Annotated in this window: 106 protein-coding genes and 2 tRNA genes (1 of these 108 only partly in view); 52 read left to right on the forward strand and 56 right to left on the reverse strand. The window is 57.6% G+C overall.

The window, feature by feature from the left end:
• Window positions 1-29 precede the first annotated feature (29 nt).
• The 8 genes from VRY85_RS09845 to rpmB all read right to left on the reverse strand — a co-directional run bounded on the left by VRY85_RS09845 (window position 30) and on the right by rpmB (window position 8,268).
• Entirely contained in the window at window positions 30-1,529 is a 1,500-nt protein-coding gene (locus tag VRY85_RS09845; protein WP_414598422.1) for a THUMP domain-containing protein, read from the reverse strand.
• Window positions 1,530-1,537: 8 nt separating this feature from the next.
• A complete protein-coding gene (locus VRY85_RS09850) occupies window positions 1,538-1,954 on the reverse strand; it encodes a CopD family protein (RefSeq protein WP_414598423.1) in 417 nt (138 codons plus the stop codon).
• A gap of 11 nt (window positions 1,955-1,965) precedes the next feature.
• Window positions 1,966-3,243, reverse strand: coding sequence for a glutamate-5-semialdehyde dehydrogenase (locus VRY85_RS09855; RefSeq protein ID WP_414598424.1), 1,278 nt, complete (start codon window positions 3,241-3,243; stop codon window positions 1,966-1,968).
• Complete coding sequence (gene holA / locus VRY85_RS09860) at window positions 3,240-4,292, reverse strand: DNA polymerase III subunit delta (RefSeq protein WP_414598425.1); 1,053 nt, start codon at window positions 4,290-4,292, stop codon at window positions 3,240-3,242. Before holA ends, VRY85_RS09855 begins: the two co-directional genes overlap by 4 nt.
• 20 nt (window positions 4,293-4,312) lie before the next feature.
• Entirely contained in the window at window positions 4,313-4,984 is a 672-nt protein-coding gene (gene lptE / locus VRY85_RS09865; protein ID WP_414598426.1) for an LPS assembly lipoprotein LptE, read from the reverse strand.
• Between the two features lie 6 nt (window positions 4,985-4,990).
• Window positions 4,991-7,648 carry a leucine--tRNA ligase gene (leuS, locus tag VRY85_RS09870; RefSeq protein WP_414598427.1) on the reverse strand — a complete coding sequence of 886 codons (2,658 nt, stop codon included), beginning with the start codon at window positions 7,646-7,648 and terminating at the stop codon, window positions 4,991-4,993.
• A gap of 187 nt (window positions 7,649-7,835) precedes the next feature.
• Window positions 7,836-8,003, reverse strand: coding sequence for a 50S ribosomal protein L33 (gene rpmG, locus VRY85_RS09875; RefSeq protein WP_301115899.1), 168 nt, complete (start codon window positions 8,001-8,003; stop codon window positions 7,836-7,838).
• Window positions 8,004-8,031: 28 nt separating this feature from the next.
• Window positions 8,032-8,268, reverse strand: a complete 237-nt coding sequence (rpmB, locus tag VRY85_RS09880) for a 50S ribosomal protein L28 (protein WP_414598428.1) — start codon at window positions 8,266-8,268, stop codon at window positions 8,032-8,034.
• A 234-nt stretch (window positions 8,269-8,502) separates the two neighbouring features.
• Here rpmB and VRY85_RS09885 point away from each other — a divergent pair, with 234 nt between their 5' ends.
• Window positions 8,503-9,780, forward strand: coding sequence for a class I SAM-dependent methyltransferase (locus tag VRY85_RS09885; protein WP_414598429.1), 1,278 nt, complete (start codon window positions 8,503-8,505; stop codon window positions 9,778-9,780).
• Window positions 9,781-9,807: 27 nt separating this feature from the next.
• Here the strand turns inward: VRY85_RS09885 and VRY85_RS09890 are convergent, their stop codons facing one another.
• The 3 genes from VRY85_RS09890 to radC form a co-directional block, all read right to left on the reverse strand.
• Window positions 9,808-11,553, reverse strand: a complete 1,746-nt coding sequence (locus tag VRY85_RS09890) for an ArnT family glycosyltransferase (protein WP_414598569.1) — start codon at window positions 11,551-11,553, stop codon at window positions 9,808-9,810.
• 179 nt (window positions 11,554-11,732) lie between these two features.
• Entirely contained in the window at window positions 11,733-11,996 is a 264-nt protein-coding gene (locus VRY85_RS09895) for a type B 50S ribosomal protein L31 (protein WP_414598430.1), read from the reverse strand.
• A 220-nt stretch (window positions 11,997-12,216) separates the two neighbouring features.
• Entirely contained in the window at window positions 12,217-12,900 is a 684-nt protein-coding gene (gene radC / locus VRY85_RS09900; RefSeq protein ID WP_414598431.1) for a RadC family protein, read from the reverse strand.
• Window positions 12,901-12,948: 48 nt separating this feature from the next.
• Here radC and VRY85_RS09905 point away from each other — a divergent pair, with 48 nt between their 5' ends.
• The 5 genes from VRY85_RS09905 (at window position 12,949) to VRY85_RS09925 (ending at window position 18,914) form a co-directional block, all read left to right on the forward strand.
• On the forward strand, window positions 12,949-13,425 hold the full coding sequence (locus VRY85_RS09905) for an FKBP-type peptidyl-prolyl cis-trans isomerase (RefSeq protein WP_414598432.1): 477 nt from the start codon (window positions 12,949-12,951) through the stop codon (window positions 13,423-13,425).
• Window positions 13,425-14,399: a 4-hydroxy-3-methylbut-2-enyl diphosphate reductase gene (gene ispH / locus VRY85_RS09910; protein ID WP_414598433.1), complete on the forward strand. Its 975-nt coding sequence runs from the start codon at window positions 13,425-13,427 to the stop codon at window positions 14,397-14,399. Before VRY85_RS09905 ends, ispH begins: the two co-directional genes overlap by 1 nt.
• A 67-nt stretch (window positions 14,400-14,466) precedes the next feature.
• Window positions 14,467-15,243, forward strand: a complete 777-nt coding sequence (locus VRY85_RS09915) for a hydroxypyruvate isomerase family protein (protein ID WP_414598434.1) — start codon at window positions 14,467-14,469, stop codon at window positions 15,241-15,243.
• Between the two features lie 41 nt (window positions 15,244-15,284).
• Window positions 15,285-16,721, forward strand: a complete 1,437-nt coding sequence (locus VRY85_RS09920) for a YdgA family protein (protein ID WP_414598435.1) — start codon at window positions 15,285-15,287, stop codon at window positions 16,719-16,721.
• A gap of 114 nt (window positions 16,722-16,835) precedes the next feature.
• Window positions 16,836-18,914, forward strand: a complete 2,079-nt coding sequence (locus VRY85_RS09925) for a methyl-accepting chemotaxis protein (protein WP_414598436.1) — start codon at window positions 16,836-16,838, stop codon at window positions 18,912-18,914.
• 115 nt (window positions 18,915-19,029) lie between these two features.
• On the opposite strand, the gene VRY85_RS09930 is transcribed toward VRY85_RS09925, so the two are convergent.
• Entirely contained in the window at window positions 19,030-19,563 is a 534-nt protein-coding gene (locus VRY85_RS09930; RefSeq protein ID WP_414598437.1) for a hypothetical protein, read from the reverse strand.
• 177 nt (window positions 19,564-19,740) lie between these two features.
• On the opposite strand from VRY85_RS09930, the gene VRY85_RS09935 reads away from it, so the two are divergent.
• Window positions 19,741-20,211: a PACE efflux transporter gene (locus tag VRY85_RS09935; RefSeq protein WP_414598438.1), complete on the forward strand. Its 471-nt coding sequence runs from the start codon at window positions 19,741-19,743 to the stop codon at window positions 20,209-20,211.
• 13 nt (window positions 20,212-20,224) lie between these two features.
• Window positions 20,225-20,734, forward strand: a complete 510-nt coding sequence (locus VRY85_RS09940) for a HugZ family protein (RefSeq protein ID WP_414598439.1) — start codon at window positions 20,225-20,227, stop codon at window positions 20,732-20,734.
• On the opposite strand, the gene VRY85_RS09945 is transcribed toward VRY85_RS09940, so the two are convergent.
• The 3 genes from VRY85_RS09945 to VRY85_RS09955 form a co-directional block, all read right to left on the reverse strand.
• Window positions 20,723-21,151, reverse strand: coding sequence for a hypothetical protein (locus tag VRY85_RS09945; protein WP_414598440.1), 429 nt, complete (start codon window positions 21,149-21,151; stop codon window positions 20,723-20,725). The two genes, VRY85_RS09940 and VRY85_RS09945, sit on opposite strands and share 12 nt — an antisense overlap.
• A 140-nt stretch (window positions 21,152-21,291) precedes the next feature.
• Window positions 21,292-21,367 (reverse strand) — tRNA-Thr (locus VRY85_RS09950).
• Window positions 21,368-21,400: 33 nt separating this feature from the next.
• Window positions 21,401-22,510: an AI-2E family transporter gene (locus tag VRY85_RS09955; RefSeq protein ID WP_414598441.1), complete on the reverse strand. Its 1,110-nt coding sequence runs from the start codon at window positions 22,508-22,510 to the stop codon at window positions 21,401-21,403.
• A gap of 270 nt (window positions 22,511-22,780) precedes the next feature.
• Between VRY85_RS09955 and VRY85_RS09960 the strand changes: the two genes are divergently transcribed.
• Window positions 22,781-24,448, forward strand: coding sequence for a BCCT family transporter (locus tag VRY85_RS09960; RefSeq protein ID WP_414598442.1), 1,668 nt, complete (start codon window positions 22,781-22,783; stop codon window positions 24,446-24,448).
• A 66-nt stretch (window positions 24,449-24,514) separates the two neighbouring features.
• Here VRY85_RS09960 and VRY85_RS09965 read toward each other — a convergent pair whose 3' ends face one another.
• Both VRY85_RS09965 and VRY85_RS09970 read right to left on the reverse strand, forming a co-directional pair.
• The gene (locus tag VRY85_RS09965; protein WP_414598443.1) at window positions 24,515-25,228 is read right to left on the reverse strand and encodes a 3'-5' exonuclease; all 714 of its coding nucleotides are present in this window, start codon (window positions 25,226-25,228) and stop codon (window positions 24,515-24,517) included.
• Window positions 25,225-27,108, reverse strand: coding sequence for a DUF294 nucleotidyltransferase-like domain-containing protein (locus VRY85_RS09970; RefSeq protein WP_414598444.1), 1,884 nt, complete (start codon window positions 27,106-27,108; stop codon window positions 25,225-25,227). Before VRY85_RS09970 ends, VRY85_RS09965 begins: the two co-directional genes overlap by 4 nt.
• Before the next feature lie 286 nt (window positions 27,109-27,394).
• Here VRY85_RS09970 and VRY85_RS09975 point away from each other — a divergent pair, with 286 nt between their 5' ends.
• From VRY85_RS09975 to cadR, 3 genes are all read left to right on the forward strand, one after another.
• Entirely contained in the window at window positions 27,395-27,691 is a 297-nt protein-coding gene (locus VRY85_RS09975) for an I78 family peptidase inhibitor (protein WP_414598445.1), read from the forward strand.
• Window positions 27,692-27,718: 27 nt separating this feature from the next.
• Window positions 27,719-28,429 (forward strand): gamma-glutamylcyclotransferase, encoded by a 711-nt coding sequence (locus VRY85_RS09980; RefSeq protein WP_414598446.1) that lies wholly within the window; start codon window positions 27,719-27,721, stop codon window positions 28,427-28,429.
• Window positions 28,430-28,501: 72 nt separating this feature from the next.
• Entirely contained in the window at window positions 28,502-28,912 is a 411-nt protein-coding gene (gene cadR / locus VRY85_RS09985) for a Cd(II)/Pb(II)-responsive transcriptional regulator (RefSeq protein ID WP_414598570.1), read from the forward strand.
• A 74-nt stretch (window positions 28,913-28,986) separates the two neighbouring features.
• Here cadR and VRY85_RS09990 read toward each other — a convergent pair whose 3' ends face one another.
• From VRY85_RS09990 to VRY85_RS10010, 5 genes are all read right to left on the reverse strand, one after another.
• Window positions 28,987-32,145, reverse strand: a complete 3,159-nt coding sequence (locus tag VRY85_RS09990) for a tetrathionate reductase subunit A (RefSeq protein WP_414598447.1) — start codon at window positions 32,143-32,145, stop codon at window positions 28,987-28,989.
• Window positions 32,142-33,179: an NrfD/PsrC family molybdoenzyme membrane anchor subunit gene (nrfD, locus tag VRY85_RS09995; RefSeq protein ID WP_414598448.1), complete on the reverse strand. Its 1,038-nt coding sequence runs from the start codon at window positions 33,177-33,179 to the stop codon at window positions 32,142-32,144. The genes VRY85_RS09990 and nrfD overlap by 4 nt, the downstream gene beginning before the upstream one ends.
• Window positions 33,180-33,190: 11 nt before the next feature.
• Window positions 33,191-33,979 (reverse strand): sulfate reduction electron transfer complex DsrMKJOP subunit DsrO, encoded by a 789-nt coding sequence (dsrO, locus tag VRY85_RS10000; protein ID WP_414598449.1) that lies wholly within the window; start codon window positions 33,977-33,979, stop codon window positions 33,191-33,193.
• Window positions 33,980-34,105: 126 nt separating this feature from the next.
• A complete protein-coding gene (locus tag VRY85_RS10005; RefSeq protein ID WP_414598450.1) occupies window positions 34,106-34,729 on the reverse strand; it encodes a response regulator transcription factor in 624 nt (207 codons plus the stop codon).
• Entirely contained in the window at window positions 34,695-36,662 is a 1,968-nt protein-coding gene (locus VRY85_RS10010) for a PhnD/SsuA/transferrin family substrate-binding protein (RefSeq protein WP_414598451.1), read from the reverse strand. Before VRY85_RS10010 ends, VRY85_RS10005 begins: the two co-directional genes overlap by 35 nt.
• A 90-nt stretch (window positions 36,663-36,752) precedes the next feature.
• Here VRY85_RS10010 and VRY85_RS10015 point away from each other — a divergent pair, with 90 nt between their 5' ends.
• Complete coding sequence (locus VRY85_RS10015) at window positions 36,753-37,556, forward strand: prolipoprotein diacylglyceryl transferase family protein (RefSeq protein ID WP_414598452.1); 804 nt, start codon at window positions 36,753-36,755, stop codon at window positions 37,554-37,556.
• Between the two features lie 35 nt (window positions 37,557-37,591).
• On the forward strand, window positions 37,592-38,377 hold the full coding sequence (gene dsbG / locus VRY85_RS10020) for a thiol:disulfide interchange protein DsbG (RefSeq protein ID WP_414598453.1): 786 nt from the start codon (window positions 37,592-37,594) through the stop codon (window positions 38,375-38,377).
• Window positions 38,378-38,489: 112 nt separating this feature from the next.
• On the opposite strand, the gene VRY85_RS10025 is transcribed toward dsbG, so the two are convergent.
• Both VRY85_RS10025 and VRY85_RS10030 read right to left on the reverse strand, forming a co-directional pair.
• A complete protein-coding gene (locus VRY85_RS10025; protein WP_414598454.1) occupies window positions 38,490-39,476 on the reverse strand; it encodes a Bug family tripartite tricarboxylate transporter substrate binding protein in 987 nt (328 codons plus the stop codon).
• A 452-nt stretch (window positions 39,477-39,928) separates the two neighbouring features.
• Complete coding sequence (locus VRY85_RS10030) at window positions 39,929-40,396, reverse strand: alpha/beta hydrolase (RefSeq protein ID WP_414598455.1); 468 nt, start codon at window positions 40,394-40,396, stop codon at window positions 39,929-39,931.
• Between the two features lie 193 nt (window positions 40,397-40,589).
• Here VRY85_RS10030 and VRY85_RS10035 point away from each other — a divergent pair, with 193 nt between their 5' ends.
• Window positions 40,590-41,855 carry a DUF2254 domain-containing protein gene (locus VRY85_RS10035; protein ID WP_414598456.1) on the forward strand — a complete coding sequence of 422 codons (1,266 nt, stop codon included), beginning with the start codon at window positions 40,590-40,592 and terminating at the stop codon, window positions 41,853-41,855.
• Between the two features lie 205 nt (window positions 41,856-42,060).
• Here VRY85_RS10035 and VRY85_RS10040 read toward each other — a convergent pair.
• Window positions 42,061-42,136 (reverse strand) — tRNA-Asn (locus tag VRY85_RS10040).
• A 514-nt stretch (window positions 42,137-42,650) separates the two neighbouring features.
• On the opposite strand from VRY85_RS10040, the gene VRY85_RS10045 reads away from it, so the two are divergent.
• The gene (locus VRY85_RS10045; protein WP_414598571.1) at window positions 42,651-43,589 is read left to right on the forward strand and encodes a DMT family transporter; all 939 of its coding nucleotides are present in this window, start codon (window positions 42,651-42,653) and stop codon (window positions 43,587-43,589) included.
• A gap of 19 nt (window positions 43,590-43,608) precedes the next feature.
• On the opposite strand, the gene VRY85_RS10050 is transcribed toward VRY85_RS10045, so the two are convergent.
• The 3 genes from VRY85_RS10050 to norR form a co-directional block, all read right to left on the reverse strand.
• Window positions 43,609-44,787: a patatin-like phospholipase family protein gene (locus VRY85_RS10050; protein WP_414598457.1), complete on the reverse strand. Its 1,179-nt coding sequence runs from the start codon at window positions 44,785-44,787 to the stop codon at window positions 43,609-43,611.
• 7 nt (window positions 44,788-44,794) lie between these two features.
• Window positions 44,795-45,175, reverse strand: coding sequence for a SirB2 family protein (locus VRY85_RS10055; protein ID WP_414598458.1), 381 nt, complete (start codon window positions 45,173-45,175; stop codon window positions 44,795-44,797).
• 139 nt (window positions 45,176-45,314) lie between these two features.
• On the reverse strand, window positions 45,315-46,904 hold the full coding sequence (norR, locus tag VRY85_RS10060; protein ID WP_414598459.1) for a nitric oxide reductase transcriptional regulator NorR: 1,590 nt from the start codon (window positions 46,902-46,904) through the stop codon (window positions 45,315-45,317).
• A 163-nt stretch (window positions 46,905-47,067) separates the two neighbouring features.
• On the opposite strand from norR, the gene VRY85_RS10065 reads away from it, so the two are divergent.
• The 3 genes from VRY85_RS10065 (at window position 47,068) to VRY85_RS10075 (ending at window position 51,735) form a co-directional block, all read left to right on the forward strand.
• A complete protein-coding gene (locus VRY85_RS10065) occupies window positions 47,068-47,574 on the forward strand; it encodes a hemerythrin domain-containing protein (protein ID WP_414598460.1) in 507 nt (168 codons plus the stop codon).
• Complete coding sequence (locus tag VRY85_RS10070) at window positions 47,567-49,849, forward strand: nitric-oxide reductase large subunit (protein WP_414598461.1); 2,283 nt, start codon at window positions 47,567-47,569, stop codon at window positions 49,847-49,849. Before VRY85_RS10065 ends, VRY85_RS10070 begins: the two co-directional genes overlap by 8 nt.
• Window positions 49,850-50,097: 248 nt before the next feature.
• Window positions 50,098-51,735 carry a SulP family inorganic anion transporter gene (locus VRY85_RS10075; RefSeq protein ID WP_414598462.1) on the forward strand — a complete coding sequence of 546 codons (1,638 nt, stop codon included), beginning with the start codon at window positions 50,098-50,100 and terminating at the stop codon, window positions 51,733-51,735.
• A 37-nt stretch (window positions 51,736-51,772) separates the two neighbouring features.
• On the opposite strand, the gene VRY85_RS10080 is transcribed toward VRY85_RS10075, so the two are convergent.
• From VRY85_RS10080 to glpK, 3 genes are read right to left on the reverse strand one after another with little or no spacing between them, the layout of a single operon-like run.
• Complete coding sequence (locus tag VRY85_RS10080) at window positions 51,773-52,540, reverse strand: lipoyl protein ligase domain-containing protein (RefSeq protein WP_414598463.1); 768 nt, start codon at window positions 52,538-52,540, stop codon at window positions 51,773-51,775.
• The gene (locus VRY85_RS10085) at window positions 52,512-52,979 is read right to left on the reverse strand and encodes a TM2 domain-containing protein (protein WP_414598464.1); all 468 of its coding nucleotides are present in this window, start codon (window positions 52,977-52,979) and stop codon (window positions 52,512-52,514) included. The genes VRY85_RS10080 and VRY85_RS10085 overlap by 29 nt, the downstream gene beginning before the upstream one ends.
• 34 nt (window positions 52,980-53,013) lie before the next feature.
• On the reverse strand, window positions 53,014-54,507 hold the full coding sequence (glpK, locus tag VRY85_RS10090) for a glycerol kinase GlpK (RefSeq protein WP_414598465.1): 1,494 nt from the start codon (window positions 54,505-54,507) through the stop codon (window positions 53,014-53,016).
• Window positions 54,508-54,666: 159 nt separating this feature from the next.
• Here glpK and VRY85_RS10095 point away from each other — a divergent pair, with 159 nt between their 5' ends.
• Window positions 54,667-56,277, forward strand: coding sequence for a glycerol-3-phosphate dehydrogenase/oxidase (locus tag VRY85_RS10095; RefSeq protein ID WP_414598466.1), 1,611 nt, complete (start codon window positions 54,667-54,669; stop codon window positions 56,275-56,277).
• A 34-nt stretch (window positions 56,278-56,311) separates the two neighbouring features.
• Here VRY85_RS10095 and VRY85_RS10100 read toward each other — a convergent pair whose 3' ends face one another.
• Window positions 56,312-56,770: a C40 family peptidase gene (locus VRY85_RS10100; protein WP_414598467.1), complete on the reverse strand. Its 459-nt coding sequence runs from the start codon at window positions 56,768-56,770 to the stop codon at window positions 56,312-56,314.
• Window positions 56,771-57,028: 258 nt separating this feature from the next.
• Here VRY85_RS10100 and flhD point away from each other — a divergent pair, with 258 nt between their 5' ends.
• The 14 genes from flhD (at window position 57,029) to flhF (ending at window position 74,013) form a co-directional block, all read left to right on the forward strand.
• On the forward strand, window positions 57,029-57,352 hold the full coding sequence (gene flhD / locus VRY85_RS10105; RefSeq protein ID WP_414598468.1) for a flagellar transcriptional regulator FlhD: 324 nt from the start codon (window positions 57,029-57,031) through the stop codon (window positions 57,350-57,352).
• 14 nt (window positions 57,353-57,366) lie between these two features.
• Entirely contained in the window at window positions 57,367-58,068 is a 702-nt protein-coding gene (gene flhC / locus VRY85_RS10110) for a flagellar transcriptional regulator FlhC (RefSeq protein WP_414598469.1), read from the forward strand.
• A 140-nt stretch (window positions 58,069-58,208) separates the two neighbouring features.
• Complete coding sequence (gene motA / locus VRY85_RS10115) at window positions 58,209-59,081, forward strand: flagellar motor stator protein MotA (protein ID WP_414598470.1); 873 nt, start codon at window positions 58,209-58,211, stop codon at window positions 59,079-59,081.
• 7 nt (window positions 59,082-59,088) lie between these two features.
• Window positions 59,089-60,204 carry a flagellar motor protein MotB gene (gene motB, locus VRY85_RS10120; RefSeq protein ID WP_414598471.1) on the forward strand — a complete coding sequence of 372 codons (1,116 nt, stop codon included), beginning with the start codon at window positions 59,089-59,091 and terminating at the stop codon, window positions 60,202-60,204.
• 106 nt (window positions 60,205-60,310) lie between these two features.
• The gene (cheA, locus tag VRY85_RS10125) at window positions 60,311-62,395 is read left to right on the forward strand and encodes a chemotaxis protein CheA (protein ID WP_414598472.1); all 2,085 of its coding nucleotides are present in this window, start codon (window positions 60,311-60,313) and stop codon (window positions 62,393-62,395) included.
• Window positions 62,396-62,422: 27 nt separating this feature from the next.
• Window positions 62,423-62,923, forward strand: coding sequence for a chemotaxis protein CheW (locus VRY85_RS10130; protein WP_414598473.1), 501 nt, complete (start codon window positions 62,423-62,425; stop codon window positions 62,921-62,923).
• Window positions 62,924-63,029: 106 nt separating this feature from the next.
• Window positions 63,030-64,691, forward strand: coding sequence for a methyl-accepting chemotaxis protein (locus tag VRY85_RS10135; RefSeq protein WP_414598474.1), 1,662 nt, complete (start codon window positions 63,030-63,032; stop codon window positions 64,689-64,691).
• A 4-nt stretch (window positions 64,692-64,695) separates the two neighbouring features.
• Window positions 64,696-65,541, forward strand: a complete 846-nt coding sequence (locus tag VRY85_RS10140) for a CheR family methyltransferase (protein ID WP_414598475.1) — start codon at window positions 64,696-64,698, stop codon at window positions 65,539-65,541.
• 39 nt (window positions 65,542-65,580) lie between these two features.
• Window positions 65,581-66,633, forward strand: a complete 1,053-nt coding sequence (locus VRY85_RS10145) for a protein-glutamate methylesterase/protein-glutamine glutaminase (protein ID WP_414598572.1) — start codon at window positions 65,581-65,583, stop codon at window positions 66,631-66,633.
• A 41-nt stretch (window positions 66,634-66,674) separates the two neighbouring features.
• A complete protein-coding gene (gene cheY / locus VRY85_RS10150; RefSeq protein ID WP_414598476.1) occupies window positions 66,675-67,064 on the forward strand; it encodes a chemotaxis response regulator CheY in 390 nt (129 codons plus the stop codon).
• A gap of 11 nt (window positions 67,065-67,075) precedes the next feature.
• The gene (gene cheZ / locus VRY85_RS10155) at window positions 67,076-67,708 is read left to right on the forward strand and encodes a protein phosphatase CheZ (protein ID WP_414598477.1); all 633 of its coding nucleotides are present in this window, start codon (window positions 67,076-67,078) and stop codon (window positions 67,706-67,708) included.
• 277 nt (window positions 67,709-67,985) lie between these two features.
• Complete coding sequence (flhB, locus tag VRY85_RS10160; protein WP_414598478.1) at window positions 67,986-69,143, forward strand: flagellar biosynthesis protein FlhB; 1,158 nt, start codon at window positions 67,986-67,988, stop codon at window positions 69,141-69,143.
• A complete protein-coding gene (flhA, locus tag VRY85_RS10165; RefSeq protein WP_414598479.1) occupies window positions 69,140-71,257 on the forward strand; it encodes a flagellar biosynthesis protein FlhA in 2,118 nt (705 codons plus the stop codon). Before flhB ends, flhA begins: the two co-directional genes overlap by 4 nt.
• Window positions 71,258-71,295: 38 nt before the next feature.
• The gene (flhF, locus tag VRY85_RS10170) at window positions 71,296-74,013 is read left to right on the forward strand and encodes a flagellar biosynthesis protein FlhF (protein ID WP_414598480.1); all 2,718 of its coding nucleotides are present in this window, start codon (window positions 71,296-71,298) and stop codon (window positions 74,011-74,013) included.
• 82 nt (window positions 74,014-74,095) lie between these two features.
• On the opposite strand, the gene VRY85_RS10175 is transcribed toward flhF, so the two are convergent.
• The 3 genes from VRY85_RS10175 to flgA all read right to left on the reverse strand — a co-directional run bounded on the left by VRY85_RS10175 (window position 74,096) and on the right by flgA (window position 75,733).
• Window positions 74,096-74,572 (reverse strand): flagella synthesis protein FlgN, encoded by a 477-nt coding sequence (locus VRY85_RS10175; RefSeq protein WP_414598481.1) that lies wholly within the window; start codon window positions 74,570-74,572, stop codon window positions 74,096-74,098.
• 70 nt (window positions 74,573-74,642) lie between these two features.
• Window positions 74,643-74,933: a flagellar biosynthesis anti-sigma factor FlgM gene (gene flgM, locus VRY85_RS10180; protein ID WP_414598482.1), complete on the reverse strand. Its 291-nt coding sequence runs from the start codon at window positions 74,931-74,933 to the stop codon at window positions 74,643-74,645.
• A gap of 101 nt (window positions 74,934-75,034) precedes the next feature.
• Window positions 75,035-75,733, reverse strand: a complete 699-nt coding sequence (gene flgA, locus VRY85_RS10185) for a flagellar basal body P-ring formation chaperone FlgA (protein WP_414598483.1) — start codon at window positions 75,731-75,733, stop codon at window positions 75,035-75,037.
• Between the two features lie 172 nt (window positions 75,734-75,905).
• Between flgA and flgB the strand changes: the two genes are divergently transcribed.
• From flgB to VRY85_RS10250, 13 genes are all read left to right on the forward strand, one after another.
• Complete coding sequence (gene flgB, locus VRY85_RS10190) at window positions 75,906-76,322, forward strand: flagellar basal body rod protein FlgB (protein WP_414598484.1); 417 nt, start codon at window positions 75,906-75,908, stop codon at window positions 76,320-76,322.
• Between the two features lie 15 nt (window positions 76,323-76,337).
• Entirely contained in the window at window positions 76,338-76,754 is a 417-nt protein-coding gene (gene flgC / locus VRY85_RS10195; RefSeq protein WP_414598485.1) for a flagellar basal body rod protein FlgC, read from the forward strand.
• Window positions 76,755-76,790: 36 nt separating this feature from the next.
• Complete coding sequence (locus VRY85_RS10200) at window positions 76,791-77,462, forward strand: flagellar hook capping FlgD N-terminal domain-containing protein (RefSeq protein WP_414598486.1); 672 nt, start codon at window positions 76,791-76,793, stop codon at window positions 77,460-77,462.
• A gap of 75 nt (window positions 77,463-77,537) precedes the next feature.
• Entirely contained in the window at window positions 77,538-78,806 is a 1,269-nt protein-coding gene (gene flgE, locus VRY85_RS10205; RefSeq protein WP_414598487.1) for a flagellar hook protein FlgE, read from the forward strand.
• An 8-nt stretch (window positions 78,807-78,814) separates the two neighbouring features.
• Entirely contained in the window at window positions 78,815-79,558 is a 744-nt protein-coding gene (flgF, locus tag VRY85_RS10210) for a flagellar basal-body rod protein FlgF (protein WP_414598488.1), read from the forward strand.
• A 50-nt stretch (window positions 79,559-79,608) separates the two neighbouring features.
• Entirely contained in the window at window positions 79,609-80,394 is a 786-nt protein-coding gene (gene flgG, locus VRY85_RS10215) for a flagellar basal-body rod protein FlgG (RefSeq protein WP_414598489.1), read from the forward strand.
• Complete coding sequence (locus VRY85_RS10220; protein WP_414598490.1) at window positions 80,394-81,083, forward strand: flagellar basal body L-ring protein FlgH; 690 nt, start codon at window positions 80,394-80,396, stop codon at window positions 81,081-81,083. Before flgG ends, VRY85_RS10220 begins: the two co-directional genes overlap by 1 nt.
• A 1-nt stretch (window position 81,084) precedes the next feature.
• On the forward strand, window positions 81,085-82,218 hold the full coding sequence (locus tag VRY85_RS10225; protein ID WP_414598491.1) for a flagellar basal body P-ring protein FlgI: 1,134 nt from the start codon (window positions 81,085-81,087) through the stop codon (window positions 82,216-82,218).
• Between the two features lie 8 nt (window positions 82,219-82,226).
• A complete protein-coding gene (gene flgJ / locus VRY85_RS10230; RefSeq protein ID WP_414598492.1) occupies window positions 82,227-83,249 on the forward strand; it encodes a flagellar assembly peptidoglycan hydrolase FlgJ in 1,023 nt (340 codons plus the stop codon).
• Window positions 83,250-83,345: 96 nt separating this feature from the next.
• Window positions 83,346-85,013, forward strand: a complete 1,668-nt coding sequence (gene flgK / locus VRY85_RS10235) for a flagellar hook-associated protein FlgK (protein ID WP_414598493.1) — start codon at window positions 83,346-83,348, stop codon at window positions 85,011-85,013.
• Between the two features lie 36 nt (window positions 85,014-85,049).
• Window positions 85,050-86,549: a flagellar hook-associated protein FlgL gene (gene flgL / locus VRY85_RS10240; RefSeq protein ID WP_414598494.1), complete on the forward strand. Its 1,500-nt coding sequence runs from the start codon at window positions 85,050-85,052 to the stop codon at window positions 86,547-86,549.
• Between the two features lie 307 nt (window positions 86,550-86,856).
• The gene (locus VRY85_RS10245) at window positions 86,857-87,414 is read left to right on the forward strand and encodes a hypothetical protein (protein ID WP_414598495.1); all 558 of its coding nucleotides are present in this window, start codon (window positions 86,857-86,859) and stop codon (window positions 87,412-87,414) included.
• Between the two features lie 146 nt (window positions 87,415-87,560).
• Window positions 87,561-89,213 carry a methyl-accepting chemotaxis protein gene (locus VRY85_RS10250; RefSeq protein WP_414598496.1) on the forward strand — a complete coding sequence of 551 codons (1,653 nt, stop codon included), beginning with the start codon at window positions 87,561-87,563 and terminating at the stop codon, window positions 89,211-89,213.
• Between the two features lie 335 nt (window positions 89,214-89,548).
• On the opposite strand, the gene fliR is transcribed toward VRY85_RS10250, so the two are convergent.
• From fliR to fliF, 13 genes are all read right to left on the reverse strand, one after another.
• On the reverse strand, window positions 89,549-90,337 hold the full coding sequence (fliR, locus tag VRY85_RS10255) for a flagellar biosynthetic protein FliR (RefSeq protein ID WP_414598497.1): 789 nt from the start codon (window positions 90,335-90,337) through the stop codon (window positions 89,549-89,551).
• Between the two features lie 6 nt (window positions 90,338-90,343).
• The gene (gene fliQ / locus VRY85_RS10260) at window positions 90,344-90,613 is read right to left on the reverse strand and encodes a flagellar biosynthesis protein FliQ (RefSeq protein ID WP_414598498.1); all 270 of its coding nucleotides are present in this window, start codon (window positions 90,611-90,613) and stop codon (window positions 90,344-90,346) included.
• 9 nt (window positions 90,614-90,622) lie between these two features.
• Window positions 90,623-91,372 carry a flagellar type III secretion system pore protein FliP gene (gene fliP, locus VRY85_RS10265; RefSeq protein WP_414598499.1) on the reverse strand — a complete coding sequence of 250 codons (750 nt, stop codon included), beginning with the start codon at window positions 91,370-91,372 and terminating at the stop codon, window positions 90,623-90,625.
• Window positions 91,373-91,379: 7 nt separating this feature from the next.
• Entirely contained in the window at window positions 91,380-91,718 is a 339-nt protein-coding gene (gene fliO, locus VRY85_RS10270) for a flagellar biosynthetic protein FliO (protein WP_414598500.1), read from the reverse strand.
• 3 nt (window positions 91,719-91,721) lie between these two features.
• Window positions 91,722-92,288, reverse strand: coding sequence for a flagellar motor switch protein FliN (fliN, locus tag VRY85_RS10275; RefSeq protein WP_414598501.1), 567 nt, complete (start codon window positions 92,286-92,288; stop codon window positions 91,722-91,724).
• A complete protein-coding gene (gene fliM, locus VRY85_RS10280; RefSeq protein ID WP_414598502.1) occupies window positions 92,281-93,294 on the reverse strand; it encodes a flagellar motor switch protein FliM in 1,014 nt (337 codons plus the stop codon). The genes fliN and fliM overlap by 8 nt, the downstream gene beginning before the upstream one ends.
• Window positions 93,294-93,806 (reverse strand): flagellar basal body-associated FliL family protein, encoded by a 513-nt coding sequence (locus VRY85_RS10285; RefSeq protein ID WP_414598503.1) that lies wholly within the window; start codon window positions 93,804-93,806, stop codon window positions 93,294-93,296. The genes fliM and VRY85_RS10285 overlap by 1 nt, the downstream gene beginning before the upstream one ends.
• 132 nt (window positions 93,807-93,938) lie before the next feature.
• Window positions 93,939-95,447, reverse strand: coding sequence for a flagellar hook-length control protein FliK (locus VRY85_RS10290; protein WP_414598504.1), 1,509 nt, complete (start codon window positions 95,445-95,447; stop codon window positions 93,939-93,941).
• Window positions 95,448-95,457: 10 nt separating this feature from the next.
• A complete protein-coding gene (gene fliJ / locus VRY85_RS10295; protein ID WP_414598505.1) occupies window positions 95,458-95,907 on the reverse strand; it encodes a flagellar export protein FliJ in 450 nt (149 codons plus the stop codon).
• 14 nt (window positions 95,908-95,921) lie between these two features.
• Entirely contained in the window at window positions 95,922-97,412 is a 1,491-nt protein-coding gene (gene fliI / locus VRY85_RS10300; protein ID WP_414598506.1) for a flagellar protein export ATPase FliI, read from the reverse strand.
• Between the two features lie 11 nt (window positions 97,413-97,423).
• A complete protein-coding gene (gene fliH / locus VRY85_RS10305; RefSeq protein ID WP_414598507.1) occupies window positions 97,424-98,170 on the reverse strand; it encodes a flagellar assembly protein FliH in 747 nt (248 codons plus the stop codon).
• Window positions 98,163-99,173 (reverse strand): flagellar motor switch protein FliG, encoded by a 1,011-nt coding sequence (gene fliG / locus VRY85_RS10310; RefSeq protein WP_414598508.1) that lies wholly within the window; start codon window positions 99,171-99,173, stop codon window positions 98,163-98,165. The genes fliH and fliG overlap by 8 nt, the downstream gene beginning before the upstream one ends.
• Window positions 99,163-100,884: a flagellar basal-body MS-ring/collar protein FliF gene (gene fliF, locus VRY85_RS10315; protein ID WP_414598509.1), complete on the reverse strand. Its 1,722-nt coding sequence runs from the start codon at window positions 100,882-100,884 to the stop codon at window positions 99,163-99,165. The genes fliG and fliF overlap by 11 nt, the downstream gene beginning before the upstream one ends.
• A 420-nt stretch (window positions 100,885-101,304) precedes the next feature.
• Between fliF and fliE the strand changes: the two genes are divergently transcribed.
• Window positions 101,305-101,637, forward strand: coding sequence for a flagellar hook-basal body complex protein FliE (fliE, locus tag VRY85_RS10320; RefSeq protein WP_414598510.1), 333 nt, complete (start codon window positions 101,305-101,307; stop codon window positions 101,635-101,637).
• Between the two features lie 15 nt (window positions 101,638-101,652).
• Here the strand turns inward: fliE and VRY85_RS10325 are convergent, their stop codons facing one another.
• The 6 genes from VRY85_RS10325 to VRY85_RS10350 form a co-directional block, all read right to left on the reverse strand.
• The gene (locus VRY85_RS10325; protein ID WP_414598511.1) at window positions 101,653-102,003 is read right to left on the reverse strand and encodes an EscU/YscU/HrcU family type III secretion system export apparatus switch protein; all 351 of its coding nucleotides are present in this window, start codon (window positions 102,001-102,003) and stop codon (window positions 101,653-101,655) included.
• A complete protein-coding gene (locus tag VRY85_RS10330) occupies window positions 102,000-103,373 on the reverse strand; it encodes a flagellar hook-length control protein FliK (RefSeq protein ID WP_414598512.1) in 1,374 nt (457 codons plus the stop codon). The genes VRY85_RS10325 and VRY85_RS10330 overlap by 4 nt, the downstream gene beginning before the upstream one ends.
• Before the next feature lie 8 nt (window positions 103,374-103,381).
• Entirely contained in the window at window positions 103,382-103,708 is a 327-nt protein-coding gene (locus VRY85_RS10335) for a flagellar protein FliT (RefSeq protein WP_414598513.1), read from the reverse strand.
• Window positions 103,705-104,145, reverse strand: a complete 441-nt coding sequence (gene fliS / locus VRY85_RS10340; protein ID WP_414598514.1) for a flagellar export chaperone FliS — start codon at window positions 104,143-104,145, stop codon at window positions 103,705-103,707. Before fliS ends, VRY85_RS10335 begins: the two co-directional genes overlap by 4 nt.
• A gap of 7 nt (window positions 104,146-104,152) precedes the next feature.
• The gene (gene fliD, locus VRY85_RS10345; RefSeq protein WP_414598515.1) at window positions 104,153-105,604 is read right to left on the reverse strand and encodes a flagellar filament capping protein FliD; all 1,452 of its coding nucleotides are present in this window, start codon (window positions 105,602-105,604) and stop codon (window positions 104,153-104,155) included.
• 103 nt (window positions 105,605-105,707) lie between these two features.
• Window positions 105,708-106,079 carry a flagellar protein FlaG gene (locus VRY85_RS10350; RefSeq protein WP_414598516.1) on the reverse strand — a complete coding sequence of 124 codons (372 nt, stop codon included), beginning with the start codon at window positions 106,077-106,079 and terminating at the stop codon, window positions 105,708-105,710.
• Window positions 106,080-106,296: 217 nt separating this feature from the next.
• Between VRY85_RS10350 and VRY85_RS10355 the strand changes: the two genes are divergently transcribed.
• From VRY85_RS10355 to VRY85_RS10370, 4 genes are all read left to right on the forward strand, one after another.
• Entirely contained in the window at window positions 106,297-107,010 is a 714-nt protein-coding gene (locus VRY85_RS10355) for an RNA polymerase sigma factor FliA (protein WP_414598517.1), read from the forward strand.
• Window positions 107,011-107,080: 70 nt separating this feature from the next.
• Window positions 107,081-108,748 (forward strand): SulP family inorganic anion transporter, encoded by a 1,668-nt coding sequence (locus VRY85_RS10360; RefSeq protein ID WP_414598518.1) that lies wholly within the window; start codon window positions 107,081-107,083, stop codon window positions 108,746-108,748.
• Between the two features lie 80 nt (window positions 108,749-108,828).
• Window positions 108,829-109,044 carry a hypothetical protein gene (locus VRY85_RS10365; protein WP_414598519.1) on the forward strand — a complete coding sequence of 72 codons (216 nt, stop codon included), beginning with the start codon at window positions 108,829-108,831 and terminating at the stop codon, window positions 109,042-109,044.
• Window positions 109,045-109,058: 14 nt separating this feature from the next.
• A complete protein-coding gene (locus VRY85_RS10370; RefSeq protein WP_414598520.1) occupies window positions 109,059-110,450 on the forward strand; it encodes an APC family permease in 1,392 nt (463 codons plus the stop codon).
• On the opposite strand, the gene VRY85_RS10375 is transcribed toward VRY85_RS10370, so the two are convergent.
• Window positions 110,432-111,889, reverse strand: a complete 1,458-nt coding sequence (locus VRY85_RS10375) for a diguanylate cyclase domain-containing protein (protein ID WP_414598521.1) — start codon at window positions 111,887-111,889, stop codon at window positions 110,432-110,434. The two genes, VRY85_RS10370 and VRY85_RS10375, sit on opposite strands and share 19 nt — an antisense overlap.
• A gap of 209 nt (window positions 111,890-112,098) precedes the next feature.
• Window positions 112,099-113,685, reverse strand: the 3' portion of a protein-coding gene (locus VRY85_RS10380) for a TRAP transporter large permease (protein WP_414598522.1). Its footprint extends 330 nt past the window's final position; 1,587 of the gene's 1,917 nt are visible here — the last part of the coding sequence; its start codon lies beyond the right edge, outside the window — the gene reads right to left on this strand; its stop codon occupies window positions 112,099-112,101.

The raw sequence follows: 113,685 nt of genomic DNA on the forward strand, positions 1-113,685 counted from the left end.
GGGTGGTGGGGCGGGTAGCAGTGGGCATTTCAGTTTCGGTAGCTTTTTTCCACCATTTCAAAGGTGAAGAGGCGACAGTCCAGTGCGCCGTTAAAGACGGGATAGCGCCGCTTGGGCTTGAGCCGCAGGCGTGAAGGCAGTTCTAGGTCGCTGGTGATGACATTGACGTTCCAACCCGCATAATGGCGTTTGAGGTTTTCGGCCCATTGCGGCCAGAAGGAATGGTCTTCTTCCATGCGCTCGCCGTAAGGCGGGTTGGTGATGATCCAGCCAGGTTCGCAATCGGCTCTGACCTTTCGAGCATCGCCCACGGCGAATTGAATGGTGTCGGGCGACAGCATAGCGCGCTCGCGGTTGCCTTCGGCGGCGGCAATCACCCGTGGGTCAATGTCATAGCCGATCAACGGGGCATCAAGTTGCTTGGCGATGCGGCTGCGGGCGTCTTGTTTAAGGTCGCGCCAATGGCGGGCGTCGTGGTCACGCAACCTTTCAAAGCCGAAGGGGCGCCAGATGCCGGGAGGAATGCCCAAGGCGATCCATGCGGCTTCTATCAGCAACGTACCGCTGCCGCAGAAAGGGTCAAGCAAGGCAGCGGATGGGTCCCATCCGGATAGAGCCAGTAGGCCGGCGGCCAGGTTTTCGCGCAACGGGGCTTCGCCTTTTTGCAGGCGCCAGCCTCGTTTGAACAGCGATTCGCCCGAGGTATCGAGATACAGTGTGGCCGTGTGTTCGTCCAGAAATAAGTGAACCCGGGCGTCGGGCCTGACCGTGTCAATGCTGGGTCGCTCGCCTTCGAGCTCGCGCAGGCGGTCGCAGATGCCGTCTTTAGCACGCAGATTGCAATACTGCAGGCTTTTCATCGGGCTGCGCACGGCTGAGGTATCTACGCGCAGAGTTTGTTCGGCGCCGAACCAGCGTTCCCATTCCGTGCTGCGTGCCAAGGCCAGGATGTCATCTTCAGTTTGCACAGGAGCATGAGCCAGCCGCACCAGAATACGAGTGGCAAGCCGGGAATACAGATTGGCTTTGAGCACGCCCGTCCAGTCGGCTTCGAAATGGCAGCCGGCGCGGCCCTTGCGCAGGCCTTGATAGCCTAGAGCCTCAAGCTCGGCATGCAGGACTTCTTCCAGCCCCAGCGGGCAGGGCGCAAAAACCTGGAAGATTTCCTTATGGCGCGGTCTGGCAATAGGCTGTGGCGCGAGTTCACGAACCGGGTCGTGCGATGGCCGACGAGGCGTGATTCGGTTAGGCTGACGGCTGGCGGGGCGAGGGCCTGTCTGACGGCCTGCGCGGCTTGGCCTGCCTCGTTCAGCCGTTTGCGGTGAGGAGGGTTTAGCAGCCGCAGCACGGGGTGACCCGGCAGGTGCGGTCAGGGGAGCGTCAGCATCTTGTTCGCGGCGCAATTGCGCAACCTGGCGTGCTCGGGCGCCACTGCGCAGGCGCGGTTCCTGAGTTTCTGGCTCAGAACGGGCGGCGGCCGGGGCTTTCTTTTTGAGGGTGAGCGTTTTGCGGGGCTTGGAGTCGGTCATGGCGTGCTTCAGAAAGGTTTAACCACAACCAGGATCAAGACGATGACCAGCAACAGGACAGGCACTTCGTTGAACCAGCGGTAGTAGCGGTGCCCGCGCGTGTTGGTGCGGCGCTCGAAAGTTAGCAGAACGCGCCGGCAAATCAGGTGGTAAATGACAAGCGCCGCGACAAATAGCAGCTTGGCATGCATCCAGCCCGAAGTCAGGCCGATTCCATAGCCCAGCATCAGCCAGAAGCCGAATACCAACGCCAATACGGCCAGAGGCGTCATGAAACGGTACAGCCTGCGGGCCATGCCCAGCAGGCAGTCGTAGGCGCCGGCGTCTTGGGTTTGCGCGAGGTTTACGTAAATACGAGGCAAGTAAAACAGGCCGGCAAACCAGGAAATGACAAACAGCAAGTGGAAGGTTTTCACCCAGAGCATGGTGTACTGCCTTAGCCGCGTAGTTGACCTTCGCCCGTCAGCACCCACTTCATGGTGGTCAGCCCTTCGAGGCCGACCGGGCCGCGGGCGTGCAGGCGATTGGTGGAAATGCCGATCTCTGCACCCAGACCATATTCAAAGCCATCGGCAAAGCAGGTGGGCAGGTTGACATAGACGGAGCTGGAATCGACTTCGCGCTGGAAGCGGGTGGCCGCGCCGAGATCTTCGGTGATGATGGATTCCGTATGCTGGGAGCTGTATCGCTCGATATGTTCCATGGCCTGGTCGATGGTGTCGACAATGCGCACGGCCAGAATGGGCTCCAGGTATTCGGTTTCCCAGTCGGCTTCCGTGGCAGGCAGGGCGGTGGGAAGAATCTCGCGGGTACGCTCGCAGCCACGCAACTCCACGTCTTTTCCTGTCAGAGTGGCGGCAATGGGCGGCAGCAGGGAGTTGGCGACATCGGCGTGCACCAAAAGGGTTTCCATTGTGCCGCAGATGCCGTAGCGGTAAGTCTTGGCATTCACGACGACATCGTGGGCTTTCGCCGGGTCGGCGGCCTTGTCAAGGTAGATGTGGCAATTGCCGTCCAGGTGTTTGATCAGCGGTACTTTGGCTTCACGTGACAGGCGTTCTATCAGGCCTTTGCCGCCGCGCGGCACGATGACGTCGATGTAGTCCGTCATGGTGATCATTTCGCCAACGGCGGCGCGGTCGATTGTATCTACCACCTGCACCGCATGGGCGGGTAGGTTGGCGCGGGCCAGACCTTCCTGAATGATTGCGCCCAGGGCCTGATTCGAGTGAAAGGCTTCGCTGCCGCCGCGCAAAATGGTGGCGTTGCCGGATTTCAGGCAGAGAGCCGCCGCGTCGATGGTCACGTTGGGGCGCGACTCATAAATAATGCCGATGACGCCCAGCGGTACGCGCATCTGTGCCACTCGCATGCCGTTGGGTCGGGTCGTAGTGGGTCCGAGGCTGCCGACCGGGTCGGGCATGGCAGCGATCTGGCGCAACCCTTCAGCCATGCCAGCCAGGGTTTTATCGGTGAGAGCCAGGCGTTCTACCATGGCTTCTGCCAAGCCGTTCTGGCGGGCGGCGTCCAGGTCGAGCGCATTCTGGCGCTTGAGTGTTTCACCGCGTTCTGTGATCAGGTCGGCCATGGCCAGCAAGGCCTGGGCTTTGGCATGGCCCGAGGCATTGCGGATCTGGCGCGCCGCAGCACGGGCGCGGCGGCCAAATTCCTGCATCGCCGTTTGTGTGTCGGTGGATGTGTCGAGTTTCGTCATGTCTTTCTTTCCACGGTAATTCGTAATAACAGCCGGGCCAGTTCTTCCCATGGGTCGTCCAAAAGACCGGGAACTTTCAGGCCCTTGATCAGGCGGTCGATATCATGGGTATGTTGCACTGCTGCGCGCCAAGCACGCGGCGGCACTCGGCTCAGCGTGCGGCGCAGCCCTTGTTCACGAGGCCCGAATACGCGATTGCGGCGCATTTCACCTGCGACATCGCCGCCGCCGGCCTGGATGGCTGCCAGCCGGGACAGCAGGCGGATTTCGTCGCCCACCGCCCAAAGTATCAACGGCAGGGCGGCACCCTCGCCGCGCAGGCCATGCAGAATGGTTAGCGCCCGCTTTGACTGCCCGGCCAGCATAGCGTCGCGCAGATCAAAGACATCATAACGCGCGACATCCAGCACAGCGCGGCGCACATCTTCCCCGGTGATTTTTCCGGGCGGGTGCAGCAGGCCGAGTTTCTGAATTTCCTGAAAAGCGGCCAGCAGATTGCCTTCTACTTTTTCCGCCATCCAGGCCAGCGTGTCAGCGTCAAGTTCCTGACCTTGCCGGGCCATGCGCTGGCCGATCCAGCGAGGCAGTGTGTTGCGGTCAATGGTGGGAACTTCAACCAGTGTGCCTGTTTCAAGCAGGGCGGCAGCCCATTTGGCAGAGCGAGTCGCGCGATCGAGGCGTGGCAGGCTCAGAGCGACCAGTGTGTCGGGAAGCTCGCCGCTTTGCACCTTTCCCGCTAGCGCTTCTAGCGTTTCGCCGCCGGTTCGCCCAGGCTTCCCTGAGGGTAGTGACAGATCTAACAATTTACGGTCGCCAAACAGAGATACGTTCTGGGTGGCGCCCATGACGGCGGACCAATCGCTGCGAGCGTCGAGTATCAGCCGGGTGCGTTCCGAGTAGCCCTGGGCGAGCGCTGCAGTGCGCAGGGCGTCCAGCGCTTCAATGATCAGCAGGGTTTCGTCGCCGCTAATAATGTAGAGCGGCGCAAGCTGAACGGAAGGCTGTTGCAATTGCTGCAGCAGGCCTTCATGGTCGAGGCGGCGTCCCATGGGAGGTTCCTGACTTGTGCTTAGAAGCGCGGGCCGCTGGGGTTGATGTCGGTTTCGCCCCAGAGGGTGGTTCCGCTGGTGTCTGGGTCGTTGGAGACCGGGCTGAGATCCGCAGGGGCGGTATCGACCGGTTGCTGCTCGGCGTTGGCGTAGGCTTCGGCCACGTCGGGTGCGCTCAGCAGGCGTACGACGCGATCCACCACGGATTGCTGCATCTGCTGGAACACCGTAGTGATCTCGCTTTGCTTAGCCTGTACCACGCTGTCGTCGTAAGGCATTTCCCGGGTCACGCGCAAAGTGGTGGGCGGCAAAATGAGATGCCCCTTGGCATCAACCAGTTGGAAGGAGAAATTCAGATTGAGTTCGTATTCCTCGACTCGGCCGTCGGCATCAATGGAAAGTTCGCGCAGATTCTGTTGATTGGACAACTGAATCAGGCGGACTTCGGCTCGTGCCGGGTCCGAGACCACGCGCGTGTTGGGCGAGGCCGCTGTAATGGCGCGGCGCATGGCCGCGCCAAAAGCCGAATTTTCGGAAATGTTGGTGTAAAGCGTGTCAAAGGGCAGTGGTGTGGCCCCTTTCAGCCTGAAACCGCAGGCTGTAAGCAGAATGCAGGCGGCTAGCATGGCAAACAAAGCCAAGTGGCGCGCGCTGCAGCAGGGTTTCAGGCGAAGAAAGGGGGTGTGAGCCATGATGTGTTATCCAACAACGTTGACCAGTTTACCCGGCACCACAATAACGCGCTTGGCCGGGCGGCCTTCCAGGAAACGGGCAACCGCCTCGTGCGCCAGGGCGGCCTGTTCGATATCAGCCTTCTCTGAGCCGTTGGGTACGGTCAGAGCGCCGCGCAGCTTGCCGTTCACTTGCAGAACCAGTTCGATTTCGTCCGCAATCAGGGCGGCTTCATCCACGACCGGCCAAGCGGCGTCAAGCAGGTCGCCCTGGTGCTGTGCATAGCCCAGGTCGCGCCACAAGTTCCAGGTGATGTGGGGAACGACAGGGTACAGTACGCGCAGCAAAATTCCGGTGGCATCGGCCAGAGCGCGGGCCGCGACGTCAGTGTCGGGCAATTTGGCGGCTTCCAGCACATTCAGCATTTTCATGCAGGTGGATACCACCGTGTTGTAGTGGATGCGCTGGTAATCGTAGTCGGCCAATTTGAGTAAGGTATGGATTTCGCGGCGCAGGTCGCGCGAAGCTTCGTCAATGCCTTCCCAGCCTTGTTCCGGTTGAGCCAAGCCCTTGCGGATGGTTTCGCTATGCGACTGGCCAAAGGCCCAGAGACGCCGCAGATAGCGATGCGCACCGTCTACGCCGGAATCCGACCATTCCAGAGTCTGCTCGGGCGGGCTGGCGAACATGATGAACAGCCGCGCAGTGTCGGCGCCCATGGTGTCGATCAGCGATTGTGGGTCGACACCGTTGTTCTTGGACTTCGACATGGTGCCGATGCCGCCGTACTGCACTTCCGAGCCATCGGATTTCAGGCGGGCGCCGATAATGGCGCCTTTGGCGTCGTAGACATTATCGACATCTTCGGGCCAGAAGTATTCCACGCCACCCTGCGGCGATTTGCGCGAGTAAATGTGGTTCAGCACCATGCCCTGACACAGCAGGCGTGTGAAGGGTTCGTCGAAATTCACCAACCCCAGGTCTCGCATGACGCGGGTCCAGAAACGCGCGTACAGCAAGTGCATAACCGCGTGTTCAATGCCGCCGATGTACTGGTCCATAGGCATCCAGTAGTCGTTGCGGCCGTCAACCATGGCTTGGTCATTATCGGGCGAGGTGTAGCGCATGAAATACCAGGACGAATCGACAAATGTGTCCATGGTGTCGGTTTCGCGCCGGGCCGCCTGGCCGCATTTGGGGCAGGAGCAGGACAGGAATTCTTCATCCTTGGCCAGCGGGTTGCCGCTGCCGTCGGGGATGTGATGCTCAGGCAGAATAACGGGCAGGTCCGCTTCTGGTACCGGTACCGGGCCGCAATCGGGGCAATGAATAATGGGGATGGGGGTGCCCCAGTAGCGCTGGCGGGAAATCCCCCAGTCGCGCAAGCGCCAGGTGGTTTGCTTTTCACCCAGGCCCATATCGACCAAGTCGTTTGCCACCGCGTCGATGGCTTCTGCAGTGGTCAGGCCATCGTACTTGCCGGAGTTCACGGCCCGGCCCGACTGCTTGTCGCTATACCATTCTTGCCAAGCGTCGGTGGAATATTCCTTGCCTTCAACACTGACGACGGGTTTGATCTGCAAGCCATACTTGGTTGCGAACTCAAAGTCGCGTTCGTCGTGGCCGGGCACGCCCATGACGGCGCCGTCGCCGTAGCTCATGAGTACGTAGTTCCCCACCCACACTTCGACAGGTTCGCCTGTGAGCGGGTGGGTAACCGTCAAACCGGTACGCATGCCTTCTTTTTCGCGTGTCGCGATTTCGGCTTCAGTGGTGCCGCCCAGCTTGCACTCTTCAATAAAGGCGGCCAGCTCGGGGTTGCCGGCTGCGGCATGCGCTGCCAGAGGGTGTTCCGGCGCAACCGCGCAGAAGGTCACCCCCATAATGGTGTCAGCACGTGTGGTGAAGACATACATGCGGCCGTCTTGAATCAGCTTGCCATCTGCATCGTGGATGTCATGGGTAAAGGCGAAACGCACACCTTCGCTTTTTCCGATCCAGTTTTCCTGCATCAGGCGCACGCGCTCGGGCCAGCCTTCCAAGCCATTTTGCACGTGTTCCAGCAGCTCATCAGCGTAATCGGTGATGCGCAGGTAATAGCCGGGGATTTCGCGTTTTTCCACCAGTGCGCCGGAACGCCAACCGCGGCCGTCTATGACTTGTTCGTTGGCCAGTACGGTTTGATCAACAGGGTCCCAGTTAACGACTTGGGTCTTGCGATAAGCGATGCCTTTTTCCAGCATCTTCAGGAACAGCCATTGGTTCCATTTGTAGTATTTGGGGTCGCACGCACACATTTCGCGCGACCAGTCGATCGCCAGCCCCATGGCCTGCATTTGCTTCTTCATGTAGGCGATGTTGTCGTATGTCCATTTGGCCGGCGGTACGCCCCCTTTCATGGCGGCGTTTTCCGCCGGCATGCCGAAGGCGTCCCAGCCCATGGGCATCAGGACGTTGTAGCCGCGCATGCGCAGCTGGCGCGTCATCATGTCGTTAATCGTGTAGTTGCGCACGTGGCCCATGTGCAGTTTGCCGCTAGGGTAGGGCAGCATGGAGCAGGCATAAAACTTGGGCTTAGGCGTGCCGTCTGCATTGAGGGCGTTTTCAGTGACACGATAGGCGTCGCGTGCGGCCCAGTCAGCCTGGGCGGTGTTTTCGACGTCGGTAGGACGATATTCCAGCATGAGCGTGCGTGTTCAGTAAGGTTGCGCAAACCTGCCATTATAAGGGGCAGGGGGCGGGATTCGCCTTTAGGGCGTTCCAAAAGAAAACCCCGCCACATTGGGCGGGGTTGGGAAACTTACGGCGCGCTGTCGAGGCATGGCCTGGCCGGGGCGGACCGCCGGGCAATGCCGATTGCGGCCTGGCTGATTACCTCAGCTTGGTTTCCTTGTACTCAACGTGCTTGCGAGCGACGGGATCAAACTTTTTGATCAGCATCTTCTCGGGCATGTTGCGCTTGTTCTTGGTGGTGGTATAGAAGTGACCGGTGCCGGCTGTGGATTCCAGCTTGATCTTTTCGCGAATACCTTTTGCCATGATGTGCTCCTAAAAGGTTGCGGCCGGCTCAGGCCAGTTCGCCACGGGCACGCATATCGGCCAGCACAGCATCAATGCCGAGCTTGTCGATGGTGCGCAGCGCTTTTGTGGATACGCGCAGGCGTACCCAGCGGTTTTCGCTTTCTACCCAGAAGCGGCGCGACTGAAGGTTAGGAAGGAAACGACGCTTGGTTTTGTTGTTTGCGTGCGAGACATGGTTGCCCACCATCGGGCCCTTGCCGGTTACTTGGCATACGCGTGCCATGATTCACCCCTTGTTGAAATCTTGAGTAAAGACAGTGATTCTACTACGAATCAGCTGCTTGGAGCAAGGCGGCAAGTGGAAGGTGCAACTAAATTGCCACGCTCGGATGGCGGATGGCTTTCAACTCACGCGTGAAACAGAATGCAACGTTTCAAGCAATTTTATGCAGTTATCATGATTGCGGTGTTCGCCCCTTGATCTTCGAGTTTTGTACGGCTTATTCAGGAGGTAGCTTTGAGTTCGATTTTGTCTGCAGTTGAAAGCAAGTTGGAATCTCTTCCTTTACCTGTACGGCTTACGTTGCCAGACGGGAACACACTGGGAGCCGCCGGCGCTGACGTGCATCTCACTATACGTGAAAACAGCACACTGGCTCACCTGGCTGCGGGGCAAGTCGGCGCTATGGGCGAAGACTACGTAGAAGGCAAATTCGAGGTCGAGGGGTCAATGCGTGACCTCATGAGAGTGGCGGCGGCCATTTTGCCGCAATCTCCGGTCGACGCGGCGCGTGCAGGCATGTTTACCAATCTGATACGCCGCCTGGTTTCAGTGTGGCGGCACAGTATTGAGCGCGATGCCAAGCAAATCCAGTTTCACTACGATTTATCCGACGATTTTTACGCTTTATGGCTGGACCCGCGCCGGGTTTATTCCTGCGCCTATTATCGCGAAGATGATATGACGCTGGCGCAGGCCCAGGAAGCCAAGCTGGATCACATTTGCCGCAAGCTTCGGCTGCGCCCCGGCGAACGTTTTCTAGATATCGGGGCGGGTTGGGGCGGTCTGTTGCTCTGGGCGGCCGAGCACTACGATGTTGACGCCACCGGCATTACGCTTTCCCATAACCAACATGCTCATGTGAACCGCCTGATTGAAGAAAAAGGCCTGAGCGGTCGCGTGCGCATGGAGTTGCTGGATTACCGTAAGCTCGATGAAAGCCAGCCTTACGACAAAATTGCTTCGGTCGGCATGTTTGAGCACGTAGGCCGTGCTCATTTGGTCAGTTATTTTTCCAAGCTGCGGCGTTTATTGCGCCCGGGCGGCCTGATCATGAATCACGGCATTACCGCCGGCGGAGTGGACAACCACCAGCTAGGGGCCGGCATGGGCGAATTCATCGGTAAATATATTTTTCCAGGCGGCGAGCTCACGCATATCAGCAATGTCTTGCATTCCATGACTGAAGGAGGTCTGGAAGATTTGGATATTGAAAACCTCAGGCCGCATTACGCCCGCACGCTGTGGGCATGGAGCGACAGCCTGGAGTCGCAACTGGACGCCGCGCGCGCTACCTTGAGCGACGAAAAGGGCGAGCGCTCGATTCGTGCTTACCGCATGTATTTGGCAGGTTGCGCCATGGGGTTTGAACATGGCTGGATCGGCTTGCATCAAGTGCTGGCTCAACACCGGCAGGGCTGGCAGGGCGATGAGCTTTCAATCAGCGGTGAACCGGCAGAGCAAGGTTATCCGTGGCGTCGCGATTACATGTATGTGGGCGACGCCAAGGGTTGACGCGGTGTCGGGCCGGCAGGCAAGCCTTCAGCGCTTGATGCGCAGCAGGCGGAAGATTTCATCCCGGTCAGCGGCCCGGCCTCCTTGCCACAACACTTCGGCAGAATCGGAGAACCCGACACGTCCTTCCTTGAGCGCTCGTTGTGTGGTTTGTTGCAGAACCAGCCTGCATTGCGAGTCGTAGCTGAAGTGGATGTTGTTAAACACTAAAAGAGAGGCGCGTTGCCCGATGCCCAGGCCGAGCGCGCGTACGCACTCTTTGCCCTGGCCATGTTTTTCCAGTTCCAGAGCAAGTTCAGCCGAAACCCCGCGATAACTCCTGGCGTAATCCAGCACCGGCATCCATAGTGTGACCAGCAATAGCCAGGTGGTGATCAGGCCTCCGGCGGAAAGCATGGTGCCGCGCAGTAGGGCGGCAGGGCGGTTGTAGATACGCCAGTGCACCAAGGCCGCCCAGGCCAGGGTACCGATCAGCGCAATGCTGACAGCCGGCCAGGAAATGTGGATGTCATAGCCGTGTATCAGGCGCGTAATGTTATGGTGAATTTGCGCAGGCCACCCGGTTTGTAGCGCGAACCACCCCAGCCAGACGGTGGCGGCGGTCAGCGAGAAGCACATGATGGCAAACCAGTCGATGGTATTGATAACGCCGCGGCGCAAAGTGGGGAATGAGAACGCGGCGAGGATGGCTGCGGGCACGGCCATCAGCGCATACTCGGGTTCAAAGACGTCAGCCAGAAACAGCATGGTGATCAGTGGCCACGCCAGGAACATCAGTGGCACCCAGATATGAGGGGCGGTCACCCAACTGCGCCAGTTCCACAACGCCAATAGGGCGAAAGGCCAGGTAGGCCACAAAAACCACGGAAGATCGCGCAGCAGGCTGAAAACAACGGCAGCTTTAGGCAGCCCGAAAGACTGGCTGTTCCACAACCACCAAGCTTGCGTCCAGTAAGGGGCCTGAGCCTTTACGGCCAGCCACCATGCCAGGCCGATGGCTGCGGCAATAGCGGCGCTTAGCAACAGCCAATGGCGACGAGGCCAAAGGGCGCCGCGTGGATGGAAGGCGAAGAGGGCGGCCAGCATAATGGGCAGCGCGCCGATCCAGCCGCGGGTCAGGAAGGCGGCCCCTAGGGCGATGCCTAATGTGATGGCGCCCGACAGCGGGCGGTCGATGCTGCGCGCCACCGCATAGAAGGCCAGTGCCTGGAAGGCAATAATGGCGGGCACTTCTGATGTTTCATGCATGCGCCAGACAATGCCGACGGTCGCCAGTATGAGTAGCAGCGCGGCATCGGCAATCATGCGCCCGTAATCCTTGACGCTGGGTTCGCCGCCAAAGGGTAGCTTCAGGGGTTGGGGTTCGGGCCGCCTGCCTAAAAGATAACTGCCATACCAGACTGATGTCACCATGACGCCAAACCACAGCAGGTTAGGCAGGCGCGACGCAATAATGACGCTGTCGGGCGCAGGAATGAAAACTTCAAACAGTGGTGCAAACAGCCAGATGGCCAGTGCGCCTACCCAGGTGACGAGCGGCCCGTCCTGAGCGTGGGCCAGCACGCCGATCTGCGGGGCTAGCAGGGCGCCGCCGGAGGGGTCGGCCAGCGCGCTGAGCATGGTGGCCAGCCCCACCACGTCGTCTGTCTTCCAGGGGTCGCGAAAAAACAGGCCCGCCAAGATATAGACGGCGGTAATCAACAGCAGAAACGGCCGGGATAATTTGACGGTAGCCGTCTCGGTCAGGCGGGCTGGTGTGGAACGGGAATCCATCTTTGTGTAGGCGGTAGCGTCTAAAGGCAGAAACGGCGGCGCGTAGCGGACGACCACTGCTAGAGTGGCGGCCAGTCGATCCAATTATAGGCAGGTGTGCCGGTGGGCACGCCTGACGCCGGGGCAAAAAAAAGCAGCCCGTAGGCTGCTTTGCCATAAAACAGCGGTTGCGTGCTGCTTTACGAGGCGTTGCGAGAGCCCACGGTGCGAGCGAAACGGGCACGGAACTTCTCAACGCGACCTGTTTCGACGATGCGGGTTTGCGCGCCGGTATAGAAGGGGTGCGACTCGGAGGTTACGTCACACTTGAACAGAGGGTAAGTCTTACCTTCGTGTTCGATGGTTTCGCGAGTGTTCACCGTGGAGCGGGTGATGAATTTCGAGCCGGTTTGTTGATCCAGGAACACCACTTCGCGGTATTCAGGGTGGATGCCTTCTTTCATATCGATTCCTGTCGTGGGTAATTTGGGTCGCCAGCCACAAGGGGCCTGTGCTTCACTTGAAAACCAAGCCACTATGCTTGCAGCAACGTGTCCGTAGGTAACTCTTGATTCTAGCATTTAACGCCTAGCCTTGAGCAAGGCTTGTGCTGCTTTTAACCCTGTGTGTCGCAGCTTTGCCATATTTTTATGGGCGGCAGGCTAAAAGAGTGTGGTGGTTTCCCTACAAAACGCCCTGTTCGGCCAGAGAAACCACCGTATCGCGCGCCACGATAAGGTGATCCAACAGCCGTACATCCACTAGAGACAAAGCTTTGCGCAGGTGGTGGGTCAGAGCCAGATCCGCCTGGCTGGGTTCGGCCACGCCGGAGGGGTGGTTGTGTGCCAGGATGATGGCGGCGGCGTGGTGGCGCAACGCCGCCTTGACCACTTCGCGAGGGTAGACGGATGACTGGCTGAGCGTACCGCGCGAAATCTCATCGCAGGCGATCAAACGAAAACGGCTGTCCAGATACAGCGCCACACAGTGTTCAATATCCAGATGGCCGAGTAGCGCCAGGCAATACTGCTTGACGCGAGCGGGTTGGCTCAGCGTGTCGCCGACGCGCAGCTCTTCTTCCAGTGCGCGGCGGCTTAGCTCACTGATAGCCAGAATCTCACAGGCTTTGGCTTGCCCCAGGCCGGGCAAAGTGAGCAATGTGGCGGCGTCGGCCGCAAGCAGGCCTCGCAGACCGCCGCAATGTTGAATCAGTCTGTGGCTGAGTTCGACCACCCCGCAACCCTTGATGCCGGTGCGCAGAATGACGGCCAGAAGTTCGGCGGAAGTCAGCACTTGTGGGCCGTGGGCAAGGAGCCGTTCGCGGGGGCGTTCTGAGCTGTTTTTAGGGGGCGGTAGGAGTGTGTTCATAAAGGCTCTAAAATAGGTGAGTTCATCAAACCTCTACGGTGGCAGATTTTGACTTCCTCATCCGATTCAGTGAACGCTTTTGTCCGTCCTGATTCCTACTTAACTCTCCACTATCGCATTGAACTTGCCAGCGGTCCGGCGGCAGGTTCCACCTTTGCCGATACTTTCACCGGTCGCCCCGGCACGTTGCAGTTGGGCATGGGGCAGTGGGCGCCGGGGCTGGAAGCCGCTCTGGTGGGCCGAGCAGAAGGCGAGCGCTTCACTTTTGAGGTGCCCGCCGCGCAGGCGTATGGCGATCGCAATCCCGAGCTCTTGCAGTGGGTGGCACGCAGCATGATTGAGGCTGAAGCAGCCGACCCCGCCGACTTCGCGCCCGGCGAAGTGGTGGAATTCACCGCTCCCAATGGTGGCCGCTACTCAGGTGTGCTTAAAGAGCTCGACGCCGAACGCGCTTTGTTCGATTTCAACCATCCACTCGCGGGTATTGATCTGCGCGTGGAAGTTTCCTTGTTGGGGGTTCTCTAATGAGTACCGGTGTCTCAGCTGAAGCGGGCCGGGCGCAGGTCGTTCTGGCGCAGCCGCGTGGGTTTTGTGCGGGCGTAGACCGCGCCATCGACATCGTTGAGCGGGCGTTGGAGCTATTTGGCGCTCCCATCTACGTGCGTCACGAAATCGTTCACAACCGCTATGTTGTCAGCGATTTGCGGCAAAAAGGCGCCGTTTTCATCGAGGAGCTGGATGAAGCCCCAGAAGGCGCCACCGTTATTTTTTCAGCGCACGGGGTGTCGCGCGCGGTCAAGGAAGAAGCTCAGAAGCGTGGCCTGCGGGTGTTTGACGCGACCTGTCCGCTAGTTACCAAAGTGCACGTTGAAGTCTCTCGCATGCGCGCTGCGGGCCGTGAAATCATCATGATCGGCCACAAGGGCCACCCCGAAGTCGAAGGTACGCTGGGGCAGGCTGATGGCGGCATGTATTTGGTCGAAACACCCGAAGACGTTGCGGCCTTGCAGGTCACCGATCCGACCAATCTGGCGTTTGTCACCCAGACCACGTTGTCGGTCGATGACGCAGCGCAAGTGGCTAAGGCGTTACGCGAGCGCTTCCCTGGCATTGTCGAACCTCGCAAAAGCGATATCTGCTATGCCACACAGAACCGGCAGGACGCTGTGAAAATCATGGCGCCGCAATGCGATCTGGTATTGGTGGTGGGTAGCGCCAACAGTTCCAACTCCAACAGGTTGCGTGAAGTCGCCGAGCGCATGGGCGTTCAGGCTCACTTGGTCGATGGCCCGGAAATGATTGAGCCACAATGGCTGCAAGGGGTGCAGCGCGTGGGTGTGACGGCAGGCGCATCGGCGCCGGAAGTGCTGGTCAGCCAGGTGCTGGATCGCCTTAAAGAGCTCGGCGCAATTTCTGTGCGTACGCTTGAAGGCGCTCAGGAAAATGTGAACTTCCCTCTGCCTCGGGAACTTTCCCGCAAGCTCAAGGACGCCTCCTGATACGCTGTCGTCCGGTACCCGGCCGGGCGACAGCCCCTTTCTCCTACCTACAGCCACGCCGCATCGCATGACCCCTGCTGCCAACCTCACTCTGCTCTATGGCCGGTTGCCACTGGAAGACCGTTTTTCTGCGGCTCGCGAAGATGGTTTTTCTGCAGTGGAAATCCAGTTTCCCTACGACCGCGAGCCCCAGTGGTACGTTCAGCAATTGAGCGACAACGGTTTGCGGCTGGTTCTGATCAATACGCCTAAAGAAAGTGACGCCGCCCCTTGGGGTCGGGCCGCTTTGACGAGTCAGCGCGATAAATTCCGCCGAGACTTCGAACGAGCTGCTGAGTTCTGCGACGCCACGGATTGCCCGGCTGTCCATGTTATGGCGGGCCTGGTAGCGCCCGAACAGGCTGCTGCAGCGCACGATACCTTGCTTAGCAACCTGGAGTGGGCCGCCCAGCAACATCCCGGCCTTACGTTGTTACTGGAAGGGTTGAACAGCCATGATGTACCCGGTTATCTGTACAGCACGCCAGGGGCGGTACGCCAAGTGTTGAGCGATGTCGGCGCAGAAAGTGTCGGTATGCAGTTTGATTTCTATCATGTCTTGCGTGAAGGCCTGGGTGTTCAGGCTGAGCTTGAAGCATCGCTGCCCTGGATACGACATGTGCAGGTGGCGGGCAACCCTGAACGGCAGGAACCCGACCTTGCGCGTGATGCCGGTGTGCTGGCGGGTTTCCAACGTTTGAGTGAAGCCGGTTATCGTGGTTGTGTCGGCTATGAATATCGTCCGGCGGGTCGGGTTCGCGACGGCCTGCGCTGGGCAGATGCCTTGTTTCCCTATTTTTCTTAGATCAACCCACGGCGAGCTGCCGTTGAACCCCAGGAATACGCATGAATAAATCCGCCGTTTTTGCCGGAGCCGTTATCGTTGTGGCAGCCGCTTATGCCGGGTCTGCCTGGTATGTGGGCATGGAGGCCGAGAAAACCATTCGCGCAGCTGTTGAACAAGCCAACGAACGCATGGCTCAGTCATGGGGGCCCGAATCAGGGACGGTTCGCGCAACTCTTGCTATCGAAGATTACCAACGGGGCCTGTTCTCTTCGAATGCGCGCTACTCACTGCTTGTGCAAGACGATGATGAGCGTATTGAACTGGCCATGCAGGACGCTATGCAACATGGGCCGTTCCCCTGGGGGCTGATCAAACAAGGCTCTTTCGAACCGCTACTGGCCTACAGCCAGAGCCAATTGGTGGATACCGAGAGCGTCAAACGCTGGTTTGATGCGGCGCGCGGCACGATGCCGCTACAGGCAGATACGCGTATCGGTTTTGGCGGCCAGGGGAAAACAGTGTGGGAATTGGCCCCGCTTGAGTGGGCGGCTGATGGTGACCAGTTTTCATTTAGCGGCGGGCATATAACAATTAACTTCAGCAACGACCTGCGCGATAGCGACGGCACAGCCCACTTTGATTCGCTAGTGGTGGGCGGCGGGCCGGACGGTGAAAACGTGAGCTTGAAGGGTATGCGCCTGGAGTCCCAGGCCCGCACGGCGGCTGATGAATCCATTCGGGTTGACACGAGCTTGCAGGTGGCAGCCGTGGAAGTGGATACCATTACCAGCGAACGCGTTGTGCTGGAAGAAACGGCTGTGACATGGAACAGCACCCAGCAAGGCGCTGTGCTTGATGCCGCTGCACGCTATGAGATAAAGCGGATACTGGTGGGCGGCCAGAACATTGGCAACGTAGTTGTGGGGGGCAAGGCCGACCGCCTGGACCTTGAGGCATTTTCGGCGCTGGTGTCCGAATATGACGCCATCGCGCATGAGCACGGAGTTGAAGAGGGTGAGGATTTCGACCCCACGGTTGAAGATCAAGAACGCATGCTGGCGCGGCTGGTTCCCGTTCTGGCCACCCGGCCTGAAATCGCGCTGGATCCGCTCGTCTGGCGTAATGAAAAAGGCGAAAGCTCGCTGGCGTTGAGTGTCGCACTGCAACCATTGGCCGAAGAAGGCGCCAACCTGCAGGAAGATGTCATGCTTACCGCCTTGCGTGAGTTGCGTCTTGATATTGCGCTGTCGCGTTCCATGTTGATGCAACTGGTGACCAGTACGGCGGGAAATGATGGGGAAAGCGCGCAACTTGAAATGCTGGCGGCCTTCATGTACGACACGTATGTCGGCCAATTGGAAGAGGCCGGGCTGGTGCGTCGCGACGGCGACCGCGACATGGCGACGTTGGTGTACAGCGATGGCATGGTAGACATCAACGGCCAAGCGATCAGTTTGCCGGAGTTTCTGATGTTTCTAAGCCTGTTCGGCTTGTAGTCAATTTATTCGCACAACTTAGGGAATACTTGGCTGGTACGGCCCGCCCTGTTTGATGTAAAAAGTTGTAGCTGCTCAACGTGGCAGAACTTATTACAACAGGGTGGGGAGAACATGGCTCAGGGCAACTCGAACCGCGGACGTATCAATGCAAGCTGGTGGTCGCGCAGCAGCCTCGCGACCAAACTATTCATCGTTACATCTGTGGCGACTGTGCTGGTGATGGCCACCATCGCGGTCATCATGGGTTGGCAGAACATGCAAGTGGCGCGCCAGACCGTGCATCGGGAAATGGCAACCACCATAGAAGGGGTGGATCGCTCGTTGCAACTGGCCTATACCACGGCCCGCGAGCGTGCCACGCAGTTGATTCCCGTTCTGGAACGCGAGCTTGGCGGCATCCCCGAACTGGATGGCAGCGCCAGCGACTCCGGCGTGCCCTTGCTGATAGTCAACGACACCATTATCAATGGTGACATTGGCCATCTGCTACGCATGAACGAGAATACTGGAGCCGACCCGGCGGTGATCGTCAAAGCGCCCCAGGGTTGGGTACGGGTCGCTACCTTGCTGCGCGACGCAGAAGGAAGCATTCGGCTCGACAGCGTGGTCGAGCCCAACGATCTGCTGGCGCGCACGCTTGACTCGGGCCGACCCTACGGCGGCCTGGTTCAGCGCAACGGCCGCTGGTATGCCATGAGTATTCAGCCGCTTGCCGATGAGGCCGGGCAAGTGTACGGCGGTTTATCGGTGCGGGTCGATGTTCACCAGCAGGTGGTGGACGTCCTGAATCTGGTCACCCAAACCAAGGTGGCGGAATTCGGTTCGCTGGGGCTGATCGACCGCAGTCAACCAGGCCAGGAAAAGCTGGTAGCCGCCGGCGATGGTGCGACGCTGGGTCTGAGCGAATCTGCTGCCGCTGCCTTGCTCAAAAACTATTTCAGCGAGCCGGAAGGCTCGGCTCAGGTGACGCCTGCCGATGGTGAAACCCACTTGGTTGCGTGGAAACAGATCGAAAATTGGGGCTGGGTTCTGTACGGAGTGGGTGAAGAAGACCTCTTCATGGCGGCCAGTATGCGAGCGTTGATGGTGCAAATGGCAATGATGCTGGCAGGCACTTTGCTTATTTCTTTGTTGGTGGGCTCCCTGGCGGCGCGTACGCTGCGGCCCGTCCGCGACATCATGGAGCGCATGGAAAGGTTGGGCAATGGGGATCTCACCGCACAAGTTCCCGCAGTCCCGCCACGCAGCCGCAATGAAATCCACGTGCTGTACGAGTATCTTCGAGGCACGCAATCCAATTTGCAGCGTACCATAGGCACAGTGCGTTCCAGCGTTCAGGAAATCAATCTGGGCGCAGATGAGATCGCAGCCGGTAATACCGACCTTTCCAGCCGCACGGAACAACAGGCAGCATCGCTGCAACAAACAGCGGCCAGCATGGAGCAGCTGGCGGCGGTGGTTCGGCAGAACTCGGACAACGCTACCCAAGCCGATCAACTGGCTGCAGCAGCGTCCAGTGTGGCTGAGCAGGGCGGCAAGGCAGTGGATGATGTCGTGGAAAGTATGGGGCGAATTTCTGCCGGCTCAAACAAAATCAGTGAAATTGTCGGTGTGATTGATGGCATCGCTTTCCAGACCAACATCCTGGCGCTCAATGCTGCTGTCGAAGCGGCGCGTGCTGGAGAGCAGGGCAAGGGGTTTGCAGTCGTGGCTTCCGAAGTGCGGTCACTGGCGCAGCGCAGCGCTCAGGCGGCTCGTGAAATCAAGACGCTTATCGAAGCCTCCATCCAGGAAGTGCAAGAAGGGGAGCAACAGGTCGAGGCTGCAGGGGCAACCATGCGGGAGCTTCTTGCTTCGGTGGGGCGGGTCTCGCAGATCATGCACGACATTTCCAGCGCTTCGGGCGAGCAAACCAGTGGTATTGAGCAAATCAATACCGCCGTCATGCAAATGGACTCCGTCACTCAGCAGAATGCCGCCTTGGTTGAAGAAGCTGCGTCGGCGGCAGAATCGCTGCGCGAACAGGCTCGCCAGCTGTCGGAGGCCGTGGCGGTTTTCAGGTTGCCCGACACCTCGGCTCATCGGGTCATAGATATCACACACGCTGCCGATGGCGATGATGAAGCGCATGCAGCAGAAGCGCTGGCTTCAGATATTGCCCCTAGGGGCGCGGCTTTGCAGCTCGGCTGACCGCCGTGCCAAAGCCCAAACCTAGTGGTTTTTGGTGAGGTAAAGCGGAATAAACCGCGACATGCACAGCCTCAGCGGCCCGACATGTCGCGGTACCACCTCTCTCTGAGAGGGTTTAATAATATTGCGCGACGACCTGTTTAAAGGCTTCTTCCGCTGATTTTCCGGCTCGCATTAGTTGGCTGATTTCCCCCGCATATTGCGAAATATCTTCTGGGAGATCAGCGCGATTGGCGCGGTAATACGCGTATTTTTCTTGCTCGACCGTGTCGACCACAGGGGCGGGCGCTGCAACACGGCGTCGCGTGCTTGAGCTGCTACCGGCGGCGGAAGAGCGCGAGGCGGAGGTTTTGCGGGGGCTGCGTTTGCCTGCTATGGCATCGCGTACGGCGTCAAGCGAATAGACGGGCGACAGGGTTTCAGCGACGTTGCCTGCTTCATTCAGATGCAGCAGAAAGTGCTTGCCATCAAACCCCATTTTGCGTCCGCCCCTGCCAATGACATGGTAGACGGGGTGCTTGCTATGGCCGGGAAGTTCAAACTGAACCTGGTCTCCGTAGGATTCCATGCGTTCCATGACTTCTTTGAGATAATCGGCGGATAACGATTCAAGCGTGCCATTCCAGCGCTTTGTACGGGTAGTGCTCAAGATGGGTGTCCAACGTAAAACTTTGTGGGGGGATAAATTGTACGCCCATCAGTCTGCATGGATAAAGAAAATTTCGATGCTAATCATTCATAAAGGCTGTTTGTGGCCAACCTGACCGGCGCTCGGATGCTATTCTTTACTGTTTGATTGAGATTTTTCCCGAGGAGCGCATTAAACATGCAAGGCTGGAAACGCAGGGTGGTGTACGTCACGCTGTATGAAGGAATCGCCATTGTGCTGACTGGCGCCGTGCTGTTCTTGTTGGGGCATGGGCTCACGCATTCTCTGGTCGCTTCCGTTGGGGCGTCTGTGTTGGCTGTTCTGTGGAATCTGATTTTCAACGCCATGTTCGAGGCGTGGGAACGCCGTCAGACAGTGAAAGGTCGCAGCATCGCGCGGCGCATAGCCCATGCTATTGGTTTTGAAGGCGGCTTGGTGCTTTCCATTGTGCCTTTTTTTGCCTGGTGGCTGGAAGTCAGCCTTTGGCAGGCGTTTGTGATGGATCTGGGCTTTATTGTGTTCTTCCTGGTCTACACCTTTGTCTTCGCCTGGTGCTTTGACAAAGTGTTTGGTCTGCCTGCCTCAGCCATGCCTGCGCCTGTTACGCCGCAGGGCACGCCCGCACCCGTGTGTTCCGTCGGCCCATAGTTAAAGCGGTTGAATGATGTCTAGCTCTCACGAATCACGCCTGACTTCCGAGTTGCGCCGCCTATTATCCACTCGCCGTACGGCTGCCTTGGGCACATTGAGCGCCGATGGCCAGCCGTATGTTTCCATGACGCCGTACGCCATTGACACAAGGCAGGCTTGCTTGGTGATTCTAATTAGTGGGCTGGCGGCTCACACCCGGCATATCCGAGAACATCCCCAGGTGTCATTGTTGATCAGCGATGCGGAAGAGCAAGGGCAGCCTGTGCATGCTTTAGGCCGCCTCACCATAGAGGCGGATGCGCAGTTGGCAGAACCGGGTTCTGATGATGCCGGGGCGCTGGCACAAGCCTATTTGAAGCGCTTCCCCGAAGCGGAACAAATCGGCGCCTTGCCCGACTTCCGCTATGTGACACTGGCGCCGCGGGCGATTCGCCAAATCGCCGGGTTTGGCGCGGCGCGGGATGTCAGCCTGGAAGAATTCCAGCGCTTGTTGCAGCGAGTGGGTGGGTCAGGCGGTTGAACCTAGCACACTGGCCCGGTCAACCACTTGGGTTTCCACGTATTCCAGCATGCGGGTATCGAATAGTTTAAGAAATACACCCAGCGGGTTGCTGTCGGGGTAGGCCCAGCCTGCAAGGTTGGCGGCGATGGCACTGGCTTGCAAGAGTTCGTCTTCAGTCACCCACAATTCGTATTTTTTTAGCAATGCCTGAACGTCGGCAGGGCTGCGCACTGCAGGCAGAGTGAGATCGCGGTTAAGGCGATACACAAACACCCGTGGTGAGCCACTGCGGTTACGCAAAGCCTGGTTCTGAGCCAGTTCGAGGGTGGTGGTCAGCCAGAACGCATGGCGGCCTGTAACGGAGACTTCGTCGGCTTCGGCACGATCAGTACCGTGGTAAACCAGAGTGCCGGCGGGAAAGGTCAATTCGGACATGGTGGATGCCCCTTTTTTATTGAGAAATTATGGAAATAGGGTGCTCCCATTTTCTCTGAAAAAAATGGTTTAGTGAAGGAGGGTAACGCTGAAGGGGATAAAAGGCGCGTGCGCGGATGGCATGGCCACGCGCAGGTGACTGGTGCCGGCAAGAGGAGTCGAACCCCCGACCTTCGCATTACGAATGCGCTGCTCTACCAACTGAGCTATGCCGGCCCATTCTGGGAAGCCAGAATTATACACAGAATTTTATTTTCGAATGGAGTATTCCTGTTCTTGGCCAAGAGCGCGGTTTTTCGCCCCTTCTTGGTTGAGCTTGACGGCGGAGGGGAAGAGATCCCAGGCGGCGATGAACAGGGCGGCCGACAGCGGGCCGATGACAAAACCGTTCAGGCCGAACACGGCCAGCCCCCCCAGCGTGGAGACCAGGATGATCCAGTCAGGCAGCTTGGTGTCTTTGCCTACCAGTATCGGGCGCAGGATGTTGTCGATCAGGCCGATGACAAGCACACCGAACAAGGTAAGCACAATGCCTTGCAGGATTGCACCGCTCGCGAGGAAATAGATGGCGACGGGGGCCCAGATGAGGGCTGCACCGACAGCGGGCAGCAACGACAGCAATGTCATGACCACGCCCCAGAGCAAAGCGCCCTGTATCCCTAAAACCCAGAAGATCAGGCCACCCAGCGTGCCTTGGGTGATGGCGACAACGATATTGCCTTTCACCGTAGCGCGGATCACAGTGGCGAACTTGCGTATCAGGTGCTGCTTGTGTTCCTCGCTCAGTGGTATGACTTGCTTGCTGAGGCGAGCCAGGTCGGCGCCGTCGCGCAACAAGAAGAACAATACGTACAGCATGACGCCCAGCCCGATCAGCAGTTGAGCCGTGTTTTGCCCCAGACTCACCGCCTGGGTGGCAATGAACTTCCCGCCTGCCAGAGCACCTTGAGTCAGTTTTTCCTGAATGCTCATCATGTCGCCAATGCCCAGATAACTCAGCACGGTATGCACCGAAGGGGGCATGGCGTCAACAATCTGGGTGAAGTAGAGCCCTAGGTTGAGCTCACCCGAACTGATACGTTTATAGGAATTGGCAATCTCCTGAATTAGCGCACCGCTGATGATAATCATCGGAATAATGACGATCAGCAAGACGATCAGAAGCGTGACGACTGCGGCCAGGTTACTGCGGCCCTTGAACTTCAGACAGAGCCGCCTTTGAATGGGATGAAAAATCACTGCCAGCGTTGTGGCCCAGAATAGGGCGGCATAGTAGGGCAGCAAAATCCATATGAAACCCACGGTGACAAGCACCAGCATCACAATGAAGCTACGAAAGTACAAGCTCGAATTTCTCATTCGGCATCCGGCAATTAAGATAAAAGGGTTCCGGTGTCGGTCTGGCGCCTTGCGCAGCACGTGGCCGGGAGTGGAAATTCTATGCTGAATCGGGCGCTTGCGCTCGTTGCTTGGGGTCGCCAGGGGCCTGATTTCGGCACAGAAAGGCTCGTCCAGTCGAGAACCCATGCGTTATGATCGTGTTGGCGATGTTTCAAGAATCGATATTTTCTTACCTAAGTATCGATTACACGCTGGTTGCAGCGTACAACAAGAGCAAGGAGTACACGCATGACCACCTCTCCCGCCCAAGAGCCTCAATCCGATAAGCCTGCTGTGGGCCCGGATGGCATTCCAGCCCCTTCAGGTGAAACCAACCTGATCGATACCGATTATGTCGTGGGCCAAGACAATTTCTCCGGGAAACTATTCATCCAGCTGGATATCCACAGCAAAGTTTTTTTAATTTCATCGGGTGCGATTCTGCTGTTTGTGTTGTTGACACTCGCATTCCAAGACGAAGCGCTAGCGGTGTTTACTAGCATGCGTGGCTGGCTTACCAGCAATATGGCTGGCTTCCTGTTGCTGGCGGGGAACGTGTTTGTCGTATTTAGCCTGGCGTTGATTATTTCTCCATTAGGCAAGGTGCGACTCGGGGGCCCAGAAGCCGTACCTGATTACTCCTACACGGGCTGGTTTTCCATGCTGTTCGCAGCCGGCATGGGCATCGGGCTGATGTTTTATGGCGTGGCCGAGCCCATGTCACATTTCACTGCCTCGCAAGGAGGCGTGGTAGTAGGAGAGGACGGCGTGCGTACGGATTGGGCGCCTTTGAGTGGCGCTGCAGGCGATGCGCAAGCCGCGCTGAGCTTGGGCATGGCGGCCACCATCTTCCACTGGGGGCTGCACCCTTGGGCCATTTATGCCATTGTCTCCCTGGCATTGGCGCTATTTTCCTTCAACAAAGGCCTGCCGTTGAGCATGCGTTCGATTTTTTACCCGCTGCTGGGTGAAAGAGTCTGGGGCTGGCCCGGCCATATCGTCGATATTCTTGCTGTGTTTGCCACCATGTTCGGTTTGGTGACTTCCCTCGGTATCGGGGCACAGCAGGCCAGCGGCGGGCTTGAACTGTTATTCGGCATACCCGGTACTGACTTCAGCATGGTGTTGCTGATTATCGCCATCACCGCCGTTGCAATATGGTCTGTGGTGGCTGGCGTGGATAAGGGTGTACAGCAACTTTCCAAACTGAACATGTTCCTGGCCTTTTTGCTGCTGATCTTTGTCATTGTGATTGGGCCAACTCTGGGAATTTTGAAAGGGTTTTTCGGCAATCTATGGTCTTATGCCACCCATTTTCCTGCCTTATCCAACCCGTTTGGCCGCGAAGACCGTAATTTCGTGGAAGGCTGGACGGCGTTTTACTGGGCGTGGTGGATTAGTTGGTCGCCCTTCGTTGGCATGTTTATCGCGCGTATCAGCCGAGGCCGAACCGTACGGGAATTCCTGGTGGCGGTGTTACTCGTGCCGTCATTAGTGTCTGTGCTGTGGATGACTGCCTTCGGTGGTACTGCCATTCATCAGGTGATTGCTGAAAACTTCACCGGTGTACAGGAAGCGGCGTTAGAACTCCAACTTTTTGCCATGCTGGGGCAGTATCCTTTAGCGTCAATTTCATCGTTTGTCGGTGTTGTACTCGTGATTATGTTCTTCATCACGTCGTCCGACTCCGGCTCGTTGGTGATCGATACCATTACGGCAGGCGGGAAGATCAATGCTCCCGTCTCTCAGCGTGTGTTCTGGGCGGTGTTGGAAGGCGTCCTGGCGATTGCGCTCTTGCTGGGCGGTGGGCTGATTGCTTTGCAAGCGATGGCAGTATCCACGGGGCTACCGTTTACTGTGGTCTTGCTGGTGGGGTGTATCGCTATCGTCAAGGGCTTGCTCAGCGAACCGCGCTGATTCCTCGCGATGCGCTTCATGAAGCGGGCGGGTGTGGCAAAGGGGCTGCACCCGCCCGCTTTCTGTTCAAAGCCAGAGCGAGCCGACCGGCTGTTCGGGCGAGAAATGTGTGGCCACCTGTGCCTGCAGCAGTTCTGCGGTGGCTAGGGCGTCTGTTAGTGCGTGGTGGGCGGTGTAAGCGGGCAGGTTGTAGCGGCTGCGGCTGTCGGCCAGGCGGATAGAAAGCGGCTGCTTGCCGAATAAGCGCAGTAGCCAGGCGGGCTTGCGCCTGGGATGCAGCTTGGCTTCGATTTGCATGGTGTCCAGCAGCGGAAACTGCAGGCCTTCGCCCAGGCACTGCCGCACGGCCCTATCGAGAAAAGCACGTTCTATCGGGTGGTAGTGCACCACAGCGATTTTTCCGGCCAGCTTGCCCAGGAAGATTTCCAAGATTTCGTCAAAGCGGGGCGCCTGGAGGATATCGCTGTGGGTGATATGGTGGAAGGTGACAGATTCCGGCACCAGGTCGCCGCGTGGGCGAACCACCTGATGCCAGGCTTGGTCACTACGGATACGTGCCAGTGTCAGGGGGATCAGCCCCAGGCTGACGACAGCATGAGTGCGGGCATCCAAGCCTGTGGTTTCAACATCCAGAGCCATGAATTCGATGTCTTCCAGCGGCGTGTCGGCAGCCGGCCAATCGGCTTGATAAAAGCGTTTCAAGGCGGGGTGCCGTGCCTGGGAGGCCATGTTTTTCATGTAAGCCGCCCAATCGGTTTGTTTGTTCCTGACTTGCTTCATGTGCGCTTCTCGTTGGCGCCCAGAGGGTAACGGTAGCGCAAGAAGTTTTGCGCGTTACTGAGAATCTGGAAGGCGTCCTTCAGGCCATGGCGTTCGGTAGGCGAGACGTTCTCCGGCTCGATATAGTTATTGGGTTCCCGCCCTTCTTGAATATCCAGCGCCTGATGGCGGATGCGGGCCAAGCTGAGAAACTCCAGCGCGTAGCGCAGCTTCTGCAGAGATTCGGGCGGCATCAGGCGGGTCTTGGAAATGTCATCCAGCCGGTCGAACGAACTTTGTGCGGTGGAGCCGCAGGCCAGCGCATGCACCCGTATCAGGTCGGTCAGCGGTGCCGTGCCACGGCCTTTGATGTTGATGATATTGCGTTGGCGGCCGTCTGTTTCCATGACGAAAGTGCGGAAGAACCCCAGGGGCGGTGTGCGACTCAGGGCATTACGGGCCATCATGGCCAGAAAGCGTTTGTTGCCGCTGGCCTTTTCCGCAATCAGTTCCCGCAATTGCTGCACAAAATCAGATTGCCCACCCACGGCCTCAAGGTCAAAAAAAATGTTGCTATTGAGCAGCGTCTGGGCATTGGGCTGTTCAATCCATTCTGTGAAGGTTTTTTTCCAGACTGACAGAGGCTGGCGCCAGCGCGGGTTGGTCGCCATGATGTCGCCTTTGCAATAGGTGTAGCCACAGGCGGCCAGGCCGTCGCTGACAAACTTTGCCAACTTCAGGAAATATTCGTCGTGCTGTTCGGGGTTGAAGCTGTCATCCAAAACCAGTGCGTTGTCCTGATCGGTCACAATCAGCTGTTCTTCTCGCGCCATTGAACCCATCACCATGAAGCAGTAGGGCACAGGTGGCGGCCCGAATTCTTCCTCGGCAAGGTCCAGCAGTTGCAAAATAAAGCTGCGACCGATGCTGGACATGGCGCTGCCAATCATGTGTGCATTCGCCTCGTCCTCAACCATGCGAACAAAGGTAGCGCGTACATCGGGCACCAGGCTTTGCAGTGCGCTGATGGAGCGCCGCTTGAAAATATCGTTGACCAGGTACAGGCTGTTGCGTGATTGGTACTGCAAAACGTCGGCCAGATTAATGAGCCCCAAAGGACGGCGGCGGTTGAGTACCGGCAAGTGATGGATGTTGTGCCGCAACATGCACAGCACGGCTTCGAGCACGGAATCCGTGTGTTGCAAGGTGATGGGGTCGGGCGACATGATTTCGTACAGCGGGGTTTCGGGCGGCAACGCTTCCGATACCACTCGGGTGCGGAAATCCCGGTCGGTAATAATGCCTGTCACCCTAGGGTGGTTGTCTTCGGGTACGGTTCGGGTAATCAGCAGTGCCGAGACACTTTCTTCCGTCATCACGGCCGCGGCCCGGTGAATGCTGTTTTGCTCGTCCAGCATGACAGGCGGGCGGCTGATCAATTTATTCACCTTTACGTTCATCAACTCGTTGATACGCCCCTGGGGTTCGACGACCGCTTTCAGGCGCCCCGACCCTTCGGTATCGACGTAATCGGCGAAGTTGTCGCATGTGGCGCACAAATGCTCGAAAACATCTTCGGGTATAAAGTAGATGAGCGAGTCTTCCAGCGCTCGGGCGGGAAAACGTACCAATTTCTGCCGCCGCAAACTGGCTTGGCCGAAAATATCACCCTCGCTGAGCCGGTTGAATAGCTTTCCTGAGCGGAAGAAGATTTCTACCGCGCCACTGCGTATGTAATGCAGGTCGTGAATCGGTTCGCCGCTTTCCAGAATGGGGCTGCCGGCCTTGTAGTAGCGTACCTGCACTTGGCTGGCGACAGTATCCAGGACTTCGTCTGGAAGCTCGTCGAAAGGGGCGTGACGACTCAGGTGGTCGCGTATCTCTAGCTGTTCAATCTGCATGGTATGAAAAGGCTATGGCGTGCCCGGAAAAATAAGGGTACGGGTTCAATGTAGCTTTGCGCCGGGTAAAACACCAGCAAGGCCGTCGCGCAGCCCAACAACACGAACGAGGTCTGATTGCGGTTGGCGGGTGCGCGACTTGTCTGCTAAAAAAGCGCTGAGCACGCGTCTGTGTACCGGCGCATCAGATTCAAGATATGGTGCCGCAAGTATGCGGGATGGCGGTGGAGAGACTCCGGTTGTTACGATTGGAGTTCTGCACCGTCTGAATGTTCAAGGAGCTCTCATGAAGCGTTTATTGCTTGTTTCTGTAGTTGCACTCGCGGCCTGCCAGGCCGGGGCGCCTCCCACAAGTCGGCCCGAACCCGTGGCTCAAAATGTGCAGAACAGGGATGACCCTTGCGGTGCCAAGGCGTTTGAGCATTTAGTGGGTACACCGGGCGGCCAAGTGAACGATGCCATGTTCCCGGTTGGAACGCGCGTATTGCGCCCCGGCATGGTCATGACCATGGATTACCGTGGCGATCGCCTGAACGTGGTGATTGATGAATCGGGTCAGGTCGACAGAGTCTACTGCGGCTGAATGGCCTGAAATTGTATAGGCAACACAATGATTAATCGGGATTCTCTCTCGGATGGCGCATTCCTGAACAGCTTTAAGGAAGCCCTGGGTGACGAATGGTGGTCGGAAGAACGTATCGAAGCGTCCATGCAGGACATGCTGGCCCGACGCCCGCCCAATCAGCCGGTGTGGGTGTTTGCCTATGGCTCCCTAATCTGGAACCCGGTCTTTCATTTTGTGGAAAGCCAGCCGGGTAGGTTGCCAGGGTGGCGTCGCAGTTTTTGCATCCGCTTGCGTGCCGGGCGCGGCAGCCCTGAGCATCCTGGGCGCATGATGTCACTGGTGGCAGGCGGCCATACTGACGGCTTGGCTCTGCGTCTGGATGAATACACGCTGGAACCTGAGCTGAGAATGGTTTGGCGGCGTGAAATGGTGGGAGGCGCTTACCAGCCGGCCTGGGCGCCTGTCCAACTGGAAGATGGGCGCTGCGTAGAAGCCATTATTTTTACAGCCAACCCAGACAGCCCCATGCACGAAACGGACGACAGCGTGGAAACCGTGGCGCCACTGATTGCCACCGCTCATGGTGTGTTGGGGAGTAACCGCGAATACGTGCGGCTGCTTGATGCCGCTTTAAAGCATTACGACATTCATGACGATTACATCCAGGCTTTGGCGCAGCGGCTGGAACAATTGGCCCCGCAGGCTGACCGTACTCAGGTTGGCAGTAAAACTCGGGTAAATACAGCCGGGGCTTAAAGTCAAAATTCTTGATTTTCTGAGGGCAAAAGCCTATAGTAACTTCAGTGATTTAAGTCACTGGAGGCCATGATGTCCATGAAAATCGGCGAGCTGGCCCGGCGTACCGACACCAGGGTGGAAACCATCCGGTACTACGAGAAAGAAGGTTTACTGCCACAGCCAGCCCGCAGCGCAAGCAACTACCGTCTGTATGGTGACGCTCACGTTGAAAGGCTGCGATTCATCCGGCATTGCCGCACGCTGGACATGGCGCTTGATGAAGTGCGCACTCTGCTGCACTATCGCGATACGCCGATGGATGACTGCGGTGATGTCAACGGCTTGCTCGATGAACATATTCAGGCGGTCGAAGCCCGCATTCAAGAACTCAACCACCTGAAGCAGCATCTGGTGACGTTGCGCGAGAAGTGCACCGAGGTGGCGCCTACCACTGCGTGTGGCATTCTCGGAGCGTTAGCCGACCATTCTTGTCATTCCTGATATATACAATGTATAAACAACAAAGGCGCTCCCGTTTGTAGGAGCGCCCTTGCTTTTATGTCGCCAGAGAAAGATCAGGCAATTTTCTCGATTCGGGCAGGCAAGGCCTGACGAACCGCTGCGCCGGATACCCAATCTACCCAGATATTGTCTTTTTCCGGGCGGGTGGGGTCGGCAAAGCCTAGGTTGTTCAGGTTCACGCCATTGCCATGCTGCGGGTTGTGCGGTGTGGCTTGGCCGTCGATGTATTGTGGCACGGCGCCCAGCTTTTTATGGCCATAGCCATGCTCGATGGCAATCGCGCCTTGCCTGATGCCGCTACGCACCAAGGCCACGCCTTCCACTGAACCGCCCGGCGTGCTGACCCGGATACGATCTCCATTCGTGATGCCCAGGGCCTGTGCATCGTTCTTGTTGACCGAAATCGGGTTGTGCGGGTGAACCTGCCGCAAGCGGCTGGCGGCAATCGACATAGAACTCATCAAATTGGATTTATACGAGCTCATGGTCAGCGGCCAGTCTTTTTCGGGGAAGTGATCGCGCATGGGGCTGCCATCAGCAAAGCGGGTGGGGTGCCAGGTGGGGCAACCCGTCAAACGCTCTCCCGTCATGGAATGGCGCATAGCCGCCACGTTCTCGTTCCAGATATTGATGGGGTGGCTGGGTTTCTTCTTGATGCGATCGCCGTCCCAGGCATCTTCGATACGATCGAAACGCCCGCCGCGGCTCATGACCATGGCGACCCGGCGCACTTCTTCGGGTTTGAGGCGTTCGGTAATGGCAGGCATCCAGCGCGTCAGGCCGGTAATGGCGATGTCATCGTCTGAGGCTTCGCCCACCGGTTTGCCCGCCTGATAAGCGATATTACAGGCGGCCCGCACGTAGAAATCTTCCGCGCTTTCGAGGTCGAGCGGCTCACCGTCGCGAGTGGACATCGCGTTTTTGCCAAAACCCGGCAGGCCAATTTTCTTGGCAATGGCAAACAACAGCGTTTCAAAGCTGATATGGCGTCCCTCTGCGGTGCGTGCGGTAGCGGGCTCTACGGCGGGCCAGCGTACCGTAGAGCTTCTGGCCACGACGTCGGCCCAAGGTGCGCCAATGCCCCAGCTTTCGTATGTCACGGTGTCGGGCACGATGTAATCCGCCAGTGCCGATGTTTCGTTGATGAAGGGGTCAACAGAAATGAACAGGGGCAGCTTGGACGGATCTTTAAGGTTTTCGGCCAGTGTGTTCTCAAACCCGCACATGGCGTAGATGGGGTTACTCATGTGGTTAATCCACGCCTTCAGCGGGTAGGGGTAACCCAACAGCCCGGCCGCCAGCATCTCGCTGCTCAGCCCGCCAACCGCAGGGTACCAAGGCGCACGGGCAGGGTAGGGGTTCTCACCGGCTTCTTTTTTCCGCTTGAATTCGCTGGTGCGCTCGTAGGGGAAGCGATTACGCGACAGGGCAACGCCTCGCGCTTTGACCGCGCCCTTAAATTGGGCGAAGTTGTAGCGCGGCCCAGGGCCGAACGGGCCGAATGGGCCGGCATCCATGACCCAGCCGCCTTTGACGTTCAAGTTACCCACCAGATTGTTAAGCGTAGCAATCGCAAACGTAGTGTAGAAGCCAGCGCCACTCATGGTGCCGCCGTGTGAATTGGCGACTGCCTGCTTGCCATAGCTGGTGAATTCCCGCGCCAGACCTTCGATTTCTTCAACCGGCACACCGCATTCGGCGGAATATTCTTCCAATGTCATGCGCTGGGCTTCTTCGCGCAGCTTGGTGAGGGATGTGCAAACGCTGAGCGGTTGGCCCGCGCCACCGTCTTTGCCAACCGAGTCTACGTGGCGGGAAACAAATAGCTCTGCCGGCTGGGCACTGGTATGAGGCGCCAGGGTGCCGTCGGCCAGTTGCACAACATAAACGTCTTGGGCCGGCGTTTTCTCGTCCTTGGGTTCGGGCAAGGGCCAGCCCAGGTCCGCGCCGCGCAGGAAGGATCCGTAACGGGGGTGATCGGGGTCGTTGATGAGCAGATGAGTGGCATTGCTCCACCATGCTTCACCCGCAGCTTCCATGGCAGCCGGGCCGGGCTGAGCGAGGAAACGGGCGTCGTAACGCTCGTTTTCCAGAATCCAGCGGATCATGCCCATGACCAGAGCCAGATCGGTACCGGGTTTAATAGGCAGCCAGCGGTTGTTATCGCCCGAAGCATGGCTGGAAGACATGGGAAGCAGCGGGGAAACCACCACATACTTGTAGGTGTTTTCCTTGCGTGAACGGGCGTCTGCCAGTTCGCGGCCCATGCGCTGGAAAGGGTTGCCGGACTGCGCGGGGGCGGTGCCGATAAACAGGCCGAAGCGCGAGTTCGCCCAGTCGGGCTTGCCGTGGGGCATGGTCACTAGGTCGCCCAGCGCCGCCCCCGTTCCTACACGGTAGGATTGCCCGCAGTAAGAACCGTGATTGCTGACGTTGACGGTGCCAAACGCTTGCCGGGCAAACCGGTTGATCAGCGGTGTGCGGCCCTCGTTGGCCGAATCGGTCATCATCAGTTGATTGGACTTCGGGCCGAATTCGGGGTTATCCGGGTCGATCAGGGTATCAACATCTCGGATGGCACGCAGGCCGTCAACATGGCCTTCTCCAAAGAGATCACCGCCTTCGCAGATTTCTTCAATCAGTTGTTCGAAGGAAATGGTTTCCCACTGACCTGAGCCGCGCGGGCCGACCCGCTTCAGCGGTTGCAGCACGCGGTGCGGCGCGGTCTGGTGTTCCAGCATGGCTGAACCACGCGCACAGGACGTGGCGCGGCCTTCCAGGCCGTTATCGCCGCCCAGCATGGCGTAGACTTCGCGCACCGGGGTATCCATGGGCGCATGGTTGGTGGTTGCCAGCGGGTGATACGGGTTGCCGGCAATACGAATAATGCGATTGCTTTCCGTGTCGATGCGCAGCCGCACGCCACATTGCGTCCAACAGCCCAGGCAACTGGACGGGCTGACCACTTGGCCAGGGTGAGTGTCTAACAGGCCGGTGACAGGGTCGATGCGGAATTCCGGCTGTAAAGAATTGCCACGCACCGCGTCGGCCGTGGGTTCGCCGGCGGTGCCAGTGAGCAGGCCCTTGGCGCCGCGGGCGATGGTCTCGCCATAGCCCGCAACAAATGCCGCAGAACCCCCTGCGATCAGCCCGCCGCGCAGCACATTACGGCGTAGGGTATTGGGAGCGGAAGGTTTCTTTTGATCAGTCATGGCAACACTCGTTCGTTGTATGCACGTTCTTTGTACTCAAGCGCCCACAGCACAGCGGTGAGCACCGCTACGCACAGGCCGAAGACACCGATGATGCCCATCAGGCCATCGCCACCCAGGGGGATGGAGTAAACGTAAAGGCCGGCTCCGTACTTGGGTACGCCTTGCACACCCATGAACAGCGCCCAGCGGAAGCCCCAGGCGGCGGCGCAGGCTGCTATGCCAAGCGACACCATCATGAGACGGGAGTCCAGCCACCAGCCCGGACGCAGCCACAAGGCCAGCACGACCCCACCCAAAAGTACTGACAGCCAGATGCTGAGACGCCAGATGGGGTAGTTGATATAAAGCTCCAGGGCTTGCAGGAAGGACGGGGTCTGCATCACATGGCCACTTGCCACCCATACGGCGGCTACCGCAAGCAAGGCCAGGCTTAGAAACAGCCCCAGCTTACCCAGCCAGGCTCGCACGGCAATGTCACGGCCGGCGGGTACCCAGAGTGTGAGCAGCAGGCTGGCTCCTACAGCGGCTAGCCAGGCGGTCAGTGTCAGGTTCACAGGCACCCAGGGGTTGTTCCACAGCGGGCGGGCGCGCACCACTGCAATCTCCGACCCGGTATAGACAATGATGGAGGCGGCGGAAAACAACAGGGGGATGGCCAGAATACGCATCCAGCGCTTCGAACCGAACCACCAGGCCACGCATAGCCCCAGTGACAGCGTGACAAATATCGGCAAAAGAATCGCACCCATGGACATCCAGGACCACGGCGTCAGATGGGCGTAAAAGTGCCAGAAACGGGCCGGCTGGTGCAAGTCGGCCAGCAGCGAAACGGGTGCTGTCGCCGCAGTGACGAACAGCAGCACAATGGCCAGAGGCAGGGCTTTTGCAACGGCACTATCCGGCTTGGACCACACGCCCCAGGCCGCCATAATGGCCGCACCGGTAGCCATGCCCACCAGAAAGAAATACTGCACCGCCCAGGGCAACCAGGCGGCATCGTAATGCGGGGTCAGTAGTTCAATGATCTGCATGATCAGCTCCTTCAGAGATCAGCAACCAGACGCACGCTGGCCTGACCGTCTACCTCGTCAACGAATTCATCGGGTAGACCGATATAGAACACGCGTGGAGAGGTATTCATTCCCGGCTTGAGCACTTTGATGTCATCCTTATGCTCGGCCATTCTGCGGTTGATTTCGCTGTTTTCGTCCAGCAGATCGCCGATCACACGGGCACCGCCCACGCAGCTTTCCACACAGGCGGGCAATAGACCGGCTTCCAGGCGATGCTCGCAGAACGTGCATTTATCGGCAGTCTGCGTTTCTTTGTTGATGAAACGCGCATCGTAGGGGCAGGCTTGCACGCAGTAGCCACAGGCGACACAACGCTCGTTGTCGACCAGCACAATGCCGTCTTCCCGCTGGAAAGTGGCTTGCACCGGACAGACCGGCACACAGGGCGGGTTATCGCAGTGATTACACAGGCGAGGCAGGCTGACCATGGCGGGGGCGCTGCCGTCGTCCTTGTCGATTTCGTATTGCAGGACGGTGGTACGGAACTGGCCAATAGGCGGCTGGTTTTCTACGGAGCAACTGACCGTACAGGCTTGGCAGCCAATACATTTGCGTAGATCAACCAACATGCCGTAGCGTTTTCCGGGAATGCCGGGGCGTCGTGGGGGCTGGTCTCCCATGGCAGCCTGTACAGGCACGATAGGAATGACGGTCGCCGCGGCGCCGACGCCCAGCAGCTCTTTGAGAAAGCCACGTTTGCTTTTGCTGGGAAGCGGCGCGGCTGGGTCGGAAGCAGTAGGGGAACAGGCAGCTTTCATCGGGTTTCAACTCTTGAAAACAGTTACGTATCAAGAATAGGGGTTGGCCGAGATGCTGCCTATTGCTCCTTTTGTAGGGGAGATAGATGAAACTACCTATGTGGCTGTGAGTTTTTCCTAGTGGGTTTAATCCAATGCGCCGGAGTCAGCGGCCAGCATCAGCCGCGTCAGTTCGGCGGCGTTGCTGACCGATGTTTTTTCCATGATGTGCTGGCGGTGTACATGCACGGTTTTTTCGCTAATGCCTAGTTTGTGCGCCACGACTTTATTCGCATCACCCTGGGCGACTAAACGAGCGACTTCGCGCTCGCGGGGCGATAAGCGTTCCAACAGTGCCTGAGCGTGAGATTGCCGCAGGTGTTCTCGTTGTTGCTCTCGGGTGCAGCGCACGGCGCGATCCACCGCATCCAGCAAGGCCTGATCTTTGAAAGGCTTCTCAAGGAAATCGCAGGCGCCGGACTTCATCGCCTGCACAGCCATTTCCACATCGCCGTGTCCCGTCATGAACACAATGGATGCCCGCCAACCCCTGGCCAGCAAATGTTGTTGCAAAGCCAGGCCACTCATGACCGGCATGCGGATATCCAGCAACAGGCAGCCCATGTCCTCAGGTTCTTCTGTGTGTTCGGCGAGGAAGGTCTGAGCATTGTCGTACTCGGCCACCTCCCAGCCTACTGAATCAAGCAGGAACACAACTGAGCGCCGGAATGCCGCATCATCGTCCAACAGGTAGATTTTCAGGTTTTGCATGGTGTTCATGTAAAGGCAGGCTTAAAGAAAAAATCATTCCCAGGCCGTGTTCCGGGCGCTGCCCCCGCAACTGTCCGCCGTGGGCTTCGGCAATGCCTTTGCAGATAGAAAGCCCCAGCCCGAGACCGTCTTCCTTGGTGGTGTAGAAGGGTTCAAACAGATTCGCCAGCGCCTGGGCATCCATACCGGGACCGAAGTCGCGAACATGCAGCCATACCCAGTTGCCGTCTTTATTAAGGGTAACCTGAATGATCTGCAGGCCGTTGGGCGTGGAGCGCATGGCATCCTGGGCGTTCTTGAAAAAGTTCAACAAGATCTGCTGGATCTGTAAGGCATCAACCTCAACCCTTTGCCCCGGTGGAAGCTGGTCATCGACCCGGATTTCCGGCGCATGAGCCTGCATTCCAGTAAACAGCGTGGCAGTGTCATCGACCAAGGTGCGTAACACGTGTTTCTCTCGTGTGCCGGGGCGCTTGCGCACAAAACCTTTGATACGTTTAAGAATCTGGGCCGCCGAGTCTGACAAAGTGATGATGTGCTCGGAGGCTTCGCGAACCGCAGCGTCGGTCAGGCGGCCGTTTTCCAGGCGTCGCAACAGGCTTTGTGCATAATTGTTCACCCCAGCCAGCGGCTGGCTGAGCTCGTGCGCCAGCGTGCTGGAAAGTTCCCCCAATACGGACAAGCGCCCCAGGTGGTCGGCCTGTTCCTGGTGTTCGCGCATGCGTTGCTCGAAAGCCTGGCGATCTCGTAGCGCTTGCTCCAGTGCGGCGGTGCGGGTACGTACGAGATATTCGCTACGTGCGGTGTAAAGCCCCCAGAAAAACAGCCCCAATACAACAAGCATGGCATAAGGCCAATATTGGCGCACCAGCTTGCCCAGTGGCGTACTGCGTAAATAGGCGTAAGGGCCTATTTGCAGTTCCCGGAACGTATCGTGCACGATCTGGTAGTCGGCCGGCACCCCCCAACTGATGCCGTGATGGTCGGGGCTCATCTGCAGTAAGGTAATGGCCATAGCGCGAGCCATGGCGGGCGGGGTGTCGCGCAGCGCCGCCATCGGCCAGTTAGGGTACAGAACCGTAGAAATCGTGCAGCCTAGCGATGGCTCGTAGCGCCCGGAAAGCACTTTGTAACGTTCTTGCCAATTAGGTTGTGCTTCAAGCAGGCAGGCGCGGATCACGCCAGCGTCCGCCTGGCCTGCATCCACTACGTCCAACACCTGTTGCATGGGGAAACCCGTAAAAACTAGTGCTTCCAGATCGCGGCCAGGGTCCATATTCAGGTTGGCCAGTTCGCGCCATACAGTCTGGTAGCCGCCGAAAGCGTTTTCCGCCGTGGCAGCCAAGGTTTCTCCATGCAGATCTTGCAAGGTGCTGAGGTCATGTCGGTTGCGAGGCGCAATGACTGCCGCACCGACGGCGATGTTAGCGGCTGGCATGTCGCTATGCTCAAGGGTGGCGATACGGCTGGCGCCGTAGGCGGCTTCAAGTTCGACATATTGGCCGGGGTTGGTCAATATGAAATCCAGCTCTCCTGCGGCGACAGCCGCCCACAGTGCGTCAAGGTCACCGTAGCGGATCTCATGCCGGTATTGTGGCAGTGCGACTTCCAGATAACTACGCAGGCCCCGCCATTCGCTGGCGGCGTCACCCGCGCCTAAATACGCCAGTACACCCAGCCGCAGCGGCGGGCGAGTCTCAGTCGACGGCTGTTGTTGTTGTTGTTGTTGTTGTTGTTGTTGTTGTTGTTGTTGTTGTTGTTGTTGTTGTTGTTGTTGTTGTTGTTGTTGTTGTTGTTGCGCCCAGGCCGGTGTCATCGCGATGGTCAGCACAATCATCATTCCCATGGCGAGGCGCGCTGCGGCAGCAAAACGCAGCAGCCAACAGACCGACATTCCGGCGGTAGAAGGGGGGCGGAAAAATGAACTCGTCATGGGCAAAGCAGATCTGATGACAAGCAGCCTTCCATTTCAGAAAGGCTGTTATGCTTTTTTGTTGGGTTACAGAGTATAGGCTGGCGCATTATGGTGGGAGTAGGGCTGTTTTCCATGCAAACGATTATTATCGGCGCCGCTTTACTATTTGGGTGGCTGGTTGCCCGCCGCAGCGCTCGTGCATGGTCGGGGGAAAAATACCGGGCTGCGGGTGGTGCGTTGCTGGATGCCGCATTTGTGGGTTTTGTGGTGGCCCGGCTGGCTTATATCGTGCAATGGTGGCCCGAGTATTCTGCCACGCCTAAATCCATGGTTGCCATCAGCGATGGCGGTTTTTTATGGTGGGTAGGTATTCCGGTTTCCCTGGCTTTCGTATGGTGGCGTACTCGCGAGTGTGTGATGTTGCGCCGTTCTGCTCTCACAGGCATGATTGCGGGTGTAGCGCTTTGGGTGGTTGCCAATGGCGTCCTCAGCCTGCTGCTTCGATCCGTGCCCCCCTTGCCCGATTTGCAAGTCACCACCCTGGCTGGTCAGCCGGTTTCGTTAAGTCAGTATGAAGGGCGCCCTGTGGTGCTAAACCTTTGGGCAAGCTGGTGTCCGCCGTGTCGCAGAGAAATGCCCGCTTTCGAGCAAGCCCAGCAAGCCTTCCCCGACATTGCTTTTGTCATGCTTAACCAAGGTGAAAGCGCTGTGACAGCACAGCGTTTTCTTGAAAGTGAGGGCTTGGACCTTACCGATGTCTTGCTGGATCCGACTTCCAAAGCCATGCAGGCCGTAAGGTCCCGGGGTCTGCCCACCACCTTGTTTTTCGATGCGCAAGGGCGTCAAGTTGATTCACATCTGGGCGAAATCACCATGGCAGGCATCAAAGACAAAATATTGCGCCGTTTTTGAGCGTTTTTCACATTCGATACAGTAAAGGATTAACAATGTATCTACTGCGAGTGCTCTTCCCGCTGATTGCCGCCACGCCGCTGGCGTTGCTGCCGGCCCATGCACAGCCCGATGAAACCGAACCCGAAGCCCGGCCGCCTGCTGTGATTCAGGCGCTGGAAGCGCAGGGCGTAAGCAATATTCAAGAATTCGATGCCGGCCAAGGCGTGCGCGGTTTTGCCGGGGTGGCGGGGGAACAACCCGTCGCCATCTACGTGTTGCCGGACGGCCATGCCATCGCCGGTACACGCTTGGACAGCAAGGGCGATATCCTGGACAAGGAAACCGTCGAAAACCTGCTTGCCAAGCCCATGAGCGACCGGGCCTGGTCTACATTGGAAACTGCACCCTGGGTGCTGGATGGGCAGGCTGATGCGCCTCGCATCATTTATACCTTTACCGACCCTAACTGCCCATATTGCCACCTGTTCTGGGAAGCCTCGCGCCCCTGGGTGGAAGCCGGGAAAGTACAACTGCGGCATTTGCTGGTTGGCATGCTTAAAGAAGATAGCCCCGCCAAGGCGGCGGCCATTCTTGGCTCCACAGACACCTCTGCAGCGCTTCAGAGGCATGAGCTTAGTTTCGACAAGGGCGGCATCACGCCCGCCGAGGCGATCACCGACGACATACAGGAAATCCTGGAAGAGAATCAACTTCTGATGATGAGCATGGGCTTCAGAGGGACGCCTGGCATCGTGGTGCTGAACGAAGATGGGGTGATCCAGAAGTACAACGGAATGCCCAAAGACGATGTCTTGGGAGATGTTTTCGGGCCGCGTTGAGTCGAATTGCTTGTGGCGCCTGCCTATGTGCAGGCTTTTTACCAGCTTGAATGGGAGTAGACGAGGCGGTTTGTGCACCCTTGCCATGCGGAAAGGGTGCCCGCATCACACCTTACTGCGGGGTGATGTTGTTTTCTTTGATCACCGCTTCCCAGATTGCGGAGTCGGTCTTAATGCGATCAGCCATGCCTTGGGGCGTGGTGAAGTTGGGGTAGGCGCCTGCACTTTGCATGCGTTCGATCACGACGGGGTCTTGCAAGACCTTGTCCAGCGTGGCGGACAGTTTGTCGCGAATCTCGTCAGGCATGCCTTTAGGGCCGAAAACACCGTACCAAGATACGGCCTTGGTGCTGGTTACGCCCTGTTGATTCAGCGATTTCACATCAGGCAGCGGCGCGAAATTGTCGGTGTTAACCGCAATGGGGCGCAGTTTGCCGGCCTGGATGTGTGGCAGAACAGCGAGTGAGTCCGAGAACATCAGCGGCACTTCGCCGGCCAGTGTGGCGGTGACGGCAGGAGAGCTGCCTTGGTAGGGAATGTGAATGGCGTCAAAACCGAGTTCTTTTTTGATGAGCTCGACAGTCAGGTGAGCGGTACTACCCACGCCTGCTGTGGTGTAGTTGAGATCCATGGTTTTGGCGGCTTCTGCCAGGGATGCCAGATCCGTGACGTTGGGAAGCGCATCAGGGTTCACAACCATGATGAGCGGTGTCGTGTATGCAACACCGATAGGCGTGATGTCCTGGGTAAGGTCATAAGGTGCATTCGGCATCAAGTACGGCGCGATCAAGCTAGGGGCGGCGAGTGTGCCAAATGTGTATCCGTCGGCTTTGTCGCGGGTAACGGAGCGTACGCCAATAGTGCCTGAAGCGCCGGATTTGTTTTCTGTTACGACAGTTTGGCCAAGCTCCCTGGAGAACGCATCGGCGAGGATGCGGGAGGTGACATCAGTAGGCCCGCCAGGGGGAAACGGAATAACCCAGGTAAGGGGTTTGTTCGGAAAGTCAGGTTGTGCCTGAACAGCAGTCGCTGACGCCATGACGAGCGCACTAGTTGTGACCGCGAATAAGGTCTTTCCGAAGCGTTTTAATGTGGACATTGAGAGTTTCCTTGAGACAGTTTCTACAGAGCTGAGCACACCGGTCACTGACAAACAGCAAGGTTTGTCAACTGTCACGATGGCCAGTCAGCAAACAGTATATGACGAGAGTTAACCTGCCCGCGCAATGTTTGACACGTCACGGATTCGGTCCAGAAGGAGGCATGACGCGAATGCCGCAGTTAATACGCCTAAACAGCGGAAAGACAGAGGGCTGCCTCATAAAAAAGTAATGAGGCAGCCGACAAGATAGGGTGGTATTGACGAGGTGAGCCTGAGAGAGCGACTATCTTCGCATGAAAGCCAAGTTGGCCGCCGAATGAGGGCGGCAGGCATGAGCTAATTTGCCCCAAAAGCGCACGGCATCGCAAGTCCATGCCGTGCAAAAAAGGAGCGTTAAAGCGCGGGTAAGACGTCAAAAGGGCGGGTATACACCGCCGCGTTGCGCACCTTTAGTTGCTGCGGCGACGGCGCGACGCCGCCCGAGGCGCTTCAATAAAGACTTGGTCTTCACTGAAACGCACACCATTTCCCACCTGGAATTTACTCAGTTTTACCAACTGCTCAGTAATGACGCCGCTGTAATAATCCGCAGCCGTATTTGGAAGCGCCGTGACTCTGACCGGAATCCAGCGCTCAGTCGAATGACCGATTAACCGGACGATGTCACCCACTTTGATTTTGAGTGCGCCCGGCATTCGGTGTGTGTCGCGATGGCCGACAGTGATTCGAAACTCCATCGGGCTGTGCACGACGTACGCCTCGCGAATGGAAGCGTCGATCTGACGTAAGCGATCTGCATGTTGTGTGGCAACTGCGTCACCAGTTTTGCCGCCTATGATGATGCGATGCGTGGCTGCCTGTTCCGCTGCGGTGTAGCCCAGCAAGTTCGCTAGAACATTAAATTGTTGTTCAGTCATGAATCTGATGGGGTGGTGAGTTGCGGCAACTGTATCACCATTGGTTTGATGTGCCTGTCGGGTATGCCGATTCTGAAACTGAAAGTTGCTGTATTGCGAGTCGAGCGGCAAGTAGCCATGGGCACGGGAGATTGAGCACTCGGGCTCATTCGGTTATGTTCATGGACAACTCAAACCACTAAAGAGGTGGGGCATGACTCGCTGGCGTTGGCTTTTGATGCAATTGGCTCGCAAATTGTGGTTGAGTACTACGGCCTACGCGTTACTAGGCGTTGTCACTGCTGCCTTAGCGATCACTGCGCAAGATGTGTTGCCATGGAATTTGCCTGGGTTTGGCGCAAGCTCGGTGGATAGCCTGCTTAACATCATTGCCTCATCGATGCTGGCGGTCACGATTTTCTCGCTCTCGGCGATGACCGCTGCCTACTCGGCTGCGACCAGCAATGTGACGCCGCGTGCCACCAGCTTGCTGATTGAAGACCGCGTGTCGCACCGGGTGCTGTCAACCTTTGTTGGTTCCTTTGTTTTCGCCATCGTCAGCATTATTTTGTTGCGCACCGAAGCCTATGGCCCCAACGGAAGAACCGTCCTGTTCTGCGTGACCGTGGCGGTGGTCATCCTGATTGTTGTGAGCCTACTGCGTTGGATTGACCACATTACGCAGCTTGGCCGTGTAGGCGAGACCACGCACAGGGTGGAGGAGGCGACACGCAAGGCCATGCAGGCCAGGCTGGTTTCCCCTTATTTGGGCGGTGTTCCACTGCAGCCTGCCGATGCTCACGTTCCGCCTGATGCCACGGTTATTGCTGCAGGCCAGATCGGCTACCTTCAATATATCGACATGTCTGCACTGTCCGAGCTAGCCGAGGCGCAGGACTGCCGCATTTATGTATTGTGCAACCCGGGTGCCTTTGTCTCGGTCGATACGCCGCTCGCTTGGCTGCGCTGCAATGCAACCGGTGACGAGGCCATAAGCGTACAGGAACTCGCACAAAATGCTTTTGTCATTAAGGATGTGCGCACCTTTGATCAGGACCCTCGCTTTGGCCTGGCTGTCATGAGCGAAATTGGCTCGCGTGCGCTATCACCTGCCACCAATGACCCAGGCACGGCGCTCGATGTCATCGGCCGCAACACACGACTCCTCGCATTCTGGGCGGAGGGTCTCGAGGCAGAAGAACCTGCGCATCCCTGCGTTCATGTCGCACCACTTGCAGTAGCGGACTTATTCGAGGACGCCTTCATGCTGATGGCGCGAGACGGGGCAGGCTTGATAGAGGTGCAACTGCGCTTGCAAAAATGCCTTCACGCACTCTCGCGACTCGGTTCAGACGATTTTCGCGCCAGCGCCCGATATCACGCTGAACTCTCGCGAGCGCGCGCGGAAGCCGCACTGACATTTCCAGCAGATCGCGAACGGCTTTCAGAAGCGGCGCGAGGTGGTTCGTTTGACCTGTAAGCTTTTAGGAACTATGGAAATGTTGCGCCGAAACGAGCGTTTTGTTCAACGTACAACAGGGTTGCGCCCTGCGTCACAATAGACGCCCGCGCGGTGGCGGGCCAATCTACTGGATGTTAGACAGTGTCTAATATTTGCGTCTAATTCAAAGAAAAAGCCCCTACAGCGTTTTAACTGTAAGGGCTTGATTTCTTTCGGTATTCTGTGGCTCCCCGAACAGGGCTCGAACCTGTGACCTGCGGATTAACAGTCCGTCGCTCTACCGACTGAGCTATCGGGGAACTGAAGAAAAAAGAATATAGCACGTTTTTTATGTGTTGTGCAAGTTCCTTTTCTTTTTCCGTTTTTGGTGGCGCTAGGGATTTCCTTGGCCGCTGAAAACGAAGATCGATTTATAGCGCGTTTTTTGGTTACATGTCAAGTGGCGCTGTCACGTTGTGTCAACGCTAAATAGAAATGTCCGGTTTTCTGCCAAGTAGAAATGTCCGGTTGGTGGATGGATGTCGCCTTCATGGTTGAACGGCATTGTAATCGTGCCAGCATGTTCTTCTCTTAGCTTCCTGCTTTAATATCGAACGAGTCGTGTTGCTGGTAAGTTGGGTTTTTCATGGTTGCTTCTATTTTTCCCGCTATCTGCGGTGGTTATCCGTCCGCGAAGTTCGTGCGCAAACGGTGGTTTTCACTGCGGGGGCAGGCGTGGCGAGTTTCAAATGCGGTTCGGCAGGGCGGGGGAAATAGGGGCGCAGCAGCTTGGGTTGATATGGGCCTTGCTCTGGAAGATCGTATTCAATGAGCATGGAAACAAAAGAACCGAAGCGCCGGGCAACTTTAAATGCGCAGTATTGGTCGGGTTTTTTTTTGGCAGTGCTGGGTTCGGTGCTGTTTTCGGCCAAAGCCATTGTCACCAAGCTCACCTACCTTCATGGGGTGGATGCGCTGACGGTTATCGGTTTTCGCATGTTGTTTTCGTTGCCTTTCTTTGCGCTGGTGGCTGTGTTCCAGGCACGAAGGGCGCGCGCCGGGCGGATAGCGCGGCTGAGTCGGCGCGATGTATGGCTGATTCTGTTGCTGGGCTTTATCGGGTACTACTTGTCGAGCTATCTCGACTTTTTGGGGCTGCAGTACATCACTGCCGGCCTTGAGCGCTTGATTCTGTTTTTGGCGCCCACGTTTGTGCTGTTGATTTCAGCGCTGTATCTGAAGCGCCGCATTACGGGCGCCCAGTGGCTGGCCATGGGGCTGTCTTATGCAGGGGTGCTGCTGGCCTTTATTCACGATCTTTCCTTTGCGGGCAGTAATGTGCTGCTGGGCGCAGGGTTTGTGCTGGGTTCGGCTTTTACCTACGCTATTTATCTGATCAGTTCGGGGGAGGTTTTGGCGCGGGTGGGTTCAACGCGGTTGGTGGCTTACGCCATGAGCGCGTCGGCCGTATATGTGCTGATTCATTTTCTTTGGCAGCAAGGTTGGCAAGGGCTGGTTCAACCGGTTGAGGTCTATCAGCTTTCCCTCATTCATGCCGTATTTCACACGGTGTTGCCCACCTTTATGGTGATGTGGGCCGTGGCGCGTGTAGGCGCGCCTTTGGCCTCTCAGCTAGGTATGGTGGGGCCGGTTTCTGTATTGTTTCTTGCCTGGTGGATACTCGATGAGCCGATCACAGCGTTGCAACTGGTTGGCACCGCGTTTGTGCTGACCGGCATGCTGGTGCTGGGGCGTTTGCGCCCTGGGAAATAGTAATCAGGAAAGGGTTGCCTTACCGATCCATGCGTTCTTCCAGTTCCTCACGGTGTACGTCGTGAGTCACAAAGCCGATGTCGCGGTCGGGCATGGCAAGGCGGCTAGGATTGGCAAGTGTTTTGCGGATGTCGGCCAAGCCGTGCTTCCAGTGGTCGCGCATGGCCGCCAGGCCGAACTGGTGATCCTTGTAATGCAAATCGTAAGGCTGGTTACGGAAGATCAGGTGGACGATGTTGTAACACTTGGCAGTGCTGATTTCTTCCACCAGCTTGGCATAGTCGGTATGTGAGCGAAGATCTTCCGGCATATCTTTCAGCATACGCCAAAGAAGATGGCGCATTTCCTGCGATTGGCGAAAGTGTTCCGTGACATACCGAGTGCGGCTTGAATAGCGGATATCCTGCATGCGGTCGGACACTTCGGCCATGTTGGTGGGGGCAGCGCCTCGCGCACTCCAAAGGTCGACCTGGAAGACCAGCGTATCGCGCATGGGGCGCCCTTGCAGCACGTGACCCAGTGGAGTGTTGGAGACCAGACCACCGTCCCAATAGTATTCGCCGTCGATCTCCACAGCGGGGAAGGCCGGGGGCAGGGCGCCCGATGCCATGAAATGCTCAGCACGCAGGGTGGTTTCCTGGTTATCGAAATAGGTGAAGTTGCCGGTGCGCACATTAACGGCGCCCACCGATACATGCAGCTCGCAGGCGTTGACACGATCAAAATCGCACAGACGTTCCAGAGTTTCTTTGAGGGCGTCAATACGGTAATAGCTCGTTTGCGCCGGGTGGTTGTGCATAAAGGGGAGCACTGGCGCAGGTTGCCGCGGTTGAAAAAAACCGTTTTGTCCGCTCATGATGGCGGACCAGGCGTTCCAATGGCCAAGAAACTGCTTGGTAGCGTCGTTAATGTCGAATATCGACTGTTCGACAACAGGTGGCAATGCCATGAAGGGGTGATTCGGCTGACAGATGGTTTCCCAGAATTCGCGTAGCCGATCTACCCTATGTTCGGGGGCGTTGCCCGCGATGATGGCGGCGTTCAGTGCACCGATTGAAATACCTGCCAGCCGGCTTAGCGGAATGTCGGCTTCTTGCAGGCCCTCAAAGACGCCGGCCTGATAAGCACCCAGAGCGCCGCCGCCTTGTAGAACGAGAGCAGTGGTTTCGTAGTCGGGAAGTTTGATTTTTTTTGACATGGGGTCTTTAGAAAAACCAGGACGCGGGATGGTGCTTGATGGCGACGCCAACAATGTAAATAAAGATGAGTACTGCGATCACCGCGGCGATGGCGCGGGTGCGTGGCGTGCGGCCACGTTTGATGGCAACGGTGCCCACGCCGATGTAAGCAATCAGCAGAACAATTTTTGTCAGCACCCAGGGTTGTGCGGCAGCGGGCCCCAACAGGATGGACAGCCAGATGGCGGCGGTCAGGAGTACGGTGTCAATGACATGCGGCAAAATTTTGACGACTTTCTTCTGCAGCAGCCCATTTTCCGTGATGGACCAGTAAGCGCGGATGATGAAGAAGGCAATGCTAAGGCCGGCCGCCGTCATGTGCAGGTGCTTGATAACCAGATAATTCATAGCTTGTGTGGTGTCGATGAGAGAAGTGGGTGGGCGGGGACTGATTAAGAGGCTTCTTAGTATAAAGCGGCTCGTCTTTCAGGCAGAAGTCAGCTTGCACCATGCGGGAAGAAGCCTAGATGGGTGTGGCCGAAGGTCGTCACAGGGTTTTTGAGTCCGTTTTCAGCCCAAGTTTTCTGGCGCGTTTATGCAGGTTGCTGGAATCGATTTCCAGCAGGCGGGCGGCTTGGGCCCAGTTATTGTCGGTCGCGCTCAAGGCGCTCTGAATCAGGTTGCGCTCGTATTGTTCTAGGGTGGTGCGCAACGGGCCGAGCTGTAGCGTTGTTCCACCCGGTTGCTCGACGTTGTTCCCTGGCCAATGGGTGGGCGGCTGGTCAGTGGTTGGCTCCAGCGCTGTCCGGGCCATGGTGTCCGGGGGCAGGTCGAGGTCCAGCAGTTCGGCAGGCACCGTCAGGATCTGGTCGCGCGATGCGCCCCGGCTCAGCAGTTTGAGCGCCGCCCGGCTGACGACGTGTTCCAGTTCCCGCACATTGCCGGGCCAGGGGTAGGCCAACAGAGCTTCTTCCGCACCGTACGACAAGCGCAGGCCTCGGATGCCCAGGCGAGCGCGATTGAATTCCAGGAAATGCCCTGCAAGCAGCAAGACATCGCGGCCACGCTCTCTCAGAGGAGGAATGGGGACGGGGTAGACGGAAAGGCGGTGGTAAAGGTCGGCGCGAAAGCTGCCCTCCAGGGTGTTTTCCTTGAGCTGGCGGTTGGTGGCGGCAATGATGCGGACGTCGGTCTTGATAGAAGTGTCGGTTCCCAGGCGCTGGATCTCGCCGTTTTGCAGAGTTCGCAGCAGCTTGGCCTGAACTGACAAGGGCAGTTCGCCCACTTCATCCAGAAACAGGGTGCCGCCTTGCGCGGCTTCGAAGCGCCCGGCGCGATCGTGGGTGGCGCCGGAAAAAGCGCCTTTAACATGACCAAAAAGTTCGCTTTCCGCGAGCGATTCAGGCAGCGCGGCGCAATTGACATGCACCATAGGCTTGTTGCGGCGGCGAGAGTGCCGGTGTACGCGGCGCGCAAACAGTTCTTTACCTACCCCCGTTTCGCCCAAGAGCAGCACAGGCAAATCGGAGTCAGCGACAACATCAAGTTCGTGCAGCAATTCGGTGATGGCTTCGCTTTGGCCGATGATTTCCTTGTCGTCAATGATTTGCACATCGTCCACAGCGCTGGCGCCCAATTGCCGCAGGCTGCGGTTCTCTTTCTCGAGCATGGTGACGCGGATGGCGGCTTCCAACAGCAGGGCGTAGCGCTGTACATCCATCTGCGCCTGCGCGTCAAAGGTGCCTGTCTCCAAGGCATCAAGGGTGAGGGCCCCCCAAAGTTTGCCTTCCACGTACAAGCTCATGCCCAGACAGTCGTGAACCGGCAGGGGAGCACCGCGCCGGTCGTCGAGCAGGCCATCGTAAGGGTCTGGCAATAGGCTGCCCGGCTCAAACCATGTGGGTTCACGGCGGGACAGAATGGTGGCGAAACGGGGGTGTTCGGCCACCTTAAAGCGCCGCCCCAGCGCTTCGTGCGCCAAGCCTGCCGCTGCTACCAGTCGCAAGCTGCCTTCATCAAGTTTAAGCATGCCTACTGCATCCGAGCGAAACCGCTCGCGCATGGTGAGAACAATACGCTGCAGGCGCACGGCATCGGGCAGGTAGGTGACGAGGTCGGCCAGTATTAAGGAGTCCATAGGGTGAATTCTACCAGCAGGGTAAAAGTAACCCTATAGGGGGCGGGTTTTTTATACCCTTTTAAGTGTCTGTTCTTGATGTATGTTCAGTCGGGCACTGCAAAAAACTGGCACGGATGTTGCGTAACTAGGGTCATCACTAACAAACGGAGAGGTTTCCGTCATGAATGCCCAGGTACCGATAGAGCTTGGCGCCTTGGCCACGGAAGAACTGATCGAATACATCGTCAGTCGCTTTCATACTGGCCATCGCGAGCAGCTTCCCGAGCTGATCAGGTTGTCCCGGCGTGTTGAACATGCACATGCCGGGCATGCCCGCTGTCCCCAGGGGCTGGCTGATGAGCTTGAGGCTCATCTTCAGGAAATGGAAAGCCACATGCTTAAGGAAGAGCAGGTGTTGTTCCCAATGCTGTTGCGTGGCATGAACGCACCGGCCGCCGGCCCCATTACGGTCATGATGTTCGAGCACGACCAGCATATTGATGCGGTGGAACGTATTCACCGCCTGACCCACGATCTCATCCTGCCGGACGACGCCTGCAATACTTGGCAACGCCTGTATGAAGGCCTGGCTCATTACGCGCAGGAACTGACACAGCACATCAATTTGGAAAACGATGTGTTGTTTGCAAAAGCTTCGCAAGCAGTTAAAGGAGCGCAAAATGCGTGAATATAAGAAGTTATGGTTGCTACTGATCGCAGTGTTGGTAGTGACATTCGGGGTCCTCGGATGGAGCGGGGTCGAAATCTACAGGCAGGTGCCGCCGATTCCCGCGAAAGTGGTGACTGCCTCAGGTCAGCAGCTCATGACCGAGGAGCAGATTCTGGATGGTCAGACTGCGTGGCAGAGCACGGGCGGCATGCAGATCGGCTCTATCTGGGGCCATGGTGCGTATCAAGCCCCAGACTGGAGTGCGGACTGGCTGCACCGCGAACTGCTCGCCTGGCTGGATCTGGCGGCGCAGGATGTCGCAGGTTTGCCGTATGAGCAGTTGGACTCTCGCGAGCAGGCTTATCTGAGGGATGAGCTTAAGCGCGAATATCGCACCAATACGCTAGACCCTGAAACACTGGTGGTTACGGTCAGCGATCGCCGGGCTCAGGCGATTGAGCAAGTGGCAGCGTATTACGAAGCGCTTTATGGTTCCGACCCCGAACTGCGGGGTTCGCGTGAAAGCTTCGCCATGAAGGAAGACACGCTGCCTAGCGCAGAACGTCGCGCCGACCTCACTAAGTTCTTCTTCTGGACAGCATGGGCGGCCGCCACGGAGCGCCCTGGCAGCGATGTCACCTATACCAACAACTGGCCTCATGAGCCGCTGATCGACAACAAACCGTCCACCAATAACGTGATTTGGTCGGTAATCAGTGTGGTGCTGCTGCTGGCCGGTATTGCCTTCCTGGTGTGGGGCTGGGCCTTTACCCACCGTGAAGTGCCAGAGCCGGAAGCGCCTAAGCAAGACCCCTTGCTGGCGGCTGGCCTCACCCCATCGCAGCGCGCCTTGGGCAAATACCTGTTGATGGTCGTGGGCCTGTTCATCTTCCAGATTCTGCTGGGTGGTTTCACTGCCCACTACACCGTCGAAGGCCAGACCTTCTATGGCATTGATGTGTCGCAATGGTTCCCCTATTCGCTGACGCGAACCTGGCACTTGCAGACGGCGCTGTTCTGGATCGCCGGAGGCTTTTTGGCCGGCGGCCTATTCCTAGTGCCGCTGATCAATGGCGGTAAAGACCCCAAACATCAGAAGCTGGGCGTGGACATCCTGTTCTGGGCGCTGATCATATTGGTGGTGGGTTCCTACATCGGTAACTACCTGGCCATTGCGCAAGTCATGCCTGCCAGCTTGAATTTCTGGTTTGGTCACCAAGGGTATGAGTATCTGGAACTGGGCCGGTTCTGGCAGATTGTGAAGTTCCTGGGCCTGGCTTTCTGGCTGTTGCTCATGCTGCGCGGCATCATGCCTGCTTTCAAGCAGAAGGATGGCGACAAAAACCTGCTTGCGCTGCTGACTTTCTCCATTGTGGCAGTGGGTCTGTTCTACGGCACCGGCCTGTTCTATGGTGAGCGCACGCACATCACCATCATGGAATACTGGCGCTGGTGGGTGGTTCACCTGTGGGTGGAAGGCTTCTTCGAAGTGTTCGCCACGGTGGCCCTGGCCTTCATCTTCTCGTCCATGGGGCTGGTTTCACAGCGTGGCGCTACGGTTGCCAGCCTGGCTTCGGCCTCGCTGTTCATGCTGGGCGGTGTGCCGGGTACCCTGCATCACCTGTACTTCGCAGGTACTACCACTCCAGTCATGGCGATTGGCGCAAGCTTCAGTGCGTTGGAAGTCGTACCCCTGATCGTCTTGGGTTACGAGGCCTTTGAAAACTGGCGCCTCAAGGAGCGTGCACCTTGGATGCAAGCCGTTAAGTGGCCCGTCCTGTGCTTCGTGGCTGTGACTTTCTGGAACATGCTGGGCGCTGGTGTATTTGGCTTCATGGTTAACCCACCGATTGCTCTGTACTACATCCAAGGGCTTAACACGACGCCTGTCCACGCCCACGCAGCATTGTTCGGTGTGTATGGCTTCCTGGCACTGGGCTTCACCTTGCTGGTACTGCGTTACATCGTTCCGGGTTTTGTCTTCAACGAGAAGTTGATGCGCCTGGGCTTCTGGGGCCTGAACGGTGGCTTGGTGCTGATGATTGTTACCAGCTTGCTGCCCATCGGCATCATCCAGGCCTATGCCAGCGTGACGGAAGGCATGTGGTATGCACGCAGCGAAGAGTTCATGCAGCAGCCATTGCTGGAAACACTGCGCTGGATCCGCACTTTCGGTGACATGGTCTTCATCGTCGGTGGGGCGGCTATCGCCTGGCAAGTTGTGATCGGCGTGTTCGGCGGTGGTCGCGGCAGGTCTGTGGCAACCGATACTGCCGTAGCGCCGGCTGAATAAACCTCTGATCACTTGGCTTGTCAGTTCGGCAAGCCAAGTGTTACGGCCCGCAAAGAGGCCCCTGTACTGTCTTCCCCTAGTAGTACTTTTTGCCGCCTGCTTCCCCAGGCGGTTTTTTTTGTTGTGCTTCAGAAAGAACGCTGCCTTCTTTGGGCACGCTGTAAGCAGTTTATGATAATTTGAAGCGCATATCTCTCAGTTCGCTCGCTTTTCAACCAGGCGACGCGAGAAATTTTCACGGAAGTACGATGCTAGCGATTGTGGATGCATACCGGTCGGGCCTGTTGGCGCGACGTCACTGGGCCAAGAATATTGGCGCCGGTTTAATTGTGGGGGTTGTGGCGCTTCCTTTAGCCATGGCTTTTGCAATTGCTTCGGGCGTTAAGCCCGAACAAGGTATTTACACCGCCATCATTGCGGGCATCATCGTGTCGGTGTTTGGCGGCAGCCGCATTCAGATAGCGGGGCCCACCGGTGCTTTCATCGTGATTCTTGCGGGCATTGTTGCTGAGCATGGTGTGGTGGGCCTTCAGGTCGCCACGCTGATGGCAGGGGTCATTCTGCTATTGCTGGGGCTGGCCCGCATGGGGGCGGTGCTCAAGTTCATTCCGGCGCCCGTCATTGCCGGTTTCACCGCAGGTATCGGCGTGGTGATTTGGGTCGGGCAGTGGAAGGATTTTTTTGGTTTGCCCGAAGTACAGGGCGGGCATTTCCACGAAACCTTGTGGGCGCTGGTGCAGGCTTTGCCACAATTCGATATGGCCACGACAGCGCTGGCTGTGCTGGCCCTTGCGCTGGTGATCTACACCCCGCGGCTGCCTGGCGTCATCAGTCGCCTGCCCGGGCCGCTGGTTGCACTGATTATTGTCACACTCATACAGGCCGCCATCGGTTTTGAGTCTGTGGCCACCATAGGCAGCCGTTACGGCGAGATTCCCCGCGGGCTTCCTACCTTAGAAGTTCCAGAGATCACCCTGAGCCGCTTGGTGGAGTTGATCGGCCCGGCCTTCGCCATTGCCATGCTAGGTGCGATTGAATCACTACTTTCCGCTGCGGTGGCCGACCGCATGGCGGGCACTCGCCATCACTCAAATCAAGAGCTCGTGGGCCAGGGCCTGGCTAACATTGTCGCGCCGCTGTTTGGGGGAATCGCGGCCACAGGCGCGATAGCTCGGACTGCCACCAACGTGCGTAATGGCGGCAACAGCCCGATTGCGGGCATTGTGCACGCCTTGTGCCTGATTTTCATATTGCTGTTTCTCGCGCCTTTGGCTGCCAATATCCCGTTGGCGGCGCTGGCGGCGATTTTGTTCGTGGTGGCCTGGAACATGAGCGATGTACGTCAGGTGCTCAGGCTGCTAAAAGGTGCGCCACGCCCGGACGTCATTGTTCTTGTCGTTACCTTTTTGCTGACGGTGTTCGTTGACCTGGTGGTGGCGGTAAACATCGGCGTCGTGCTGGCCATGCTGCATTTTCTGATGAATATGTCGGCAAGTGTTGTGGTACGGCCCCAGGAAAAAATCGAACTGCAGCGGGAGCTGGCGGCGCAAGGGTTGGACGGTATGCCGTCCGATGTCATGGTGTATTCCATTGAAGGGCCTTTCTTCTTCGCTGCCGCGGAAACCTTCGAGCAGGTGCTGACACACAAGCAGAGCGATGCCAAGGTGGTGGTGATCCGCCTGCGTTATGTACCTTTTATCGACGCTACCGGCTTGCAGACGCTGGAAGATGTAGTGCAGCAACTGCAGGCCCAGGGCGTGCGGGTGATTTTTACCGAAATGAATGATAGGGTCGCGCGGAAAATGCGGCGCATCGGCTTGTTGAAGAGGCTGGGCGAAGGAAACGTATTGCGCAATCTGGCCGAGGTTATAACTCGCACGGAGTAGGAGCTCGCTCTGCGGTGAAACTGCTGGGGGGCTCGACCTATACGCGGAGGTTCGCGAGTGCCCGCTCCAGCGCGTTTTCAAAGCGGTTTTGCAGGTCGTACGAACTGCCCAGCCATTCCGCCGCCGAAACCACTTTGTCGGCTTCATAACGGCGTTCGCTACCCAGGGCGGCTTCGAAGGCGTTGGCTGTTTCCGTAACGGCAGCGGTGTCGGTGTCGAGTAATACCAAAGCATGCACCAAGCCCATGTGCCCGTCTTTGCTGCCAGGTATGCGCCGCCAACTTTGTGCGGTCCCCGCGATTTTTACTGGCTTGCCTTGCCGGTCCACTGCAAGGTTGTAGCGTCCATCGCAGAACGAACCTTCAACTGCGGCGGGGAAGGTTTTAATGCCAAGCGCTCGCAAAGCATCGGCCAAGAGCTGGCAGATCCGCTGATACCCAGGCTCCGAATGCTGCATTGGCGGGCCTTGCACCGTGTAGGCCAGGCTCAGATTGAGAATACCGGGGCCTTGGGGAACGATTCCGCCGCCCGTCTGGCGTACGGTGACTGGCCAACCCAGCCCGGCGAAATGCTGCCGTGCATCTTCAAACGCATCGAAACGCCGATAGCTGCGCGGCACAACCAAGCTGCGTTGGGTCTGCCAGATACTGGCCAGCGGCCCGTTATGAATGCACAGTTCCAACAGCGATTCATCATGACGGGCGTCGAGCCCGCTCTCTGCGCTGGAATGCAGCAAGGTGAAGCGGGTGGGTGTAGGCGCGGCGAGCTGCTGCGGGTCAGCTGCGGGCAATACTGAACTGTTCATCTGTCATGAAGAAATAACGCAGGGCGTCTATCAGGCCCAGCACCACAACCAGAGGGGCGAACAGCCAGAAGATCAGCAGATAGATGATTCCCCAGCCGATCTGGCCAAGGTAAAACCGGTGCGCACCCAGCCAGCCCAGGCAGATGGCCAGAACAATGGCGATTTTTCGATGGTTGGCGGGGCTGCGCAGCTCTTTTTCGCGGGAGCGAAAGACCCACCAACTCACGGGAATAGTTAGCACGATGGCCAGCAGCACCTTGGTTGTATGGGCGGACAGATAATAATGAATGCTGGCGTATAAGTCGGAAAAGTTGTGGATGACCCAGCCCGTCAACTTTGACACCCAGACATATACCTGAGACAGCAGCGCGTCGCCAAAAGTCAGGGCCAGCAAAATAGCCAGGAAAATGGCGACCACCAATATGGTTCTTTGTAGCATTCGGAGTCCTTTCAATTGCTTTAATCGGTGCGTGTCAGGCGGTGCTGGCCTGGCGCACTGCTTTTTCCCAGTGGGCCATGAGTTCCTGGGCGCGACTCGGGTCGTATTGCGGTTCGAACGTCCTTTCGACTTTCCATAAAGAGAAAAGTTCGCTCAGGTCGGAGTAAACACCGGCTGTCAGGCCAGCAAGGTAGGCGGCCCCCAGGGCTGTGGTTTCTATCATGGCAGGGCGCAAGACGGGAATACCCAGCAAATTAGCCTGAAACTGCATGAGCAGGTCGTTGACACAAGCGCCGCCATCCACACGCAGTTCGGACAGCGCCTGTCCCCCGGCTTCCTCGGCATCTCGGCTCATGGCCTGCAGCAACGCGGCGCTTTGAAAGGCGATGCTGTCCAGCGCAGCGCGGGCAATGTGCGCAATCGTACTGCCTCGCGTCAGGCCGGTGATAGTGCCGCGAGCATCTGGCTGCCAGTAAGGAGCGCCCAGCCCGGTGAAAGCAGGCACGACCATCACGCCGCCGGAATCCGGTACGCTGCGCGCCAGCGCCTCGATATCGCTGCTGCTGGGAAACGCCTTAAGGCCGTCGCGCAGCCATTGAACTACGGCGCCGGCCACGAATACGCTGCCCTCGAAAGCGTACTCCGGCTGTGTGCCTGTTTGAGCGGCGCGGGTGGTGACAAGGCCGTTGTTGGACGCATTGAATTTTTCGCCAGTGTGCATCAGCATGAAACACCCTGTGCCATAGGTGTTTTTGGCCATGCCGCTGCGAAAGCAGGCTTGGCCAAACAGCGCGCTTTGCTGGTCGCCCGCCACCCCGCAGATAGGAATCTCACCCCCCAGCCAATCGGCTGCCGCCACGCCGAAGTCGGCGCCCGAGGGCAGGACTTCTGGAAGCAGGGAGGGGGGAATGTTCATAACCTGCAGCAGGGAGTCGTCCCAGCGGCTGTCATGGACGTTGAACAGCATGGTGCGCGAAGCGTTGCTGATATCGGTAAGGTGCCGCTGATCGGCGGACAGTTGCCAGATCAGCCAACTATCTACAGTGCCGAAGGCCAGTTCCCCTCGTTCGGCAAGTTCGCGTGCGCCGGCGACGTTATCCAGCAGCCACTGTAATTTGGTGCCTGAAAAATAGGCGTCAATGCGCAAGCCCGTGCGTTGCAGGATATCGGCTTCAAAGCCTTGGTCGCGCAAACGTACGCAAGCAGGTTCGGAACGGCGATCCTGCCAGACGATCGCATTGTAGATAGGCTGGCCGGTGCGCCGGTTCCAAACAACTGTAGTTTCACGTTGATTGGTGATGCCTATGGCACGAATATCCGACGCTTTCAGCCCTGCTTTGGACAACGCTTCACGTGCGGTTTCCAGTTGGGTGTGCCAAATTTCCATGGGGTCATGTTCGACCCAGCCCGACCGCGGAAAGATCTGGGTGATTTCGCGCTGGGCGAGTGCCACGATTTCACCGCGCTCATTGAAAATGATGCTTCGTGAACTTGAGGTGCCCTGGTCGAGTGCAAGCAGATAGGCCATGATTTCGCTGTCAGAAAAGATTATGGCTAGTTTAACGATGATTCCGCCCGGCATCCCACACTGAACCGGCGTAGCGACTTCTCACTGCGCTTGTTCATCGCTCGTCACACGGTGCATACCGTAAACTGATGAGGTTCCATTTCGCAGATAAGGTCTACCATGAATTCCAGCCCGAGCGTCGCGCGCTCTCCAGCACCCCTGGAAACCCAACGAACTGCCTTGTTGCAACGGCTGGGCGCTGTGGGCAAGGTTGATCTCCTCATCATCGGTGGTGGTGCAACCGGCTTGGGCCTGGCGTTGGACGCTTCCTTAAGGGGGTTGTCAGTCGTGCTGCTTGAGGCTCGAGACTTCGCCAAGGGCACGTCCTCACGTGCGACCAAGCTGATTCATGGCGGGGTGCGCTATCTGGCTCAGGGTAATGTGGCTTTGGTGCGTGAAGCCTTGCATGAACGGCGCAAGCTCTTGCATAACGCGTCGCATCTTGTGGCGCCGCTACCGTTTGTCATGCCCAGCTATAAATGCTGGGAAACGCCTTTCTATGGTATGGGGCTTAAGGCATACGATACCCTGGCGGGTGCTGCCGGCCTGGGGCCGACAGAACTTCTCTCGCGGCAGCAGGCTCTCACCTGTCTGCCGGGCGTGCGTGATGCGGGCCTGAAAGGTGGAGTCAAGTACTGGGATGGGCAATTTGATGACGCTCGCCTGGCTCTGGCTTTGGCACGCAGCGCGGCGGCCCAGGGAGCGTTGTTATTGAACTATTGCCCCGTAATTGGTTTGCTGCATGAACAGGGAAGGGTGGCGGGAGTGCGCTACCAGGCCGAGGAGCTGGACTCTCCCGGCGAAATTCAGGCTCGCTGCGTGGTCAATGCCACAGGGGTTTGGGTCGATCAGTTGCGTCATATGGATGATGCAGCCGTGGGGCGGGACTCGCAGGCAATGGTCACGCCCAGCCAAGGCGTTCATCTGGTGGTTGATCACGACTTTCTTCCCGGCCAACATGCTTTGCTTGTGCCACGCACACGCGATGGCCGAGTACTGTTTGCCGTGCCTTGGCTAGGCAAGGTCATTCTTGGCACCACCGACACCGCACGTCCTGCCATCGAAGAAGAACCACGCCCTCTGGCTGAAGAAGTCCGCTTCATATTGGGTGAGGCGGGCAGCTATCTGGCCCGCGCCCCGCGCCCCGCGGATGTTCGCAGTGCGTGGGTGGGGCTGCGTCCACTGGTGCGGCCGTTGCGCGACGGCAGCGACACCAAAAAGATTAATCGGGAACACACCGTGGTGGTCAGCGGCAGTGGCTTGGTGACAGTAACGGGCGGGAAATGGACGACGTACCGCGCCATGGCAGAGGATGTGTTGGCGAAATGTGTGGACGCCGGCCTGCTGGAACGCCAGCCTCCCTCCGAAACGGCGGACTTTCTGCTGGTGGGCGCTCCGACTCGCCAGACGACCCCCATTACTCTGACTGCTACACCCGGGCTGCACAGCTACGGTACGGAAGCATATTGGGTTCAGCAACTGCCAGGAGCGAACCACGAATTGGCTGCGGGGCTCACTGAGGCGATGTTGCGTTTTGCAGTTCGATACGAATACGCCCGTAGCGTAGAAGATGTGTTGGCGCGCCGTTCGCGGTTGCTGTTTCTTGACGCCGCGCAGGCTGCGAACGTCGCGTCGACGGCGGCACGAGTTGTAGAGGAAGAAACAGGCCGCGACCCAGGCTTGCAAGCGTTTTTGTCTTTGGCTGAACAATACCGTCAAGTGCCGGTTTGACTTGCGTCCAGTAGTAAGGCGGCTTGTTTGGCTGTCAGCGATTGGCGAAAAGCGTGCGGGCGGAAGTGAAACGCTTCGAGAAGTACGGGTTGTCCAGTGTATCGATGCGCACATAACCTCCGGACGAGGGTGCATTCACAAAGCGCCCGTTTCCTATGTAGATTCCCACATGCGAGTTGGCGCGCCCAAGCGTATTGAAAAAGACGAGATCACCTTCGCGCAAAGCGCTGCGGCTGATGCGGCGACTAGCATTTGCCTGGTCTCCGGTCGTGCGTGGCACGGCCGTTCCCGCCGCTTGGTTGAATACGTAATTCACCAAACCGCTGCAATCGAACCCCCCGATGGGGTCTGTACCACCATATCGATAGGGGCTGCCTGTTAGCCCAAGTGCCAGCATGACCACTTCCTGACGGTGTTGTGGCGGCACTGCGTACGACGTGGAAGACGATTTAGGCGGCGTACCCGCGCAACCAGACAGCAATATGGCTGTCATAAATACCCCTAACAGTTTGCGCCAATCGGCAAAAAAGCCACAAAAAGTCGTCATAAATCGGTATTTAGCCCGTGTTTGTGTAACAATATCGCCACAATTAGTAATGTGCCATATATTTTGATACCATTCCAGCTGTGTTGCATTCGGTTTTTGCATAAAACAAGGCTCGCGCTGGTGGTAATGGCTTAGCAATGGCTTTGTTTGTCACTATTTGCAATAATCTGCAAGTTACATTTACCATTAAGTAAAGGAAGGACTGTGCCTGCCTCTGACAATAGCGCACTTAGCGATATCCAGGAAGTCAACCTTTCGTATCTCATGCTGGCACAGCGCCTGTTGCGTGACAATTACGCAGCAGGAATGTATCGGCTTGGGTTCGATTCCGATGTCGCCGACATCGTTCTCAGCCTGTCACCGGCCCAACTCGTCAAGCTAGCGAGTTCCAATGCCCTGATCTGCGGTTTCCGACTCAACGATTATCAGCTGTTGTCCACTTTAGGGCAGGATGTTCTGGGCGGCGTACTGCAGCAGGCGCATTCCACCATACTGATGGCGCAACGCTCCCCCGAGCAGCTGGCTTGAGCTTAACTTAATTTATGACGAAGAAAAGCGTTGCCAAGGAAGCGGAAGAAATCCTCTTGGCCACCGACATGATCCAACTTGGCGCCCGCCTGCAAGTCCTGCAAGCGGAGACCAGCCTTAGCTACGATAGGCTGGCGCGTCTGTATCGTGAGGTCAGAGGGTGTTCGCCCCCTAAGGGCATGCTGCCATTTTCCGTCGATTGGTTCATGACATGGCTGCCGAATATTCATTCCAGCGTCTTTTACAGTGTTTATCGTTACCTCGATACACACACGCCCGCTAAAAAATCGCGTGCTTTGGTCGAAGCATACCGCTTGTATATTGAACAGGCGGCTACGGGCTTGGGCGCTCCTCCGGGTGAAGAGCCCGTACTGAGTTTTACTCGGGCATGGATGCTGATCCGCTTCTTCGACAGTAATTTGTTGCAGCTGTCGTATTGCGAGCGGTGTAACGGTGGTTTTATCGCACACGCTCACGACCCTCAGGGTGGCTTTGTTTGCGCCATTTGTCGTCCGCCGCCTCGTGCGGGTAAAACGCGCAAACGACGTGCCGTTGCCGCTCCGAAGTCGGTCGACACTGGTGCAAGCGCAGGTAAGAATACCGGTGAACCGGCGGCTGCGGTTGCGGCCGCCAAGCCTGCACGTCAGGCAACAAAGAAAAAAAGGACAACGGCGTCTGATGAAGAAGGCAAATCGCTCGCTTCTAGTGGCGCCTGAAGTGAAACAACAGGTGTCATAACCTGTTCTATTGTGAATATACGCCGATCTAGGTTAAAAATCGGCCTTTGATATAACAATCTTTGGGCGTCAAAGTAGGCGACCATATGCGCTTCGAATAGGCTTGGCTAGGGCAACCTGTGTTCATTCTCCTTGGATATATCGTCGTTTTCTTCTCCGTTATCGGCGCCTACATTTTTATGGGTGGCGCGCTCGGAGCCTTATATCAGCCCTTTGAGCTGCTCCTGATCGGCGGTGCCGCGTTTGGTGCGTATCTTGCGTCCAGCAGCGGCCAGTCCATCAAGATGATGTTCAGCGCTATTCCAGCGGTGCTGAGGCGCAACCCTTACGGCAAAGAGCTCTATATGCAGCTCATGGCATTGCTGTATGTGTTGCTTAACAAGGCTCGCCGGGACGGCCTGATGTCCGTTGAAAGCGATATCGAAGACCCTCAAACTAGCCCTATCTTTGCTGAATACCCCAGCGTGCTGAACGATCCCGTCCTGGTCGAGTTCATCTCCGACTACATGCGGCTCATCATCAGCGGCAATATGAGTTCCTTCGAGATTGAAACCCTGATGGATCAGGAAATCGAAACTCATCTGCATGAACGCAATATTCCTGCAATGGCTTTGCGCGCTGTCGCTGACGGCTTGCCGGCATTCGGTATCGTTGCCGCGGTGCTGGGGGTGATTAAAGCCCTTGCTGCGGTCGATCAGCCGCCCGCTATTCTGGCCGACCTCATTTCCAAGGCCATGGTCGGTACTTTTCTGGGTATCTGGGCCGCGTATGGCTTTGTTGCGCCGTTGGCGGCCAGCATGGAGCGGCGCTCCATTACCTCAGTCAAAGTGTTGGAATGCATCAAGGTCACGCTGTTGGCCAGCATGAACGGCTATCCTCCCCAGTTGGCGGTGGAGTTTGGCCGCAAGGTGCTTTACTCGCATCTGCGTCCTTCGTTCATGGAACTTGAAGATCACGTGAAGCAAGTGCGCTCGAGCGCCCGTCGCGGTTAAGGTTGCTATGAGCAAGGCTGAACCGCGCATCGTCGTTCGTAGGAAAAAGCTGCATCACCAACAAGCGCATGGTGGCAGCTGGAAAATCGCTTACGCCGACTTCATGACAGCCATGATGGCCTTTTTTCTGGTCATGTGGCTGTTGTCGCTCATTCCAGTGCACGAGCTGACGCTGGTGGCTGAATACTTCCGCAAGCCGCTGGTCGAGGCCATCCGCTCGCAGAACGAAAACAAGCCGTTGGGGACAGACGCGGTCATACCAGGGGGCGCGCCCAGCGTCATTCCCAACTTTCAACTGACGCCGCGTACGCCTCGGGATACCGGCGATATTCAGGATATCGAGCGGCTGGAGAACCTCAAAGACAACCTGGAGCAGCTCATTGAGCACGACCCGGTGTTGTCCGAGTATCGCCCGCAGATGTTGCTCGACATGACGCCCGACGGCCTGCGCGTGCAGATTCTGGATCGCGAGAACCGGCCGATGTTTGATACCGGCAGTGCAAGGGTGCAACGTGAAATGCGCGTGGTGTTGCGACAATTGGGCCCAGTACTCAATGCCATGCCCAACTCCATCAGCATTACAGGTCACACCGATGCGACCCGGTACGCGTCTGGTGAACGAGAGTATTCCAACTGGGAGCTCTCGGCCGATCGCGCGAATGCCGCCCGTCGTGAGCTGGTTGCTGGGGGGATGGACGAAACTAAAGTGCGTCGGGTGTTAGGGCTGTCATCTACAGTCAACCTCGTTGCCGATCCTTATGCCGATGCTAACCGGCGCATCAGCATTCTGGTGCTAAATCGTCGCGCTGAGCGGCGTATGGATGAACAAGACGCTTCTTACGCGACACCGCTTGATCTGAACGAGGTGTTGGGCCGCGAAGGTAGCGAAAACCTGGGTGTTGAGCAGCGTACGCTGCCACCGCCCGAAGGCCCGCCAAATATTTTTGGGTTGCCGCCTGGCATGGGGTTGCCAGGGAGCGTACCTCCGGCAGACGAATCCGTGCTCGACGGGGTGCTTGGTATAACAGGTGCGCCTTTTGAAATACCGCTAGTGCCGCGAGTCGAGGGGTCGCAATTGGTGGAAACGGTGGTGCCCGTACCCCAGAGCTCTGCCAGTCCTTGAAACATTGTGCTCATAAAAAAAGTAACATTGGGTAATAATGCCGTAGTCCGGCACATCGCTGGAGGGGCAGCATCATGACACTGAAAGTGTGTAAAGGGATTCGATCATGAGTGCAGGCGTGGACCTGAGTCAGTTTTTCGATACGTTCTTTGACGAAGCCGACGAGTTGCTCACCGATATGGAGCAACTGCTTCTGAATCTGGACGTCGACAACCCCGATATTGATCAGCTGAATGGAATCTTCCGTGCTGCTCATTCCATTAAAGGAGGAGCGGGTACATTCGGCTGCTTCGGCATGTTGGCCGATACGACGCATTTGCTTGAGAACCTGCTCGACTACATCCGGCGTGATGAAATGGTGCTCCGCAAAGACATGATAGACCTCTTTCTTGAGACTAAAGATGTGTTGATGGATCAAGTCGCTGCTTACAGGAATCAGCAAGAGCCCAGCCAAGAGGCTTATGACCGTATTTGCGCACAGTTGCGCGCCTTGGCGGAAGAGCGTCACGGCGGCGGTCAGGCTGCCGCACCCGAACCTGCTGCTGCAGCTCCTGCTCCGGAGCCAACCGTTGCGGCGCCGGAAGCTCAGGCGCCGGCAGCGGCTCCTGCCGTGGCTGCTACGGGGGACACGCCTTTGAAAGTCAAAGTGTCTCGGCTCAAAGAAGCTGACATGCGTTCCCTGGCCACTGAAATGGCTCTGATGGGCGAAGTGTTGCACGAAGAACGCACGAGCGACTCGGTAACATTCTGGCTCAAGACAGCCACCTCGCAAGAAGACATCGCTGCGGTTTGCTGCTTCATCGTCAATGAAGATCAAGTCGAGTTCAGCCGCGAAGCTGCACCCGTTGCTGCACCGGCTCCCGCAGCAGCTCCTGTGGCGGCTTCTGCTCCCGCGGCCCCCGCCGCTTCCGAAGCACCCGCGCCCGCTGCTGAAAAACCAGCTGAAAAACCCAATCCCAAACCGGCCGCCAAGTCTGCTGCGGCATCCATGCCCACGGGTGCCAACACAGGCAGCAGCACGATTCGCGTAGGGGTAGAAAAAGTCGACCAGATCATTAATCTGGTGGGTGAGCTTGTCATCACGCAAGCTATGCTGGTGCAAACCGCATCCACGCTTGATCCGGTGCTTCATGACCGTCTGCTCAACGGCATCGAGCAACTCGATCGCAACGCCCGCGATCTCCAGGAAGCCGTCATGTCCATCCGCATGGTGCCCATGGACTTCGTCTTCAGTCGTTTCCCCCGGGTGGTGCGCGAGGCCGCTGCCAAGATGGGTAAGAATATCCGTCTGGTCACACAGGGTGCAGCAACCGAACTCGATAAAAGCCTTATCGAACGCATTATCGATCCACTTACCCACCTGGTACGCAACAGTATTGACCACGGTGTTGAGTCGCCTGAGCGTCGGCTGGAAGTCGGCAAGAGCGCGGAAGGCACCATCACCATGGCGGCCCAGCATCATGGCGGCCAGATCGTTATCGAGGTACGCGACGACGGTGCCGGCTTGAATCGCGAGAAAATCCTCAAAAAGGCAATGGCGCAAGGCTTTCCCGTCAACGAAAGTACGCCCGACGAAGAAATCTGGCCGCTTATCTTCGCTCCCGGTTTTTCGACGGCGGAACAAGTCACAGAGATTTCCGGTCGAGGCGTTGGTATGGACGTCGTGCGCCGGAACATTCAAGGCATGGGCGGCCACATCCAGATCTTCTCCAAGCCGGGTGAAGGCTCAACGATCCGCATTGTGCTCCCGCTGACGTTGGCAATCCTTGACGGCATGTCAGTGCGGGTGGGCGATGAAGTCTTCATTCTGCCCCTGAGTAACGTGACGGAGTCCATGCAGCCCACCGCTGACCAGATCCATTCGATCTCCGAGTCTGAACGGGTGCTGCAAGTGCGTGGCGACTACCTGCCGTTGGTCGAGCTGCACGAAGTGTTCGATGTCAAGAATGCTGAAAAAGAAATCACCAAGGCGATTGCGGTTATCCTTCAGGTTCAGGATGTCCGCTTTGCCTTGCTCGTAGATCATCTCGTTGGGCAGCACCAGGTGGTTGTCAAGAATCTCGAAGCCAACTACAAGAAAATACCGGGCGTTTCGGCGGCGACGATTCTCGGGGATGGCAGCGTAGCGCTCATCGTTGACGTCTTTGCACTGATGCAGACTTCACAAAACACCCGTACGGCAACTGTATAGACTCTACTCAGAATTTCGGAGACCCTAATGTCCAATCATGTTGACGCGAAGCAAACGTCCGAAACGACCGGCCAGGAATACCTGGTCTTCACGCTTGCTGAACAAGAATATGGCATCGATATCCTCAAAGTGCAGGAAATCCGTGGTTATGATGCACAGACCGTCACCCGCATTGCTAATGTGCCTTCCTTTGTGAAAGGTGTGACGAATCTACGCGGCGTCATCGTGCCCATCGTTGACATGCGTATCAAGTTCAACCTCGAGAATGTTGTATACGACCACCAGACCGTGGTCGTGATTCTCAATCTTAAATCCCGTGTGGTGGGTGTGGTGGTTGATGGGGTGTCCGATGTCCTGATGCTGCAAAAATCTCAACTCAGCGCAGCACCACAGTTTGGCACTACTTTCGCCACCGAATATCTGACAGGCATCGGTACAGTGGGCGACCGCATGCTGATTTTGGTAGATATAGAAAAGCTCATGACCAGCGAGGAAATGGCTCTGGTGGAAGCCGCAGCCATCGTTTAATACCGCAACGAACCGGTTGGCGTCTTTGCCAGTGCCGGTTCAAAGCCGGCTCACGACCAAACATGCAGGGTAGGGAGTTATGCGAAAGACGTCACTGGCATCCAACATGAAAATCCGCACAAGTATCATCCTGGTGCTGGTTTTTTATCTCATTATGCTGATTGCAGGCGCAGCACTTGGCGTGTTGTCGTTACGCCTGGGCAATGTGTCATTAGAGTCCATTGTTCAAAATCAGCGGGCGGGTGCCTCCCTGTCGACGGCAGTTGAAGGCTATCGCAATGTGCAAAGCTCACTGACACGGGCCGTCACGGCTCGGGCCGCCGGTCGTGACAGCGAAGCCGTCACTTTGTTGGGGGAGAGTCGTCAGCACTTCGATTCTGCCATGGCCGCTTTAAAGTCGTTCCAGGAAAACGCCACGCAAACAGAATTGGGGCGTGACATGGGCGGGTTGGTCAGTCAGCGTTTCAACGCCCTGATGAATCGCGGTGTTCAGCCTTTGTTTGGCATGCTGGCGCAAGGCGACGACAGCGGCTACGAGCTTGCCCGCGACGGCGCGGTACGTAACCTTGAGCGGGAGTTTTTCGACTCATGGAATGCCATGCAAAACGCCCAGCAGCTCACCATCGACAGTGCTTATCAGGGTGAAATCGATCAATACAATCTGGTCGTCAAACTGGTGGCGCTGGGCATGCTGGCGTGTTTTTTCATTGCCTTCGTCACCTATGCCTTCCTGAATCGCATGGTATTGCGCCCGCTTCGAGAGGTCGGCGCTCATGCCGACCGCATTGCTAGCGGCGACCTGACTCAACGCATCCACGTAGACACCAATAACGAAATCGGCGTGTTGCTCGAAGCCATGCGGCGCATGCAAGAGAGCTTGACACACATTGTCGGCACCGTGCGGTTGGGCGTTGACGAGATCAACGTTGGGGCGCGAGAAATCTACATGGGTAACACCGATCTTAGCGAGCGTACCGAACATCAGGCCGTGGCTCTGCAAGAAACGGCGGCCAGCATGGAACAATTGGCCGATACCTTGCAACAAAACAACCAGCACGCCACCGAGGCCGACCGTCTGGTAAAGGGTGCCGCCGATGTCGCCCAAAAAGGTGGCTCAGCGGTTACTGCTGTTGTGGGTACCATGGGGGAAATCTCCGACAGTTCGCACAAGATGGCGGAAATTGTCGGTGTGATCGACGGTATTGCATTCCAGACCAATATTCTGGCATTGAATGCCGCCGTTGAAGCAGCCCGCGCAGGGGAACAGGGCAAGGGTTTTGCGGTGGTGGCGGGCGAAGTGCGCTCGCTGGCGCAACGCAGTGCCCAGGCCGCCCGTGAGATCAAGCAACTGATTGAAGAATCGCTGGAAAAAGTGTCGGCGGGAGCGCAGCAGGCAAGCAATGCCGGTGCGATCATGGAAGACGTTGTTCGGTCGGTTAACACCGTGACCACCATTATGGCGGAGATCGCAACGGCCTCGCACGAGCAGTCCGACGGCATTAATCAGGTGAATGCGGCGGTTGCCGATATGGACGGTGTCACGCAGCAGAACGCAGCGCTCGTTCAAGAAGCGGCTGCCGCTGCCGGCTCCTTGCAGGATCAAGCACGTCGGCTGGCAGATCTTGTGGCGGTATTCAAAGTCAATACATCAGAAATTATTGATGTAACTGAAGATTCCGAGCCCCGCTCGTCCGGGCGGACAGTAGGCCATCAAGAGTATGCGCTACCCGGCTTGCATAATGGAGCAGGGGCGTTATTGCGCTCCTGAGAGAATGGAATCCTTTCAGACCACAAGCTCTATTTTTGCTTTGCCTGAGCAGGCAAAGCTGTCGCCTGGTGATTTCAACCAGGCGGCGAAGTTGTTGAAGGATCGCGCGGGCATCGTGCTTGGTGAACACAAGCAGGAAATGGCCGTGCGCACTTTGGCGCGCCGTGCCCATGCCGTTGGCCACAGCACGGTGCACGAGTACCTTGAAGAACTCGCACGGAATTCCTTTTCTCCCGAATGGGAGATGTTTATTAACGCGTTCACGATCAACCATACGGCTTTCTTTCGCGAGCAGCACCATTTCGAGATTCTGGCGCGTTTTGTTCGCACACGGAAAAAACCCATCTCCATCTGGTGCAGTGCGGCCTCCACCGGAGAAGAGCCGTATACCATCGCTATTACGCTGCGCGAATCCTGTCCGCAGCCGGATGTCGGCGTGTCAGTCTGGGCGACCGACATCGATACCAATGCCATTGAACGCGCACGTGAGGGCGTATATCCCAAGGAACGGGTCAAGCCCGTCTCTGAAGAGTATCTGCGTAAGTATTTTCAGCGTGGCACCGGTCGTCGCGCTGGAATGGTGCGAGTCAAGGACAACCTGCGCAGCATAGTAGAGTTTGGTGTTTTTAATTTGTTGCAGAATGACTGGCCCGCCCCCGGAAGTTTTGATGCCATTTTCTGTCGCAATACCATGATTTACTTCGACAAAGATACGCAGACAAAAATCCTGGAGCGCTTCGCGCCGACGCTGAAGCCGGGGGGGTTGCTATTTGTGGGGCACTCCGAGAACTTTACGTATTTGACCGATGTATTCCGCCTGCAAGGCCAGACGGTCTACGTAAAGAAGTAAGCGTCTCATTCAATACGAAGGTGTGATGTTTCTATGACATTGAAAAAAATCCGTGTTCTTTGTGTTGACGACTCTGCGCTGGTGCGCAGCTTGATGGTGGAAATCATCAATGGGCATCCTGACATGGAAGTTGTCGCTACCGCGCCCGACCCTCTCGTTGCTCGCGACCTCATCAAGCAACACAACCCAGACGTCCTGACACTGGACGTTGAAATGCCGCGCATGGACGGCTTGGATTTTCTTGAGCGCCTGATGCGCTTGCGCCCCATGCCCGTTGTGATGGTGTCTTCATTGACAGAACGAGGTTCGGAAATTACCATGTGCGCCCTCGAGCTGGGCGCCGTCGACTTTGTTACCAAACCGAAGTTGGGCCTGCGTGACGGGCTGCTTGAATACAGTAATCTGATCGCCGACAAAATTCGTGCGGCCGCAGCTTCGCGTCCAAAAAAGCTGGTTCCGCAGACCGAACGTCCGCGAATGCTGAGCACGCGTCCGTTCTCCACTACAGAAAAGCTCATCATGATAGGCGCTTCCACCGGCGGTACAGAAGCCATTCGTCAAGTGCTGGAACCGTTGCCGCCTAACAGCCCGGCCATTATGATTACGCAGCACATGCCGGCCGGGTTTACAAAATCTTTCGTTCAACGGCTCGATAATCTTTGCGCTGTCCAGGTGCACGAAGCTGAACATGGTCAGCGCGTGTTGCCGGGTCACGTTTATCTGGCCCCCGGTGGGGTCGCTCATATGAAGCTGGCGCGCTCTGGCGCCAACTATATTGTCGAGCTTGATCCCAGCGAACCTGTGAACCGGCACCGGCCTTCGGTGGACGTTTTGTTTTACTCGGCTGCCGAGGTCGCGGGGCGCAATGCAGTGGGCGTCCTTCTCACCGGCATGGGAAAGGATGGAGCACAAGGCATGCTGGCCATGAAACAGGCCGGCGCAGTAACTTTTGCCCAAGACGAAGCCAGTTGCGTGGTGTTTGGTATGCCGCGCGAGGCCCTGCACATTGGAGCGGCCGACGAAGCCGTTCCTTTGTCCGAGATCAGTGAACGAATTCTTGCCAGTGCTGGCACCAGTAATCAGCGAGTCTAAAATAGCGCGACTGCGGATAATTATTTACCGGAGAGTATCAAGTGGTACAGAAAACCATGAAAATTCTGATTGTTGATGACTTCCCGACCATGCGTCGGATCATCAAGAATCTACTTAAAGACCTTGGCTTTGAGAACGTTGATGAGGCGGAAGACGGCGCAATGGGTCTTGAGAAATTGCGTAACGGCAATTTCGACTTCGTCGTGTCCGACTGGAACATGCCGAATCTTGATGGCCTGGAGATGCTTAAAGCCATTCGTGCCGACCCCAATCTCAGCAGCCTTCCCGTGCTGATGGTCACGGCGGAAGCCAAAAAGGAAAACATCATCGCCGCCGCCCAGGCAGGCGCCAACGGCTATGTGGTAAAGCCCTTTACCGCAGCCACTCTCGAAGAAAAGCTGAATAAAATCTTCGAAAAACTCGGTTCTTGAAGGAGGGGTTCATGGATACTCTGAACACTCCAGGCGACAACAGCATTGATGACAACCTGATACACCGTATTGCCCAACTCACCCGTATGCTGCGCGACAGCATGCGTGAACTGGGGTTGGATCAGGCCGTCAAAGAAGCTGCACACGCAATTCCTGATGCCCGTGACCGTCTTCACTACGTGGCTCGCATGACCGAGCAAGCGGCCAATCGTGTCTTGAACATTGCCGAAAATCTGCAACCTGTTCAAGAAGCGTTGCAGAACCGTGCGGTTGCACTCGATGAACGTTGGCAGGCCTGGTTCGATCACCCGGTCGAGCTCGAAGAGGCGCGCGAGCTGGTCGATGACACGCGTGCCATGATCAAGGAAATCCCCCAGAACGCCAAGCGCACGCAAGATGCCCTGCTTGACATCATCATGGCTCAGGATTTCCAGGATCTCACTGGTCAGGTCATCATGAAAATGCTGCACGTGGTTACCGCCATCGAGACCGAACTGGTTCAGGTGTTGATTGACAGCGTGCCTCAGGAACGCAGAGAAGAAGCACAGTCACTCTTGAATGGTCCGGCCGTCGATCAAACCAAGCCGGACATCGTCACCAGTCAGGACCAAGTCGACGACCTGCTCGACAGCTTGGGCTTTTAAGGAATTTCCGGAGAAAGTCAACGCGTCGTAGGCGGCTTTGGGGGCGGCCTAGCCGCCCGGGAAGTATCCGGGCAAGTCATTTCCACAAAGCGGGGCGCGCGAATAAGCCGCCCGCTGCATTTCTTTTCTGTAGGCTCATACCCTGGTTTATTCCGGTGTATTCGCCAGGCCTGATCTATCGAGAACTGCGCAGCATTCGGGCGCTTGCTCCAGCCTTCGTAAAGGTCGGTATCGATTAGAATCCAGGCTGGATTTCTTCTATCTCGGCTGAAACTGCATGGCAGAGGAAAGCGACCTCGAAAAAACAGAACCTGCCTCGCCGCGGCGGCTAGAAAAGGCGCGCGAAGAAGGGCAGGTAGTGCGTTCGCGTGAGCTGAACACCTTTTTGGTGTTGTCGGCTGGTGTTGGCACGCTCTGGGTAATGGGGGGCTATCTCTTCCACAATCTGCGCGAAGTCATTCAGCAGTCCATGTGGTTCGACCCCAATGTCGGGCGCGATCTCACTGTTATGGTGACTTCAGCAGTGAGTCTGGCTCTCAAGGCCTTCTTAGGCTTGCTGCCTTTATTCGGCGTGCTGGTCATCGTTGCTATTCTGGCGTCTGTGTTGTTGGGGGGCTTGGTATTGTCGGGTAAGGCCCTTCAACCCAAGTTCGAACGCATGAACCCCCTCAAGGGCATCAAACGGATGTTCTCGGCGCAAACACTCGTAGAGCTATTCAAAACCTTAGCTAAGGCGATCGTGATTGCTACGGTAGGTGTGCTGGTCATCACCCATTACCGTGATCAGATGCTGGCTCTCATGCACGCCACGCCTTCTGAAGCCCTGACTTACGGCATGTCTCTGGTGGCCTTATGTTGTGCCCTGATTGTCGCGGCTTTGCTGTTAGTGGTGCTGATCGACGCGCCCTGGCAGATATACAGCCACTTCAAAAAGCTGCGTATGTCGCGCCAGGACGTCAAACAAGAACACAAGGAAAGCGAAGGCGACCCACACGTCAAGGGCCGCATTCGCCAGCAACAGCGTGCTATGGCACGAGGCCGCATGATGAGTGAAGTGCCGCACGCCGACGTGGTGGTGACAAACCCCACGCATTACGCCGTCGCCTTGCGTTACCGAGAAGGTGGGGGTGGGGCGCCAGTCGTCGTGGCCAAGGGTGTAGGTTTAATTGCCGCGCAAATCCGTCAGGTTGCCAGCGACAATAAAGTGCCACTGCTTAGCGCGCCGCCTCTGGCCCGCGCACTCTATCATCACGTCGAGCTTGAGCGGGAAATTCCCGTTGAGCTCTATTCTGCTGTAGCCGAAGTACTTGCGTGGGTGTACCGCCTGCGCGTCTGGGCGCCAGGTCAGGGGATGGAACCCGAACCGCCCTCCACATTGAATATTCCGTCCGGCCTTGATCCCGAAGCGGGCAAGGTAGCGGCACAGGCAACATGAACGATTTTCTAGCCATATTGAAACAAAACGGTGGCCAGTACACCAAGCTGATGGTGGGCCCAGTGTTCATCCTCATGGTTATGGCCATGATGGTGTTGCCGCTGCCACCATTCTTGCTCGACTTGTTCTTCACCTTCAACATTTGTTTGGCGGTGATGATTCTGCTGGTGGCTTTGTTTACCCGCAAGCCGCTTGATTTCGCAGCATTCCCCACCATTTTGTTATTTTCCACTCTGCTGCGGCTGGCCCTGAACGTGGCCTCCACCCGTGTGGTGTTGATGAATGGGCATATGGGCCCGGATGCAGCAGGAAAGGTCATCGAGGCGTTTGGCCACTTCCTGATTGGCGGCAACTTTGCTGTCGGCCTGATCGTTTTCATTATTTTGGTCATCATCAACTTTGTGGTGATCACCAAAGGGGCAGGGCGTATTGCCGAAGTCGGCGCACGCTTCACGCTGGATGCCATGCCGGGCAAACAGATGGCTATTGACGCCGACCTGAACGCGGGCCTCATCGGCGAGGATGAAGCGCGTAGCCGTCGAAAGGATGTGGCCCAGGAAGCTGAATTTTATGGGGCCATGGACGGCGCCAGTAAGTTCGTGCGGGGCGACGCCGTTGCAGGCTTGCTGATCATGGTGATCAACATCATTGGCGGCCTGATTGTTGGCGTGGGGCAACATAGTCTGTCTTTCGGCGATGCAGCCCAGGTTTACACCGTTCTTACCATTGGCGACGGCCTGGTCGCACAGATTCCCGCCCTGATTATTTCTACGGCAGCCGGGGTAGTGGTTTCGCGGGTAGCCAACGATCAGGACGTCAGCCAACAGATGATGGGGGAGCTGTTCTCCAACCCCAACGTACTGTTCATCACCGCCGGCATCATTGGCATGATGGGGCTGATTCCCAATATGCCCCATGTGGCGTTCTTGTCCCTCGCGATCGTGTTGTCGGCTATAGGCTGGAGCATACTGAAGCGGCAACGGCAGCAACTGGCTGCGGCCGCTGTGGAGCCGGCGCAGAAGCAAGCTGCGGTTGAGGCTGCTGCGGCCGAAGCAACTTGGGATGACGTCGAGTTGGTGGACCCCTTAGGGCTGGAAGTTGGCTATCGGCTGATTTCACTGGTCGACCACACCCAGAATGGTGAACTATTGCACCGAATTCGCAGCCTGCGAAAAAAGTTCGCACAGGATGTCGGCTTCTTGCCGCCGGTTGTCCATATCCGCGACAATCTCGAACTCAAGCCAAACGATTACCGCATCTTGCTGTCTGGTGTCGAAGTGGGTCGGGGCACATCCACGCCAGGGCAGTGGCTGGCCATTGACCCGGGCGGCGTCACCATGAAGCTGCCAGGCACGCCGACAACCGACCCGGCTTTCGGCCTGCCCGCCGTGTGGATCGACGTATCCTTGCGTGAACAAGCTCAAATCGCCGGCTACACGGTGGTGGATGCGGGAACCGTTGTCGCCACCCACCTTAACCACATCATGCACCGTCACGGCTCACAACTTTTGGGGCGTCCGGAAGTCCAGCAATTGCTCGATCACGTCGGGCGCGAGGCGCCCAAGCTGGTCGAAGACCTCGTGCCCAAAACGCTGTCACTGGCGGCGTTTCACAAGCTGTTGCGTGGTTTGCTCGAAGAAGAAGTACCAATTCGCGACATGCGCAGCATTATCGAAACGATTACCGAGCACGCGCCCCGTTTGGCTGCACAGAATGCGGCTGGCACCGGGCCCGACCCTGACGAGTTGCTGGCGCTTACCCGCATTGCGTTGGGCCGCGCTATTTGCCAGCAGTGGTTCCCAGGCGATAGCGAAATGAAAGTCATGAGCCTGGAACCGCAACTGGAACGCGTGCTGACCCAGGCTTTGACCACCAGCGGCGCCATCGAGCCGGGCTTGGCGGAGAACCTGCTGCACGAAGTGGATCGCGCTGTTCAACAGCTGGAAGCCGAAGGCGAAGTTGCCGTTCTGGTGGTGCCGCCCATGTTGCGACCCACGTTGGCGCGTTTTCTCAAGAATCATTTCCCGCAAATTGGTATCCTTTCCAGTATGGAAATACCAGATGATCGGATACTGAAAATGGCAGCCGTGATTGGCGGGAGTAGCGCAGCGTGAAGATTAGGCGGTTCTTCGGGATCACAAATCGAGAAGCCATGCGTCAAGTGCGCTTGGCGCTGGGGCCTGACGCCCTGATTGTGTCGAATAGAAGGGTTGAAGGGGGGGTGGAAATCCTTGCCACAGATGCTTCTGAACTGCCCGACGCCGCGGCTGACAACACCGCACCGTCCACTGCCCCCGCCTCGTCGCCCTTGCAAGCCCCTAGTGGCGACTTGCAGCGGCAGGCTCCGCAGACTAATGCGGCACCCACTCAGGCACCGGCTCAGGCGCCAACGCCCCCGCCGCCCGGCCCTTCGCCCATGTCGCCGTTGGGCGCTTATGCGGCGGCCTTTCAGGCGGCTTATGGTGTGGCGCCCGAACCTGCACCAACACCCTCTATGCCCCCGGCCCCTCAGCCTCCGTCCAACCAACCGGGCATGGATGCTTTCTCAGCAGAACAGGCCCCGGGCGTACCGCTGAACCCGGGTCAGATATCGGGATATTCCGCTCTGGCAGAGTCAGCCACGCGGCGTCCACTGGCCGCTGAACCTCTCGCACAGCAGGCACCATCTGCCCAGCAGCCATGGCCCGAGTTGGCGCAACAGCATCCGGCTACGTCTAGTGGGCCTGCCGCCCCTGAGGCCCAACCGCAGCCTGACATCATGGACGCCATCGGCGACATGCGCGGTGCGCTTGAAAATCGGATCGACGAACTTCTGTGGGGCAACCAATTGCGCCGCGCCCCACAGGCTGCCTCCCTGTTTCAAGAGCTGATGGGTTTTGGGTTCAGCACGGCTTTGTTGCGGGCAATGCTAAAGCGCTTGCCCGAACAACTCTCCAGTCGCGCCGCCCTCCAGTGGGTAAGAGAAGAGTTGATCGGCAATCTACCCGTGTTGTCCAGCGAAGACGATTTATGGAAACCGGGGCTCGTACTGGCCTTGGTGGGGCCGACTGGTGTGGGTAAAACCACGACTATCGCCAAGCTTGCGGCGCGTTGCGTGCGCCGGTTTGGCCCGGACAAACTGGTGCTCATCACCACCGACACCTACCGTATCGGTGCGCACGAACAACTCAAGATCTATGGGCAGATGCTGCGCGCTCCAGTCCATGTAGTGCGCAATGCTATGGAGCTCCAGGAAGTCATGACAGGTGTCCGGCCCGATCAGATCATTCTCATCGACAACGTCGGCATCAGTCAGCGCGACCGCTATATTCATGAACAGGCGGCCATGCTGGCCGCAGCAGGGCGCGATGTCACCCGCTTGCTGGTGCTGAATGCGGCCAGTCATGGGGAAACTCTGGATGAAGTGGCCCGCAGCTATGCCGCAGACGGCGGCACCCCTCTGAAGGGCTGCATCATTACCAAGGTGGATGAAGCCATCCGGCTAGGGGCGGCGCTCGATACCGCTCTGCGCTATCGGCTGCCTATTCATTACGTATCTATTGGCCAGAAAGTGCCCGAGCACCTGGCGTTTTTGTCCGCGACCGAACTGGTCGACCGTGCGCTCACGCATCTGCCTTCCGCTCGCACGCTTTACGCACCGACCGAGGCGGATTTCGCCGCGCTGATGCAACTAACGCGTTCGACCGGGCCGGCTGCCGACACCGCCGCCCAAGAAGACGCTCGCCGTCAGCGCATGCTGGCTCTGCCACGCTTGCTATCTATGACGGCCGGCGGCGCCGCTCACCTGAGCGCTGACGATTTGCGAGCCGGTTGCGAGTACATTGATGAACTGTCCTGCGTCTCCGAAGCGTACGATCTCTGGCGCAGCCTGGTATCCAGTAATAACCAGGGTTCCGCGCCCGATTCCTGGGTGCAGCATATGTTGCGTCTGGTGCAGAACACCTGGAGTGAATCCGGTCAAAAGCACTTGTTGGCTGTGCATGATCAAGTGGCTTTGCGCGCGTCCGGGGCGCCAACTGCACAATTGCGCGCCACTTTGATGCTTGACGAACAAGGCGCTGCTCTGGCTTCAACCTTGCAGCAGCTATCGTTGCCTGAAGGCTGGCTGTCGTCTTGCGGGGCTGCCCAGACGGACGCCCCGCCAGCGCGTCTGGCGTTGCAGCGTCAGTTCGACTGGCAGGCCGACCATGCTGCCGATCTTCCAGTCGTTCATCTTTTCGAAGGGGGCAATCCGGCGCTCTGGCGCGAACTCTCGGGCCGTTCTCAACCTTGGCTGGCTCAGGTTCCCGCCATTACCCGCATCTATATGGAAGACGGCTCCACGACGGTGCAAGCGCTCGCCAAAAACATGCCGCATCAGCCGGTGGCCGACCCAGGCTATCTGTTCACCTTGGCGGAACTGGGTAACGCCCCCGCTTCGGAATGTGCCCTGTGGGCGGCCAGCGCAACGGTGCATATCGCTTCCCGAGGTCACGAGCCGCTGCCCTTGCAGATGGTTTCCGCCCTGTTGGTCGATAGAACAACCGGAAAACGGCTCAAGCAAGTCATTGGTCTACACCCAGGGCTGGATTTTTCTATAGAAAAACTCGCGACTTGGCTGGTAATCAAGGCCGAGTCGCGCGATGCCATGCGGCATGCGGCTTCGGCCTGGGGGCTGCTGGAAAGCCGCGACGGGCAGCCGGAGCCTCGACATAAAGCCCTGGTTGCCGCACAGCTTGGTCTGGCCGCCTGGCAATTACAGAAAAGCCCGTTGGCGCAGCAGGGCCGCGAACTCGCCGCCACCATGTTGGGCCGCAAACGGTTGTTGCCGTCAGCTGCCGCTACGGCCACGCTAAAGCTGTTTGCACTGAAAGAAATGTTGGAAGCCTGATAGCCAGCTACGCCTTGCCGGGTTCACAATTGGGCGTGGTGCAGCACACAATGGCAGGCGCGTAGCCAGCCCCAGCCCGTTTTCAGCCGGCCTTGATATTGCGGCTTGAGCCTTTGCCGCCGCCAAGCGTGCGGCCACTGGCGTCGTAAATATCACCCACGCCGGTAAGGCGGCGCAAAGTATCGAGCGTACGTTGGTTATGCTCAAGAAAAATATCAATCACTTGGCCGTTGGCTTCGTTCAAAGCTCGCGCTTGGGCGGTGAGATCGAGCAAAGTTTCACGTGCGCCAGAAAGCTCAGGGTAGACACCCGCCGCTGCAGCCAGGCCGGCACCGTCGGCTTCAAAACCAAGTTTTTTGAGTAGGGCGTTGCGTTCTTGGGCCAGGTTGCTCAAGGCGTCGGCAGCATTGTTTTTGCGAGCTGTGGTTTCTTGTAGTGATTCTTCAGTTGCGCCGTCTTCAAGCACCTTGGCTTCGTCTTGCAGAATTTGTAGGAAATCGCGCGTCAGACCAGCTTCTTTTTCGAGACAGGCTTGGAGAGCGGCAAGAGAAGCATTCATAACGTGAGCGGCAGGTGCGGGTTGTAGCGTTGGTGGCGCCCGGCATAAAAGCCGGGTGCATTGAATTCAGTTATTTGAGAAGTTCGCGAGCGCTGGCGATCAGGCCGCTGGCAATACGGCTGGTGTCAAACTTGAGCTGGCCCGAGGCGATGGCGTCGCGAAGTTCCTGAACCTTGGCGACGTTGATGTCGCCGTCGCTGTTTTGCAGGGCGGCCAGGTTACGGGCGGCGGGGCTAAGATCAACCGCCGCACCTTTTTCACTGCCAGCAGACGCTGACGCACCGCTCGCCGCGCGGGCGTTGCGGCTGGCAGCGACGCTGCTCGCAAGCTGGCTTTTGAGGGTGTTTGAAGTGATTTTCAAGGTGCTCTCCGGTATAGGTACTGCGATATTACTGCGTTCTTATAAGCCTTAACGGCGAATGTAAAGGCAACTTTAGGGTTTGTTGCATTCGGATTACATTCTTACATCATGACGCGGACAGTCGTGTTGTTGATGACTGTCCCTGTAACAATTTGCCCCGAGCTGGTGCGAACTTGGATCATAGAGCCAGGGCCGCCGCTTTCAAGCGCCACACCTTCGCCCGTGGCGACAAAGCCCAAGCCGCGTGCTTCCGTTTTGACAGGCTGGCCGCGAACAATGGAGTCAGGGTCGCGTAACGCGTCAGCGCGCACCGTGCTGCCCGCCGCAATCCGCTGTTGGGCAATGTAACCCACCGCCAGAGAGGGGTCCACCACCACGCCGCGCGGCAGGCGCAGCAAATCGCCTTCGCGCGAAGCAAGGTCATCGAACGACAGGGTTTCGCCCAAGTTGATGCTGCGAGTGGTGACGTAGTAGTGGCCCATGACTGACACACTGGCCTGTACGTGGAGGGTCCAGCTTTCTGGGGCCAGGCAGCGCACCCCGACATTCATGCGCGAACGCAACTGCGGGTTGGTCAGAAAAGTGTCGAGGTGTTCGCAGGCGGCCTGGCGGCTGATGCGCGGCGGGGTGACGACGACCTCGGGCACACCCGGCAACACCTGTGCCCGGCTAAGCAAAAAGGCTTCGACTTCGGCCACGATAACGTCTGGATCCTGCAGCTGCGTCTGAGAGTGAGCGGCAAAAGGAAGCCAGAGCAACGAAGCGGCCAGCATGAGTGCCGGTAGGTTTAAAAAGCGCATGGATGCATTCTATAAACAGGAAGGGGGCTGCAACAAGGGAATTGGGTGAAAAATGCCAGTCTATTTCCACCTTTGTCAGCCTGTATGTAAAGGTATGATCATGGAGTAAATCGGCTAAAAGGCCGTGTATCACTTGCCGGTTGTTCCGGCAAGGCAAACCAGGGCAAGGCTTATGTTCGACCGGATAGGCGAAAATTTCGATTTCAACCAAACTGTGTTGCAGCTGCGGCAGCAGCGCCAGGAAGTGTTGTCTGCCAACATTGCAAACGCCGATACGCCTCATTACAAGGCGCGCGATTTCGATTTTACCAAGGCGCTCGAAGAAGCAATGGGTGGTGGTGGCAGTTTAAGGTTGCCCGCTACTGAACTCAGCCTTACATCGGCACGGCATATTCCCGGCAGTGCGGCGGCAGGAAAAGGCACGGCCGAACTTCTCTACCGCCAGCCGTTTCAGCCCAGCCTGGATGGCAATACCGTCGATATGGACGTCGAGCGCGTTCAGTTCGCCGACAATACGGCGCGTTACCAGGCCGACCTTTCCATTATTTCCGCACGCCTGCGCTCCTTGCGTTCGGTGTTCGAGCAGTAAGCAGGCCTACACATTATGTCGAATTTCACCATTTTTTCTATTGCGGGTTCCGCGCTCACGGCGCAGTCTCAGCGCATGAACGTTGCCGCCAGCAACTTGGCCAACGCGGAAAGCGTGGCCGGCCCAAATGGTCAGCCTTATGTGGCGCGGCAGGTTGTTTTTCAGATGCAGCCTATCGAAACACAGGGGCGCGCCCAGGCAGTCGGTGGCGTGCGCGTAAGCCAGGTGGTGGAAAGCGCGGCGCCGCACCGCCTTGAATACAACCCCGGCCACCCGCTGGCCAACGAAAACGGTTATGTCGTCAAGCCCAATGTCGATGTGGTGGCGGAAACCGTCAACATGATTTCAGCCTCGCGTTCGTATCAGGCCAACGTCGAAGTCATCAATACGGCTAAAACCCTGATGAACCGCACGCTGACTATCGGCCAGTAACGGCCTTCGCACCTAATTATTGAACGGAACCTATTTATGACCACCGTCCAAAGCGCCACTGCAGCAGCAGCCCACAACCTAGCTGCTAATCAGAACCTTCTGGCCGACACCCAGGAACGCTTCCTGACTCTGCTTGTCACTCAGTTGCAGAACCAGGACCCCATGAACCCCATGGACAACGACCAGATCACCTCCCAAGTGGCACAGTTGTCTACGGTAACGGGTATCAATCAGCTGAATCAAACCTTGCTGGCGCTTTCAGGCCAGCTTGATGTTTCGCAGTCCATGCAAGCCGCCAATCTTATTGGCAAGGAAATCCTGGTTCCGGGAACCGATGTTCGCGTTGGTACAGGCGAGGCAGGCACGCATGTCACCCACTTCGGCATGGAACTGTTGTCGCCGGCGGCGGGCGTGCGGGTCAATATTCTTGATGGTTCCGGCCGAGCAGTTCGTACGATGGAACTTGATGCGCGCCCGGCGGGGGTCTATTCGCTCGACTGGGACGGCACAGACAACACCGGCGCCACCGTGCCCGATGGCCGTTATTCAGTGCAGGTCACCGCATTCGACTTCAACGATGCGCCGGTTGCAGTGGGTTCACTGACCTCTGGCAAGGTCACAAGCGTCGCGTCCACTGCGGGCGGCGTCAAGCTTGATCTTGGCCTGGCAGGTTCCTTCCTGCTCGACGACGTACGCAAAATCATGTAATTGAAACGGCTGCGCCATTCGCCTAACGCTGCGCAGCGTGATGAACTAACACTATACAGAATACGAGGTTGAATCATGGGATTCGGACAAGGACTCAGCGGCCTGCGGGCACAAGCGCAAAAGCTGGATGTCATCGGCAATAACATCGCCAACTCCAGTACGGTCGGTTTCAAGTCTTCCAGCATTTCTTTTTCCGACGTCTACGCCTCTTCGCGCGTTGGTCTGGGCACTTCGGTGGCCGCAGTCAACCAGAATTTTGGTGTGGGTATTGTGTCAAATACCGGCGGTCAGTTCGATATTGCCATTGACGGCGCGGCGGGCTTCTTTCGCATGCAAGACGCCTCCGGTTCGGTTTTCTTTACCCGCAACGGTGAATTCGGCCCCAATAAAGAAGGGTATTTAACCAATAATCAGGGCCAGTTCCTGACCGGCTTCATTAAAGACGCTGAAACCGGCCTGTACGGCCTGAACCCCGAGCCCATCCGTATTCCCACTGGGAATATTGCCGCCCGCGCCACGGGTGCTATTTCGGGGCCGGACGCCGGCGTGATGGCACGTCGCATGAATCTGGATGCTGATGCAATAGTCCCTACGGTAACGCCTTTGGATCCGCTTAATCCCGATAGCTACAACACGTCGGTTCCCATGACCGTTTATGACTCGCTGGGTCGCGAGCATCAACTGACGCAGTACTTTGTCAAAACCGGGGATAACGCGTGGGATGTTCATTATCAGCTGAATTCTGATACGTCGGCCATAGTGACGCGCTCCATCACGTTCACCACGGGGGGGGAAATTGCCACTGGAGCATCGGGCCTTTCGATTGCGTTTGACCCGGCACAACGGACAGATCCGTTAGATCCTGCCTCCCCATTGGCCTTCCCCACGCTGGCAGGTGCTGATGCGTTAAGCATTCCCCTGAACTACTCCATCGCCACGCAGTTCGGCGGCGGACATAACCTTGAGTTCCAGCAAGACGGTTACGGCACGGGTGAATACACCAGCATGTCCATCTCTCAGGATGGCACCATTGTGGCTAACTACACCAACGGCGAAATGGCGGAAGTCGGCTATATCGTTTTGGCGAACTTCGCCAATTTGCAAGGCTTGCAGCCGGTGGGCGGTAATGCCTGGGCACAAACGGCCGCATCCGGCGAAGCAATTTTGGGCAGGCCCGGTCAGAACGGTATGTCGATGGTGAAGGGGCAGGCGCTGGAAGAATCCAACGTGGATATGGGTACCGAGCTGGTAAATATGATTATCAGCCAGCGTGCCTATCAGGCCAACGCCCAGACCATCACCACGCAGAGCGAGATTCTGCAAACGCTCATCAACATCCGATAGGCGCTTAAATGGATCGCGTCGTTTATACCGCAGCGTCGGGTGCTTCGCGGGTGCTGGAGCACCAGGGTATTGTCAGCAACAATATGGCGAATGTCAGCACGGCCGGCTTTCGCGAAGAGCTGGCCATGTACCGCGCCGTGCCGCTGCAAGGCCACAATAGTCTGCCTACCCGCGTCAGTACGGCTACGGCCAGCAGCGCCAGCAATTACCAGCAGGGCGGTTTGGCCGAAACCGGCCATGTGCTTGATCTGGCTATTCGTGGCGAGGGTTGGTTCGCCGTGCAAACCCCGGATGGCGAAGCCTATACGCGGGCAGGCGAATTCGCCGTCAACGCGGAAAGCGTGCTGGTGACGCAATCCGGCCTGCCGGTACTCTCGGAAGACAACGCACCGATCGAAATACCCGAGCGCGGCACCATGACGTTTTCCGATGACGGCCAAATCACGGTCATCGGGGCGGGCGACAACCCTAACGATATCCAGAATATCGGCATCGTAAAGATGGTGAATCCGCCGGTGGAAAACTTGGTGCGTGGTGAGGACGGTCTGTTCCGCTTGGCCGACGGCACAGCAGCGCCTGCAGACGAGCAGGTGCGAATGGTGTCGGGTTTTGTCGAGCGCAGCAATGTGAATCCCGCCGAAGCCATGGTCACCATGATTGCCAATGCCCGCCTTTTTGAAATGCAGATGAAAGTCATCCAGGAAGCCAAGACCAACGCCGAACGCGCCAATGGCATTCTGTCTGCCCAATAATTGAATATTGCTAGAACCGGCCCCTTGAGGGGCTATATAGGAAACCGGAAATGATACGCTCCCTCTGGATAGGCAAAACCGGCCTGGAAACTCAACAGACCAATCTGGACGTCATCTCGAACAACCTGGCCAACGTCAGCACAGCCGGGTTCAAGCGCACGCGCGCTGTATTCGAAGACCTGATGTACCAGACCATCCGCCAGCCGGGGGCTCAGGTTGGGGCCGCCAACCAATTGCCGTCCGGCTTGCAGGTCGGCACGGGCGTTCGCACCGTGGCGACCGAACGCATCCATAGCCAGGGCAACGTCAACAACACCGGCAACCCGCTCGACGTTGCGATTCTTGGCAAAGGTTTTTTTGAGGTCGAGCTGCCAGACGGCACGCTGGCTTACACACGAGACGGCAGTTTGCAGGTTGACCAAGACGGCCAAATCGTAACGGCGGGTGGTTATGTGATTCAGCCTCCGCTTAACGTGCCCGATAATGCGTTGTCTGTAACCATTGAGCGCGATGGCACGGTGTCAGTAACGCAAGCCGGGGCAGCCGGGACGAACGTGGAAATTGGCCAAATCCAGCTCGCCACGTTTATTAACCCCACCGGTTTGTTCAGCATGGGCGAAAACCTCTATCTTGAGTCCGACGCCTCCGGCCCGGTGAATTACGCCCAGCCCGGCCTGGATGGTGCCGGCACGCTTCGCGCCGAATACATTGAAACGTCTAACGTGAATGTGGCCGAGGAGCTGGTGAACATGATTGTGACCCAGCGCGCTTATGAAATGAACAGCAAATCCATCGAAACCTCCGATGCGATGCTGAACCGCCTGACTCAGCTCTGATGCCGTCTGTATTGCGCCGTATTGCCGTTGTATGGGTCGCAGCCGTCCTGGGCGGCTGCGCCATGATTCCGCCCGAGCCCATTGTGACCGGGCCTCTGACAGCGGAACCCCCAGACGCCTATTCCATGCCGCTGGCTGTACCCAATGGTTCCATCTATCAGCCTACAGCCTACGGAAATTACCCGTTATTTGAAGACCGCCGCCCACGTAATGTTGGCGACATCGTCACCATTGTGATTCAGGAGCGCACCAACGCCCAGAAAAGCGTTGGCACTTCCACCGAAAGAAGCAGTGGCGCTACGCTTGGCTGGGGGGCTGTGCCCAGTATTCTGCCGGGGAATGTGAGCCCCAATCAGGATTTCAACATTGCGGGCACCAACGATATGGAAGGCGCCGGCTCAACCCGCGCCAACAATCTGTTTACCGGCACCCTGACCACCACCGTAATTGGCGTGCTGCCCAATGGCAATTTGCAGATTGCGGGTGATAAGCAGATTGCCATCAATCGTGGTAGTGAATACCTGCGGTTTTCCGGCGTAGTAGACCCGCGTTTGATCACAGGTAATGGTACGGTTTCGTCCACCCAGGTGGCGGATGCAAAGATTGAGTTCCGCAGTAAGGGCGTCATGGATGAAGTTCAGACCATGGGTTGGTTGCAACGCTTCTTCCTGAATATTTCCCCGTTCTGACATGAGCAAAACTTTTATTCGTCGCTGGCAGACCTGGTTGCGTAATGGCGCAGCAGCGCTGTTGTGCCTGGGGCTGGCTGCTCCCGTTGCCGCTGAGCGCATTAAAGATCTGGCCACCATACAAGGTGTGCGCTCCAACCCGCTGATCGGTTATGGCTTGGTAGTGGGCTTGGACGGCACGGGCGACCAAGTCCGCCAAACGCCTTTCACCCAGCAAAGCCTGACCAATATGCTTTCGCAGTTGGGTGTGACCGTGCCGCAAGGTACCAACATGCAGGTACGCAACGTGGCCGCTGTCATGGTCACTGCCACGCTGCCTGCTTTTGCCCAACCGGGGCAAACGGTGGATGTGGTGGTGTCGGCCATGGGTAACGCCAAGAGCTTGCGTGGAGGCACCTTGCTAATGACGCCCCTGAAGGGCGCAAACGGCCAAGTGTACGCCATTGCCCAAGGCAATATTCTGGTGGGTGGCGCCGGTGCCGAAGCCGGAGGTTCCAGCGTGCAGGTCAACCAGCTGAATGGCGGCATTATCTCCAATGGCGCTGTGGTTGAGCGCTCCGTGCCTACGACGTTTGCACGCGACGGCATTATCCGCCTGGAACTCAACCATACGGATTTCGGCGCCACGCAAAGCGTGGTCGCAGCATTGAACCGGCGGTTTGGCCCCGGCACAGCGATGTCTAGCGACGCCCGTGTCGTACAGCTGCGCGCGCCACTCGAGCCCGCCGCTCAGTCCGCCTTTTTGTCGCAGGTTGAAAACGTCGATGTGCGTTTGCCGCCCGCACGGGCCAAGGTCGTCATTAATGCACGCACAGGCACGGTGGTCATGAATCGCACGGTAACGATAGACGAAGCCGCCATTGCCTATGGCAACTTGTCGGTCGTGATCAGCCGGGGCATGGACGTCGATCAGCCCGATACGCCTTTCGGCGGCGGCCAAACGGTTGTGACGCCTACCACGGATATTGAAATGCGGTCCGACCAAGGGTCATTGCAGCATATCAGTACGAGTGCGAATTTATCTGATGTCGTGCGCGCGCTGAATGCGCTGGGCGCAACACCGCAAGATTTGCTGGCGATTTTGCAAAACCTGAAGAGTGCCGGGGCATTGCGCGCCGACCTTGAAATCGTCTAAGGGATTGTATGTCTTTTGTGCAATTCACTCCGCGCCCAGGCAGCTCTGAACAAGTCTCGATTTTCGACTTTGATTCGCTGCAGCGCCTTAAGCGCAGCGTTACCAGTATGGGCAGCGGGCAACAGCCCGACCCATCGCAGTTGAAAAATGGTGTGACTGACGCTGAGCGCGAAGTCGCCCAACAGTTTGAGGCAATTTTCATCCAGCAAGTGCTTAAGCAAGCAAGGCAATCGCCGTTATCCACGCTAATGCAGTCTGAAAGCACGCAGTTCACCCAGAGCCTGGCAGACCAGCAGGCGTCGTTGGAATTAGCGCGCTCGTCAGGAGTGGGGCTGGCACAGAATATCCTGGATATGATCCGCAATCAGCGTGGCACCCTTGACCCGCTGGCGGCGGCGCCATTGCCAGAACAGGTGTCGAGCTCACGTTTGGCGCATCTGACTTCGACCGTTGGTGAAACCCGCCGTACTGTTGCCGGTTCGATTGATGACCTCATAAACATGATAGGTCAGGCCAAGCGCGCCCCTGAAAGGGTGTATGCCGCGATTGAAGGTGCACCCGCGCATATCCGTAAATTTGTTTCACGCATGTCTACGGCAGCTCAGGTGGCTGCTGAGCAAAGCGGGGTACCCGCAAAGCTCATTCTCAGCCAGGCTGCATTGGAATCCGGCTGGGGCCAGCGCGAAATTATGCGCCCCGACGGCCGCACCAGCCACAATATCTTTGGCATTAAAGCCGGCCCCAGTTGGAAGGGCGATGTGGTGCACGTTACGACCACCGAATATCACAATGGCGTCCCGCGCAAGGTGAAAGAGCCCTTCCGTGCTTACGGCTCTTACCAGGAAGCCTTTACGGATTACGCCAAGTTGGTCGGTACGAGCAAGCGCTATGCGGATGTCGCACAAGCGCCAACGGCGGAAGTAGCGGCGCGACGCATACAGAAGGCCGGTTACGCCACCGACCCGGCGTATGCCGATAAGCTGATTTCTATCATGGGCTATTTCGACACAGGCCGTAAGCTGCGCGCTTAATCGCCAGGGGTAAACTCCCCGGCCTGTCTGCCGTTAATAGAGTTATGTCATGGTATGCGGGCGGCCTGCGTCGCTCGTCACAATAGCGGAACACACATGAATTTAGCGAAAATGGGCCTGGGCGCGATGAACAACGCGCAATACAAGTTGTCAACGGCCGCGCATAACGTAAATAATGCGGCAGTTGAAGGCTATAACCGCCAAACCGTGCTATCTCAAACAGCAGGGTCGCAGCCCATGGGGGGCGGCTATGTGGGGCGCGGTGTAGAAACCGTTACCGTGAACCGCTCTTACGATAACTTTTTGTTCACTCAGTTGGTTGGAGCGCTGGGCCAAGGCGCTGCTCGCACCTCCTATGGCAATGAGATCGAGCGTCTCGATACGCTGTTTGCCGACACCAGTGTGGGCATTTCTCCCGCCATTGAACGCTTCTTTGCCAGTGTGAACGCAGTGGCCTCCGAGCCCGCCGATTCCGCCGCTCGCGAAGAAATGCTTGGGCAAGCCAATAACCTTGCTACCCAAGTGCGTGAAACCAACGCGTATTTGGATCAGCAACGCGACAACATCAATACACAGATCACCACCGTCGTTGAGCAGGTCAACAGCTACGTAGAACGTATTAGCGAGGCTAACCAGCAGATCGTCAAGGCGCGGGCCAGTGCCAATCGTCACGAACCCAACGATTTGCTCGACCAGCGCGACCAACTGGTGCGTGAGCTTAACGAGCTCGTCGGTGTGAAAGTCTTCGATCAAGGCGATGGTCGTGTCAGCTTGGCTGTGGGCAACGGTCAAGTTGTTCTGGGCGGCAATACGGTTTACCCACTGCAAGCCATGCGCTCCGGCGACGACCCGCAACGCATTGTGGTGGGCCTGACGGTGCGAGACAGCACCGGCGCACCGGTCGGTATTGAAATGGACGAAAGCTACATCCGTGGCGGCAAATTGGGTGGCTTGGTCGAATACCGCCAAGAAGTGCTGGACGACGTGCAGAACAACCTGGGGCGCATGGCTCTGGGTTTGTCCGAGGCGTTTAACGCCGTTCATACTCAAGGCCTGGATTCCCAAGGCAACCCGGGTCAGAATTTTTTCTCTATTGGTGCTTTGAAAACCATTCCCTCTGTGGCAGACGAGGCTAACGCCGCTAACGTCACGGCCGCTGTTGTGAATGTCAACGACCTGACGGCCGCTGATTACCGCGTGTCAGTGAATGGGGATGGACACTACGAAATCACCAATCTGGTCACCAAACAAACCTACCCGCCTGCGGTGGACGCAAGCGGTGGCGCGGCGGTAACCCGCGTGATTGAAGGCGTTGAATTTACCTTCAGTCAGCCGGGGGTGGCGGGAGATTCCTGGTTGGTCCAACCGAGCCGCAATGCGGCTGCGGGTTTGAACGTTGTCATTACAGACCCTGCGCAGATTGCCGCAGCGGCGGTAGGTACGGGGGTATCCAATGGCGACATCGGTCTCAAACTTGCCCAGTTGCAACACGATAAAACCTTGGGCGGCGGCACCATGAGTGTGACCGAGTCGTTCTCGCAAATCGTGAACCGCATTGGCGTGTCCAGCCAGAAGAATAAAACCGCACTGCAGGCGCAGCAGAATCTGATCAATCAGACTTACGCCGCTCAGCAGCAGGTTTCAGGGGTGAACCTCAACGAGGAATACATCAATATTGAACAAGCCCTAGAACAATACCGTGCGGCGTCTCGAATGATTGACGTCAGCAGCACCATGTTCGACACCTTGCTCAATATGCGCTGATCGGTTTAATACCGCGCGCTTAACGGAAACATCAACATGCGTATCAGTTCCAACCTTTTCTTCCAGACCGGCCTGAACTCCATCAACGCCCAGCAGGCGGATCTTGTCCACCTGTACAAGCAAGTGGGCAGCGGCAAGCGCATGGTCACACCGTCTGATGACCCGCTGGCGGCCGCGCAGGCCATTAACGTCAGCCAGACCCTGGCCATGGGCGAACGCTATGCGGCTAACCGCCAGGTTGCTTCACGCAACCTGGGTACGGAAGACAATGTCTTGCGCACTGTGACCTTGCAGCTGCAAGATGTCAAGACGCGCTTGGTCGAGGCAGGTAACGGCACCATGTCCGATGTCGACCGCTCCATGCTGTCAGAGGTCCTCCAGGCTGCAAGGGATTCTCTGCTCAACCTGGCAAACAGCACAGACGGCAACGGCCAGTATTTGTTTTCAGGCTCTAAAGGCAACACGCCCGCTTTTAATGATGCCGGACAATATATGGGCGATAGCAGCCAGCGCCTGATTCAGGTCGATCAAACTCGCCAACTGGCGGGAGCCGACCTGGGTATTGATATCTTCAGCCGCGCCGCCCCGGGTACAACGGGTTTCGTGACGATTCCTGGTGCTGGAAACAGCGGCACCGGTGTGTTTGGCAAAACGGTAGTGACCGATGCGTCTGGCGGTACCGCCATTGGGAAGAAGGTTGATATCACGTTCGAAGTTGACGGTTCTGGTGGGCTGCAGTACCAGGTGTACCTTGATGGCGTACGAGATACGAGTGGCCCTTACCCGTACACCGACGACACCAATACCCTTCTGGGCGGTGCTTATGGGGTATCGGTGGATTTCAGCGGTGTACCTAACACTAACCCTGGCGATACCTTTACCCTGATTCCCCAGAACACCAACTACAGCGTGTCGAAAGACAGCACCATGTCGATTGCGAATGTTTCAAAGCTCAACACGTCGGACCCGTTCACTATTGGCTATGATGTTAATGGTGACTATACGGTTGAGCCTTCCCCTCTGGTCATTACTCAACCTGGTTCGGCGGAGAAACCTGTACTGGTAATTGGAGACGGTTCTGGCAATGTCATTGGCGAGGTCGCACTTTACGGCAAGCCCACACCAGGTTCCGAAGCCACCATTTCGCCCGGCAGTGGCTCCACCAGCCGCGATGAGTTCAACGTGTTTGCCACACTCGACGAGATCATTGCCGCGCTGGCGACGCCAACCACCGACCCGGTCAGCGCAGCCAAGTTCCAGAACTCCCTGAACTCTGCTTTGCAGCGCATTGACGTGACCTACGACAATATCCAATCGGTGTCGGCGTCTGTGGGCACGCGTATGGTCGAAGTCGAGGCGCTCAATGCCAGTGGCAGCAGCCGCGTGATGGAGTACCGTAACCAGCTCTCGCAGCTTGAAGATCTGGATTACTACACGGCCATTACGCAATTGCAGCTGCGTACTACCGCGCTGGAAGCGGCTGCGACAGCCTTCCAGAAAATTCAGAACACCAGCTTGTTCAATATGAACAGGTAATGGCTGAAGAACAGGGGCGGCTAAGAATAGTCGCCCCTGTATCTTGGTCCCCCTTTTCCTGCCTCAACTTCTCTTTTTTCCCGTCTCGGCAGACCACCGAGATTCCGGCCGGCTCGTAGCCTAAAGCACTGCCTACACGCCTCACATCAAGCCCACCCCATCACAGTTTTTCTCGATGATCTAAGGGTTTATACGTGGTTTAACCGCGTATATGTTCCCGATTGATTCGGTATACTACTATTTACATTTATGCAATTTACACATGCTTTAGTAAGTATGTGTGTCCGAGCCGCATTTGGTTTTTCCTATGAGTCATTTAATACCCGCCACGCACATCCGCTGGCCCCATGCCGTTTTGGTGGGTGCAGCCATCGTATTAGCGGGGTGCAGTACAACCGGCAACAGGTTCGATACCACCGGTTTAGGTGCTTTAGTGCCAGGAGAAACCACCTTTGCGGAAGCCTCGGAGCTACTGCATGGCGCGCCCGTCAATATCTACCGTCAACTCGATGGTTCAGCCACGGCACGTTGGGCGCACACGTCTACGGTGCTCACCGACGCAATCTATTTCAATCAGGAACTATGGCTGGCGTTCGATCCTCACGGTCGATATCTGCGTGTAGTCAAAAGCAACAATGTTCCTGCCGCTCATTTTGAGAAAAAAACGGTCCCTACTCCTGCAGAGCAGGGGCCAGATGTCGTGCCGTTGGGGGAGCGCGAACCCGCAGCACCCAATACCGTTCCGGCCTCCGTTTCTGAATCCGGCGCCATGCATTCTGCTTCCGCCACGGCCTTCCCTGTGCAGCCACCAGGCACTGTACGGCCTTTTTTTAAACCCACAGTCAGCTACAGGCTGAATCAGTAGGGTTGTTTTTTCCGTTAGCCTCATCATCAGAGATCAGTATGTCAGACCATGCCATTCATCCGACCGACCCGGATATGCTCACGCAGCCTGTCAAAGCTCTCAAGAGTAAAAAGGGTAAAGTTAAAAAAACCAGGCAAAAATTCCGCATGGCCGATATCAAAGTAGGCACCATGCTGATGGGGGTCCTGGGGCTGTTCATGGTGTTGCTGATCGCCGTTGGCGGTCTGGGCGGCTATTTCTTGTGGCAGAACATGGACACCATCCGTCAGTTGGAGAAGCAGGATCAGCGCTCACAGCTTGTTGCCCGTATCGGATCTGACATGATGGCAGCTCGTATCGGGCTGTTATCGGCCGCGCGCTTTGAGCAGGAAGCGCAAGATACGGGTGATATGTCCCGCCGCGAGCGGAGCCGGGAAGCCATGGCGGAGGTGAAAGAAAAGTTGGAGTCGGTGAGCAATACCTTTGTCGCCTTCCGGGAAACCATGGGTGACATGGGTGAAGAGCGCCGCGAGGCGACCCGTATTGTGGGCGCCTACCGGCCCTACATTGATGATGCCGTAGACCCGATGGTGCAGGCGCTGCAAAGCTCCGACTACATTACCTTCTATTTCGTCAATAACGAATTTGGAGCAGCTCGCGCAGACGGCTTTCAGCGCGCGGTGGACAATTTCAACACCAAGCAGGCCGAAATTCGTGACGCTTTTTTCGTCGAAGCCGAACAAGCTTTAATGCGGGCGCTGACCGCCATGGCGATTGCTGTTGTACTGGGCTTCCTGCTGATGATTGTCATTCGCATCATGTTCGGCCGCACGGTGGTACGTCAGTTGGTACAAGCCGGCCAGCACTTTGACCGCATCGCCAGCGGCGACCTCACCCAGCGCGTCCAGGTGACTTCCCGCAACGAAATTGGTGTGCTGTACGCGGCACTGCGCCGTATGCAGGACAGCCTGACCCGCACGGTAAGCGAAGTGCGCCAGGGTGTGGATGAAATCAACATGGGTTCACGCGAAATCTATGAGGGCAACACCGACCTAAGCAGCCGTACCGAACAGCAGGCTGCTGCTCTGCAGGAAACTGCCGCAAGCATGGAGCAACTGGCCAGCACCGTGCGTCAGAACAACGAGAACGCCATCGAGGCTGATCGCTTGGCCAAGGGCGCCTCTTCTGTCGCGATTCGCGGCGGCGAAGCCGTCACGGCCGTGGTAAGCACCATGGGCGAGATTTCGCAAAGCTCGCGTCAGATGGTAGACATCGTTAACGTTATCGATGGCATCGCGTTTCAAACCAACATCCTGGCATTGAACGCTGCGGTGGAAGCCGCACGTGCCGGTGAGCAGGGCAAGGGCTTTGCCGTGGTGGCGGGTGAGGTGCGATCCTTGGCCCAGCGCAGCGCCCAGGCGGCTAAGGAAATTAAAGAACTGATTGATGAATCCCAGGCCAAGGTTGATGCCGGAGCGCGTCAGGCGCGTCAGGCGGGTGACGTCATGCAGGAGGTTGTGGGTTCTGTGGAAGGTGTTACCACCATTATGGGCGAGATTTCCTCTGCGTCGCACGAACAATCCGAAGGCATTGAGCAGGTCAACCGTGCTGTGACGGAAATGGACGGCGTCACTCAGCAGAATGCCGCTCTGGTCGAACAAGCAGCCGCTGCTGCGGGTTCCTTGCAGGAACAGGCCAGCCGTCTGGCTGAAGCAGTGGCTGTGTTCAAGATCAATTCTTCGGAAATCATTGACAGCCCTGAAAGCGAACCTCTGCAAGTGCAAGCGTCCTACGGTAGCCAGTCTTTACAAGCGCTCTGAATAACGCCGTGAGCAAGTGCTCAAAGCCCCGGTCAGGCTAATGCTTGACCGGGGCTTAGTTTTGTGCGCCCAGGATGGGCGCACTCCTGGACGTGCAAGTCCTCCCGTAAGTTGATCACAGCGAACGAAGTGAAGCACAACTGCCTGAGGGTGACCGAACGTGGGAAGGAAGCGTGGAGCATAAGCTGCGAGCCGATGGCCAAGAACCGGATAGAAGGCACTGCCGAGCAGAGCGAGCGGGCAAAACACCGTGAAGCTCTCGTGATCAAGGCGCGGTGGTGTAGATCCGGCGGTCGAGCAGTGAAACTGTAAGGGGAAACCCTTGTCGCCCGACTTTACTGGCCGGCCAGGGCTTGGATCAACTGCCCCATTGTGTCGTAGCCTTCTTGGAACAGTCTTTCCAGGAAGGGGCTGATCTGGGGGAGTACCACGGTGAGAATGGTCAGACCCACTGTCAGGCTGATAGGGAAGCCAACAGCAAACACGGACAATTGCTGGGCAGTGCGGTTCAGAATGCCCAACGACAGGTTGATGGTCAGCAATACGACCATCACGGGCAGGGCGAGCAGCAGGCCGGAAACCACGATTTGCCTGCTCCATTCCATTAGTACCCCCCAGCCGTTGACATCAAGTTCGGTAATGGTAATGGGCAGCACTTCAAATGTACGAACCAGGCCGCCTATCATTAGCAGATGGCCGTTCATGGTCAGAAAGGTCAGCAGGGCGACGGTGTTCAGAATTCGTGCCAGTACCGCTGTGTTGCTGCCCGTGGCGGGGTCAAAGAACGAGGCGAAAGCCAGACCCATTTGCAAGCCGACAAATTCGCCGGCGGTCTGGACGGCGGCGAAAATGATACGCATGGTGAGCCCGAGCGCAAGGCCAATCAGAATCTGCTGGCCAAGAATCCATAATGCACTCCACGAGGCAGTGGAAAGCGACGGCATGGGCCCAAGAGTTGGCGCCACAATTAAGGTCAGCATGACCGACAGGCCCACCTTTACCCGGGCGGGAATGGCGGATTCGCTCAGCAGCGGGGCAGAGCCCACCATGGCGGCAATGCGGGCAAACGGCCAGATAAAGAGATTGATCCAGGCGTAAAGCTGGTCGATGGTGACGGAAATCACGCGGGCTTACTGAACCAGTTGTGGAATCATCCCTATCAGTGACTGAATATAGTCCACCATAGTGGTGATCAGCCACGGCCCTAAAAGTGCCAGCGCAGCCCCGCCGGCCAGCAGTTTGGGTACGAAGGCCAGTGTCATTTCGTTGATCTGGGTGGCCGCCTGAAAAATACTGATGACCAGGCCGACGATGAGAACGGAAAGCAGCAGGGGGGCGGCCATCTTCAACGCTACCAGCATGGCCTGGTAGATCAGGGACATGACAGTCATGGAGGTCATGGAGGTCTCCTAAAGATAGAAGCTGCGAGCCAGTGAGCCCAGCAGCAGGTGCCACCCATCAGCCAACACGAACAACATCAATTTGAAGGGCAGGGAAATCGTGACGGGAGGCACCATCATCATACCCAAGGACATCAGTACGCTGGCAACAACCAAGTCGATGATGAGAAAGGGAATGAAAATGGTAAAGCCGATCTGGAAAGCAGTTTTGAGTTCGCTGGTTACGAAAGCGGGGATGAGCACCCGTAAAGGTACCTCGTCGGGCGAGGCGAGGGCGGGGAGTTCTGCCATATTGGCAAACATCAGCAAGTCAGCTTCGCGGGTTTGCTCAAGCATAAACGTACGCATGGGCCCGCTGCCCAGTTCCAAGGCTTGTTGGAAGTTGATGCTGCCGTCGCTCAAGGGCCGGTAGGCGATGTCATAGACCTGATCGAACACCGGCGACATGGCATAAAAAGTCAGGAATAGGGCCAGCCCAATAAGTACGGAGTTGGGCGGCGATGTATTGGTGCCCATGGCGGTGCGCAGCAGGCTCAGCACGATGATGATGCGCGTGAAGCCCGTCATCATCAACAGCATGGCGGGCAAGAAAGACAGCGTGGTCATCAGGACCAGCGTCTCGACATTGAAAGACCATGTCTGGCCGCCGTCTGGGCCGGGCGTGGAGGTCAGGGCGGGAAAAGTCGCTTGCGCCGTTGCAAGCCCGGGCAGGACAAGAAGCAGCGCCAGTAGAAAACCGGGGAAAAGCAGGCGATTCATGTTGGGGTCAGCGCCGTTTCAGCGCGCGGGCGAGGGCGGCGGTAAAGCCAGGCGAGGGGCTGGAAGGGCCTGTGGTCGGGTCGGTCTCTGTTGCGCCGGGCGGCAGTGTATGCAGCAAGTTGATCTGCTGGCTGGTTACGCCCAGCACCAGGCGGGCGTCCTCGACCTCGACGATAGCGACCCAGGCGCGATTGCCCAGGCTGTGCGAGGCAAGCAGCCGCAGCGTTTGGTTACCTCCGCCGCTACGCCCCAGCCCGCTGCGACGTACTGCCCATGCGCCTGCCAGTATCACCATAAGGATGAATACTAGTGTGACGATGACGCGCAGTACGTCGGCTTCGCTCATGGTTTAACGCCGGTTGCGCAGGCGGTTGATGCGATCTGCGGGCGTGATGATGTCGGTGACCCGGATGCCGTATTTTTCGTCCACGACCACGACTTCGCCCTGAGCGATGAGATAGCCGTTAACGAAGATATCCATGGGTTCGCCCGCCAAGCCGTCAAGCTCGACTACAGAGCCCTGGCCCAGTTGCAGGATGTTGCGGATGGTCAGCCGGGTGCGGCCCAGTTCCACCGAAAGCTGGACGGGAATGTCCATAATCATTTCGATGTCGCTGTCGGTATCAGCCGGAGTATCCACCAGCGGTTTGAAGAGGTCCTTGGCTGCGGATGTGGCAGTCGCTTCGACCGTAGCTTCTTCCTTTGCAGGTGATTCTGCACTGGTGGCCGCCTGTTGAGCCGTTTCGGCTGCGGTTTGTTCAGCCAGGGCTGCAGCCCAATCGTCTGCAGCCTCGGCCAGGCCTTCAGCCTGGTTCGACTGATGCGTGCCCGCGGCCTGTTCGGCCATCGCCGCTGCCCAGTCGATTTCGTCGTCGGAAGCGTCGTCCTTGGATGGGTCTTGGGTGGGATCAGTCATTTTTTTCTTTACGTACAGTCGTATAGGGTTGAGACAAGGTCAGCATCTTCTGCACCCGTATCGCCATTTTTCCATTGTAGGTGCCGTAATTGCCTTCAAGCACGGGCACACCGCCTACGTGGGCGGTGACAGTTTCAGGAATGTCGATAGGCAGAAGGTCATTGACTTGCAGGCGCATGAGTTCGCCCACGGTCATGTTGATTTGCGCAAACTCAGCGGCCAGTTGCACTTCGGCTGCCCGCACTTCGCGTGATAGTTGCTGGGTCCAGCGTTGGTCGATTTCATTGGCGCCGCCTTCTTGGAGAGGGCGAGTCAAAAGATCGCGCAGCGGCTCAATCATGGAATAGGGCAGGCAAATGTTCAACTGCCCGCCGGCTGCACCCAGTTCAATCTGGAAGGTGGAGACCACCACGATTTCGTTGCCGCTGCTGATGCTGGCGAATTTGGTGTGCATTTCCGAACGAATATATTCCGTTTCGATCGGATAGACGTTTTCCCAAGCCGAACAATAGCTTTCCAGGGTGATTTCCAGCAGACGGCCGATAATGCGCTGTTCTGTAGTGGTGAAATCACGCCCTTCGACGCGCGTGTTGTAGCGGCCGTGCCCGCCGAACATGCTGTCGATTACCAGAAACACAAGATTGGGATCGAAGGTGAATAGCGACGCGCCCCGCAAAGGCTTGAGGGCCACCATATTGAGGTTGCTGGGCACCGGCAGGTTACGTTCGAAATCCGTGTACTTCATGATACGCAGGTTGCCGACCGTGATATCGGCATTGCGTCGCATAAAGCTAAGCATGGCCCCGCGCAGGCGCCGCGCGAAACGCTCGTTGATGAGTTCGAGCGTCTGCATGCGGTGACGCACGACACGGTCAGGCGAGCTGAGGTCGTAGGCCCGGACACCCGAGGCGTCGGCCTCTTTCTGTTCAGGGGTTTCGCTTTCGCCTGTGACACCAGCCAGCAGGGCGTCGACTTCGTCTTGCGAAAGAAGGCTTTGGTAGGACATTACTGCACCACAAAGGCCGTAAACAGGACGGCGGAAATTTCCGGGCCGCGTGGCTGCGGTAGATAAGGGCGTTGCAGCAACTGGGTGAGATCTTGTACCAGCTTTTCTCGACCTTCGGGCGTCTGGATGTAACTGGGGTTCTGCACCGAGAGCAGGCGCAGTACGCGATCACGAACTTCAGGCATGTATTCAGTCACCATGGTGCGCGAGTGCTCGTCGACCAGGCGCAGAGTGATGGCCAAGTAGAGAATGCGTGTCGTGCGTTCGTCGTGCAGGGTGACAGTAAACGGCTCCAAAGACGCGAAAATGGGGGCGGGTAAAGGCGCGATGGGAGCTCGCGTTTCGACTGATCCGTCTGCCATGACGGGCCCGAGAACGCCGGATTTCTGCAGGAAGAAATAAGTGCCCGCCACACTGGCGCCCGTGATCAGAACGACGAGCAGCAGCCCGAGAATCAGTTTTCCCAGCTTGTTAGAGCCCGAGCCGGAGGATTTTTTTATTGCGGTTGCCATCGTAAATGCTGAGTTTGTTACGCGAAAGGAAGCCGATTAATTTCAAGTGTGACATTGTGCATCAAGTCAGACTTGAATAGTGGGAAAACGATCAACTGATAGCTTGTTAAGCCCAGAGGACACTGCATGTTGCTAAACAAAGGTATCAACCAGGGCGTTCGGGTTGGAGGGCCGGGCCGGAGTATCGCCAGTGCCGGCAATACCTCCCGCAGCCTCAGCGCTGCCAGAAGCCTGGGCATGTTGGTGGCCTGCCGGGGTCTGGTCTTGGGAGGCCTGGCCGGACGCGTGTTGATCGTTGACGTTTGCCTGCCCCAGAGAAATACCTGCTTGTTCAAGCATGTGCTGCAATTGCGGCAGCGCATTTTCTACGGTCTGCCGCACCAATGCGTGAGGCGAACTGAAAACGGCATGCGCCACGTTATCGTTAAGGTTGATGGTGATGCGCAGCGGGCCGAGTTCTGGCGGGTCGAGACGCAATTCTGCGACTTTACCCAGGTTGTTGGGGGCTTGCGCAATACTGATGAATTGGCGGCCAAGTTCGGCGGGCCATTGCGGGCTGCCAAGCGGGGCACGGATTCCTGCTCCCGGCATGGTTACGGTGGGAGCCTGGCCCGGCTGCATGCCGACAGGCATCATCAAACCGACGGGTACGGACGCAGGTGACAGGGGGGCGGCGCCCGGCACGGTGGTACTGGCGACGATAGGCAATGCCGTGCCGGACGTATCGCGCGCCGCAGCAACCATGGCAGTGAACTCTTGTAGTGATAGCGCAGCAGCGCCCGCATTGACGGTATCGGTAGCGGGGGGCTGAACGTGGGCAGCGACAAGGTTTGCCGCCGACGGCGTGGTCGCTATGGCTGCTTTAGACGGTGCGGCACTTGCGCCATTAAAAATTTGGGCTACCGCGGCCTGAACCGGCGTGGCGGGCAGGGCGGTTGCTGCGGGTTGAGTGCCGGCGGCAACGCGGGGCAGCGCATCGGTGGCGTCGGGCAGGATGTTGGTTTCGGCCTCAAAGCCTGCCAGGGGGATACTGCCGGGGGCAAGCGCAACCTTTTCGGGGGCCGCGAGGCCAGGCATCTGGGCTTGAGGTGCCGAGTGTTCGCTGCTGCCTTGCAGTAGAGGGGCAACGGCGGGATTCTGCATTGCTTGAAGCGCATGGGCACCCGAAAGCCCCGCTTCGGCTGCAGCCTGGGCCAACTGCCCGCTTTCCTGGGTGGCGTTGGGCTGGTCGGCTACCTGCAGGGATGCGTGGCCGCCGGAATTGGAGCCGGAGACCGGGGTGTCGGCAGCTTCGAGTGCACCTGCTTGGGCGCTGCCGCTTGTGGGCTGCTGCGGAGACGCCGAAGTGTTTTCATGCCTTACGGTAGCAGTCGCATTGAAGGAAGCGGAATTGCCGGCATGGCTGGTTTGGTTGCGAGCCTCGGGGCGTTCTGGTGCCTGATTCGAGCGCTGCGGTGTGTGGGCCGTGCGACTGACATTGTTTTGCGAAGGGCGCTGAGACGCGGCAATGGGGCTGCGTTTTTCGCCTAGCAGCCGTGAAAAATCCAGACCATGAGCGGAATCGACCGACTGGCGCAGCTTGGCGGGCTCTGCGCTACCGGTGGGACTGGAAAGAATGCTGATGAGCGTGGGCGTATTCATTCAGGGCCTGTCAATGTTTGCCGTTATCGCGGCGATAAAGATTGGCGGCAATTTCGTCGTTGGCGAGCTGTTCCCGCCTAGCGTTGCGCAAAACCTGTTGCTGCCGCTGGCGTGTCTGCAGGGCCTCGTAGGCACCGAGCCGCTGCTTTTCAGCCTGCCATTGCCGGCGACCGGCTGTCAGTTGCGACTCGGAATGCGCGACTATATTATTTTGCTGCACAATCGCCTCATCCAATGTGTTGAGGAAACGGCGAAAATTCAGGTAGTTCGAGGCGGTTACACCGACTTCGGTGCTTTGCAGCAAGCGCTGGGCGTAATCGAGTCGGTAATTATGCAGCATATCAAGTTGCTGCTGTGCTTTGTCGCGTTCGCTGGCGGCTTTCTGCAGAACTTTAGCGGCTTCGTCTACCGCCTCGCTGGTGACGTCGATAAGCAGGTCAAAAGAAGGCTTTTTCGGCATATCAGCAGGCTACCTCATCTTGGCAAATCGTGCAGGCCCTGGCCTGCAAGGTTGCGTTTTCGGGAAGACTGAAATAGGTTTTCCAGGTGTTCGACGGCTTCTTCATAGCCGACACGCTCATGCATGCCCTGCTGGAGGAAAGCTTCCAGCTGAGGGTGGCGGGCAATAGCTTCGTCGATTTGCGGGTCGTTACCCGCCGTGTAAGCCCCTATGGCGATGAGGTCGCGGTTGCGTTGGTAACGCGACATCATTTGTTTGAAGCGATGTACCAGCGCGATATGTTCCGTTGTAACTATCGACGACATCACACGAGAAATCGAGGCCTCGATATCAATGGCAGGGTAATGGCCGGATTCCGCCAGGGTGCGCGACAGCACAATATGTCCGTCGAGAATCGCCCGCGCGGCATCGGCAATCGGGTCTTGCTGGTCGTCGCCTTCGGTAAGTACGGTGTAGAAGGCAGTAATTGAGCCTGCCGGCTTGTCGCCCATCGGCGCGCCGTTGCCGGCTCGTTCAACCAGGGCGGGCAGCTTGGCAAAGACAGAGGGCGGGTACCCTTTGGTTGCCGGCGGCTCGCCGATTGCCAGCGCGATTTCGCGCTGAGCCATGGCGTAGCGGGTCAGGGAGTCCATGATAAGCAGCACATGCTTGCCTTGTTCGCGAAAGTGCTCGGCCAGGCGTGTGGCATAGACGGAAGCCTGTAAGCGCAGCAGCGGTGAGACATCGGCGGGGGCGGCCACTACGACAGCACGCCGCAGGCCTTCCGGCCCGAGGTTGTGCTCAATGAATTCCTTGACTTCACGGCCCCGTTCGCCGATCAGGCCGACCACAATGACATCAGCAGAGGTGTAGCGAGCCATCATGCCCAGCAGCACACTCTTACCAACGCCTGACCCGGCGAACAGCCCCATGCGCTGGCCCCGGCCCACCGTCAGCAGGGCGTTGATGGCACGCACGCCGACATCAAGTACGGTATCGACCGGCGCGCGGGCCAAGGGGTTGATGTGCTGTGCGGCCAGCGATGCGGGTTGGATGTTTTCAAATAGCCCTAGGTCGTCCAGCGGGCGCCCGGCGCCATCAAGAACGCGACCCAGCAGGCCGTCTCCCACGGGCAAATGTTGCGACAGAACTGGTGGAGGACCGGGGTTTTCGCTACGGTGGCGCGGCAGAGTCAGGCGGCTTTGTACGGAGGGCTCAATCGGCACAACGCGGGCGCCCGGTGGCAAACCGGTGATGTCTGTCTGCGGCATCAAGTAAAGCGTGTTGTCGTGAAAGCCCACGACTTCAGCATTGGCCCAATGACGCCCACCCGGCGACATTTCTATTTTGCAGGCGGCTCCAACAGCCAGCCGCAGCCCTGTGGCTTCCAGCACTAAGCCGGTGGCGCGTGTGATACGGCCGCTGACATGCCATGATTCGACCGCTGCGACGCGCTGCTCTGCCGATTCAAGCAGGGCAGCCCAGCGCTCACCGGCGGTAATGAGGAGTTGCGGGCGATCCGACATGGCGTAAAACCTCAGCCTTGCGCGCCCAGCGTGGAGACAACCCGCTGCCAGCGTGTTTGCAAGGTGGCATCAATATTGCCCAAGGCCGTTTCGGCAATGCATCCGCCCCGATCTATGCTCATGTCGGGCTGCAATCGCCAACGAGTAACCGTGCCATTTTGTTGGAGGTATTCGTTAACCAGCTCAAGATCGGCGGGATTGACACGCAGTTTCAGCATGCCTTGGTGGCTGCCGTCGACCTGGAGTACTTCGCGCACAACATTAAGAATCTGTTCGGGTTCCGCCTTTAGCGTGCTTCGCAGCACTTGCCGGGCAACGCTGACAGCCAGGTTAATGAGCGCCTGGCCCGTTTCTGCTTCGAGATTTTCGATAGCTTGGGCGCACGCGAGCGCAAGTTGCTGAATTCTCTCAGCTTCAGAACGGGCGAGCTCTATGCCTTCTGCCCGACCTTCTGCATAGCCTGCTTCCTTGCCTTCGGCTTGGCCTTGAGCCAGCCCTTCTGCATAGCCTGCTTCGTGTCCCTGTGCATGCCCGGCGGCAAACCCTTCGGCATGGCCGCGTGCCTTAGCCGCTTCGCGCAGTTTCTCGATTTCAGCCAAGACTTCCGCAGGGTCGGGCAAGACGTCGCTAGGGGTACTAGCGTGTTCGGGCTCAATAGGCTCTTCGGCCGGGGCAGGAGAGTCGTTATCAAGGGACTCCATTTCCCAGCGGCGCCAGTGACCGCCCGAGTCGTAGAGAGCGCCTTGTTGGTCAGACATACTCGTCGTTGCCCCCGCGTGAGAGCGTCAGTTGACCAGCCTCGGCCAGTTTGCGGGCGGCGCCCAGAATGTTCTTTTGCTCTTCTTCCACGCGCGACATGCGGATCGGGCCTTGGGCTTCGAGGTCGTCGCGCAGCATATCGGCAGCACGATTGGACATATTCTTGAAAAACTTTTCGCGCAGCTCTTCGGGCGCGCTCTTGAGCGCGATTGTGAGCTGATTGGTGTCGATTTCCTTGAGGATGAGCTGAATGGCGGTGTCTTCGACATCGACCAAGTTCTCGAAGACGAACATTTCATCGACGATACGCTGGGCGAGATCGCTGTCGAGCTCGCGCAGATTGGCCACCACCGATTCTTCTTCGGCCGAGGACATATAGTTGAGGATTTCCGCCGCAGCGCGCACGCCGCCCATTTTGCTGCGCTTGGCCCCCTGGCCGGACAGCACGTTGTTGAGGACTTCGGTAAGTTCCTGCAAAGCTTGTGGCTGGACACCACCGAATGTGGCGATGCGCAGCATGACATCGTTGCGCAGGCGCTCAGGCAGCAAGGCCAACACATCGGAAGCGCGGTCGCGCTCAAGGTGAACCAGGATGGTAGCGATAATCTGCGGGTGCTCGTCAACGATGAGTTCGGCCACGTTCTGGGCGTCCAGCCAGTTGAGGGCGTCGATGCCGCTGGCGCCGTCTGTGCCTTCAAGAATGTCTTCGATGAGACCGGCAGCGCGATCAGAGCCCAAGGCTTTGGTGAGGACCGAACGGATGTAGTCGTCGGAACCCAGGGTGATGGCCATGAACTGATCGGCTTCGGTGCGGAATTCTTCCAGAACCTTATCGACATCGCCGCGGGTGATTTGCTTGAGGCCCGCCATGGCCATGCCGATCTGCTGGACTTCGCGGGCGCTCAGGTATTTGAACACCTCGGCGGCGGCATCCTCGCCCAGAGACATGACGAGAATAGCGCAGCGGTTAAGCGCTTCAGACTGCGCGGGGCTAGTTGACATTTTTCTTCTCCATCCAGGAGCGCAGCACCATGGCTACGGCGCGAGGATCCTTGGTGGCCAGCGTACGGGCTGTGGCCAGGTTTTCCTGGTAGCGGGTCATTTCGCTGGCACGACGCTCGGCGGCTTCCAGGGCAGCGCGGTTCTCTTCGAGCTCCTGCGCTTCCTCTTCGAGCCTTTCCTTGGCTTCTGCCATGTTATCCAGGATGGGACGGCCCAAGCCGCGCCACAGCAATATGGCTGCTGCAATGATGAGAATGTATTTCAGCAACTGTAGAGCGTAATCGATGTAGGCCGGGTTCTCCCAGAAAGGCGGGGCGGCGGGGCCATCGTCGCTGAACAGGCTGTTGACCACGCTGACAGAGTCACCCCGTTCAGCGGTAAAGCCCATGGCCTGTTTGACCAGCGCATCGATCTTCTCGAGTTCTTCTGCGGGCAGGGGTTGAGGCTCGCCATCGACATCACGATAGTTCACAACAACTGCTACAGACAGGCGGCGCAACTGGCCGATTGGGTCTTTAACGTGGCTGATCGTGCGATCAACTTCGTAATTGATGGTGGCATCGTTGCGCGCATTCCCTTGCGGCCCAAGCTGGGCACCACTCAACAGCGTTGCGGCAGGGCTGGCGATGCCCGCAGCGGGCTCGGCGACGCCGGGCGCGGGAATGGCATTTTCGAGTAGCGCGCCGTCAATGGGTTCGCCATCGGGACCAAGCGGCTGCTCCGCGAGATCAGCTTGGTTGATGGGGGCGACGGGTGTGGGCGGCGGTTGATTGGTCAGCGCGCCCGGCACGCCTTCAGCCGGTTGGGCGCCGCCTTGCAATGCGGTGCTGGTCTGTTGGCTGCGTACGGCGGCCTGCCCAGGCAATTGGTTGGGGCGATAGACCTCAGAGGTTTGTTCACGCTGCGAGAAATCGACATCCGCACTGACTTGTGCGCGGACATTTCCGCTACCCACCATGGGGTTGAGCAGAGTCAGAATGCGTTGCACCGTGCGCGTTTCGATTTCGCTGACGAGGTCGCGACGGGTGGCATCACCACTGCCAGACCCTGCGGGGGCGGTAAGCAGACGACCGTTTTGGTCGACCACCGAGACGTTGTCGGCAGCCAGGTTAGGGACGCTGGATGAAACCAGCCAGGCAATGGCGGCCACTTGGGTTTCGCTCAGCATGCGACCCGGATACAAGGTGAGCAGGACGGACGCGGATGGCGGCTGCCGGTCGCGCACAAACAGGGTTTCGCGCGGCAAGGCCAAGTGTACCCGGGCATGTTGAACGGCGTTCAGTGCCTGAATAGAGCTGGCGAGTTCGCCTTCGAGGGCCCGCTGGAAGTTGACTTGTTCGGTGAACTGGCTGGCGCCGAAGCGGGTTTGGTCGATGAGCTCAAAGCCGGCTTCACCGCTGCGCGGCAGGCCTTGTTGAGCCAGTTGCAGTCGGGTTTCGTGGACGCGGTCAGCAGGCACCAGAATGGCAGTGCCGTTTTCCGTGAGTTGATAAGGCACGTTCATCTGCGCCAGGGCGCTGATGATGGCTCCGCCATCGCGATCTTGCAGGTTAGAAAACAGCACCTTGTAATCGGGGCCGCGAAACCACAGGGCGACGATGGCCAGCAGAATAATTGCGGCAGCAAGCGCTCCGAGTTGGACGGAGCGGGAAATGGTGCCTAATTTCTGGAGAGCCGGAAAACGTGCCGTCAGTTCAGCCATACGACTCATTTATGGCCTCGGAAACGGGTAGCGCGGCGCTGGATGGCCCGCTTGTGGCAGTTGATCGGCAAAGTGTACATGCTGCAAAACAGAATGGGGAGAGGCTGTATTATGGCCTGGATGCATTAACGACCATTGACGGAAAAACACGCGTTTTGGGTGCCTTTTATAACGTATGAAACGTTTTGCAAAATGGCGAGGTCGGAACTGCGCCGCACTATACACGACTCTGGGCAGGGTAGACCAATTTTGTAACAAAACATTTAACGCGACTGATTTTACAGTGTTGCGAAGGTTGCGGCGTGCCGCGATTATATGAAAAGCGGGGGAAAATGCCGGTAGATGACAAGCTTGTTGCCCCGTCTTGTCCGGTATATTGGTCACAGTTTGTCTTGATTCGGTAATTCCACCGTTATTTCAGTTGATCTCATGACCATACAGAATCTTGCCGCAATAGAAAACGTGTTGTCTCAGATGCGGAAAGTGGCGCAAGCCGCAGCCAATCTGCCGGCACGCAGCGATATGGTGGCAGAGCAGCAGGGCGGCTTCGCAGCCGAACTACAACGTTCGCTCTCGCGGGTTTCTGAAATGCAGAATACCGCCAACGCTCAAACTCAGGCTTTCCAGGCGGGTTCCCCTGATATCTCTCTGAACGATGTCATGGTCGACATGCAGAAAGCAAGCATCGCTTTCCAGGCCACTTTGCAGGTGCGCAACCGGCTGATCCAAGCCTATCAGGAAATTTCCAGCATGCCTGTATAAGGCGAGAGCAGAAGGTTAGTCGCCCGACGGGGCGGCCGGCTCAGCCGCTGTCTCAACGGGCTGTTCAACGGTTTTTTCTTCCAGGCTGTAGATCCAGGCCAGCAGTTCTGCGATCGCTACATATAGCTGCGGTGGAATTTGCGAATCCAGATCCACCTGCATCAACAGGCCCACCAATTCCGGCGACTCATGCACGTAGAGGTTATTTTCCTGCGCGGTGCGAATAATGATGTCGGCAATGTTCCCATAGCCTTTGGCAACCACGCGGGGCGCGTCATCCTTTGTGTCGTAACGGATAGCGACAGCAGATGAGCGTGCGGCAGAGGTGTTGGGCGATACGGCGGAGGTGTCGTCGGTATCGCTCATGATTGCCTACCGTCTTGTTCGCTTTCGCGCGAGATAGTGAGTTGGCTGAGTTGCAGCCCGTGCAGGCCCAGCCTTTCACGCAGCACACTGGTGTGGTCGGCCATCAGGCCGGCAGCGTCGGGTGCGGCCAAATGCATGGCCAGTTGGGTGTTTGCTAACGATAGCCGGGCCACGACTTCCCCCAAACCAGGTAGGTTGAGTTTAAGGCGGGTGGACCATTGGTCCATTTCTTCACTGCCTTCCCGAGGCTCGCGCCGCTGCACTTCCCATTCGAGATCGCCACCCGGCCAAGCCTCGCCTTGCCAAGCGAAGGCCTGATTGGCCAGGCTTTCGAGTTGTTGGCGTACCAGTGCATGGGTGGAAGGGTCCATGCCTAGCAGGGCGCCGCTTAGTTGTGCGACGGCCTGGCTGGCTTGTGCTGCACTCTGAGCTTGAGAGGTTGGGTTTGTGGACTGTGCCTGATTGGTGGCAGTTTCAGCGCCGCCCCTGGATTGGGCAGTGCTGCTTTGCTGAGTCGCTGCTTCCCGTCCTGCCTGGGCTTGGGGTTCTTGCTGTATTTGCGCTAAGGGGCGTTGGCCAAAGGCGAATTCACGCAGGTGAGACTCGTAGAACAGGCCGCTGGTTTGCATGACTTGTGACAATGCGTGCGCGAGCTGGCCGGCCATGCCGCTGGAGGCCGGGGGCGGGCTGCCTGACATAAGGGCTTGAATAAGCGAGCCGGGCCCGGTTGCACTTGCGGGGCCGGCTGAGCCGGAAATAGAAGGCGAGGTGGCTGTGGCAGCGGCCCGCGCCATGTTGGCAGCTGCTTGTGCGGCAGCTTGTCCGCCACCCGCAGCGCGTTGCGCCAGAGCTGCGACAGCCCGAGGGTCAAGGTTTCCCTCCGCGGGGTTGATGGGAGTGGTGCCCGCAGAGGCGCCTGGAGCGACGGCCTGGCCTTGCACCGTTGCGGCACCTTGACCCGGTGCATGGCTGAGTAATGGCGCCCGGCCCGTGACGGCCGGCTGTGTATTGGGAAATAGCTGAAACAGCGCCAGAATGGTTTTTGCTGCTTGCCCCAGGGTGGTAGGCGCGGAAGAGGTGTAGGCCGTCATGGGCGCATTACGCGCCGCCAGTAACCGGGCTATATCAGGATCGTTGCGCGCCAGTGCGGCGAGGCTGCTTTGACGCCCTTGCGTTTGCCGGGAAGCATCTTGTTCTTTTGGGGGCGGGTTCTTGACCGCTTCATTTTTGTCCGGCTGGCCGGGCTGGGTAACGGCATCCGGCCTTGCGCCTGTAGCGATATTGGCTTGTTGGGCGACGTTAACACCCATTGTGCCTTCGACCCGTTGCACCATTAAGGTGCCAAGCGGCGATGGACCGCTAACACTCATGTCTCAGCTCAGGCCAGTGTGCCTGAGTAGGTGCGCAGCACGCGGTGCTGGCGTTTTACGTTGCCCAGCAGGCCGGAGAGGCGCTCCAGTTCAGGCATGGCCAGGCGACGGATGTTGGCATCGTCGTCGAGAATCTGCGTCAGCAGCTTCTTGCGCGCAGCACGCTCTTCAAGCGAGTGCAGATCAAGATTGCGCAAGGCTTCAACGGCTTCGTGATATTGCTCACCCAGCGCAAATACTGCATCCCACCGACTGGCACGTGCTTCGGTCAGCATACGGCTGGAGAGTTGAGCGATGACCTGATAGTGGCTCAGGATGTCGGGTTGAGCGTTCATGAGCGAACCTGTACGGAGGGCTGCTCTGGCTGTGTGTCGCAGGCTTCACGCCAGGCGGAGCTGATTTCTTTAAGTACGTTTTCTGCGAGCGTGAGTTTTTCCTCATCAGCATTCAGGTTGGCCAGCATCAGGTTGTGCAGCACCACTTCGTATGTGGCAACCATGTTGGTGGCGAGTTCGCCGCCCGCTTCCCGGTCGACAGAAGCCTTTAGCCCGGAATCGACAATGTCGATGGCTTTGGAGATGGCCATGCCCCGCTCAGCAATATTGCCTTGCTGCATATGCAGCCGCGCTTTTGCAATAGCCGAAAGGGCACCATCAAACAGCAGTGTGATGAGACGTTCAGGGCTTGCGCTGAGAACCTGTGTTTCAAGGCCTACGCTGGCATACGCGTTTGCAGAATGACGGCGAAGTCCGCGGGGTGGGGCATAAGTCATATCAGGGCTACTTCTTGTTACTGCTGCTCAGATTGTTCAGCATGGAGAGCTGGGTGGTCAGGTAGGAACTGACACCGTTCATTTGTGCCATGAAGCTGTCGAGCTGCACAAACTGACGGCGATAGGTTTCCATCTTTTCGTTGATGCGATCCTGGGTGGCGTCGTACTGGTTCTCCAGCAGCTTCAGGGTGCGCTCGATCCCGTCTTGCGAGGTTTTGATCAGGCCATCGCTCTTGGTAAAGACTTCGGCGGCTGCTGTGACGCGTTTGCTCAACCCTGTTTCACCAGCGAACAGCTGCTCGACGTTAGCCCGGTTTTCCGTCAGGGCCGCGTTGAGTTTCTTTTCGTCCACCACCAGATTGCCTGTGGTGTGATCCGTAGTAATGCCGATGGAGGACAGCGTGAGGCCATTGGCTGCCAGGCCGTTGAGGGCGTCGCGCATTTGGGATTGTGCGCGGCGTGCAAGGCTGTCGCCACTGAGTGCGGCGCCCTTTTGGGCGTCGACATCGTAGGAGGTGAGCGATTTGATGGTGCTTTGCAGCGCGTTATAAGCGCTGACAAAGTTATTGACCGCCGTGGTGGCGACGGAATCGTTGCGCGACAGTTGCAGAGAGTCGGGCTGAGCGCCTTCAGCAGCTTCCTTGTTCAGGGTAAGGGTAACGCCTTGAATGGCACCCTTCAGTTCGTTGCTCTGGGAGGTGACCTTGATGCCGTTGATGGTGGCTTCAGCGTTCCGGCCTTCAATCGTGGCCTTCATGCCGTCTTCATTGACGCTGCCGGCCTCGTAATCAAGGATGTCTTGCAGGCGAGAAATATCGCCCGTACCCGTATCGCCGTCGGGGCGTACAACGCTGATGCCGGTGATGGTGTTGGCAGCCCCTGTTTCATTGGAGGAAATAATGAGGCGGAAGCCTTCGCCGTCGTTCATCAGGGTGGCGCTGAAGTTGAGATCGGCGTCATCGGTGATGGCTTTGGCAATATCTTGCAGCGAGGCATTGGCAGCGACCGACAAGGAATGGCTGGTGGCGCCGTCGCCAGTGCCCACGGTGAAGTTGAGATTGACGGTGCCGGTAGCGCCCTCGGCAACCGGCTTATTACCGGCTTCGACGGAGGCCTGACCGCTGGCCATGACCTGTGCTGTGGCCAGCCGGTTAACGGTAATGCTGTGCTTGCCCGCGATGGCGCCGGAGCCGGCCTCGACGGTAGCGGTGAAAGTGTCACCGGTCACGTTGGCTTTTACGGCATGGAAGGTTTCGCCCTTGCCCAGCGCAGACGCCGCCGTGGAGACGGCATCAATGGCGGACTTGAGTGTCCCGTAGGCGGAAAAACGCGCGGATTCTTTATCGGCTCGTGTTTGCAAGGCCGCCAGGGGGGCGTTTTCTGCTTTTCGCAAGTCTTCCAGCAGTTCGTTGAGCGGGAGACCCGACCCGACGCCGATGGATGAAATGGGTGTGGACATAGCTTACTCCGTATCCGCCTATTATGGGCGAAACCTAGTTGATTCATTCTGAGCGACAAGCCGTTGATGGCTGGATACTTCGCTCGTTTACTGGTGTCAGGGCTCAGGCCTTGACGTCGATAAATTTCCCTTGGAACTGCGCAACTATTTTGGCGATATGCAGGACTTCTTCGCTGGGGATTTGCCGCAGGACATCGCCGGTTTCGTTATCGATAACAGATACCACGAGTTTTTGGGTATCTTCGTCGATTTCAAAACGCATGCCGGTATCCCATGCGCGCATTGCAGCGTTGATTTCTTCAAAACTGCCTTCTGCGCTGTTGTGGGACTCCTGTTGTTGACTTGTGGCGTTGCCGTCGTTTCGGGCGCTTTCTGTACGGGTGACCTGTACGGCCGGTTCGGGGCGCTGCGTAGACGCGGCGTCAGCCACACTTGACAGCGGCATGGCCATATTGCTTGAGATAGAATCAACCATTGTTTTGACTCCTGATACGGGCTGCTATTGTTATAGGCGGGCGCATAGATCCTTCTAGAAGCGTATACGGCAGTTATTTGAATATCTTTAGCCCTGTGCTGATATTTGTATGGTTCTGATACGCTGAACAAGTAAAGAAATGATACCTAGATTCGCCGTTGATTTGTTGTGCTCCGCGTCACAATGTTTGTTGCAGGATTCTGCCCGCTAGCTACGCATGCTTTTAAACGAAGATGAACTAATCGCTGAACACGCCCCGCTTGTCCGTCGGCTGGCGTTGCAACTGGCCTCGCGACTGCCCGCGAATGTGGAGCTCGACGACCTCATGCAGGCCGGGATGATGGGGCTGCTGGATGCCGTGCGTCGTTACCAGGCCCAGGAAGACGCCAAGTTCGAAACGTACGCCACCACACGCATACGGGGTGCCATGCTGGACGAATTACGCGGTCAGGATTGGCTTTCGCGGGGCGCACGCAGCAAGGCGCGAGATATCGAAGCCGCTGTGCAACGGGTGCAGCAACGCGAACTACGTGAAGCGTCAGAACAAGAAATCGCAGCAGAGCTCGGCGTTTCGCTACCCGAATATCATGCCATGCTGGACGAGGCCAGCGGAGTGCAACTGGTGCACTATGAAGATCTGGCATCTGATGAGGGGCGGGAAACCCTTGAGCGGCTGGCAGCCGATGAAGAAGACATTGCCCAACACCAGGACAACCCCTTAAGCCTGTTGATGTCGCATAACTTGCACCAGGCTGTGGTGCAGGCTATTGAGGGTTTGCCTGAACGAGAGAAGCTGTTGTTGTCGTTGCAGTTCGAGCACGACCTTAACCAGAAAGAAATCGCAGCTGTCATGGGTGTGACGGAAGGTCGCATCTCACAATTACGCTCCCAGGCCGTCGCCCGGATACGCGCCAAGCTTAAGGCTGCTTAAACCCGCTGCCCCGTGTGTCGCTCTCGTGCGACAATCGTTCCATTCCCCGAATGAACTGCTCCGTTAACCCATGGCGATACAGCGCTACCTGCCTTTTTTGAACTGGCCGCGTTTAACGCTTAAGCGTTTTGAGCGTGAGTTTTTGGCCGGGTTGACGGTAGGGCTTATGGCTTTGCCACAAAGCGTGGCTTACGCGGGGCTGGCGGGTATGCCGCTGGTGACAGGCATTTACGCAACCTTACTTCCCACGTTGGTGGCCAGTTTGTTCAGCGCAACACCTCGGCTGGCCGTCGGGCCGACCGCCTTGACATGTTTGCTGGTGTTCGGGGCCTTGTCCGGCATGGCGGAACCCGGCAGCACACAGTGGGTTGTGCTGGCGGGTTGGCTCGCACTGCTTAGTGGTGTGTTCCAGATGAGCCTGGGTTTTTTGCGTCAGGGCTGGCTGATGGATCTGGTCAGTGCGCCGGTGCTTATGGCTTTCACGCAGGCCGCAGCACTGCTTATTATTACTTCCCAGCTTCCGGCCTTGCTGACATTGGGGTGGGGGAGCGAGGCAACTCCCGTTTGGCATCTGCCTTCGGCTGTGTTGGGTACGGCCGCGCTGGTATTCGTTCTGGTCTGCAAAAAACTAAGGCCTTCACTTCCCGCCGTGTTTTTATTATTGCTAGTTGCTGCTGGTGCAGCATGGCTGTGGGGGTGGGATGAAAAAGGAGTGGAGGTTGTCGGGCCGCTGCCAGGCGGCTTTCCGTCACTGGGGCTGCCAGGGCGTTTGAGCTTGGAGCAATTGCTCGAATTGGTCTTTCCAGCCATGGTGATTGCCTTAGTGAGCTTTATGGAAACCGCCGCCAGTGCTCGTTTGGATAGCATTCAATCGGGTGAGCGCTGGAACCGTGATCAAGACCTGATCGGGCAGGGCGCTGCCAAGTTAAGCGCGGCACTATGTGGGGCGTTTCCCACCAGCACTTCGTTTTCTCGTTCGGCATTAAATCTCTTTGCGGGCGCTCAGTCCGGCTGGTCGAACGTGTTTTGCGCCTTGGTATTGGCTGTGATGCTGTTGGTGGGCCTACCGGTGCTGGCCTGGGTGCCAAAGGCGGTACTGGCAGCGATAGTGGTGGGTTCGGTGCTGGGCATGTTCCAATTTCAACCCTGGAAGCGGCTGTGGCAGACTTCACGGCGTGATTTGTTGGTGGCCCTGACAACACTGGTTGTGACGTATGCGGCAGCACCTTCTATGTATTGGGGCATCTGTGCTGGTCTGGTTCTATCGCTGCTCATTTTTGTGCGCAGGCGGCTCCGGCCGCGTATCGTTGAGCTGGGTCGCCACCCTGATCTCAGCCTGCGTGATCGGCACTTCTGGAAACTCCCCCCTCTGAGCGAAAACTGTCTGGCGGTGCGGCCTGACTGCTCACTCGATTACCTGATCGCTCCCGCGGTTGAGCGCCGGATACTGGCTCTGTGCGAAGGCCGGGGCGATTTGCGCAGTGTGTTTATCTTCATGCAGGGCGTGAACCTGATAGATGCCACGGGGCTGGAGGTAGTCGCCCGGCTGTTCGAACGGCTACGCAAGCAAGGTCTAAAGATTCATATTGTTGGGGCCAAACTGGAAGTTGAGCAAAGCATGAAGCGCGTGTTTACGCGTTGGGAAGAGGTGCGTTTTCATCGAACAGAACAAGAGGCATTGCAGGCGATGGAGACAATGCCTGGCGACGAGAAAGAACAAGCAAGAGAAAGTTCCTGAAATAAGGCCTGTACGATTGAAGTTGTCGCGTTCGTCCGTTATAACGTAGCTTACTAATAGCTTAAAAAATTGGAGACAGTATGACGAAAACCTTGTCGTTGGCAGGGTTGCACCACGCGAATCTGGCTGCTGTGACGCGTTCAGGGCTTATGGCCGCAGTGGCGTCGGCGCAGGGTTTTTCGTTAGATGTCCCCTATATTCCTACTCCTCCTGAAGTCGTTGGTCGCATGCTGATATCCGAAGTCGCTTCATCGGGCGCTGCCGAGGTGCTGAACTGGAAAGGTTCGCGTCAGTGAGCGGGGGTTCTGCAGTGCCAGCTTCAGTTGCTGCTACGCCGGGTACGAGTGCTACACCGCTTAACAAAGGGTTGTCGGTGTGGGATGCCGTCGCCATCCTGGTTGGGGTGGTGGTGGGTATCGGGATATTCGGCTTTCCGCCTCTTGTCGCCATGAATGCGCCCTCCGCTGCGGCCTATATGGGGCTGTGGGTGGCGGGGGGCTTAGTTATGTTGGTTGGCGCCCTGTGCTACGCCGAACTCGGCAGCGCCTACCCCGACGCGGGGGGCGAATACGCATTTTTGGGCCGAGCATGGGGCGCTGATGTCGCTTTGCTGTTCGCCTGGGCGCGGTGCTCCATTATTCAAACGGGAGCCATCGCTGCAGTGGCTTTCATCTTTGGCGATTATGCTCAGGTGCTGATTCCTTTGGGCAATCATGGCCCGGCAATATACGCCGCGCTCGTGGTGGTTGCGCTCACAGTGCTTAACGTGTTGGGCAGCATGGAGTCGCGGCGCGTGCAGTGGGTGCTTACAGTTGGGTCGGTTTTGGCGCTGGTCGCGATGGCGATAGGCGGTCTGTTGCTGGGCGACGGTAGCCTGGCCTCAGCAGGCGCCACGTCTGCTTCTGTGTCTGCCACCGGTGCTAGCGTCGTTTCCTTCACAGAGCTGGCCGGCATGCTGGGTATGGGCATGGTGTTTGTGCTGCTGACTTATGGTGGTTGGAACGAAGCCGCCTATTTGTCAGGGGAGATTCGCGATGTGGGCCGGAACATGCTCAGGGTTCTGCTCTATGGCACGGCCATCATCGTGGCACTGTATGTGTTGGTGAACCTGGCTTATTTGCAGGTGTTCGGCCTGGAAGGGCTGCGTAACACTCATGCGGTGGGCGCTGATATGTCGCGTTTGCTGGCGGGGCCATGGGCGGCAGTGCTGCTTAGCGTGCTGGTGTGTTGCACCGCATTAGGTACGGTTAATGCCTGCATTTTCACGGGGGGCCGGGTGTATGTGTCGCTAGGCCGCGATGTCCCCGCACTAAAAAAACTGGGGGCCTGGAGCCAGCAGCGCGAAACGCCTGTTCGCGCTCTGTGGGTGCAAGGGGGCATTACCCTGGGGCTTGTGTTGTTTGGCGCACTTGCGGAAAACGGCCTGCAAGCTATGGTGGCCTATACCTCGCCAGTGTTCTGGCTGTTCATGTTTCTGACAGCACTGGCGTTGATTCGTTTGCGCCATAAGGACCCCAGCCACCCGCGCCCCTTCCGGGTGCCGCTGTATCCCATTATGCCGCTGGTGCTGGCCCTAATGTGTCTGGGCCTGTTTTGGTCCAGTGTGTCCTATGCCGGTTCGGGCTCGTTGTTAGGGCTTCTGGTTCTGCTATTAGGCCTGCCCTTGTGCTGGTTGCGGCGCCGTCAACGTTTTTTGGCGTGATATTCGCGCTTCTCTTCATACATGGCCATGTCGGCGCGGCGCAGCATGTCGTCCAGCCATTCAGCGGATGCACAGGTGGCCATGCCCATAGACAGGCTTACAGCCTGTTGAGTGGCGTAGTACTGGTTGTTAATGACCACAAGCTTTTTGATGTCTTCCATTTGCTGTAGGCCATCCTGTTCTGTGGCGCCCGGCATCAGAATAATGAATTCGTCGCCCCCGGTGCGCGAGGCGTGCGCAGGTTTTTCAACGGCCTGCGCGATGATTTCACCGCAGCGGCGCAGCAGGCTGTCGCCGGCCGCATGGCCTTCTTCATCGTTGGTCCGCTTCAGGTTGTTGAGGTCCAGGACAATCGCTGTGATGGGGTATATGCCTTTGCGGCGTATGCGCTCTACTTCTTCAGTAAAGAAGGTGCGGTTTTTCAGGCCGGTCAGGACATCGTGCTGTCCGAGGTATTCAAGGTAATGTTCGGCTTTCTTGCGGGCAGTGATGTCGGTAAAGGCAAGCATGACCTGATCCCAACGCGCTTCGTGCCCAGGTACGACCCACAGCTGCAAATGCGTGTGTACCGCATGGCCGTCAAGTGCGTAGCCGGTCATTTCCCTTTGCTGGTGCAAAGTGCCTTCCCATAAATCAACCAGGTGTTCCCGCAGCTGATAGTGCATGTCTTGGCGGAAAATGTCGCGCAGACGGGCCTGCAGTGTGGCTTTGTCCGGTGCACGGAATAGCTTGAGGGTTTGCTGGTTGACGTCAAGAACTAGCAACTCATTGAGGCAGCGGTGGATGAACTCGGGGTGGACTTCAATGAAAGTGCGAAAGTCCACAATGCCACGTTGCCGCACTTCCGTGAGTAGCTTATGAATAGACGAGTAGTCGGCCACCCATAATGACACGGGGGCATTCTCGAACAGACGACGTGCGTAGGCTTCGCTGGCGGCCACTTGGCGCCGGGCCGACTCCTGCTTTGTGATGTCCTCTATGACAACCAATACACGATCCCAACTTTCTTCGTGATCAGGCAGCACCACACCCTTAAGCAATAAGTCGAGCCGGCGGTTGTCCAGCGTGTAATTGACTGTCTGGCTCTGAAAGCGGCCCGCTCCCGACCACAACTGTTCCAGTTCATCAATATGTGCGGTATGCATATCGTCGCGAAAAACGCGCTCGAGCTGATTGGAGAGCTCTTGAAAGCTTTGCGCCCCATAAAGGCTAAGGGTGCGGGCGTTGACGCGTAGCAGGCGAATACGACTTGAACATTGGCTAATACGTTCTGGGTCGGCCAGCAGGTGACTGCGAATATCCCTGACCCCTTCAGCTCGCCATTGGTCGAAGAGTATCTTCAGTTCACTGTAGTCTTCCAGCCACATCGAGGTGGGGGAGATATCAAAAAGATCGAGGCCTGCCTCGGTGATGGGGATATTTGCAACAAGGATATTCATAGTGTGATCGAAATAAACAAGCCCTCAATCTTACGGTAAGACAGGGCTTTCTGGCAGATACGCGGATATTCTTGACACGGGTTGAGTATCAAACGGCTGGAGATTGAGCGTTGATTGCATGTGTGTTGGTCTTGTGAGCACACAGAATACGCGGCGAAAATGACAAGGGGCGGTCATAGACCGCCCCGCGAACTCATGGACTGCTTTACTTAGTACAGAACCTCAGGCAACCACAAACCGATGCCCGGGAACAGGTACATCAACACAATGGCGAGAATCTGAATTCCCATGAATGGCAACATGCCCAGGAAGATCTGATTCAACGTCACATGAGGTGGCGATACCCCCTTCAGGTAAAACGCCGACATGGCTACCGGTGGCGACAGGAAGGCAGTTTGCAGGTTCAGTGCGACCAAGAGGCCGAAGAACAGTGGGTCAATGCCGAAGTGGTTAACCAAGGGCAGGAAGATGGGCATGAAGATCACGATGATCTCAGTCCATTCCAGAGGCCAGCCCAGGAGGAAAATCACCACCTGCGACATGATCAGGAACTGCACTGGCGTGAGATCCATGCTCAACACCCAGGCGTTGATGATTTCTTGCCCGCCTAGCAGAGCAAAGGCCGCCGAGAAAATGGCAGACCCTACGAACAGCCAGCACACCATGGCGCTGGTCTTGGCTGCCAGATACACGGATTCTTTCATCATGCCCATATTCAGCCGGCCATAGGCGAACGCCAGTAGTATGCCGCCGAAGGCGCCCATGGCCGCAGCTTCTGATGGTGTGGCAAAGCCAAACACAATACTGCCCAGCACTGCTGCAATGAGAATGGCGAGCGGGAAGAACGACCCAATCAGCATCTTGAAGATTTCCAGCCGTGCAAAGGTAAACATGACGTAGAAAATCAGCATGATGACTGTGCCGATGGCCAGAACAATCCAGAACCAAGTTGGTGCAGGTTCACGAGGGGGACTGGCTGCCTCGCTGGATTCTTCTACCGCCTCGGCTTGCGCATTGGCGTCGGTGGTGTCGTCAGCCGCGTCGAAGCCCAGCCCCATGGGTTGCAGGCTTTCAGCGCCTTCAGGCTCGGCCAAGCCGCCGCCATACAGGTCGCTGTCGTCGTCAAAACTGCCAAAGCCGCCCATTTCCTGTAAGCCGTAATCCACCGTAACGACGGGGGCGGTCACAACTTTATATGTCAGGCTCATGGCCGCTACGAAAATGACGGCAGGCAAAACGACCAATGCCAGGTTGCGCAGCAGGACAGCCATGGGGATGTCGGCGTTGTTTTTACCCTTGATAGCCTTAAGCAGGGCGGGCAGCGCCTTGTTGCTGATAGTGTCTTTGAGTGTTTCTGCAAACGGTGGCAAATCAACCCGGCGTTCTTCTTCGGATAGCGGGGGCGCCGATTTGGGAAAAATTTTTGCCATCAGAATGACATACAACACATACAGGCTGGCCAGCATCAGGCCAGGGAAAAATGCGCCTGCATAGAGCTTAACAACTGATACACCGGCTACGGCACCATATACGATGAGTAGCACCGAAGGCGGAATCATGATGCCCAGGCAGCCGCCGGCAGTGATGGCGCCTGCTGTCAGGCGGACGCTGTATCCGGCTTTCATCATAGCCGGCATAGCCAGCAGCCCCATGAGAGTGACGACAGCACCCACAATGCCGGTTGCCGTCGCAAATACCGCGCACGTAACAATGGTGGCTACGCCCAGGGAGCCGGGGATGCGAGCAAGCACTAAGTGCATGCTTTTGAACAGTTTTTCGATCAGGTTGGCGCGTTC

The sequence above is a fragment of the Achromobacter sp. F4_2707 genome (genome assembly GCF_047501535.1).
Lineage (GTDB): Bacteria > Pseudomonadota > Gammaproteobacteria > Burkholderiales > Burkholderiaceae_B > Yanghanlia.

What these genes read in the sequence shown, in the direction of transcription:
- VRY85_RS09845 (WP_414598422.1), bottom strand. Translation starts at nt 1,529, where the DNA reads ATGACCGACTCCAAGCCCCGCAAAACGCTCACCCTCAAAAAGAAAGCC.
- VRY85_RS09850 (WP_414598423.1), bottom strand. Translation starts at nt 1,954, where the DNA reads ATGCTCTGGGTGAAAACCTTCCACTTGCTGTTTGTCATTTCCTGGTTT.
- VRY85_RS09855 (WP_414598424.1), bottom strand. Translation starts at nt 3,243, where the DNA reads ATGACGAAACTCGACACATCCACCGACACACAAACGGCGATGCAGGAA.
- holA (WP_414598425.1), bottom strand. Translation starts at nt 4,292, where the DNA reads ATGGGACGCCGCCTCGACCATGAAGGCCTGCTGCAGCAATTGCAACAG.
- lptE (WP_414598426.1), bottom strand. Translation starts at nt 4,984, where the DNA reads ATGGCTCACACCCCCTTTCTTCGCCTGAAACCCTGCTGCAGCGCGCGC.
- leuS (WP_414598427.1), bottom strand. Translation starts at nt 7,648, where the DNA reads ATGCTGGAATATCGTCCTACCGACGTCGAAAACACCGCCCAGGCTGAC.
- rpmG (WP_301115899.1), bottom strand. Translation starts at nt 8,003, where the DNA reads ATGGCAAAAGGTATTCGCGAAAAGATCAAGCTGGAATCCACAGCCGGC.
- rpmB (WP_414598428.1), bottom strand. Translation starts at nt 8,268, where the DNA reads ATGGCACGCGTATGCCAAGTAACCGGCAAGGGCCCGATGGTGGGCAAC.
- VRY85_RS09890 (WP_414598569.1), bottom strand. Translation starts at nt 11,553, where the DNA reads ATGGATTCCCGTTCCACACCAGCCCGCCTGACCGAGACGGCTACCGTC.
- VRY85_RS09895 (WP_414598430.1), bottom strand. Translation starts at nt 11,996, where the DNA reads ATGAAAGAAGGCATCCACCCTGAATACCGCGAAGTGGTGTTCCTGGAT.
- radC (WP_414598431.1), bottom strand. Translation starts at nt 12,900, where the DNA reads ATGAACACACTCCTACCGCCCCCTAAAAACAGCTCAGAACGCCCCCGC.
- ispH (WP_414598433.1), top strand. Translation starts at nt 13,425, where the DNA reads ATGAGTACCGGTGTCTCAGCTGAAGCGGGCCGGGCGCAGGTCGTTCTG.
- VRY85_RS09915 (WP_414598434.1), top strand. Translation starts at nt 14,467, where the DNA reads ATGACCCCTGCTGCCAACCTCACTCTGCTCTATGGCCGGTTGCCACTG.
- VRY85_RS09920 (WP_414598435.1), top strand. Translation starts at nt 15,285, where the DNA reads ATGAATAAATCCGCCGTTTTTGCCGGAGCCGTTATCGTTGTGGCAGCC.
- VRY85_RS09925 (WP_414598436.1), top strand. Translation starts at nt 16,836, where the DNA reads ATGGCTCAGGGCAACTCGAACCGCGGACGTATCAATGCAAGCTGGTGG.
- VRY85_RS09935 (WP_414598438.1), top strand. Translation starts at nt 19,741, where the DNA reads ATGCAAGGCTGGAAACGCAGGGTGGTGTACGTCACGCTGTATGAAGGA.
- VRY85_RS09940 (WP_414598439.1), top strand. Translation starts at nt 20,225, where the DNA reads ATGATGTCTAGCTCTCACGAATCACGCCTGACTTCCGAGTTGCGCCGC.
- VRY85_RS09945 (WP_414598440.1), bottom strand. Translation starts at nt 21,151, where the DNA reads ATGTCCGAATTGACCTTTCCCGCCGGCACTCTGGTTTACCACGGTACT.
- VRY85_RS09955 (WP_414598441.1), bottom strand. Translation starts at nt 22,510, where the DNA reads ATGAGAAATTCGAGCTTGTACTTTCGTAGCTTCATTGTGATGCTGGTG.
- VRY85_RS09960 (WP_414598442.1), top strand. Translation starts at nt 22,781, where the DNA reads ATGACCACCTCTCCCGCCCAAGAGCCTCAATCCGATAAGCCTGCTGTG.
- VRY85_RS09965 (WP_414598443.1), bottom strand. Translation starts at nt 25,228, where the DNA reads ATGAAGCAAGTCAGGAACAAACAAACCGATTGGGCGGCTTACATGAAA.
- VRY85_RS09970 (WP_414598444.1), bottom strand. Translation starts at nt 27,108, where the DNA reads ATGCAGATTGAACAGCTAGAGATACGCGACCACCTGAGTCGTCACGCC.
- VRY85_RS09975 (WP_414598445.1), top strand. Translation starts at nt 27,395, where the DNA reads ATGAAGCGTTTATTGCTTGTTTCTGTAGTTGCACTCGCGGCCTGCCAG.
- VRY85_RS09980 (WP_414598446.1), top strand. Translation starts at nt 27,719, where the DNA reads ATGATTAATCGGGATTCTCTCTCGGATGGCGCATTCCTGAACAGCTTT.
- cadR (WP_414598570.1), top strand. Translation starts at nt 28,502, where the DNA reads ATGTCCATGAAAATCGGCGAGCTGGCCCGGCGTACCGACACCAGGGTG.
- VRY85_RS09990 (WP_414598447.1), bottom strand. Translation starts at nt 32,145, where the DNA reads ATGACTGATCAAAAGAAACCTTCCGCTCCCAATACCCTACGCCGTAAT.
- nrfD (WP_414598448.1), bottom strand. Translation starts at nt 33,179, where the DNA reads ATGCAGATCATTGAACTACTGACCCCGCATTACGATGCCGCCTGGTTG.
- dsrO (WP_414598449.1), bottom strand. Translation starts at nt 33,979, where the DNA reads ATGAAAGCTGCCTGTTCCCCTACTGCTTCCGACCCAGCCGCGCCGCTT.
- VRY85_RS10005 (WP_414598450.1), bottom strand. Translation starts at nt 34,729, where the DNA reads ATGCAAAACCTGAAAATCTACCTGTTGGACGATGATGCGGCATTCCGG.
- VRY85_RS10010 (WP_414598451.1), bottom strand. Translation starts at nt 36,662, where the DNA reads ATGACGAGTTCATTTTTCCGCCCCCCTTCTACCGCCGGAATGTCGGTC.
- VRY85_RS10015 (WP_414598452.1), top strand. Translation starts at nt 36,753, where the DNA reads ATGGTGGGAGTAGGGCTGTTTTCCATGCAAACGATTATTATCGGCGCC.
- dsbG (WP_414598453.1), top strand. Translation starts at nt 37,592, where the DNA reads ATGTATCTACTGCGAGTGCTCTTCCCGCTGATTGCCGCCACGCCGCTG.
- VRY85_RS10025 (WP_414598454.1), bottom strand. Translation starts at nt 39,476, where the DNA reads ATGTCCACATTAAAACGCTTCGGAAAGACCTTATTCGCGGTCACAACT.
- VRY85_RS10030 (WP_414598455.1), bottom strand. Translation starts at nt 40,396, where the DNA reads ATGACTGAACAACAATTTAATGTTCTAGCGAACTTGCTGGGCTACACC.
- VRY85_RS10035 (WP_414598456.1), top strand. Translation starts at nt 40,590, where the DNA reads ATGACTCGCTGGCGTTGGCTTTTGATGCAATTGGCTCGCAAATTGTGG.
- VRY85_RS10045 (WP_414598571.1), top strand. Translation starts at nt 42,651, where the DNA reads ATGGAAACAAAAGAACCGAAGCGCCGGGCAACTTTAAATGCGCAGTAT.
- VRY85_RS10050 (WP_414598457.1), bottom strand. Translation starts at nt 44,787, where the DNA reads ATGTCAAAAAAAATCAAACTTCCCGACTACGAAACCACTGCTCTCGTT.
- VRY85_RS10055 (WP_414598458.1), bottom strand. Translation starts at nt 45,175, where the DNA reads ATGAATTATCTGGTTATCAAGCACCTGCACATGACGGCGGCCGGCCTT.
- norR (WP_414598459.1), bottom strand. Translation starts at nt 46,904, where the DNA reads ATGGACTCCTTAATACTGGCCGACCTCGTCACCTACCTGCCCGATGCC.
- VRY85_RS10065 (WP_414598460.1), top strand. Translation starts at nt 47,068, where the DNA reads ATGAATGCCCAGGTACCGATAGAGCTTGGCGCCTTGGCCACGGAAGAA.
- VRY85_RS10070 (WP_414598461.1), top strand. Translation starts at nt 47,567, where the DNA reads ATGCGTGAATATAAGAAGTTATGGTTGCTACTGATCGCAGTGTTGGTA.
- VRY85_RS10075 (WP_414598462.1), top strand. Translation starts at nt 50,098, where the DNA reads ATGCTAGCGATTGTGGATGCATACCGGTCGGGCCTGTTGGCGCGACGT.
- VRY85_RS10080 (WP_414598463.1), bottom strand. Translation starts at nt 52,540, where the DNA reads ATGAACAGTTCAGTATTGCCCGCAGCTGACCCGCAGCAGCTCGCCGCG.
- VRY85_RS10085 (WP_414598464.1), bottom strand. Translation starts at nt 52,979, where the DNA reads ATGCTACAAAGAACCATATTGGTGGTCGCCATTTTCCTGGCTATTTTG.
- glpK (WP_414598465.1), bottom strand. Translation starts at nt 54,507, where the DNA reads ATGGCCTATCTGCTTGCACTCGACCAGGGCACCTCAAGTTCACGAAGC.
- VRY85_RS10095 (WP_414598466.1), top strand. Translation starts at nt 54,667, where the DNA reads ATGAATTCCAGCCCGAGCGTCGCGCGCTCTCCAGCACCCCTGGAAACC.
- VRY85_RS10100 (WP_414598467.1), bottom strand. Translation starts at nt 56,770, where the DNA reads ATGACAGCCATATTGCTGTCTGGTTGCGCGGGTACGCCGCCTAAATCG.
- flhC (WP_414598469.1), top strand. Translation starts at nt 57,367, where the DNA reads ATGACGAAGAAAAGCGTTGCCAAGGAAGCGGAAGAAATCCTCTTGGCC.
- motB (WP_414598471.1), top strand. Translation starts at nt 59,089, where the DNA reads ATGAGCAAGGCTGAACCGCGCATCGTCGTTCGTAGGAAAAAGCTGCAT.
- cheA (WP_414598472.1), top strand. Translation starts at nt 60,311, where the DNA reads ATGAGTGCAGGCGTGGACCTGAGTCAGTTTTTCGATACGTTCTTTGAC.
- VRY85_RS10130 (WP_414598473.1), top strand. Translation starts at nt 62,423, where the DNA reads ATGTCCAATCATGTTGACGCGAAGCAAACGTCCGAAACGACCGGCCAG.
- VRY85_RS10135 (WP_414598474.1), top strand. Translation starts at nt 63,030, where the DNA reads ATGAAAATCCGCACAAGTATCATCCTGGTGCTGGTTTTTTATCTCATT.
- VRY85_RS10140 (WP_414598475.1), top strand. Translation starts at nt 64,696, where the DNA reads ATGGAATCCTTTCAGACCACAAGCTCTATTTTTGCTTTGCCTGAGCAG.
- cheZ (WP_414598477.1), top strand. Translation starts at nt 67,076, where the DNA reads ATGGATACTCTGAACACTCCAGGCGACAACAGCATTGATGACAACCTG.
- flhB (WP_414598478.1), top strand. Translation starts at nt 67,986, where the DNA reads ATGGCAGAGGAAAGCGACCTCGAAAAAACAGAACCTGCCTCGCCGCGG.
- flhA (WP_414598479.1), top strand. Translation starts at nt 69,140, where the DNA reads ATGAACGATTTTCTAGCCATATTGAAACAAAACGGTGGCCAGTACACC.
- flhF (WP_414598480.1), top strand. Translation starts at nt 71,296, where the DNA reads ATGCGTCAAGTGCGCTTGGCGCTGGGGCCTGACGCCCTGATTGTGTCG.
- VRY85_RS10175 (WP_414598481.1), bottom strand. Translation starts at nt 74,572, where the DNA reads ATGAATGCTTCTCTTGCCGCTCTCCAAGCCTGTCTCGAAAAAGAAGCT.
- flgA (WP_414598483.1), bottom strand. Translation starts at nt 75,733, where the DNA reads ATGCGCTTTTTAAACCTACCGGCACTCATGCTGGCCGCTTCGTTGCTC.
- flgB (WP_414598484.1), top strand. Translation starts at nt 75,906, where the DNA reads ATGTTCGACCGGATAGGCGAAAATTTCGATTTCAACCAAACTGTGTTG.
- flgC (WP_414598485.1), top strand. Translation starts at nt 76,338, where the DNA reads ATGTCGAATTTCACCATTTTTTCTATTGCGGGTTCCGCGCTCACGGCG.
- VRY85_RS10200 (WP_414598486.1), top strand. Translation starts at nt 76,791, where the DNA reads ATGACCACCGTCCAAAGCGCCACTGCAGCAGCAGCCCACAACCTAGCT.
- flgE (WP_414598487.1), top strand. Translation starts at nt 77,538, where the DNA reads ATGGGATTCGGACAAGGACTCAGCGGCCTGCGGGCACAAGCGCAAAAG.
- flgF (WP_414598488.1), top strand. Translation starts at nt 78,815, where the DNA reads ATGGATCGCGTCGTTTATACCGCAGCGTCGGGTGCTTCGCGGGTGCTG.
- flgG (WP_414598489.1), top strand. Translation starts at nt 79,609, where the DNA reads ATGATACGCTCCCTCTGGATAGGCAAAACCGGCCTGGAAACTCAACAG.
- VRY85_RS10220 (WP_414598490.1), top strand. Translation starts at nt 80,394, where the DNA reads ATGCCGTCTGTATTGCGCCGTATTGCCGTTGTATGGGTCGCAGCCGTC.
- VRY85_RS10225 (WP_414598491.1), top strand. Translation starts at nt 81,085, where the DNA reads ATGAGCAAAACTTTTATTCGTCGCTGGCAGACCTGGTTGCGTAATGGC.
- flgJ (WP_414598492.1), top strand. Translation starts at nt 82,227, where the DNA reads ATGTCTTTTGTGCAATTCACTCCGCGCCCAGGCAGCTCTGAACAAGTC.
- flgK (WP_414598493.1), top strand. Translation starts at nt 83,346, where the DNA reads ATGAATTTAGCGAAAATGGGCCTGGGCGCGATGAACAACGCGCAATAC.
- flgL (WP_414598494.1), top strand. Translation starts at nt 85,050, where the DNA reads ATGCGTATCAGTTCCAACCTTTTCTTCCAGACCGGCCTGAACTCCATC.
- VRY85_RS10245 (WP_414598495.1), top strand. Translation starts at nt 86,857, where the DNA reads ATGAGTCATTTAATACCCGCCACGCACATCCGCTGGCCCCATGCCGTT.
- VRY85_RS10250 (WP_414598496.1), top strand. Translation starts at nt 87,561, where the DNA reads ATGGCCGATATCAAAGTAGGCACCATGCTGATGGGGGTCCTGGGGCTG.
- fliQ (WP_414598498.1), bottom strand. Translation starts at nt 90,613, where the DNA reads ATGACCTCCATGACTGTCATGTCCCTGATCTACCAGGCCATGCTGGTA.
- fliP (WP_414598499.1), bottom strand. Translation starts at nt 91,372, where the DNA reads ATGAATCGCCTGCTTTTCCCCGGTTTTCTACTGGCGCTGCTTCTTGTC.
- fliO (WP_414598500.1), bottom strand. Translation starts at nt 91,718, where the DNA reads ATGAGCGAAGCCGACGTACTGCGCGTCATCGTCACACTAGTATTCATC.
- fliN (WP_414598501.1), bottom strand. Translation starts at nt 92,288, where the DNA reads ATGACTGATCCCACCCAAGACCCATCCAAGGACGACGCTTCCGACGAC.
- fliM (WP_414598502.1), bottom strand. Translation starts at nt 93,294, where the DNA reads ATGTCCTACCAAAGCCTTCTTTCGCAAGACGAAGTCGACGCCCTGCTG.
- VRY85_RS10285 (WP_414598503.1), bottom strand. Translation starts at nt 93,806, where the DNA reads ATGGCAACCGCAATAAAAAAATCCTCCGGCTCGGGCTCTAACAAGCTG.
- VRY85_RS10290 (WP_414598504.1), bottom strand. Translation starts at nt 95,447, where the DNA reads ATGAATACGCCCACGCTCATCAGCATTCTTTCCAGTCCCACCGGTAGC.
- fliJ (WP_414598505.1), bottom strand. Translation starts at nt 95,907, where the DNA reads ATGCCGAAAAAGCCTTCTTTTGACCTGCTTATCGACGTCACCAGCGAG.
- fliI (WP_414598506.1), bottom strand. Translation starts at nt 97,412, where the DNA reads ATGTCGGATCGCCCGCAACTCCTCATTACCGCCGGTGAGCGCTGGGCT.
- fliH (WP_414598507.1), bottom strand. Translation starts at nt 98,170, where the DNA reads ATGTCTGACCAACAAGGCGCTCTCTACGACTCGGGCGGTCACTGGCGC.
- fliG (WP_414598508.1), bottom strand. Translation starts at nt 99,173, where the DNA reads ATGTCAACTAGCCCCGCGCAGTCTGAAGCGCTTAACCGCTGCGCTATT.
- fliF (WP_414598509.1), bottom strand. Translation starts at nt 100,884, where the DNA reads ATGAGTCGTATGGCTGAACTGACGGCACGTTTTCCGGCTCTCCAGAAA.
- fliE (WP_414598510.1), top strand. Translation starts at nt 101,305, where the DNA reads ATGACCATACAGAATCTTGCCGCAATAGAAAACGTGTTGTCTCAGATG.
- VRY85_RS10325 (WP_414598511.1), bottom strand. Translation starts at nt 102,003, where the DNA reads ATGAGCGATACCGACGACACCTCCGCCGTATCGCCCAACACCTCTGCC.
- VRY85_RS10330 (WP_414598512.1), bottom strand. Translation starts at nt 103,373, where the DNA reads ATGAGTGTTAGCGGTCCATCGCCGCTTGGCACCTTAATGGTGCAACGG.
- VRY85_RS10335 (WP_414598513.1), bottom strand. Translation starts at nt 103,708, where the DNA reads ATGAACGCTCAACCCGACATCCTGAGCCACTATCAGGTCATCGCTCAA.
- fliS (WP_414598514.1), bottom strand. Translation starts at nt 104,145, where the DNA reads ATGACTTATGCCCCACCCCGCGGACTTCGCCGTCATTCTGCAAACGCG.
- fliD (WP_414598515.1), bottom strand. Translation starts at nt 105,604, where the DNA reads ATGTCCACACCCATTTCATCCATCGGCGTCGGGTCGGGTCTCCCGCTC.
- VRY85_RS10350 (WP_414598516.1), bottom strand. Translation starts at nt 106,079, where the DNA reads ATGGTTGATTCTATCTCAAGCAATATGGCCATGCCGCTGTCAAGTGTG.
- VRY85_RS10355 (WP_414598517.1), top strand. Translation starts at nt 106,297, where the DNA reads ATGCTTTTAAACGAAGATGAACTAATCGCTGAACACGCCCCGCTTGTC.
- VRY85_RS10360 (WP_414598518.1), top strand. Translation starts at nt 107,081, where the DNA reads ATGGCGATACAGCGCTACCTGCCTTTTTTGAACTGGCCGCGTTTAACG.
- VRY85_RS10365 (WP_414598519.1), top strand. Translation starts at nt 108,829, where the DNA reads ATGACGAAAACCTTGTCGTTGGCAGGGTTGCACCACGCGAATCTGGCT.
- VRY85_RS10375 (WP_414598521.1), bottom strand. Translation starts at nt 111,889, where the DNA reads ATGAATATCCTTGTTGCAAATATCCCCATCACCGAGGCAGGCCTCGAT.